Below are 115,343 nucleotides of genomic sequence, written 5' to 3'. Positions count from 1 at the left end.
TGCTCTCCGAGACGTCGTGGTAGAGATAGGTCAGGCCGCCCTGCGGGTTGGGGTCGGCGACGACGCGGAGCGTCCGTCCGTCGGGCAGGTACCAGGGCGTATCGGTCGGCTCGACCGCGCGGTAGGCGGCGAGCACGTCCGCCTTCCACGAGCGGAAATCGGCCTGCTCGGGCAGCTTGCGGGCGGCGCGCAGGCGGTCGAGGATCTCGCCGTCGAGCGGGCGCCCTTCGAGGAAGGCGGGGTCGAGATCCCACAGGCGCTGGTAGGCGGCGTTGTGGAAGATCAGGCGCTGGCGCGCATCGAATATCGCCACCGCGGTCGGCAACTGGTCGAGGGTGCGCACGTTGGCGTCCATCTGCCGCTGCAGGTCGGCGCGCACGCTCTCCAGCTCCGAGACGTCGACGGCGATGCCGACGCGGCCGGCCTCCAGGGTGCTCTCGCTGACGTCGAGGGTGCGGCGCGCGCCCGCCACCACCGCCGAGAGGCGTAAGGGTTGGGGGGCAAGGCCGGGCCGGCGCACTTGGCGGGCGATCTGCTCGCGGGCGCTACGGTCGAGGAGTTCCAGACCGTGATGCAACGCCGTCTCGCGGCTCGGGGCCTCGACGGCGGCGGCGTAGGCGGCGTTGACGAAGGTGAGCGCCCCGTCCTGGGATCGGTGCCAGACCGGCTGCGGGATCGCGTCGAGCAGACCCGCGAGGGCGGCGAGGCGGCTTTTGGCTTCGTCCAGGGTATGGCGCAGCTCGATCAGCTCGCGGCGCTCCTCGGTGGTCTCGCGCAGGCGCAGCAGCGCCCGGCCGCCCACCGCCTGTCCCTGCGCCTCGATGAAGCGCCCGGCGAGGCTGCGCAGATTCGTCCGGAAGCCGGTGCCGCGCTCGCGCAACGTGGCGACCGCCGCTTCGAGGAGCTGCGCGTCCTGGGGGGTGAGCCAGGTGCCGAAGGTCAGCAGGTGCCGGGAGGCGCCCTGAATCCCGCGGGCGTCCTGGTTTCGAAAATCCTGGGCGAAGCCGGCATCGCCGACGATGCTCGGCTCGCCGCGTCCGGCCCAGGCGATGAGTACCTGATGCTCGGAATGGAGCAGCATCTCGGCCCGGTCGTGCGCGCCCCGGAGCTGAGCGAGTTCGTCCTGAAGCGCGCGCTCCTTGCGCGTCCAGCCGACGCGCTCGCGCAGATAGACCAGCGACAGGATGGTCGCGAACAGGATGAGGCCGAGGACGACGGCGAGGCCGGCAACGTTGTGCGTCTGCATCGCTCCCAGCATCGGCCTCGCTTCGATGGACGGAGCCCCCTCGGCGAGTGCGGCGACCGGCGCCGCGACGACGAGGACGCCGACGCGCGACAGGACGCGCGCCGCCCGTTCCAGACCCATGTCCCGCCCCCACCCCATACCCGGCGCTCCGCGGCGCTCGCGCCCACGGCTCGGCAAGCTCACCGAACACGCCGGGCAAATGCCGGCCGCCGCGACCGGCTTGCCGCCGCCGCGCAGGCACCTGCTTCCGAAGATTCGCGCCACTGTAACGCGGGGTCGATTCCGGCTGGAAGCGCCTTTATCGCCCCGAGGGGGTCGGCCCTGCATTCGGGCGGCACACAGCACCCAAAAGCCACACCACCGAAATGGTCTCTTGACGTAGTCTTAGGAATGATCACCGCGCCATATGGGGCCGTGATCCTAAGTCAAGTCTCCGATGCAGACGTGAAAACAGTTTCGCTGCAATCGCGACTTCCGGCCGGTGCTGGCGCCAGCTGACCCGCAAAACGAGAGAAGCCCGGCCATGGCCGAGCTTCTTGCGCGAATCTTATAGTGGAATCGATCGGTCCGGCGACCCGGCTTCCTGAACGAAGCCGGGTGCCTGAACGCCGATCAGTAGCGGTAGTGCTCGGGCTTGAACGGCCCGGTCTGCGACACGCCGATATAGGCGGCCTGATCGGGGCGCAGCTTGGAGAGCTTCACGCCGATCTTCTCGAGGTGCAGTGCCGCGACCTTCTCGTCGAGGGACTTCGGTAGCGTGTAGACCTGCCGCTCGTACTTGCCGGGGTTGGTCCAGAGCTCGATCTGGGCGAGCGTCTGGTTGGTGAAGGAGGCCGACATCACGAAGGACGGGTGGCCCGTCGCGTTGCCGAGGTTCACCAGGCGGCCCTCCGAGAGGAGGATGATGCGGTGGCCGTCGGCGAACTCGATCTCATCGACCTGCGGCTTGATGTTCTGCCACTTGAGGTTCTTCAGGCCGGCGACCTGGATCTCGTTGTCGAAGTGGCCGATGTTGCACACGATGGCGCGGTCCTTCATCGCCCGCATGTGCTCGATCGTGATGATGTCCTTGTTGCCGGTCGCGGTCACGAAGATGTCGGCGCGGGGCGCGGCATCTTCCATCGTGACGACCTCGTAGCCCTCCATCGCCGCCTGCAGGGCGCAGATCGGGTCGATCTCGGAGACGAGCACGCGGCAGCCGGCGTTGCGGAGCGAAGCGGCCGAGCCCTTGCCCACGTCGCCGAAGCCCGCGACCATGGCGACCTTGCCGGCCATCATGACGTCGGTGCCGCGGCGGATGCCGTCGACCAGCGATTCCTTGCAGCCGTAGAGGTTGTCGAACTTCGACTTCGTGACCGAGTCGTTCACGTTGATCGCCGGGAAGAGCAGCTTGCCCTCCTTGGCGAGGTTGTAGAGGCGGTGCACGCCCGTGGTGGTCTCCTCGGAGACGCCCTTGATCGAGTCGGCCAGACCCGCGAACCAGCCCTTCGGCTTCTCGGCGAGTTTCTTCTTCAGGAGCGCGAAGAAGACCTCCTCCTCCTCGGATTCCGGCTTGTCGAGGAAGGCGGTGTCGCCGTTCTCGGCGCGCAGACCCAGGTGGACGAACATGGTGGCGTCGCCGCCGTCGTCGAGGATCATGTTCGGCATGCCGCCGTCATGCCAGTCGAACAGCTTCGAGGTGTAGTCCCAGTACTCGGTCAGCGTCTCGCCCTTGACGGCGAAGACCGGGATGCCGGCGGCGGCGATCGCGGCGGCGGCATGGTCCTGGGTCGAGTAGATGTTGCACGAGACCCAGCGGATGTCGGCGCCGAGCGCCTTCAGGGTCTCGATCAGCACCGCCGTCTGAATCGTCATGTGCAGCGAGCCGGCGATCTTGGCGCCCTTGAGCGGCTGGCTCGCGCCGTATTCGGCGCGGGTCGCCATCAGGCCCGGCATCTCGGTCTCGGCGATCGAGATCTCCTTGCGGCCGTAATCGGCCAGCCCGATGTCGCGGACGATGTAATCCTTGGCAGCTGCCATCTCGGTATCCCTTTTCAGTCGTGGCCGGCGCGAAACGGCCAGTCGTTCCGGCGCATCGGCCGGTTCACCCGGCCGGGTCGGCCATCCCTGTAGCAGGGCGCGGCTTAGGGAGCAATCAAGACATAAAGATGTCTTTATGCGTTTAATTCCAGGGTGGGGCCGGCGGCCTAAGCCGGCTTGTCCCGCAATTGCCGCCGGATGATCTTGCCGCTGGTCGTCATCGGCAGGGCGTCGCGGAACGCCAGCGTCCGCGGCACCTCGTGGGCGGAGAGGCGGGCCTTGGCGAAGGCGAGGATCTCGACGGCGAGCGCGTCGGAGGGCGAGAAGCCGGCGCGCAGGGTGACGAAGGCTTTCACGACCTCGGTGCGCAGCGGGTCGGGCATGCCGACCGCGGCGGCCAAAGCCACCGCCGGATGGGCGCAGAGGCAGGCCTCGATCTCGGCCGGGCCGATCCGGTAGGCGGCGGAGGTGATGAGATCGTCCTCGCGGCCGACGAAGCGGATGTAGCCGTCAGCGTCGCGCCGAGCCCGGTCGCCCGTCATCCACCAGCCGTCTCGGAATTTTTTCGCGGTCGCCTCGGGTTGGTTCCAGTAGCCGAGGAACAGCACCGGGTCGGGCGCGCGCACCGCGATCTCGCCGGTCTCGTCGATATCCGCCTCGGTCCCGTCCGCGCGCAGCACCGCGACGCGGTGGCCGGGCACCGGCTTGCCCGTGGCGCCGGCCCGCGCCACGCCGATCCGCGCGCTGGAGGCCAGGACGAGGTTGCACTCGGTCTGGCCGTAGGCCTCGCCGATGGTGAGGCCGAGCGCGGCTCGCGCCCATTCGAAGGTCTCGGCCCCGAGCGCCTCGCCGGCCGAGGCGATGTTGCGCAAAGCGGAGAGATCGAAGGTTGCGCGCGGGTTCGCGACACTGCGGAGCATTCGCAATGCCGTCGGCGGCAGGAAGGCGTGGGTGACGCCGAGATCGGCCATCAGCCGGAACGCCGCCTCGGGCTCGAACCGGCCCGAGGCCTTCGCGACCACCGGCATGCCGAGGCGCAGCGACGGCATCAGCACGTTGAGCAGCCCCCCGGCCCAGGCCCAGTCGGAGGGTGTCCACATCAGCCTGGTCCCTTCTGCGGGAAAGCCGTGCATCAGGGTCCAGCCCGGCAGATGGCCGAGCAGGACCCGGTGGCCGTGCAGCGCGCCCTTGGCCAGCCCGGTCGTGCCGGAGGTGTAGATCATCAGCGCCGGATCGTCCGGCCCGGTCGCCCGCGTCTCGAACCCGTCCGGTGCGTCCGCTAGGACCGCGAAAAAATCCTCCGCGTGCCCGTCTGCTCCATCGATCGAGAGGATCGTGGTGAGATCCGGCAGGTCGGCGCGCAACCGCTCCAGCTTGGTCAGCCCGGCCGCGTCGGTGACGATGGCCCGCGCGCCCGAATCGGTCAGGCGGTGGCGCAGGGCCTCGACGCCGAACAGGCCGGCGAGCGGAAGCGCGATCGCACCGAGCCGGTAGGTGGCGAAGTGGGTCACCACCACCGCCGCCGATTGCGGCAGCAGCACCGCGACCCGGTCGCCCGGTCCGATCCCGCGCGCCGCGAGCGCCGCCGCGAGCCGCAGCGAATCGGAGCGAAGACGGCCGTAGCTCACCGGCTCGGGCCGGTCGTCGGCGCCCAGGACGAGAAGTGCGGTGCGGTCGGGCTCGCTCAGAGCCCAGCGGTCGCAGACATCGGCCGCGATGTTGGTGCGCTCCGGGATCTCCCAGCGGAAATCGGCGACGAGTCGTTCGTAAGTGTCGGCTGGCTCCGGCACGGCCATGTCCTCGAACCTGCGGCGGCCCCCGGCGCCGGTCCTACTTCGTCCGCCCGGCCGCGCAGCGTCGCAGCGGGGTCGATCGCGTCTCATCCGCTCTGGCTGGAGCCGGCGCAATCCGCGTTCGACACGCAGTGTTGCGGGCCCGACCTCGCGGGCTCAGTCTTCGCGCTGCGGAAAGCCGCCGTGGAAGGCAAAATCGGTGATCGGGCGGCGGGCATTCGCGCGCTCCTTGGCGCGCTGCTCCTCCGTCAATTCTGCCCAGGGTGTCGCGCGCCCGACCGCGTAGGCCGCCTCGACCCGATGATGCTCGGGCACGTTCAGCACCGTCACCGCCCGCTCCTTGTCGAAGCCGCCCATGCCGTGGACGTGCCAGCCCTGGCGGTTGGCCTGCAGCGCGAAGGCGAGAGAGGCGGCACCGGCATCGAGCGAGTGGCTGGCCGACGGCTTGAATTCGTCGCCGACCTTCATCCGGCTGTTCGAGACGAGGATGACGAGGGCGCCCGTATCCTTCGCCCATTTCTGATTGCCCGGCACCAGGAGGTCGAAGAAGGTGTCCCAGTCCGGCGTGCCGCGCAGCGCGTAGAGGAAGCGCCAGGGCTGGGAATTGTAGGCCGAAGGCGACCATCGCGCTGCCTCGAACATCCTGAACAACTCGGCCTCGGGCACCGCCTCACCGGTGAAGGCACGCGGCGACCAGCGCTCGGCGAAGATCGGTTCGATGGCGTGATCGGGCGTGCGGGTCACGGGGCGGGTCGGCTCTTCGGTCACCGGGGGCGGTCTCCGGGCTGGCAGGATGATGGTGCGGCGCACGGTATGGCAGTGCACAAGCGCGGGCTAGGGGGTGGTGTTGCCGCGCCCCTCGCTGCGCGCGAGAACGATGTGCGAGAACGATGTGCGAGATCGACGTGGATGACAGCGGCGCGACGAGGATGCCCGTGAGCGAGACCGGCCAGACCCCCCTCCTGCTGCGCACGGACCATGACGGCGTCGCCACCCTGACGCTCAACCGGCCGGCGGCCCGCAACGCCCTCTCGCTCAGCCTGCTCGAAGCCCTGCGCGACGCCTTTGCCGGTCTGGCGGAGGACCGCAGCGTGCGCGCCGTGGTGCTGGCGGCGGCCGGCCCCGCCTTCTGCGCCGGCCACGACCTCAAGGAGATGACCGGCTACCGCCGGGAGGCCGACCGCGGCGCGAAGCGGTTCGAGGAGCTGTTCGCGCTCTGCTCGGCGGTGATGATGGCGATCCCGGCCCTGCCGCAGCCGGTGATCGCGGCGGTGGAGGGCGTCGCCACCGCCGCCGGCTGCCAGCTCGTGGCGTCCTGCGATCTCGCGGTGGCGGGGGCGCAGGCGCGCTTCGCCACGCCGGGCGTGCAGATCGGCCTGTTCTGCTCGACGCCGATGGTGGCGCTCTCACGCAATCTCTCGCGCAAGGCGGCGATGCGGATGCTGCTCACCGCCGACATGGCCGAGGCGGACGAGGCGCAGCGCCTCGGCCTCGTCAACGACGTGGTGGAGGCGGGCGGCGCGCTTCCCGCGGCGCAGGCGCTGGCCGCAGGGATCGCGGCCCGCAGTCCCTATACGGTGCGGGTCGGCAAGCGCGCCTTCTACGAGCAACTGGAGATGCCCCTGGCCGACGCCTACGCCCATGCCGGCCGAGTGATGCTGGAGAACATGCTGGCACGCGCGGCGGAGGAGGGGATCGGGGCTTTCCTCAGCCGTAAGGGGCGTTGACGGACCGCGTTTCAAACTTGAACCGTGAAATGCAACCTCAGATAATATATGTTGCTACATACATTTTTCGATTGATCGGTGCCTGTTATGTCGGCTCTGTGACCCCGTCGAACGTCTCCGATTCGGTGTTTCGCTCACCTGATCCCGACGCTGAGACTGCACGCGCAGCCCATCGTTGTGCGACCTCTCGGGAGATCGGGGATGGAAGAGCATCGTCTGCCCGTCCTTAAGACGTTGAAGTCTGCCCTGAGAGATATAGCTGGCATCATCATGAAGATGCCCGTCCTATGCATGACGGTAATGTTAGTATTTCTGATTATAAAAATTTACAAGCCATCTCGAGATACATTCAAAACAGAAGATTTCACAATATGGAATATTTCGGATGCCTATTTCTATTTTGTCTTGATAGTTGCTGTCAGGGCGATTTTCGCGTTGCCGGCGTATCGATTCTTGATCGACGGCGAAGATAGGATGCAGCGGAGTTTTCGGGAAAGCATCGAAGCAGCCCTCGCCTATTGCGCTGCGTATGTAATTTTTAGGATCTTGCCTATTTTTGCTTTAGTTATTCTGGTTTCCCCAATATCGATAACAAACAATTTGGCTTTCCTTTTTTTCTACGTGGTTGTTATGATTATTGTTGTGCCTTTTTGTGTATTTTGGTACATAAGGTGGAGCCTGATCTTGCCGGCAATCGCGGTCGATTGGCAGGTAGTGAGTCTGAGTTGGACGAATTGGCTCACTAAAGGGGCCGCGTGGCGCATTTATCTATCAAACTTATTGCTCTTCGCCATCTTTTCCGTCTGTTTCAAAGTGCCTGCGTTGATGGCCTGGGGTTTCGGGTTTGAGTGGTGTGTCATTTTTATTGCGGCCGTATCTTCGACCATTATCTTGATTGGTGATGTTGCGCTCGAATCCGAGATCTATATCTGGTGTCGCGACAAAAAATCGATAGTTCTCGCAGATGTAGAGATTCCCTCGAGGATTTGATGCGTTTTTGAGAGGCGGCCGATCTCGACGCATCGAGCCTTGTGCGAGAAGAGCTGTCGTATTCGATGAGGTGCGTCCCCGGGCCGGCGAAGGGCTCACCGCTCATGTCGGTCTCTCTGAAGGGCGGACGGCATGCCGCCGCGAACCCCGCGCGACCCCGTGCATTATCTCCGGCCAAGGGTGACCGTTCCGACGGCCCCACTGCCGACACGAGATCGCGCGAAACAGCCTCATGCTCCTGCGCCGCAATGCCATCACCCTCCCCGCGCCCGGTCCCGACTCCAAAAAGATCGTGAGCTGGAACCTCCTGCGCCGCACCGGCGCGGCGGTGGATTGCCTCGTCGCGCTGATCGAGCAGGAGCGGCCCGACCTGCTGCTGATGCAGGAGGCGACCAAGGAGATCGCCGCCCTGAAGGATCGGGTCGGCGGCGTCTATGCCTGGGCACAGCTGCCGGGACGCATCCACGGGCTGGCGATGTGGAGCCCGGTCGAATGGGGCAAGCCGCCCGAGATCGTCACTCTTCCCCCGGGCGTGTTGATCGACCGGGTCTGCCAAGTGCTCGATTGGGGCGCGTTCGGCGTCGCCAACGTGCATCTCTCGCACGGGCAGGTTCTGAACCGGCGCCAGCTTCGGCGGATCGAGAGCCATCTGCCGGTCCGCGCGGCGGTGCTCGGCGATTACAACATCGTCGGCCCGGCCCTGTTGCCGGGCTTCCGCGATGTCGGCCCGCGGCGTCCCACCCACGCCATGGTCGACGTGGTGCCCCTGCGGCTCGACCGCTGCCTCGTGCGCGGCCTCGTCTGTCACGAGCGGGCCGTACTGCCCCGAGGCCTGTCCGACCATCATCCGATCGTGGTGCGCCTCTCGCCCGCACCGGAGGGCGCCGCCGCGGTCGGCCGGTTCAGAGGTATGGCAGAAGCAGTCGGACGGCTGCGTCGCGCAGGCGCACGGGGAGCAGGCGGGCGTCGAGGTCGTCCAGCGTCAGACGGGTCTGGCGCTTCCCCATGATGAAGGCTTCGAGCCTTCGAGCGAGCTCCGTGTCGTAGACCTCGACGTTCAATTCGAAGTTCAGGCGGAAGCTGCGCGAATCCCAGTTCGCGCTGCCGATGAAGCACCATTGCCCGTCGACGGTCATCGCCTTCGAATGGTCGAAGGGCGGGCCGTCGATCCAGATCCGCACGCCGCTCTTGAGCAGCGGGTCGATATGGCCGCGGGTCGCCCAATCGACGAAGCGATGATCGCTCTTCTTCGGGATGACCACGTCGACCTCGATGCCACGGGTCGCCGCGAGGCACAGCGCGTTCACGATGAGGTCGTTGGGCAGGAAATACGGCGTCGTCAGCCGGATCGATTCCTTCGCGCAGGTGATCGCCTGGAGGATCACGGTGGCGATCTTCTCGATGTCGGCGTCGGGGCCCGAGGTGACGACGCGGGCGGTGACCCCGCCGGCCGGCGCGAGCGGCGGCAGCCACGCCTCGCCGTCCAGTTCCTCGTCGGCCACGAACAGCCAGTCGGCGATGAAGGCCTGCGTCAGGTGCTCGACCACCGGCCCCTCGATCCGGAAATGGGTGTCGCGGATCGGGAAGTCCGGTTTCTGGGCGACGCGGTTGCCGTCGGAGATGTTGACGCCGCCGGTGAAGGCGACGCGTCCGTCGACGATCAGCAGCTTCTTGTGCGTGCGCAGGTTCAGGAAGGGCATCCGCCAGGGCAGCGCGGAATGCATGAACAGGCCCGCCGGCACCCCGAGCCGGCGCAGGCGCCGCCACGCCGCCGGGAAGAAGTAGCCGCTGCCGATGCCGTCGAGGATGACCCGCACCTCGGCGCCCCGGTCCTGCGCCGCCTTCAGCGCGTCGCAGAACGCCCGGCCGGTGGCGTCGTCGCGGAAGATGTAGCTCGACAGGGCGACGCTGGTACGGGCCTCGCCGATCGCCGCCAGCATCGCCGGATAGGCCTCGTCGCCGTTGCGGAACATCGCGAAGCGGTTGCCCGCCACCGTGGGAAGGCCGGTGATCGCCTGCACCGCCCGGTCGAGGGCGCGGTACGGCTCGGGCACGTGGGCTGAGGGCTGCGGCGTGTCGTCGACGGTCTGCGAGGGGCGCCGCTTCAACCGCCGGGCCCGCCGCTCGACCCGGTTGATGCCGAAGGTGATGTAGAGGAGGCTGCCGAAGACCGGCGCGAGCCAAGCCAGCCCGATCCAGCCGATCGCCGCGCCGACCACCCGCTTGCGCAGCAGCACGTGGACGCTGACGCCCACTGAGATCACGAGGCCGATGGCTGCGACGATCTCGGTGCGTAGCGAGGCCGTCGTGCCGAGCCATCGGGTGAGAACTTCTTCCACCGGTCCGCCTGCCGCCCTGCCCTGTCGGGGAATGGCCGAGGAGATAAGCCAAGCCTGGGGCGGCGAACAGGCGCCTCGCCACAGATTGCCGCCCCGTGCTAGAACAAACCTCGAACGGGAGACGGCGCGGCCGCCGCCTTTCGAAAGCCTTCACCATCTTGTCCTCAGGTGGTTGCACACACCTCCCGAGGGTCAGGTCTCATACCGTCGAGCATGTCCGCGCGCGCCGCTCCCCGCGTCTTCACGATTCCTCCCGGGGCCCCGTTCCTGCCGACGCTGGCGGAGGCCCTGGTCTCCGGCCGCCTCGTCGGCGCGGTCGGCCACGATCCCTTGGCGCTCGCCGCGGTCACACTCTACCTGCCGACGCAGCGCGCGGTGCGGGCGCTCTCGACCGTGCTCGCACAGCGCCTGGGCGGGGCGGCCCTGCTGCCGCGGATGATCCCGCTCGGCGAGGCCGACGAGGCCGAACTCGACCTCTCCTCCAATTCGCTTCTGGAGACGCCGGAAGACCTGCTCTACCCCTCGATCCCCGCGCTCGAGCGCCGGCTGATCCTGGCACGGCTCGTTCAGAAATGGGCGGAGACGGTGGACCGCGAATTGCTGCCCATCGACGACGAGGTGCCCTTCCTCGTGCCCTCCTCCCCCGCCGACGCGGTGGCGCTCGCCGCCGACCTCGAAGGGCTGATGGATGCGCTCACCGTCGAGGGTCTGCCCTGGAGCGAGATCGCCTCCGCGGTGGAGGCCGAGCATTCGCGCTACTTCCGCCTCACCCTCGACTTCCTGCGGATCGCCGCCGAGCACTGGCCCGATATCCTCGCCGCCCGCTCGCTCGCCGACCCGGCCGCCCGCGCGCGGCGCCTCGTGCTCGCCGAGGCCGCCCGGCTCGACCGTGACCGGCCGGACGATCCGGTGATCGTCGCGGGCTCCACCGGCTCGGTCCCGGCGACCGCCCGGCTGATCACGGCGGTGGCCCGCCTCCCCCGCGGCGCCGTGGTATTGCCGGGGCTCGACCTGCATCTCGACGAAGAAGGCTGGGAGGCGATCGACGGCGCGGGCGGCACGCGGGAGGAGATCGCCCACGGCCATCCGCAGGCGATCCTGCACGCTCTGACCGGGCCGAGGGGCTTGGCCGCCGGCCGGACGGAGGTCGAGACCCTCGGCGATCTCTCACCCGAGGCGGTGGCGCGGGAAAAGCTGCTGTCGCAGGCCCTGCGCCCGGCCGAGACCACCGATGCCTGGGCCCGGCTCGACCCGGCCGAACGGGTGACCCTCGCGCGGGAAGGGATGGCCGGCCTCGCCGTGGTCGAGGCGGCGGACGAGTGCGAGGAGGCGCTGGTCGCCGCGCTGGCGCTGCGCGAGACGCTGGAGACGCCCGGCGCCACCGCCGCCCTCGTCACGCCCGACCGCGGGCTGGCGCTGCGCGTGTCCGCCGAACTCGCCCGCTGGGGCATCGCGGCGGAAGATTCGGCGGGCCTGAGCCTCGCCCGCTCGCAGGCCGGCCGCTTCGCCCGGCTCGTCGCCGAACTCGCCGCCGAGGTGTCCCCGGCCCGTGTCATCGCGCTGCTCGCCCATCCCTTCGTCCGGCTGGGGCTCTCCCGCAGCGAGGTGGTGCGCGCGGCCGCCGCCCTGGAGATCGGCGGCCTGCGCGGTCCCGCCCCGATCCCGAAGAACAGTTTCGAGGGCATGCGCGCCGCGGTGGCGCTCCAGCGCAACGCCACCGAGCGGGTGCCGCGCGCCAAGAAGCGCCTGAAGCCGATCGACTGGGATCTTTCCGAGAACATCCTCGACCGGCTGGAAATCGCGCTCGACGCCTTCCGCACCGACCTCCACCCCGCCACCGGCAACCTCGTGGCGCTGGCCGCTCTCCATCGCGAGGCCTGCGAGCGGATGATGGGCGGCGTCGAGGCGGACGAGGCGATCGACGATCCCTCCCTCGACGCCCTCGACGGCCTGTTCGACGACCTCGAATCGGCCGAGCAGGAGGAACTGCCGGGGCGATTCTCCGATTATGCCGCCTTCTTCACCGCGCTCGCCCGCGACCGCACGGTGGCCTGCGCCCAGCGGAACGCGCATCCGCGCCTGCGCATCCTCGGCCCGCTCGAAGCGCGCCTGCTCTCCGTCGACCGCATCGTGCTCGGCGGGCTCGATGAGGCGGTCTGGCCGGTGCGCCAGACCACCGACGCCTTCCTCAACCGGCCGATGCGCGGGGATGTTGGCCTGAGCCCGCCGGAGCGCCGGATCGGGCAGGCCGCCCACGACTTCGTCCAGGGATTGGGCACCCACGATGCCGTGGTGACCCGCGCGGCCAAGCGCGAGGGCTCGCCGACCGTGCCCTCGCGCTTCCTCCAGCGCCTGCGCGCCTTCGGCGGCGATGCGGTCTGGGCCGGTGCCCTCGCCCGCGGGCAGCGCCTGCGCGGGCTCGCGGCCATCCTCGACCGCGGGCAGGAGGCGCCGCCGCCGCGCCTAAAGCGGCCCGCGCCGCGGCCCGATCCGGCCCTGTTCCCGGAGCGGCTCAGCGTCACCGAGATCGAGACCCTGGTGCGCGACCCCTACTCGATCTTCGCCCGCCACATTTTGGGATTGGAAGCGCTGGAGCCGATGGCCGTGGTGCCGGGCGCGGCCGAGCGCGGCAGCCTGATCCACAAGATCCTCGGCGATTTCTCGCAGGCCCATCCCGGCCCGCTGCCGACGGATGCGGAGACCCTGCTCTACACCATCGCCTTCGAGGCCTTCGGACCGCTTCAGGACCAGTATCCGGAACTCTACGCCGAGTGGTTTCCCCGCTACGAGCGGATGGCGGTGGCCTTCCTCGAATGGGAGGCGAGCCAGCGCCAGGGCCTGCGGGCAATCCACGCCGAGCGATCCGGAAAGCTGACGATCCCGCTCGGCGAGCGGACCTTCACCCTCTCGGCCCGTGCCGACCGGATCGAGGCCCGCGCCGACGGCGGCTACTGCATCGTCGACTTCAAGACCGGCACGCCGCCGAGCAATCGCACGGTCTTCGCCGGGTTCTCGCCCCAACTCACCCTGGAGGCGGCGATGCTGATGCACGGCGCGTTCGAGGGGCTGAAGGCCACCGCCCCCCCGGATCTGCTCTACGTGCACGCCTCGGGCGGGCGCGACCCGTTCCGGCCGATCCCGATCAAGCCGCCTCCCGGCGATGGCCGCCCGGTCGAGGCCATCGTCACCGAGCATCTTGAGCGCCTGCGCGGGCTGATCGCCCGCTACATGACCGGCGAGGCAGCCTATCTATCGCGGCCCTACCCGCAATATGTGCGCGCCTATAACGAGTACGATCACCTCGCCCGCGTGCTCGAATGGTCGCTGGCCGGCGAAGGAGAGGCTGCGTGAACGCCCCGCTGACCGGCTTCACCGTCGATGACCTGACCAAGGCGGCCCAGCGCCGGGCCGCCGACCCGCGCCTCTCGGCCTGGGTCTCGGCCAATGCGGGCGCGGGCAAGACCAAGGTGCTCACCGACCGGGTGCTGCGCCTGCTCCTCGACGGCGCGCCGCCCGGCCGCATCCTCTGCCTCACCTTCACCAAGGCGGCGGCCGCCAACATGTCGATCCGCGTGTTCCAGCGCCTCGGCCGCTGGGTCACGCTGGACGACGCGGCGCTGAGCGCGGAACTGATCGAACTCACCGGCGAGCGGCCCGCCCGCGACACCCTGCGGCTGGCCCGCCGCCTGTTCGCCCGCGCCGTCGAGACGCCGGGCGGCCTCAAGATCGAGACCCTGCACGCGCTGTGCGAGCGGCTGCTGCACATGTTCCCGTTCGAGGCCAACGTGCCGGCCCGCTTCGTCGTGCTCGACGACAACCAGTCGCGCGAGGCGTTCGAGATCGAGACCGACAACGTCCTCGCCGACGCGATCCTCGGCGGTAACCAGGACCTCTCCGACGCGCTTGCCGTGGTCGGCGCCGAAGCCTCCGGTGATACCCTGCGCGAGGCGATCCGCGCCGCGATGCGCACCCGCGCCCTGTTCTCGGATCACCGCGCCCTGGAGCCTGCGCTGGCCCGGCTGCCCCGCGCGCTGGCGCTGCGGGACGGCGCCAGCGTCGAGACCATCGAGCGGGAGATCCTGGAGGGCAGTAGCCTCGGCGATTGGCGCGAGATCGCGGCGAGGCTGCGCACCGGCAAGGCGACGGACGAGCGGCTGGCCGACGGGCTCGTGGAGGCGCAGGCTGCCCTCGGCCTGGGCAAGGCGCTCGCACCCTACCGCTCGGTCTTCTTCACCGACAAGGACGAGCCGCGCGCGGCGAAATCCTTCGGCACCAAGGCGGTGCCGGACGACGTGAAGCAGGCTTTGCTCGACGAGCAGGCCCGCCTCATCCCGCTCTTCGACGATCTGCGCGCCGCACGGGCGCTGGCCCGGACGCGGGGGCTGTTTCGGCTGGCCGCCGAGATCCACCGCCGGGTCGAGGCCCAGAAGACCCGGCTCGGCGCCCTCGATTTCGACGATCTGATCCACAAGACCCTCGACCTGCTCTCGCGGGTCGGCGCCTCCTGGGTCCTGTACAAGCTCGACCGCGGCGTCGATCACGTCCTCGTCGACGAGGCGCAGGACACCAACCCGCAGCAATGGGAGATCCTGCGCACGCTCACGGCCGAGTTCGCGGCCGGCGAAGGTGCCCGCGGCCTCACCCGCACCCGCTTCGCGGTCGGCGACCCCAAGCAGTCGATCTACAGCTTCCAGGGCGCCGACCCGCGGGAATTCGAGCTGACCCGCCGCGCCTGGGGCCGGGCGGCGGAAGGCGCGGGTCACGACTTCGCCGATGTCAGCCTGCGGCTCTCGTTCCGCACCGCGAACCACGTGCTCGCCGCTGTCGATGCCGTGTTCGGCGTGCCGGAGCACTTTGCCGGCCTCTCCTTCGACGCGGGCGCGCCGGGCACGGTTCACGCCTCCGCCCGCGCCGGTGTGCCCGGCGCCGTCGAGCTCTGGGGCATCGAGGAGCCGGCGGAAGCGGAAGAGCCCGATGCCTGGGCCGCCCCCGTCGATGCGCCGGAACCCAATGCGCCTGCCATCGTCACCGCCCGCCGCATCGCCCGCGCGGTGAAAGCCTGGACGACCCGGGGCGATGCTTGTGGCCGGGTCTGGCGGCCGGGCGACGTGCTGATCCTCGTGCGCAAGCGCTCGGCCGCCTTCGAGGAGGTGATCCGGGCGCTGAAAGGGCTCGGCGTGCCGGTGGCGGGCCAGGACCGGCTGGAGGTGGCGGGCCACATCGCCGTGCTCGACCTCGTCGCGGTCGGCCGCGCCGGGCTCCTGCCCGCCGACGACCTGACGCTCGCCACCGCGCTCAAGACCCCGCTCGTCGGGCTGACCGACGACGACCTTACCCGCATCGCCGCCCGGCGTCCGTTCTCCGAGACGCTGGAAGACGCGCTGACCCGCCACGCGGAGGCCGGTGACGGGGCGGCGATCCGCGGCCGCGCGGCGCTGCAGCTCTGGATCCAGCTCGCGGCGGAGAACGGCCCGTTCGGCTTCTATGCCGCCCTCCTGGGGCCGCATGGCGGGCGCAGCCGGCTGGTGGCGCGGCTCGGCGGCGAGGCGGGTGACGCCATCGACGTGTTCCTCGCCCAGGCCGCCGACGCCGAGAACGGGGGCGACGCCCCCTGCCTCGAAGCGTTCCTGTCTGACTACGTGGTGCGGCCCGGCCGTGGAAAGAGCGGCCTCTCGGTCAAGCGCGACTTGGAGGCCGGCCGCGACGAGGTGCGGGTGATGACGGTCCACGGCGCCAAGGGGCTGGAAGCGCCGGTCGTCGTCGTCATCGACGGCTGCGAGCCGCTCGGGCGCAACGACCCGCCGCTGCTCGGCCTCGACCACGCTGCCGACGGCCCGCTACCCCCGGTCTGGACCGGCGGACGCACGCAGGATTGCGCGGCCACGCTGGCCGCCCGCTCGGCACTCCAAGCGCGGGCGCGAGAGGAGCATAACCGCCTGCTCTACGTCGCCATGACGCGCGCGGCCGACCACCTTGTCATCGCCCCCTATCGCGGGGCGACGCGGGAGACGCCGGCCTCGTGGTGCGAGATGGTCCGCATCGGCCTGGAGCGGGGGCTGGGTCCCGGCGAGGCCGTCGAGACCGAGCACGGGCCGATCACGATCTGGCGCGACGGCTCGGCCGCCGCGTTTGCCGCCTCAGCGGAGGCCACGGCCCCGCCGGAGCCCGAGGCGGTGCCGGACTGGCTGTTCGCGAAGGCCGCGCCGGAGGCCGAGGCCGCACCGCCCTTGAGCCCGTCCGGCGCCCTCGGCGCGGCCGACGGCCAGCGCCAGCCGCAACGCCGACAGGGCGATGCCGAGGCCCGCCGCCGCGGCGCCCTGGTTCACGCGCTGCTCGAACACCTGCCGCGGATCGAGCCGGCCCGCCGGGCCGAAGCCGCCGAGCGTTTCGCCCGCGCCCGCGCGCCGGCGCTGGAGGAGGCCAAACGCAGGGACCTCGTGCGCTCCGTTCTGCGGCTGATCGAGGCGCCGGACCTTGCGCCGTTGTTCTCAGGCCAGGCCCGCGCCGAGGTGGCTCTGTCGGGCCGCATCGTGGTGGACGGCGTCGAGCGCGACGTCACCGGCCGGATCGACCGCCTCGTCGTCGAGGACGGCCGGGTGATCCTGTGCGACTTCAAGACCGGCCGCCCGCCGGCGGAGGATGCCCCGCTGCCCGAGCGCGAGTCGGCGCAGGTCGCCCTCTACGCGCGGCTGGCTGCCGCGATCTGGCCCGACCACCCCATCACCGCCCTGCTTGTCTGGACCTCGGGACCGGTGGTGCGACGGGTGGAGCGGACCGTCTGACCACCCTCGCCGTCATCGCGAGCGAATGCGAAGCGATCCAGCAGCGCGACCTTTTCGGAGAGGTCATGCACTGGATTGCTTCGGCTCCGCCTCGCAAGGACGGTTGCGTCGCCTCAGCTGCTCTTCTTCGGCGTCAGCTTGACGATCTGCCCGTCATCCTCGGTGACCGCGTAGACGGCGCCGTCGGGGCCGACCCGCACGTCGCGGACGCGGTGCTCTAGCGGGATGCGCTCCTCGGTGACCACTTTGTCGCCGTCGAGCTTGAGCACGACGATGCCCGTGCTGACGAGGCCGCCGATGAGGAACTGGTTCTTCCAGGCGGGGAACGCGTCCTTGTCGTAGAGTGCCATGCCCGAGGGGCCGATCACTGGATCCCAGTAATAGACCGGCTGCACCGTGCCGCCGGCCTGGGTCTGGCCGTCGCCGATCTTCTCGCCGGAATACTCGATACCGTAGGTCACCACCGGCCAGCCGTAGTTGAGGCCGGGACGCGGGCGGTTCAGCTCGTCGCCGCCGCGCGGCCCGTGCTCGACCGTCCAGAGCCGGCCCTGATTGTCCAGCGCGGCGGACTGGATGTTGCGGTGGCCGTAGGACCAGATTTCCGGCTTGGCCTTCTCGCCGCCGGTGAAGGGGTTGTCCTTCGGCGCGTTGCCGTCGGTGTCGATGCGGAAGACCTTGCCCAGCCCGCTGGTCAGGTCCTGCGCCTGCCCGCGGGTCTGCTTGTCGGAGCGCTCGCCGACCGTGACGAACAGCTTGCCGTCCGGCGCGAAGACGAGGCGCGATCCGAAGTGCTTGTCGCCGTCATAGGTCGGCATTTGGCGGAAGATCACCTTGACGTCGTCGAGCCGGGCCTTGCCGTCGCTCTCCACCAGCTTGGCCTTGGCCACCGTGGTGCCGTTGCCCTTGTCCCGCGGCTCGCTGTAGCTGAAGTAGACTGTACGGTCGGCGGCGAAGCTCGGACTCAGGGCGATGTCGAGCAGGCCGCCCTGCCCTTTCGGATCGACCTTCGGCACGCCGGCCACCGGCTGGCCCACCGTGCCGTCCTTGGCCACGATGCGGATCTTGCCGGCCTTCTCGGTGACGATCATGCGCCCGTCGGGCAGGAACTCCATCGCCCAGGGGCTGTCCAGGCCCTTGGCCACGACCGCGGTCTCGACCTCGGTCTTCTGCGCCGGCTCGGGCGCGCGGGTCTGGTTCGGCAGGAGCGGCTTGTACTCGGTATTCTGCGGCTCCTTCTCGGCGACGGACGTGCCGGCGCTCGGCGCGGCCGGTGCCTGGAACGACTCGCCCTGGATGCGCGGGGCGCGCGTGTCCTCGCCAGCGCCCTGACCGGAGGGCGCTTGCGCGAAGGCGGAGGCATCGAGGCCGAGGGCCGCGACGGTGGCGAGCAGAACGGAAAGAGTGCGCGTCACGTCGTTTGATCCTTGTGCGGGTCGCCGATCCTGCCCGCCAAATGGGGCGCGGGCGGCCCATGGCGAGGCCTGTGGCGCCGCAGGCGCCCGGAGGCGGCGGTTTTGCGCGAGGATTGTAGGCAAGAACCACGAGCAAGAATTACGGGGATGAGCCGCGCCGGATCCATGTGGGTTTGGCGCCTCAGACCCGTGACCGGGGCGCGACGCCTTGACCGGGGGGCGGGGCGTCGCCAATTCTCGGCTCACCGTGTGGCGCCGAACCCACTCCCCGGTGCCCTCCATGCGGGAGCCTTCCATGGACCCGCATGGGACCGCGTGTCGAAAGGACCTACGATGGCGACCGTGAAAGTGACCGATGCGAGCTTCGAGCAGGACGTTCTGCAGTCCGCCGAGCCCGTCGTGGTGGATTTCTGGGCGGAGTGGTGCGGCCCCTGTCGGCAGATCGGCCCGGCGCTGGAGGAGATCTCCGTCGATCTCCAGGGCAAGGTGAAGATCGCCAAGGTCAACGTCGATGAGAATCCCGGCATCGCCTCGACCTACGGCATCCGCTCGATCCCGACGCTGATGATCTTCAAGGACGGCAAGCTCGCCAGCCAGAAGGTCGGCGCCGCTCCCAAGGGCGACCTCTCCCGCTGGATCCAGGCGAGCGCCTGACCCTACGCCGGATTCCGGCCCGACCGATCCGAGACAGCCCGGCCGCGAGGCCGGGCTTTTTCATGTCCGCCGATTGCCCAGCGACCGGGTGCCCTCGACGATACGTCATACCGTTTCCGGTCGATCGCTTCGGCCTCGCCTCGCGATGCGGACCGAAGTCGCGGGCGGATGCCGTATGAAATGCAAGAAGCCCGGCCTTGCGGCCCGGCTTCCTGGTTTCGAGACCCTTTATGGGAGGTTCGGCTTAGTAGCTGCCGAACTTGTAGTTCAGGCCGGCGCGGATGACGGCGAAGTCGACGTCGCGGCGGGCGGTGTTGTTCAGGATGGTCGAGGGCGAGATCGGGCCGGCCGCGGTCAGCGGGGTCGCGGAGACGATCACGCCGTTGGCGTTGGCGAAGCCGTAGCGGCTGTTGTTGCCGTCGAAGTTCACGTACAGACCTTCGACCTTGAGCGTCACCGCCGAGGAGCGGAAGAAGTTCAGGAACGAGTCGGTCGGGAGCGCGTACTCGACGCCGCCGCCAGCCGCGTAGCCGGTCTTGAAGTCGTCGGTGTCGACGGCGCGGCCGCCACCGAAGCTGCCGTAGGCGAAGCCGCCGGTGCCGTAGAACAGGACGCGGTCGAAGGCGTAACCGATACGGCCGCGGACGGTGCCGAAGAAGTCGAGGCCCTGGACGCCGGTCGGGTTGATCAGGGTCACGCCCGGCTGCACGAAGGCGCCCGGGGTCACGGCGCAGGCGATGCCGCTGGTGCCGCAGAGGCCGTTACGGCCGAAGCGGCCGCCGAGGTCGGCGTACTGGGCGTCGGCTTCGATACCGATCACCACACCCGAACCCGGGGTGAACTGATAGTTGTAGCCGATCTGACCACCGCCGACGAAGCCGTCGCTGCGGCCGCCGTTGTCGAAGGCGAAGCCGCCGATCGCGCCGACCGGTCCGCCGATCACGCGGCGGTCGATCGTGACGACCTGCGTCGGGGCCAGGGAGTCCTCGACGCCGAAGCCGTAACCGGCGTTGAGACCGGCGTAGAAGCCGGTCCAGGTGAAGACCGGGACGGGCGTGAAGACGGGCGGCGGAGCGGCGCGGCGCGGCAGGTCGGCGGCGGAGGCCGCGGCGGTCAGCGCCGTGAAGGCGGCGAGAGAGGTCAGAAGCTTTTTCATTTTTTGATCCCCAGCAGAAACCCTATCGACCGCAAGCTAGACCATTTCTCCGGCCCGAGATGTAGCGAGCAGGACACACTGGCGGTGAGACAACCTGGCTGACGGGCGGTCGCAACTGGCTCGGGGCATGGTCGAAACCAGACTTCGCGCCGCGGCGGACGCATCGGATGCCTCGGGACCGAAGAGGGTAGCCCTCAGGAACTTGTCGAGCCGCGGCATCGCAGAAGGTTCCGGCCGCATGAACCCGCTCGCGGACGATCCTTCGCCGGGCCGCGATGCTTCAGGGGTCGATCGGTGGAAGGTACGGGCAAGCCGATCTTGGCTTGCGGCTTTCGCGTGCAACAGCTTTCCGGTGCGGATGTGCTGTTCTGGCGGCTCGAGCCGGACCTGTTCGTCTGCCCACTACCCGCTCGCGTCGGCCGAATAGCCTGCCCGGCACATTCCGTTCGCTCGCACCGTGCGGCCGGTCGGAGCCTTCGCTCAGCCGCCGCGCGGACTCGCCGATGCGATGTCCGCACGAGCGGGCGGGAATCACAATCAGACCGGAATCGTGCCGTTGGCCTCCAGCACGGCGCCCGCCAGATAGAGCGAACCGCAGATCAGGACGCGCGGCGGACGCTGGAAGACCGTGTCCGACAGGCTCACCACTGCCGCCTCGACACTCGGCGCGACCTCCGCCGCGAGACCGACGGTGCGGGCGATCTCCGCCACTTCCTCGGCGGGGCGTGCGGCCACCTGGCCGGTGATCGGCACCGCGATGAGCGAGCGGGCGAGGCCGACGAAGTTCTTCAGGAAGCCCTCCGCGTCCTTGGTGCCGAGCAGCCCGACGATGAGGACCAGCGGCGCGTCGCTGCGCTCGCCGAGATCGGCCATCGCCGCGGCGAGGATGCGCCCACCATCGGCGTTGTGGCCGCCGTCGAGCCAGAGTTCGGCATCCCTCGGCATCCGCTCGGCGAGTGCGCCGCGCACGAGGCGCTGGAGCCGGCCCGGCCAATCGACGTTGCGCAGGCCCGCCTCCAGGGCCGCCGTGCCGATATCGCCGAAGCCCGCCGCGCGAAGCGCCGCGATGGCGGTGCCGGCATTGGTGAGCTGGTGGCGCCCCGCCAGCCGGGGGCGCGGCAGGTCGAACAGGTCGGTCTCGTCCTGAAAGACGAGCCGCCCGCTCTCCTCGTGGACCGAGAAATCCTGGTTGCCGACGCGCACCGGCACCGCGCCGACCCGCTCGGCCTGGCGGCAGAGCACGGCATCGGCCCCGGAATAATCCTGGGCGGCGATCACCGCCGGGCAGCCGCGCTTGATGATGCCGGCCTTCTCCATCGCCACCGCCTCGACGGTGTCGCCGAGATATTCGGCATGGTCGCGCCCGATCGGGGTGACGACGGCGCAGGCCGGGTGGTCGATGACGTTGGTGGCATCGACCCGGCCGCCGAGGCCGACTTCGAGCAGCAGCACGTCGGCCGGGCATTCCGAGAACAGCAGCAGGGCCGCCGCCGTGGTGATCTCGAACACGGTGATCGGATCGCCCTTGTTGGCCGCCTCGCACCGGGCGAAGGCGTCGGCGAGCCGGTCCTCGGCGACGTAGTGGCCGCCGCCGATGCCCCCTAATCGGATGCGCTCGTGGAAGCGCACGAGGTGGGGTGAGGTGTAGACGTGGGCGGCCAGCCCCCCCGCCTCGAGGATCGCCCGCATGAAGGCGATGGTCGAGCCCTTACCGTTGGTGCCGGCGACGTGGATCACCGGCGGCAGGCGCCGCTCGGGATGGTTGAGGGCCGCCAACAGGCGCTGGATGCGCCCGAGCGACAGGTCGATCGTGCGCGGATGCAGGGCGAGGAAGCGCGCCATCAGCGCATCGGAGGAGTCCATCTCGCGCGAAGACCTTCTGTCGCGAATCGGTTTCAGAGTGCCTCACAAAACGCCCGATTGCCGACGGTTCTCGCTCTGGCGAAGACAGCGCAGCGGGCGTTTTGTGAGAGACACTCAGGCGGCGTCCGGCAGCGGCTCGGGAGCCACGGGCGCCGGCGGCGTTCCGGCAGGGGCCTGCCGGACGTCCATCAGCAGGCCGCAGAGCCGGCTGATCGTCTCCTTGAGCTGGTGGCGATGCACGACCTGATCGACCATGCCGTGCTCACGCAGGTATTCGGCCCGCTGGAAGCCGTCGGGCAGCTTCTCGCGGATGGTCTGCTCGATGACGCGCGGGCCGGCAAAGCAGATCAGCGCGCCGGGTTCGGCCAGGTGCACGTCGCCGAGCATGGCGTAGGAGGCGGTGACGCCGCCCGTCGTCGGATTGGTCAGGACCACGATGTAGGGCAACCGCGCGGCGCTGAGCCGGCGCACCGCCACCGTAGTGCGCGGCATCTGCATCAGGGAGAGGATGCCCTCCTGCATCCGCGCCCCGCCGGAGGCGGCGAACAGCACGTAGGGGGTGCGCTTCTCCAGCGCCGTCTCGGCGCCGCGGACGAAGGCCTCGCCGCCGGCCATCCCGAGGGAGCCTGCCATGAAGCCGAATTCCTGGGCCGCGATCGTCATCGGCAGGCCGCCGACACGGCCGAAGCCGATCTTGAAGGCGTCCGCCATGCCGGTCTTGGCCCGCGCCTCCTTGAGGCGGTCGACGTAGCGCTTCTCGTCGCGGAACTTGAGCGGGTCGGCCGGCACCTCCGGCAGCGGAACGTCGATCCAGGTTCCCTCGTCGAACATCATCTTCAGGCGCGCCGTCGCGCTCATCTTGAGATGGTGCTCGGAGCCGGGAATGACCCAGTGGTTCTGCTCGACTTCCTTATGGAAGACCATCTGGCCGGTATCGGGGCACTTGATCCAGAGGTTCTCCGGCGTCTCGCGCTTGAACAGCGTCTTGATCCGGGGCCGTACGACCTCCGAGATCCAGTTCATCGGCTCGACCATGGCGTCGGACTCCCTGTCTGACCGCGTTCCGTCTGACCGCATCCTGCCGGACGGCGGTCGCTTGCCACGCTGATATCGGATCGCCGCCACCTCGATGCCAAAGAACGCTTCGAAGGGGCTCTTCGCGTGCGTCGTCCGGCGAGGCGGGCGGCGGATTGAGGGGCGCTCAGGCCTCGGCCGGCGCCTTTCTGGTGCTGCGCACGCCCTCGGCCAGCTCGCGCACCAGGGCGGAAACCGCCTCCACCGTGCCGCTGCCGGCCCGGTCGCCGGGCTGGAGGCTGCGCGCCAGCGCATCGACGAGGGCCGAACCGACGACGACGCCGTCGGCGCCGCGGGCGATCTCGGCGGCATGCGCGCCGGTCTTCACCCCGAAGCCGACGACGACGGGTAGGTCGGTCTGCGCCGAGATCCGGCCGACCGCCTGCGAGACGCGGCCGAAATCGGGGGTCGCGGTGCCGGTCACGCCGGTGATCGACACGTAGTAGACGAAACCCGCCGTGTTCGCGAGCACGGCCGGCAGGCGCCGGTCGTCGGTCGTCGGGGTTGCGAGCCGGATGAAGGCGAGACCCTTCTCCCGGGCCGGCAGGCAGAGTTCCTCGTCCTCCTCCGGCGGCAGGTCGACGACGATCAGGCCGTCGATGCCGGCATCCCTCGCGTCCTCCAGGAAGCGGGGCACGCCGTAGGTATGGATCGGGTTGTAGTAGCCCATCAGCACCACAGGCGTCCGGTCGTCGCCCTCGCGGAAGCGGCGCACCAGCGCCAGCGTGCCGCGCAGGTCCTGGCCCGCCTTCAGGGCGCGCAGGCCCGCCGCCTGGATCGCCGGCCCGTCGGCCATGGGATCGGTGAACGGCAGGCCGAACTCGACGATGTCGGCCCCGGCCTTCGGCAGGGCTTCGAGCACCCTGAGCGAGGTTTCCGGATCGGGATCGCCCGCCATGACGTAGGTGACGAGGGCGGCCCGTCCTTCCGCGCGGCAGCGGGCGAAAGCGGCATCGATGCGGGCGGTCATGCTTCTCGCTCCCGGCGGCCCATCCGGCCTGTGAGGCCCGGGACACGGTGTCCCCAGGCTACCCGACAAGGCTCGGCTTCCCCGGCCGATTGTCTTGGCCGATTTCGATGGCCGACTTCTCGGCCAAGTGGGGGCGCCTACACCATCCGCACGCGTCCGTGAAGCGCGTGCGGGCCGGGCTCACCCCTGCGGGGCCGGCGGAGCTGCGATGACGCCGTCGACCCAGTCGCGCAGCAGCAGATGGGCGATGGCGGTCGGCGGGGGTACGGTGAGGCCTTCCGGGTGCGTGCCCGCGATCATCTGCACCACCTCCGCACGTGGGAACCAGCGGGCATCCTCCAACTCGTCGGGATCGGTCCGGACATCCTCGGTGAGGCCCTCCGCGACGCATCCGAGCATCAGCGAGGCCGGGAAGGGCCAGGGCTGCGAGGCGTGATAGGCGACCGCGCCGACCGCGATGCCGGTCTCCTCGCGGGTCTCGCGGCGCACCGCGTCCTCGACCGTCTCGCCGGGCTCGATGAAGCCGGCGAGGCAGGAATACATCCCCGGCTTGAAGTGCCGGCCGCGCCCGAGCAGGCAGGCGTCGCCCCGCCGCACCAGCATGATCGCCACCGGATCGGTGCGGGGGAAGTGGTGCAGCCCGCAGGCTCCGCATTCGCGCCGGAAGCCCCCGGCGGCGATGGCAGTCGGGCTGCCGCAATTGCCGCAGAAGCGGTGGCGCGCGTGCCAGGCCAGCAGAGACTTGGCGGTGGCGATCAGTCCCTGCTCTTCGCGGGCGACGGCGCCCTCGGCGGCGAGCGCCCGCAGGTCGAGGGCGCGGTAGCCCGGCGCCGGAAACAGGGAAGTGGCCTCCTCCGCCACCGCGCCGGCAAAGACGGGCCACCCCTCGACCCGGCCGAGGAAGATCTCGACGGCGCGCGCGCCCGCCCGCTCCGCTTCGTCGGGCCCCAGCAGAGCCGTCCCGGTCTGCTCCGGGTCAGTGCGCAGGATCACCGTCTCGCCCGCCATCAGCACGAGGCGTGCCTCGGGCCCGGCCTCCGCCAGGACGGGCGCCGGGCCGAACTCGGCGGAGTGGCGTACGAGGCGGCTCGCGGCGTAGGCGAGCGCGTCCCGGCTGGTAAGGTCGGGCGAGCCGGTCATGGCCAAGTTCCTCACGCGGCCACGAACAGGGCGGCAGCCCGTTCGAGCAGGGCGGCGCGGGCATGCGGCGGATAGGGCTTTGGCTCGCCGACGCCCCAGACCGGTCCGGGCCAGGCCGGGTCCGAGCGGAAGCGGGCCACGACGTGGATGTGGAGCTGCGACACCACGTTGCCGAGCGCCGCGACGTTCACCTTGTCCGGCCGTGCGAGCGACTGCACGACCCCGACCGCGATTCGGATTTCCTCGAAGGCGAGGCGTGCCTCCTCGGGGGTGAGGTCGGTGAGTTCGCTCAGGTTCGGCCGCCGCGGCACGAGGATCAGCCAGGGGAAGCGCGCATCGTCCATGAGGAGGACGGAGCAGAGGGCGAGATCGCCCACGGGATGGGTGTCGGCGGCAAGCCGCGGATCGAGGGAGAAGGCGTCGGTCATGCCGGGGATCTAGCGCGCCGGCCCGAAAAGTGGTGGCCGGTTTTCGGATCGGCCGGCGCGAGGCAGGAGACCGGTGCCAGCCCGACAAGTGGTGGCCGGTTTCCGGACCAGCCGGTGCGAGGCGGGAGACCGGTGCCGGCCCGGAACGAAGCGGCCGGCCTGCGGCTTGCACGGCGGCCCGGACCGCTCGAAGATCGGACGAATCGTTTCAATTTCGGTTAACCATGTTCAGGCACGCATGATGCGGCGATCGGGAGTCGGCGGGCGGCGGGCCGCGTCGGGATCGCCATGGATGACGCGATGACGGGCGGCGCGGAAGGAAGCGGGAACGCGGTCGTCGCTGTCGTGGCGGCGCGAACCCCGGCCCCCCTGGTCCTCGCCCTGCGCGGCCAGCCCTGCAGCGCCAGCATCGTCGCCGTCTCGGGTCGCGTCGTCGAGGATCTCGTCGCCGAGGCGCCCGCCGTGATCGTGGTGGAAGCCGAGCCCGAGCGTTTCGACGCCCCGGCCCTGATCCGCGCCCTGCGGGAGCAGGACAGCCTCGCGCGCACGCCCCTCCTGCTGGTGGCCGGCGGTGAGGCGCGGACCCTGCGCCGGATCGGCCGGGAGGCCGGCGCGACCGACGTGCTGTCCAAACCCTTCGATGCCGGCGAATTGCAGGACCGGGTCGGTGTGCTGATCGATCTCGCCCTGGCGCGCCGGGAGAACGACGACCGCGCGCAGGCGATGCGGCGCGACGCGATGCGGGCGGCGGCCGAAGCGGTGGCGCGAGAGCGTGAGCTGATCCGCCGTCTGATGCTGGCCGCCGAGTTCCGCGACGACCGGGCCGGCGACCATCTGACCCGCGTGGCCGGCTGCGTCATCGCCGTGGCTGAGGGGCTCGGCCTGTCACCTGCGGAAGCCGACGACGTCGCGCTCGCCTCGACCATGCACGATATCGGCAAGATCGGGGTTCCCGATCACATCCTGATGAAGGCCGGCCCCCTCACGCCCGAGGAGTGGGAGGAGATGCGCCAGCACGCGTTGCGTGGCTACCACATGCTGCACGACAGCTCCTCGCGCCTGCTTCAGATCGCCGCCGAGATCGCCCTGACCCACCACGAGCGCTGGGACGGCACCGGCTATCCCCGCGGCCTCAGGGGCGAGGAGATCCCCTGCTCCGGCCGGATCGTCGCCGTCGCCGACGTGTTCGACGCGCTGATCTCCGCAAGAAGCTACAAGCCCGCATGGTCCCTGGACCGGGCGCGCGCTCATCTGGAGGCCGAGTCCGGGCGGCATTTCGACCCGGCCTGCGTCGCCGCCTTCCTCTCGCGCTGGGAGGACATCGTCGCCCTGGTGGAGGAGCGAGCGGCGTAAGCGCGCTCGTCGTTCCGCAGTTCATCACGCAGGCGAGCGGCTCTGGCCCGCATGCAACGCCCCCACGCGGTGCAGGTAGTGGTCGGCGCGTCCGCTTGCGGCTAGAAGCGGCGCTTGATTCCGATCCGGCCGATGATCGCCGGTCCGAAGGCGCACCTCCCTTGCCATTTCCGTCTCTGCCCTCCCCCCTCGCCCGGGCGCTCACCGAGCGCAACTATGCCGAGCCGACCCCCGTCCAGCAGGCGGTGCTCGATGCCGCGCCGGACCGTGACCTGCTCGTCTCGGCCCAGACCGGCTCGGGCAAGACTGTCGCCTTCGGTCTCGCCATCGCCGGCACGCTGCTCGGGCCCGAGGAGACCCTACCGCCGCCGGCCGCGCCGCTGGCCCTCGTCATCGCGCCGACCCGCGAACTGGCGCTTCAGGTGCAGCGCGAGCTGACCTGGCTCTATGCGCAGACCGGGGCGCGGGTCGTTCCCTGCGTCGGCGGCATGGACCCGCGCCGCGAGGCCCGCGCGCTGGAGGCCGGTGTCCACATCGTCGTCGGGACGCCGGGGCGTCTGCGCGACCACATGGAGCGGGGCCGGCTCGTCACTGACGAACTGCGCGCCGTCGTCCTCGATGAGGCCGACGAGATGCTCGATATGGGCTTCCGCGAGGATCTCGAATTCATCCTCGCTGAAACCCCGGCGGACCGCCGCACCCTGCTGTTCTCGGCAACCCTGCCGAAGGCCATCGTCGCACTCGCCGAGAGCTACCAGCGCGACGCCCTGCGCCTCGCGGTCGCCGGCGAGACCCGTGGGCATGCCGATATCGTCTACCGCGCCGTGCGTGTGATGCCGCGCGAGGTCGAGCACGCCGTCGTCAACGTGCTGCGCTACGTCGATGCGCCGGTGGCGATCGTGTTCTGCAACACCCGCGACGGGGTGCGCCATCTCCAGGCCTCGCTGACCGAGCGCGGCTTCTCGGCCGTGGCGCTCTCGGGCGAACTCGGCCAGGGCGAGCGCAACGCGGCGCTCCAGGCCCTGCGCGACGGTCGCGCCCGCGTCTGCGTCGCCACCGACGTCGCCGCACGCGGCATCGACCTGCCGGGGCTCGACCTCGTCATCCACGCCGACCTGCCGCACGATGCCGAGGTGATGCAGCACCGCTCCGGCCGTACCGGCCGCGCAGGCCGCAAAGGCACGAGCGTCGTGCTGGTGCCGCCCGCGCGGCGGCGGCGCGCCGAGCAGATGTTCGCCATCGCCAAGGTCAGCCCCGATTGGAGCGGCCCGCCGAATGCGGACGAGATCCGCGCCCTCGACCGCGAGCGGATGATGTCCGATCCGCTGCTCGCCGAGCCCGAGACGGAAGAGGACCGCGAGTGGGAGCGGGAATGGGCCGAGGCGCTGATGGAGCGCTGCCCGCCCGAGCGTCTCGCCGCCGCCTTCGCCCGGCTCTACCGCTCGCGCATCCCTGTCCCGGAAGAAGTCAGCGATCCGGCCTACGAGACCAGCCGTCGCCCGGATTCTCGCGGCGTTCCGGTCGGCGCCCCGCGGATCGGCGAGGACGAGCCGGCCGCCTGGTTCCGGCTCAATCTCGGCCGCCGCGACCGGGTCGAGCCGCGCCGCCTGCTGCCGATGCTGACCCGTCGCGGACAGATCGGCCGCGGTGATATCGGCGCGATCCGGATCTTCGACAACGAGACCGCCTTCGAGGTGCGAGCCAGCGCCGCGGAGGATTTCGCTGCCGCCTTCGCCCGGCGCGGGCCGGCGGATGTCCGCATCGAGCGGATGCAGGGGGATGGTCCCGCACCCGCCAAGGCGCCGAAGAGCCCCCGAGCCCAGCGTCACCGCCGCGAGGCGACCAAGACCGGCCGGGGCGGCTGAGCGAAGCCGCCGGGCGATCGCATTGCCGGCGGATCGTTAGGGATCAGCCCTCTCGCCGTCATCCCGGAGGCGCACGGCGTAAGCCTGGGATCCACCCACGATTCGGCGCTGGGGCAGGACGTGGAAGCCCGTCGTGGCTTGAACGCCTCCGTCGCCCGGAATGACGGCGGTGGGGGCGAACCGAAGCGATCGAGGGCGCAACCTCTTCGGGTAGGTCGCGCCACGACGTCGCCCCGCGATGACGGAGGCGAGACCGAGGCGGTTAAACGGAAAATCGTCGGGAAAGCTCGCGATCGGCGCGCTGGCGGCCGATCGGTCTACGAACGGCTACTCGTTGCCGGACTTTTTGCCGAGCAGGCCGCTCACGGCGGCGTCCCAGCCCTCGCGGATCTGGCGACCGCCCGGAATCTTGACGCCGAGCAGTTCGGGTTCGTCCGCCGAATCCTGCGCCGGGTTGGCTGCGGGCGGCTGCGCCGAAGCGGTCTGGGTCGGCCGCGTCTCCGCCGTCCGGTTGCGGGGAGCCGGCATCGCCTTGCGGGCGGCATCGGCTTTCGCGGTTTCGGCCTTCGCCTCGGGTTTGGATTCAGACTTAGCCTCAACCCTGGCCTCAGCCTTGGCGATCTCAGGCTTCGCCTTCGGCGCGGGCAGCGAGACGAACTTGGCGGGCTGTTCCGTCTTGGCCCGGACGGTCTCGCTCCGGCTCGGAGGCAGAGGGACCGTGACCTTGGCGGGGGCCAGCGCTGCCGCCGTGCGGCCCGTGGCCGGGAGCGTGGAGGCGGGTTCGATCGGAGGGGTGCCCCGCGCCGGCGACGCCGCGGCGGCTTGAACCGTCGCTGCGCCTCGGGCGGGCAGTGCGGCTTGGGTCGGTGGCGTGGCTTGAGCGGGCAGGGTCGCTTGGGCCGTCGGTGCGGTTTGGGCGGGCGCCGTGGCTTGAGCCGGTGCCGCGACCGGGATGGCGGCCGCTGCTTGGACCGGCAGAGGAGGCGATGGCGCCGGCGCGGGTTCGGCGGACGGAAGACTCGCCCGGCGCGGTTCGATCACGGGTCCGCCCGTCGTTGGCGCCAGGGCCGGAACACCGTCCTTCAGGTCGGGCCATTGCGAGGCGACCGGTGCGATCCGGGTCGGCCGGCTCCGCGGATCGGCGAGATCGGAGAAGAACGAGAACGCCCCGACGGCGAAGACGACGAGGGCCACGCCCCCGCCGGCGACGCCCGCGATCACGGGCAGCCGGAACCGGGCCTGGGCTCTCGCCTCGGACGGACGGGCTTCGGACGGATGAATCGCCACCGACATGCGGCCGGCCTCTTGCACGTTGTACCCCTGCAACAACACGGCCTCGGCAATGCGGCGGCAAGATGTCCGCGCGGCCTGAACAGAATTCAGGCGCCGGCCATCCACACGAATCTAGCGGAATCTCCGAGGCGGACAAACCTGACCGGACGGCATGTGCCGCGGACAAGTCTCGCCCCGATCTGTTCTCGCCGACGTTCTTATCGGACGCGATTTAACGGAGCGTGTAACCCGCAAGAGCGCTCGCGCCGCTTTCGAGGCCGGCGACCATAAGAGAAACATCAGTGGGCCGTGCGACCCTGCGGCGCGGCCCCGGCATGGACTTTCGCCGAGCGATCGGCCACGGTGCCGTCCGTGCCGAAAGAGTAGAGATCTGAGACTTTTATCCGATGTCGGCTTGCCGAATTGTCCCGGGCCGAGCCGGTCCGCGGTGCCCTCGGCGGGCGGTGGCCTGACCGACCGCGAGGGCCCGTGCCGAATCCCGCCGCACTGCAACCCGATCTGTCGCCGATGATGGCGCAACCGACGTCCGATCCCAACGCCGACGCGGCGCAGGATCGGGCCGCCGTGCCGTTCTGGGCCGGCTGGCCGACGCGCACGCGCCTGATCCTGATCGTACTCGCCATCGACGTCGTCGCCGCCCTGGTCTCATGCGGCGTGATCGTTCTGACCGCGCGCAGTGCCGTGAAGGTCGAGATGGCGGCCAGTCTCGCCACCGTCGAGCCCTTGGTGGCCGACACCATCCGCTCCCTGCGCAGCCCGAGTCCCGAGAGCGTGCTCCACACCCTCGACCTGCGCTTTCAGGCCCTGCGCCATGTGCGCGTGACGATCCTCAATGCGGAAGGGCAGCGGGTCGGCTTCGGTCCGTCCGAGCAGGGGCGCGAGCAGCGCACGGCGCCGCGCTGGTTCGTCCGGCTGATCGCCCCGGAGCCGCACCAGCACGATCTGCCGATCATCGTGCGCGGCGAGCGGATCGGCACCGCCGCGATCACGACCCAGCCCCTCGACGAGATCGAGGAGGTGTGGGGTTATGCCCGCTCGCTGGCGCTCGCCAGCCTGATCCTGAACCTCGCGGTGCTCGCCGCCCTTACCCTGGCGCTCGGGCGCATCCTGCGACCGCTCGGCCGCCTCGCGAACGGGCTGACCCGGCTGGAGCGGCACGACTACACCGCCCATCTCGACCCGCCCGCCTCCCGCGAATTGGCGGTGATCGCCGAACGGTTCAATCGCGTGGCCGGGGCGTTGTCAGAGGCGCGGGCCGCCAACGGCCGTCTCAACCGCCAGCTCCTGACGGCTCAGGACGACGAGCGCGCCCGTATCGCGCTGGAACTCCACGACGAGTTCGGTCCCTGCCTGTTCGCCCTGGAGGCGAACGCGGCCTCCGTGGCGCGGCTCGCCGCCAGCCCCGGCGAGATCGACCGCGGTCGGCTCGCTTCGCGCGCCGGGGATATCGGCAGCATCGTCGGTCAGGTTCAGGTCCTCAACCGGGACCTTCTCAACCGGCTGCGCCCGCACGGCCTCGGCGAGGTGCCGCTCGCCGACTGCCTCAACCTCCTCCTGCGCGACTTCCAGCGGCGCCATCCCGAGACGCGTTTCGAGGGCTCGTTCGAGGGGCTGGCTCAAGGCTACGGCGACATCGTCGACCTCACCGTGTTCCGCTGCATCCAAGAGAGCAGCACCAATGCCGTGCGCCATGGCGATGCCCGCCATGTCAGGGCCCGCGTGGCGCAGGAGTCCGACGCCGCCGGTCTGATGACTCTTCGGATCAGCGTCGAGGATGACGGCACCGGCATCGCGCCCGGCCACCGCGTCGGCCTCGGCCTGTCCGGCATGCGCGAGCGGGTCGAGGCGCTCGGTGGCCAGTTCCGCCTCGACACGGCTTCTCTTGACAACGGCGCCTCCGGAACCGTTGTCCGGATCACCCTCCCGATCGATCCCGAGCGCGACGGCAGCGAGGTTCCGCCTCCGCCCGCGCCGCAACCCAAGTGATGCGTGTCAGATGAACGCCCCGGTCAGCAGCCCCGTGATGAAAGCGGCGTCGAGCAAGGGCGGACCCGTCCCGGTTCTGGTCATCGATGATCACCCGATCGTCCTGCAGGGCTGCCGCCGCGTGCTGGAGGATGCCGGGATCGAGACCGTGGTGGAGGCGACCGGCGTCGTCTCCGGCTACCGCGCCTTCCACCGTCTGCGCCCGCCGGTGGTGATCTGCGACCTGACCTTCCAGGGCAGCGGGCTGGCCGGCCTCGCCCTGATCCGGCGCATGCGCGCCATCGAGCCCGAGACCCGTGTCCTCGTCTTCTCGATGCACAACGATCCGGTCATCGTCTCGCGGGCGCTGGAGGCCGGGGCGCTCGGCTACGTCCTGAAGGATCACGCCTCGAACGAGCTGTTCCAGGCCTTTGAACGCGTGCGTGCGGGCGAGGTCTATCTCGACCGGCGGCTGGCGACCGAGGTCGCCATGCTGCGCGCCGATCCACGCCGCACGCCGGAGACCCAGCTGACGCCGCGCGAGCAGCAGATCCTCGCCCGCCTCGCCCAGGGCAAGTCCTACGGCGCCATCGCCGCCGACCTCTCGGTCAGCTACAAGACCGTCACCAACGCCTGCTCGCAGATGCGTCAGAAGCTCAAGGTGCGCACGCTGGCCGAACTGATCCACGTGGCGGTGACGCAGGCGCAACGGCAGGGCTGATTTTCCTCGAAGACGGAGCGCCGTTCTTGGCCGATACCCCCTCTGCCGGGCGCTTCACGCAGGAGGCCTGGGCCCGCAATCTCGCGGCCTACGAGACCATCCGGAGGATGCCGTTCAACGCGGAACTGGCGGAGGGCTCGCTGAGCCCTGAGCGCTTCCGCCGCTACATCGTCCAGGATGCGCATTACCTGATCGGCTTCGGCCGAGCGCTGGCGCTCGCCGCCGCCAAGGCGCCGCACCCCGACCGGATCGTGCAGTTCGCCCGCGGCGCCGAGACCGCCATCGTGGTCGAGCGGGCCCTACACGGCGGCTTCTTCCAGGCCTACGGCATCGATGCTCGGACCTTTGCCGCGACGCCGCTCTCGCCCGCCTGCGACCACTACGTCGCGTGGCTGACGGCGACGGCCTATGCCGAGCCCTACGAAGTCGTGCTCGGGGCGCTCCTGCCCTGTTTCTGGATCTATGCCGAGGTCGGCCGCGACATCTTCTCCCGCGCGGACTCCGACAATCCCTATCGCGCCTGGATCGACACCTATGCCGGCGAGGAATTCGGCGCGGCGGTGGCCGCGATGATCGCCGCGACCGACGAGGCCGCGGCGGACGCCTCACCCCTCCTGCGGGAGCGCATGCACGCGGCCTACACCCACGCGACCCGCCTCGAATACGGGTTCTGGGACGGGGCCTACCGCGACGTTTCCTGGCCGCTGTGACGCGAATCCGACAGCGGATCGCGACATCTTGGCCGTTTCCTTGCACGGTCTTGTCACGGCCGGCCGTTGCGCACATGCCGGTTTCGCGGTTGATCTACGAGATGTGACGCCGTGCCTTCCCTCTCATCGGGAGCGGCGGCATCAAGCGGGGGGTGAGACGGACATGGCGTCAGGCTTGGCGAGTGATCTCTTTCGGATCAAGACGCTGGAACGGCTCAACGCCGACGCCGAATCCGGCGAAAACAAGCTGGAACGCCATCTCGGCCCTTGGAGCTTGGTCGGTCTCGGCATCGGCGCGGTGATCGGAGCGGGCCTGTTCTCGCTCACCGGCATCGCCGCCGCGGAGCATGCGGGCCCGGCCGTGACGCTCTCGTTTGCCATCGCCGCCATCGGCTGCGCGCTCGCCGGCATGTGCTACAGCGAGCTGGCCGGCATGATCCCGGTCGCGGGCTCGGCCTACACCTACACCTATGCCACGATGGGCGAATTCATCGCCTGGATCATCGGCTGGGATCTGGTGCTCGAATACGCGGTCGGCGCCGCCACCGTCTCGGTGAGCTGGTCGCGCTACGTCACCCGCTTCATGCGTGATACCCTCGGCATCAACCTGCCGGGCTCCCTCGTGCACTCGCCCTTCGAGACCTACCAGCTCGCCGACGGCACGATGGCGCACGGCCTCGTCAACCTGCCGGCGATCCTGATCGTGGTCCTGACCTCGGCCCTGCTCATCGTCGGCATCCGCTCCTCGGCGCGCGTCAACGGCGTGGTGGTGCTGATCAAGCTCGCGGTGGTGATCACCGTGATCGGGGTCGGCCTGTTCTACATCAAGGCCCAGAACTACGACCCCTTTCTGCCGGCCAACACCGGCACCTTCGGCGAGTACGGCTGGAGCGGCGTGATGCGCGCGGCCGGCGTGGTGTTCTTCGCCTATGTCGGCTTCGACGCGGTCTCGACCGCGGCGCAGGAGGCCAAGAACCCCCAGCGCAACATGATGATCGGCATTCTCGGCTCGCTCGCGATCTGCACCGCGCTCTACATCGCGTTTGCGGGCGTGCTGACCGGCCTCGTCCACTACGACGCCATGCGGGGTGACGCCGCCCCGGTGAACACCGCGATCGCCGCGACCCCGTATCCGTGGCTGAAGAGCCTCGTCACCTTCGGCGTGATCTGCGGCTTCTCGACCGTGATCCTCGTGCTGCTGCTCGGCCAGAGCCGAGTGTTCTACTCGATGTCGAAGGATCGCCTCCTGCCGGGCTTCTTCTCGGCGATCCATCCGAAGTGGAAGACGCCCTACCGCTCGAACCTGTTCTTCATGGTGTTTACCAGCGCGCTCGGCGGCTTCCTGCCGATCTCGCAGCTCGGCCACATGACGAGCATTGGTACCTTGCTCGCCTTCATCCTCGTCTGTGCCGGTGTGATCATCCTGCGCCGCACCCAGCCCGACGCCCCGCGCGCCTACCGCACGCCGCTGGTGCCGTTCGTGCCGATCCTCGGCGCGCTGTTCTGCCTTGCGATGATGCTCTCGCTCGACGGCGATACCTGGCTGCGCCTGATCATCTGGCTGGCGATCGGCCTCGTGATCTACTTCGCCTGGAGCCGCAAGCACAGCCGCATCGGCCGCGAGGAGGGTGCGGGCGCGACGACGGCGATGTGAGGTCGGCGGTCGGTCTCACTCGCGTGGGACCATGACATGACGAGAGGCCCATCCGACACGCATCGGGTGGGCCCTTCTCTATTCAGCGTTGGGACGATTCAGCGTTGGGACGCGTAGGGTCCCAGACTTGGTCTTGATCCAATTTCTTGGGATCACGAGCCAGCCAGCCGTTCCGGCAGCCTGAGCAGCGATGGGCCTGCCCAGAAACCGCGTTCAAGCCAGTTTTCAGGCCCGGCGGGCCAGGGCCAGCATCGGCGGCTCGGCGAGGCCGATGAGGGGGCGGCCCACCTCGATCGACTGGCGCTCGCGGGCGATGAAAGCGGTCGGCATCTCGGCCTGCATCTCGGCCTCGACCTTGCGCAACTGCACGTCGGAATGGGCCGGGTGCAGGTGGATGATGCCGAGTGCCTTGACCCCCGCTCCCTTGGCCAGCTCGACACCCTTCTGCCAGGTCGAGTGGCCCCAGCCCTTGCAGCAGGGATACTCGCCCTCGGTGAACATGCCGTCATAGACGAGGAGGTCGGCCCCCTCGACGAAGCGGCACAGCTCCGGATCGGGCCAGTTCGTGCCGTGCTCGATGTCGCTGATGACGCAGAGGCGCTTGCCGCCGTAATCGAAGCGGTAACCCGTCGAGCCCTGCGGGTGGTCGAGCAGGATCGTATCGACGCGGATGCCGTCGGCGAAGGTCAGCGACTCGCCTGCCTTGAAGCCGTGATGCTTGAAGGTGCAGGGCAGCACGTCGAGGGTCACCGGAAACAGCGGCGGCGAGAACAGCCGGTCGAGCGCGTCCTGCGCGCTGGCACCGTCGAGATTCCCGCAATAGGTGTGGATCGTGTGGCCGCAGTTCATCACCGCCGGCTTGAAGAAGGGCAGGCCGGCCGTGTGGTCGAGATGGAGGTGGCTGAACAGCAGGTCGATGTCCTGCGGCAGCGACTCGCGGCAGCTGCGCCCGAAGGCATTGAGCCCGGAGCCGGCATCGATGACGAACAGGCGATCCCCGCAGCGGATCTCCAGGCACGGCGTGTTGCCGCCGAACTCGGCGGTCTCGGGGCCGCTGACCGGCGTGGAGCCGCGTACGCCCCAGAAACGCAGGACGAGGGCGTCGTCCTTGGCTGGATATGGCAGGGTCATGGATCGGCACCAATGCCCGGTTTCATGCCGGGCTTTCTCGGGTAGCAGTGGCGCCGCCGTGCGCATCCGCGCACGTTTTCGCGGCTGTCCTTCGGCCCCTCTTCGGGCACGGAGTGTACAGTGCTGAGATGGGGCCCCGCCATTCGGGTCTGTGTGCGTGCTCGCACACGCCGTTTTGAGGAGGTCCAGGTCAGCGCTGTGCTACCTTCTCAACCGATGGTTGCGGAGATGCAAATTCGGGCAGTGGCATTGTCGCCTCGATGGCAGCGCGGGCCAAGCTCGGCCAGCTCTGCGCGTAGCCCGCAGCGCGTGGCGCGAAGCGCTCCGTTCCGGCCTCGTAGGGTGGCACGAAATCCGCGGTCCGCACCGCCAACGATGGGCTGCCGGCGCCGATCCAGACGGCCCAGACGGCCTCCGGCACCGGCGGGAGCGGAGCCGGCCGGCGCCGGGCGGGGATCAGCACGACCTCCTGGCCGGCATAGGCCAGGGCCTCGGGCCGGCTGATGTCGCCCACCGGAAAACCCTGGCGGATGCGGGCGGCCCAGAAGGCGTGCTGCCCGCCATCGGAATAGGTCGTGCGCACGGCCGCCGCGCCCTCCTCCACCAGGGCGGCGATGCGGTCGGTCTCGTCCTTGTGCAGGGCGGTGAAGGCCGCCTCCTTGGCCGGATCGGGCGAGGGCGCGAAGGCGTAGCGTCCGCCCGAGACGCTCACGACCGGTTCCTCGCCGGTCGCCTCGAAGCGGTCGGAGCCCTCCTTCAACTGGCGCCAGAAGGCGATGTTGGGGTCGGTTCGGTGCCGGGCCATGTTCGCAGCGGTCATGCGGAACGGGAAGGACTGGAACTGAAACGCCCGTTGCCCGCCGGAGAAGGCCTCACGGGCAATGGAAAACAGTTCTCCCGCCACGGCATCCGTCATGGCGAAGCAGCCCATGGAGGAGCAGACGCCGTGGACCATCACCGCCGAGCCGGTGGAGCCGTGCGCCCGGTCGTAGGCGTTGGGGTAGCCGACGTCGAAGGAGAGGTAGTAGCGCGAGTTCGGGTTCATCTGGCTCTTGGCCACGGTGTAGAACCCCTCCGGCGTCTGCCGGTCGCCGGTCTTGGTCTTCGGCCCGAGCTGACCGGACCAGCGACAGATCGGATAGGTCTTGATCGGCACGTAGCGGCCGGCGGCGTTGCGCTTCCAGACCTCGATCTCGGATTCCTTCTTGTAGGCTCGCAGCACGATCGGCGAGGCGGCATCGGTGCCGCGTGCCGCCATCAGCGCCAGGGTCGCGGCCGGGATCGGTGCGTTCGCCTTTTCGGCCAGGGCGAGCGTGTTCGAGGCGGAGACGAACAGCAGCCCGATCACGGCCGATACGAGGGTGCGCAGGCAAAACCTCGCAAGGCGTCGGGATCCGTTCGGGGAAGGCATATACCGTCTCGATCGAGGCCGGGTTCGACCGGCGGCGCCCAAGGGCGACGGAATCGGATTGTGCCCAAGCTTTGGGGCGGTTTTGCGGGAAACGGAAGTGCTCAGGCGGAGACCGCCTCGGTTTCCTGCGGATCGCCCGTCACCACGGTGTTGCGCTCCACCCGAAGCACGGCGTCGAACGGCGCCTGCCGGTTCAGGGTGTCCTCGTCCGGGAGACAGACGATGAGCGCGGCGCCCGCGCGCAGCGCCCGCAGGCGCTCGATTCGGGCGGTGATCTCGTCGGGCTTGCGGTCGTCGAGCGAGAGGCCGACCACGAGGATGTCAGGGCGGCGCACGAGGCAGCGCACGAACTCGATCGCCACCCGCTCGCGCGGTCCGAGAGCGCCCTCCCCCAGCACCGCGCGCTGGCCCTGTCCGGCGACCGCGACACCGGCCTCGATCCGCGCCGCGAGGCCGAGCCGGTAGACGGTGGGCTCCAGGCCCTGCTCGGCGAGCACCCGTCGCACCAGGGCGCGCACCCGCGCCTCGGCGCCGGCCTCGCCTTGCGTGATGCGTCCGAACAGCAGGTTTTCTTCCAGGCTCGCCGCGGCGGTGATCCGGGAGGGGTCGTAGAACTCCACCTTCTCGCGGTAGCGCGGCGGCAGCATCGCCGCGAAGGAGTGCCGGGCGCCGACCAGACGCTGTTCGAGCGCCGCATCGATCAGGCCGAAGCGATGGCGCGTCTCGCTGTAGCGGAGCGCCAGCCCGATCAGCCGCTCGCGGTCGCGGTGCCCGGCGGGGCCACGCCGAAAGCCTCGGGCCTCGGGCTGGCGCGCAACGAGATCCTCGAAATAGCCCCGCTCCGCCGCCGGAAACAGCGAGAAGGTCTCGAACAGGGGGTGGTCGTCGGGCAGATCCGCGAAGATCTCGACGGTCGAGCGGGCCACCTGCAGCCCGACATCGACCAGGGTGCGGGTCAGATCTTCCGCCTCCAGCACCGCGCGCAGGTAGGGGTGTGCCGCGAGCCGTCCTTGCGAGAAGGCCGGGCTCACCGCCTCGCCGAACAGGATGTTCTCGCCGATATCCGCCTGATGGTTGTAGCGGGCCGGGTCGAACGGCTCGACGAGGCGGGCCATGCCCTCACGGGCGAGCGCCTCGCGCACGGCCCAGCGGGCGGCGACCACAGCCTCGGCGGTGGCGGGATCGTCCTCGGGATCGACGGAGGCCTCCAGGCCCCGCTCGTAGACGAAGGCGTCGAGGCCCGTGAGCTTGAGGATGGCGATGCGCTCGGCCAGACCCGAGGCTTCTCGGTCGCCGCTGCGGGCGCCGTAGAGCAGGTTTTGGCGCAGCGTCCCCTCGATCAGGATCGCCTCGGAGCCGGCCAGTGCCATTCGCCGGGCGCGCTCGGCGGAGTCGAAGGCGCGCAGGTCGGTGCCGCCATAGGTCACGGCGCCTGCGGTGGGCTCGATCTGCCCGGCAAGCAGCGCCGCGAGCGCCCGCGATCCGCTGCCGCGATGACCCACGATCGCCACATGCGCCGGCATCGGCAGGGCGAGGTCGACGCCGGTCAGCCGCTCGCCGCTGCCGGGATCGTAGGCGCCCACACCTTTCGCGACGAGGGCGCCCGTCTCGGGGAACGGGGCGGCCGCACGGGCGCGGTCACCCGGCAGGCGCGGATTGAGCGCGTCCAGGGTCTCGGCAATGGTGCGAAACAGGGGGGCGACCGTGCGGTACTGGTTCCAGAGCCGCATGCTGATCGCCACGAGGCTTGCGGCCAGGGCGAAGGCGCCGGCCGCGGCGACCAGCGCGCCGGGCAGGACGTTGTCGGCCTCGGTCGCCGCCTCGCCCTGCCACAGGGCGGTTGCGATGAGCAGCGCGGGCAGGATCACGACGAGGGCGAGTGCCGGGGCCCGCGCATAAGCGAGCCGGGCCTCGGCCCGCACCAGGGCCGAACGCGCCGCGCGCGCCCGCAGGCCCAGGCGGCGCCGCTCGAACGCTGCCGCCCCGTGGGCGCGTACCGCCGGCATCCGCCGGATCAGGTCGCGCAGGCCCGCTTCCGTGGCGGCGGTGTCGGCGCGGCGCAGACTGCCGCGGGCGGCGGTGCGGCTGGCGAGCAGGGCCCGGGCCAATCCGACGGCGGCGAGCAGCAGGGCGATCACCGGCACGAGGCGCGGGGCGGCGAGTTCCGCCATCACCAGGGCGAGCAGGATCGCGGCGAACGTCAGGCCGGGCACGACGATGCCGACCGCCGCAAGCGATCCCATCCGCGCGAGCGCCTGGCCGACGAGGCCGGGCAGCGCCCGCAGGTCCTCGCGGGCGCCCGGCGGCGAGGCGAGGATCGCCTCGGTGGCCCGCGCCCGCAGTCGCGCCGTGGCCCGCGCCTGGACGGAGAAGCAGAGATAGGCGACCGCCGCGCCGAGGATCGCGAGAAGCAGGGCCGCGGCGGCAAGCGAACTCAGCGCGATCAGCGGCAGCTCGGCCGGCGATAGGCTCCAGCCCTGAAACAGGATCGGCGCCTCGCTGTCGTGATGGCCCGGAAGCGGCAGGGCGATCCGCAGGAAGGGCAGGACGTTCGGGCTGCTGCGGGTCAGCACCGCGATGAGGTCGCGCAGGCACAGCAGCACGAACAGCACCAGCGGTCCGCCCAAGCCCACAGCCAGCCCGAGCGCCGCCGCGTGCCGGCGCGGCGACGAGGCGAAGGCGAACCGGACGGGGTTACGCTCCATCGGCATTCCGGGCACCGGGCCGAGATGGGCCGGGCAGGTTGGCGGGAGAGGGAAGCGGCATCGGGCGAAGGCTACCGGTGACTTGGGCTTCGGCGTCGTAAAAGGCTGATCCGGCGGGCAGGCGCGTGAGGAGGCCCGTCACGGAGCGCCCTCTTCGCACGGAAACCCTGCGGTGCAAGCCCGGCCGGCCCGCATGTCGCATTGCAATCCCGCGCGCGCGTTGCTCTTTGGTGCGGGAGAGCACATGGCGGGCGGGACGTTCCTGCGTCATCCGCGCGGAGGGCCTGCCTTTCGCCCGGTTCCCCGTCATTCCGTTCGGCGGGGCCACGCCCTCCCCTCTCACCGGACGATGCCGGATGCCCGTGCGAGACATCCCAGCACCTGCTTGTTCCTTGCGGCTCCGCCGCCGTCCGCGCTCGTCGGCCGGTCGTTGAGCCGATGAGCGAACCCGTGCATGAGCCTGTCTCCGAGCCGGCTTCTCTCTACGGAATGCCGGTGATCGGGGCCGGCGAGACGGTCTCTTCGATCGGTGCCGCACTGACGGGGGCCGTGCTCGCGCCCGGCGGCCGCCGCTGGTGGCTTGCCGTGGCCGGCATGTTCGCCCTGATCCTTCTCTGGGCCGGTCTGCGCCCGGCCGTGCCCGCCGCGCTGGCCGCGGCCGGAGCCGGGTGGTGGATCGGGCTCGCCGCGGGGTGTCTGCTGATCTCGGGGCTGCTGCTGCTCGCGGACGTTGCGTGGCGCTGCGGAATCGGCCGGCTGGCGCAGACGGCCGCCCTGCTCTGCGCCGGTCTCGCCGCCCTCCACCCGGCACCGCTCCACGCGGTGAGTTTCGCGGCCCTGCTCGTGGCGGCGGGCGGTCTCTGGGCGGCGGCGCTCCTGCCGGATCTGGCGGTTCTGCGCGACCGCCTCGTTGCGGAGCCGGATCGCCCCCGCACGCGCCTCTACCGCGCGCTCGCGGCCGGCTGGTGCGGCTCGGTGCGGCAGTGGCTCGCTTGGGAACGGGCCTGCCGCGGGCTCGCCCTGCTCGCCATCCTCGCGGCGGTGTCGGTGCTGATCGACCTTGCGCTGGCCGCGGCCTTTCGCACCGATCGCCACGACACCCTGCTTCCGGTCGCCCTGCTGGTCGAGGCGGTGCTCTCGGGCGCGGGTCTGATCGCGGCGCTCGCGGTGGCCCTGCGGCGCAGTCTCGGGCTCGACGGGCTCATCACCGGCCGGCACCTCGACATCCTGGGCCGACTGATCCTCGCCTTCGGACTCGCGGCCCTCTATTGCCACGTCACCGAGAACGTCACCGCGCTCCTCTACGGCGACGCGGCCGAGCGGGCACGCCTGACCCGCCGGATCCTCGGCGACGAGGCTCCCGCCTTCTGGACGCTCATGCTCGCCGGCCTTCTTCCCACGCAATTGTTCTGGATCGCACCCGTCCGGCGCAGCGCCATCGCCCTCGGCGCCCTCGGTGGCCTTGTCGCCGCCGGCCTCGGCGCCGATCATGTGCTCGCCGCGCGGGCCGGAACGGCGGGGATGGATCTTGCGGGTCTCGCCACCGCCGCCGCCGCGCTCGGGTCCGCCGGGCTGTTCGTCCTCGGTCTGCTCGTGCTGTTCCGCCTCGTGCCTCCGGTCTCGATCGCCGAGACGCGGCAACTCGCCCTTGCCCACAACCCGCACGCGGCGCTCCGGGCACCGGAGGCGGGGCTCGAATCCGGTCGCGACGTTTCGCCGGATCAAGGGCTTCGGCCGGGCCTTCTGGCGGTCTTCGCCGCTGAGGCCGAGCTGGCCGAGGGGGTGCGGGGCCTCTCGGGACCCGACACGCCGTCGCGGCTCGGCGCTTACGGTCCCGTGCCGATGCCGGAGGCCGCGGCCGCGCTGCACGCCCGTGGGCGATGCCTGAACCGCTTCGCGCTGGGCGGGGCCTTCCTCGGTGTCGCGGCTTTCGTCGTCGCCCGCATCATCGGCCTCGCCGATGCGATGCCTGAGGGATTCTCGGACGTGGCGTCGCTCGCCTCACCTGCCACTTGGTCCGCTTCCTGGGGGCTCTCATCACCGCTGCTATGGCCGGCCTCATGGCCGCTTTCCTGGGCCATGGCGGCGGTGCCGGCCCTCTCGGCCGGCGCGATGGGCGGTGTCCTCGGTCTCGCGGGGGCGCTCGTCGCGGCTGTCAGAGCCGGGCGGACAGGCCGCCGGCCGGCCTCCGCTCTCGCCAACCGCTTCGTCCTGACGATCGACCCCCCGGTCGAACCCTCTCGCGGGGCGTTCAACCCGGCCGCCCTCGTGCGGCGCCTCAACGCCCTGCCGGAGGCGGCCGGACGACCCCTCGCCCTCTACGGTCCCGCCGCTTTGGGGACGCGGCGGTGAGCGCCGAGGAGAAAGGCGCCGCCGCTCGCAAGGCAGCGGGGGCGAAATCCGCCAGCGGCTACTTCCGCGATCCCGCCCGGCGACCGGCTGCGGCCTTCGCCGTAGGGTTGGGCTGCCTGCTGCTGGCGTTCCACCATGCCGGGCTGCCGCGGCTCGCGCCCTCCTATCTCGCCGCCTGGACCTGCCTCCTCGCGCTCCCCGCCGGGGCGCTGCCTGTCGCGATCATGATCGAGCGGGCGGATGCGTGGCGCCCGCAGCCCGAGACCGCCCTGCTGGAAACCCTGCGCGGCCTGCTGGTGCTGATGCCGGTGGCCGCGATCCTCGCCCTGCCGATCCCGCTGGTCGCCGCCCTGCTCTACCCGGCCCCGGAGAGCGCCGGGCCGGACGGGCCGCTCATCCTGTTCGGCAACGCGCCGCTGTTCCTTGCCGCCCGTCTCGGCCTCTATTTCGCTCTGTGGACCGGGCTCGCCCTGCTCTTCGCCCGCCGCGGCGGCGAGCCCTGGGCCAAGGCCGGGCGGATCGATGACGGTCGCGCCGCGCTCGGCCTCGGCCTCCACACCGTGGTCGGCACGTTGGCGGCCTTCGATCTCGTCATGGCGGTCGGCACCGATCCCGGCCTGCGCTTCCACGCCAGCGCCTTCGGCCTTCTGGTGCTCGCGGCTTGGTCGAGCCTCGCGCTGGCCGCGGCGATCCTCGTCGCGCCGCCCGATGTCGGGCCGGCCCGGCGTCGGCACGATCGCCTGACGCCGCTCGCCGTGCTGCTCCTCGTCTGGGCCGGCCTGCACGCGGTGCAGTTCCTGATGCTCGGCGCGGCCGCCGATCCGGAGGCCGCCGCTTGGTACCGGCTGCGGTCGAGTTTCTACGGCCGTGTCCTGGCGCTGTCCGGCGCCGGCATCGTGGCGCTCGCCGCCGCCCTGATCCTGCGCCCCGGCGAGAACCGCACGCGGCTCGTGGCGGCGCTCGCCGTCGGCCTCCACCTCGCCGAGCTGTTCTGGTTCGTCACGCCGGCCTTCCGCGGCACCTTCCGCCTCGGCCTCACGGACCTTCTGGCGCTCGCCGGCGTCACCGGGCTGGCCATGGGGCTGGCGCCCGCCATCCGCCGCCTGATCCCGGGGCTCGCCGTCACGCCGGCTTGGCCGGGCCGGGAGCGCCTGAAGGGGCGCATGGGAGCGGCGGCGGGGGACACGCGCCGCAAATCGGTTGTTCGACCCCCCGAAGCTTCCTAGTTTCCCTCACCCCACCCCGACCTCGCGCGACTTGAGAAGACCCCGGCGACCATGTGCGAACTGCTCGGAATGAGCGCGAATGTGCCCACCGACATCCGGTTCTCCTTCGCGGCCCTGGCCCGGCGCGGCGGCGAGACCGGGCCGCACGCCGACGGATGGGGCATCACCTTCTACGAGGGACGCGGCTGCCGCTCCTTCCACGACCCAGAGCCGAGCGCCCGCTCCGAACTCGCCAAGCTGCTGCGCCGCTATCCCATCAAGAGCCGCATCGTCGTCGCCCATGTCCGCAAGGCCAATCGCGGACGGGTCAGCCTGGAGAACACCCATCCCTTCTCCCGCGAGTTGTGGGGCCGGCCCTGGACCTTCGCCCATAACGGCCAGCTCAAGGGCGTGAAACGGCTGCCGCTTGAGCGGTTCGAGCCGGTCGGCACCACCGACAGCGAGCACGCCTTCTGCTGGATCCTGTCGCAGCTTCAGCAGCGGTTCCCCAAGCCGCCACGCACGGCCACCCTTGAGGCGGCGATCGCCGGCTACGCGCTGACCCTGTCGGAACTCGGCGTGTTCAACATGCTGCTCACCGACAGCCGGGTGCTCTACGCCCATTGCGGCAAGAGGCTCTGCTACCTGACCCGCCGGGCACCGTTCGGCACGGCGACTCTGATCGACGAGGACTGGCGGGTCGATTTCGCGCAGGAGACGACCGAGACCGATATCGTCACCGTGATCGCCACGCGGGCCCTGACCCGCGACGAGACCTGGACCGAGCTGGAGCGCGGCGACACCCTGGTTCTCACCGATGGGGCGGTCCGTGTGCTGAAGGGCGCGCGGCGCGCACAGTCGGAGATGCGCGGCGCCGCCTGACGCGGAGCGGACTGAGCGCCGCGAACGATGCTGTCGATCTGCCGCATTCACGCCGCTGGATCGGCCGATCAACTCAAACCGAACCCGATTGAAGCCGTTCGGAATAGCGAGTTTGGGTTTTGCCCTTCGCGCCACAGCGAATCGTGTTGTGTGCAAGCGTGGCAGTATTTCGCGTGGCGCGGGTGTGCGGTGCGAGGCCGATGCGCTACAACTATGTTAAGCGCCTCGCCGGGGCCATCGCCGCGTGCCGGGCCGTCCCGACGTTTGCCGAAATGCCCCGACCGCGAAGTACCCGATGCGCAACGAGACCGAAGCCACCCTGGATCGTCCCGCGATGACAGACGGCCGTCCCAAACTTTCCGACTCGATCCGCAGCCATCTCGGCGATCACCTTCGCAGTGTCTATGACACGCTGGGCGCGGGCGAGGACACGCCGGTCCGCTTCTCCGAGCTGATCGGCAAGCTCGAAGCGGCGCTCAAGGCCCAGGGAGAGCGGGTCGATCCCGACTTCCGCAACGGCCTGCTCGCCGCGGTGCCGTCCTTGCGCGCGTTCGCCCTGTCGCTGACCTCGAACCCGGCCCGCTCCGACGACCTCGTGCAGGACACCCTGCTCAAGGGCTGGCAGCACCGTGCCCGCTTCCAGCCGGGCACCAACCTCAATGCGTGGCTGTTCACCATCCTGCGCAATATCTTCTACTCGGACCACCGCAAGCGCGTCCGCGAGGTCGAGGACCAGGATGGCTCCTATGCCGCCCGCCTCGCCACCGCGCCGCACCAGGGCGACCGGCTCGACGTCGAGGATCTGCAGTCGGCGCTCGCCAAGCTGCCGCCGGACCAGCGCGAGGCTCTGGTGCTGGTCGGCGCCGAGGGCGTTTCCTACGAGGAGGCCGCGACCATCATGGGCTGCAAGGTCGGCACCGTTAAGAGCCGCGTCAGCCGCGCCCGCGGGCGTCTCGCCGAACTTCTCGGCTACGATGAGGAGGATCTCTCCTCCGACCGCTTCATCCAGTCGGCGATGCCGGACGCCTGAGGGGCCGGCGCGGACGCAAGCGGCGGTTGACCGGAAGGGCCGTGTGGCTGTGAGTTGGGCAGGCTCGTACTTCGAGGCCGCCCGGCCGCTGTCACCCGAAGCCCGCTCGTTCCGGGAAACAGACGAGCGTAACCGGGTCTGAAGCGGTACGCCGGGAGCCGTACCGTCCGCGACCGGGCGCGGAGCTGCGATCGACCTCGCATCGCAGATCGCTTTCGGCTTCTGCGGGGTGGCCGCGACATGACGGCCGAATGATCGGAGGCCGCGACTCCGCGTTTCTGGCCCGGGATCGGCGCTGAGACGACGTGAATTGGCGTGCGGATCTGCGGCGTGGAGCCGGACAGGATCATCAGGTCGTCCCAGGTCTGGACGACCGAAAGCTTTGCTTCACCGAACCATCTGCGCGGTGATGAAATCGAGCCGACCGGCAGAGAAAATGACCCTGCCGGTTCAAGCCTTGCTGTCACGCCGCCTTGCGCCGGCCGCCGGTCTTGCGCCCCTCGCCCGAAGCGGCGCTCTTGCGGCGCGGCTCGGCCGGTGCTTCCACGACGACTTCGTCCGCCGGCTCGGTGGCCTTCGCGGACGACTTGCGACGCTGTTGGCCGAGGCCGAGATCCTTCGCGAGCGCCGAACGGGCGGCGGAATAGTTGGAAGAGACGGTCGGATAGTCGGCTGGCAGGCCGTAGCGGCGGCGATAGCCCTCGATATCGAGACCGTGCGTCGTCAGGTGGCGCTTGAGCGTCTTGTAGGGCTTGCCATCGATGAAGGAGATCAAGGCGTCCGGCGTGATCGACTTCTTGATCTGGGCCGGCGTGGCCCGCTCGACTTCTTCCTCTTTCTGAACCTGCGGCGCCGACAGGGCGACGAGCGCAGCATGGACCTGAACAATCAGGGCCGGGAGTTCGGGCGAAGGCAGCGAGTTATTCGAGACGTAAGCCGAGACGAGATCGGCGGCGAGTTCGATGTGATCCTGTTGTGAGACCTGACTTGTTTCTGACATTGTCCGTAATCCTGTTAACCCCTCGTTGTTGTGAGCTAAAAGGATTTGGGAAAGTTTCAAGGCCGGATCAAGGAGTTTTCCCGGAAAACGACTGCAAAACCGAGAAAAAGTGCCGATCCGGTCGATATTGTCTACGATCAGACCGGATGAGACGACAGGTTGGGGGGTCTCAAGGTGGTGCGTGCAAGCTGAGGTTCGATCATTGTCATGATGAGCGTGGTGTGATTCGGCTGTTCAACAAATCGTGAGAGGCAAATCCGGGATTGGCGCTGATCTCGCTCCGTGAAGCGCGCCGCTTTCAAGGATTGCGGCAGGTTCAGGACCGTCTCTCTCCGTCGGTGTGGCTGGATTTGAGCGGCCGTTCGCCGTGTTTACATGCCCGGCCGCGTCATCTCATCATCTTCGTGCCGGGAGGCCGCGCGGCGTTGCCTTCCACGCCCCGGCTGCGTCGGCAGTGTGCAGCGATAGACCACGGCGTCGGGCGGTCCCAGGGTGGCGTTGAGCGGGACCGTGACGGTGTCGCCGGAAAAGCGCCAGTTGCGGGTGCCCCGATCCCAGTAGAGCCAGACCGTGGTGTCGTGGCCTTTCACGTCGAAGACGGCGGCCTTCTTCGACATCGCCCGGAGCGTCCGCGGCTCGAAGAGCCCCTTGCGGCGATAGGCGGCGCGGGACGCCTCGTCCTGCCGATCGACGAAGGTGTTCTGGACGATCTGCAGGGTCGCCCCGGGCTTGCGGAGAAATTTCTTGAAATCGCTCAGAGACCGCAAGACCACGGGCATGGCGTCCATCCAATCGTCAAGTCACGGACTCATCCTGCATTGCGCGACGCACCTTAGGTCCGCTGAGATGACGGTTGTTCCTCATGCGCAAAGGCGATACCGGGCGATATCCACTGGAAACCGGCGTCGTCCACAGGTGCCGAAGATTTCGCCCATGTCGTCCTGGTCGGCTTCCGGACGACGGAGCGGTGCCGTGCTGCGACCGGCGAGAGAGCGTCCGGCTTGACCCGCCGGCCGGGCTCGGGCGTGTAGGTCCCATGCTGCTGCAATTCTTCACGGGTCTGCGCGAGGCCCGCGTTCCGGTGTCCCTGCGCGAATACCTTACCCTACTCCAGGCGATGGAGCGCGACCTCGCCGACAAGCGGGTGGAGGAATTCTACTTCCTCGCCCGCACGGTGCTGGTGAAGGACGAGTCCAACCTCGACCGGTTCGACCGGGTCTTCGCCTCGGTCTTCAAGGGGCTGGAGACGCTCGGCGAGGCGGTCGAGCCCGCCGCCATCCCGGAAGAGTGGCTGCGCAAGCTCGCCGAGAAATATCTGACCGAGGAGGAGAAGGCCGAGTTGAAGGCGCTCGGCTGGGACAAGCTGTTCGAGACCCTGAAGCAGCGTCTCGCCGAGCAGAAGGGGCGTCATCAGGGCGGTTCGAAATGGATCGGGACCGGGGGCACCTCGCCCTTCGGCGCCTACGGCTACAATCCGGAGGGCATCCGCATCGGCCAGGACGGCAACCGCAACTTCCGCGCGGTGAAGGTGTGGGACCGGCGCGAGTTCAAGGATCTCGATGATTCCCGCGAACTCGGCACCCGCTCGATGCGGGTGGCCCTGCGGCGCCTGCGCCGCTTCGCCCGCACGGGAGCGGCCGAGGAACTCGACCTCGATGGCACCATCCGCGAGAGCGCGCGCAAGGGCTTCATCGATGTGAGGCTGCGTCCCGAACGGCGCAACGCCGTGAAGGTGCTGCTCTTCCTCGATGTCGGCGGCTCGATGGATTGGCACGTGGAGCTCGCCGAGGAGCTTTTTTCGGCGGCGCGCTCCGAGTTCAAGCACTTCGCGCACTACTACTTCCACAACTGCCCCTACGAGGCGGTGTGGACCGAGAACCATCGCCGTCACGACGAGCGCATCTCGCTTCTCGACGTGATCCGCACCTACCCGTCCGACTACCGGGTGGTGTTCGTGGGCGACGCCTCCATGAGCCCCTACGAGATCGCCCATCCCGGCGGTTCGGTGGAGCACTGGAACGAGGAGGCGGGCGAGGTCTGGCTCGGCCGCGTCCTCGATCACTTCCCGAAGGCGGTCTGGCTCAACCCCGTTCCGGCCGAGCACTGGGCCTACACGCAGTCGATCGGCATGGTCCGCCGGATCTTCTCCGACCGGATGTTCCCGCTGACGCTCGAAGGGTTGGACGGGGCGATGCGGGCCCTGCTGCGATAGGCGACGCCGTCAGCGTCGGCCGCCGAAGCCGTCCGTCCGGGTCAGGCTCGCCGAGCGGTGGCGGACCGGGCCGCCCGGAAGGCCGCCAGGGCTGTGACGAGGACCGCGAGCGGCATGGCGCCGTAGACGGCACCGATCACGACATGCTCCGGTTCGAACGCTGCCTGGCTGTGCTCGGCGCCGCAAGGCGAGCGTCCGAACAACAGTGTATCCCGCGCGAGATCTGCGTTCATCAGCAGGACGAGCGCGCCGAGGCAGGCCAGGACGAGGCTCGTCAGACAGATAAGCCAAGACGCGCCTGCCTCGGGATGGCTTCGCGCGCGGCGCCGCGAACGCCATGCGAGCCCGAGGGATGCGGTCCCGAAGGGGAGGCTCAGAACCGCGCCGGTCAGGAAGGGATCGATGTCGTTCTGCGTGCAGGTTCCCGTATAGCCCAGCCCTTGCAGAAGCGGGACGGGCAGGAACAGCAGGATCGCGAGAACGGAAGCCACCGGGCGGCGCACCCCCGAGGCAGGGCTTCAGCCCTGACGGGCCGGGGTCGTCACGACGAGGCCGTCGAGTTCGGGCGTCACGCGGATCTGGCAGCACAGGCGCGAGGTGGCGCGCACGTCCGAGGCGAAGTCGAGCATGTCCTGCTCCATCGGCTCGGCCGGCCCGACCTTGTCGGCCCAGGCCTCGTCCACGTAGACGTGGCAGGTGGCGCAGGCGCAGGCCCCGCCGCACTCGGCATCGATGCCCGGAACGTTGTTGCGGATCGCCGTCTCCATGACGGTCGAGCCGACCTCACCATCGATCGTGCGGGCCGTGCCGGCGTGATCGACGTAGGTGATCTTGGGCATACCTTGCTCCGGGACGTGTCGGCGTCCGCCTGCGATCCTTCGAGGGGCGGCGTGGCGCCTGCTTGCGGGCGGCGGCGCCAGAATGCAAGCGGGAAGCGGGCGCTTTTCCGTCGCGCCGACGGGCACGCTGGCGAGAGGGGCGTGTCTGGCTGCCCTCCACCGAATGCCCGGATCGCCGCCCGCTGGTTGCTGACCCGGGCGTGCGAGCGCGAGGATCGGCGGCCCCGGCCGGAGTCCCGGCCGCTCACGCCGCCGGGCCGGAGGCGCCGAGCGCTTCCAGCGTCTGCGCCGCGGCGCTTCGCAGGGCTTCGAGATCGGCCCTGCCGTCGGCGCGAAGCCCCGCCTCGACCGTCGCGCTCGCCTCCGCGACCCGCATCGCCCCGACGCCCAGGGCCGCACCCTTGAGGGTGTGGGCGAGGTCGGCCCGGTCTTCGGCCGGGCGCTCCTCCTCCGCGAGCGTCGGCAGCAGCCGGCGACACTGGTCCTCGAACAGGCTCAGCACCTCGCGCGCGAGATCTGCGTCGCCGAAGGTCTGCGCCTCGAGATGCGCGTGGTCGAGCAGAGGGGCGGGGTGTTTCTCAAGGTCCACGTCCGTTCTCTTCGTCCGCTTTCTGATCGACATTCGGGGTTGCAACGGTCGTCCGATCCGCCCGGCTCCGCGGAAAACGGGCTCGGCGCGGCGAGCTGCCTGTGGGCGGCGCGGGCTATCCACAGCGCAGGGCGGCCCGAGGCGTACCGGTTTAGCGCTGCAGGCGTCAGAACTTGGGCCATATGCCGGATCACGGGACCCGGCTTGGTAACCATTCCGTTAAGGTTTCTTGGGTGCGCCGGGCCGATCGGGTATCGGGTGCGGGTTCCCAGGGACTAAAGTTCCGTGGGACGTCGGGTAAATCCGTCTCCATTGCGGAGAGCGCGAGCTCCGCACTGGACGGCGATGCGTACGAGGGTTGCATGGCCACCGAGAAAAAGCTGAAGGATCCGGCGGAGGCGGCCCTCTCCGCGATCGAGCAGGCTTTGAATCTGGACATCCCGGCGCCGGGCGAGACCGCCCGCGTCGAGCCCCGGCTGCCCGATGTCGGCGACGGCGACCTGCTGGCCGATCCCTTTTCCGAGGCCGGGGGACGCCGCACCCCGAACCTCGACATCGATCCCGCCGCCTCGGAGCTTCCCCTGCCGGAGCGCGGCCGCTCGCGTCGCGAGGGCGGCCTGCTGCCGCCCGACCGCTCGCTCGTGGCCAACGACGACCGCCAGAACATCGGCATCCTGCAGCAGACCCTTCGGGTGCGGCCCTCGCGCAAGCCGTACCTCGTCGCGGCGGTCGCCTCCTTCTTCTGGCTCAACGGCCTCGTGGCGCTCGCCTGGAACCAGTCCGGCGGCGACCTGAAAGCGTTCATCACCGGGCTCACCGCGCTTCAGGCGGCGGTGGTGGCCACCGCCATCGCCGGGCCGATCGTGCTGTTCCTCATCACGGCGATGCTGGCGGTGCGCGCCCACGAGATGCGCCTCGTCGCCCGTGCCGTCGGCGAGGTGGCGATCCGGCTCGCCGAGCCGGAGAGCTTCTCGACGGATGCCGTGCTCACGATGTCGCAGACCGTGCGCCGCGAGGTCGCCGCCGTCGGCGACGGCGTGGAGCGGGCGCTGGCCCGCGCGGGCGAACTCGAAACCCTGGTGCGCGGCGAGATTTCGACCCTGGAGCGGGCCTATTCCGACAACGAGATCCGCATCCGCAGCCTCGTCGACGAGCTGATCGCCCAGCGTGAATCCATCGTCGGCAGCGCCGACCGGGTGCGCGGGGCGATCACCGGCTCGCACGAGAACCTGTCGAGCGAGCTGGAGGGCGCGGCCGAGCGCATCGTCGCGGCGATCAACGGCGCGGGCGAGCGCGTCACGGGCGCGCTCGACGCCCGCGGCGAGGCGATCACCACGGCGCTGGGCGAAGTCGGCGAGCGGGTAGTCGGCAACGTCTCGACGCGAGGCGACGACCTGATCCGCCAGCTCACCGCCACCAGCGAGGGCGTGCGCGGCGGCCTGGAGGAGATCGGCACCAACCTGACCAGCGCGCTGCAGCAGCGCGCCGACGAGGTGACGCAGGCCTTCGAACGCACCGGCGGGGCGCTGACCCGCACGCTGGCCGACAATGCCGGCGCCGTCGCGCAATCCCTGTCCGAGACCGGTACCGGCCTGATCGAGGCGCTCGACCGCCAGGGCGGCGCCGTCCGCGAGACCTTCGAACGCTCGACCAAGGGCCTGGAAGAGGCGTTCCTGTCGCGCGGGACCGAGCTGACCGAGCGCTTCGCCCAGACCGGCGGCGCGATCACCGCCCGCTTCGCCGAGACCGGCGAGGGTCTGAGCCGCCACTTTGCCGCCACGGGCGCGGCGATCTCCGAGGACATCGCCGCCCGCGGTGCCTTGCTCCGCACCGAGATCGAGGCCGCCGGCACCGGCGTGTCCGAACTGATCGAGGGCCGTGGGCGCGACGCGCAGGCGGCGCTTGCGCTCGCCGCCGGCAGCGTCGCCGACAACTTCTCCGCCCGCATCGACGGCGTGCGCGAGGCGTTCCTGGCCTCCGCCACCCGCGCGGCCGAGACCATGGACGACCGCGGACTCGAATTGGCCGGCCGCATCGAGGCTTCAGCCTCCCGCGTCGAAGACGTCATCACCGTCCAGGGTGGCGCTCTGGCCTCGAACCTCGACGCGGCGGGCGAGCGCGTCGCCGGGCTGATGAACGACCGCGCGGCGCAGGCCGCCGCCACCGTCGAGGGGGCGCTTGCCGGGCTCGGCTCGTCCTTCGCCGCGAAGGCCTCCGGCACCGCCGAGCGCCTGCGCGAGACCGTGGCCCGGTTGGGCGACGACCTCGACGCTCGGGCCGCTGCCGCTCATGACGGCATCCGCCGCAACACCGAGGCCGCGACCGAGAGCGTCGGCGCCAGCGTCGAGACCCTGGAGCGCCGCCTGCGCGAGGCCATCGAGACCGTGGGCGGCCTGCTCGCCGAGCGCACCGCCGAATCCACCGCGCGGATGCTGCACACCGCAGAGGAGACCTCCGGCGCCGCGAAGGCACAGGCCGCCGCGGTCGCCGCGCGCTTCGCCGAGGCTGCCGAGACGCTGCGCCGGGCCGCCGACGAGGCCGCCGCCGCCGTGGAGACCCGCTCGGACGACGTGGTCGGCCGGTTCCAGGCCGCCGCCGAGCGTGTCGGCGGCGAACTCGGCAGCCGCAGCGAGAGCGCGTCTCAGACGCTCCACGCCGCGATCCAGCGGATGGCCGACGAACTCACCGCCCGCAGCGCCGAGGCGACCGGGGCGCTGGCACTCGCGGCGGCCCATGCCGGCGGCGAGATCAGCAACCGCACCGATCAGTCGATGCAGTCGCTTCAGGATCTTCTTCGGCAGGTGGCCGATGAGATCGCCGTTCGCGGGTCGGAGGCGAGCGTCGCCCTGTCGCTGGCCGCGGCCCAGGCCGGCGGCGACATCGGCAGCCGTGCCGATCAATCGGCGCAGGGTCTGCGCGCCCTTCTGGATCAGGTCCGCGAGGAGATCGACGGCCGCAGCGCCGAGGTCACGCAGGCGCTGGCACGGACCGCCGAGCGTGTCGGCGGCGAGGTCGGAACGCGCACCGAGGAATCGCTGCGGACCTTGCGCGACGCGCTGGACCGGATCGGCGACGAACTGTCTGCCCGCAGCCTCGAGGCGACCGCTGTGCTCGGCCGCGCGGCCGAGCAGGCCAGCGGCGCCGTGGGCAGCCGCACGGAAACGTCGCTGCGAAGCCTGCAGGAAACCCTGATCCGGATGGGCGACGAGCTGTCCGCCCGCAGTGCCGAGGCGACCGCGGCGCTGGCCCAAGCGGCCGAACAGGCCGGCGGCGAGGTCGGCACCCGCACCGAGAGTGCCCTGGAGACTCTACGCGAGACCCTGCGCCGCCTCGGCGACGAGGTTGCCGCCCGCGGCGACGCCACGGCGCAGGCGCTGTCGCGCACGGCCGACGGCGTCGGCTCCGAGCTGGAGGCCCGCCTGGGCGCCCTGGAAGAAGGTTTCGATCGTCACGGCCGCGGCGCCGCCGCGCTCATCGCCAGCCAGTCCGACGAGGCGCAGGCCCGTCTCGAAGGCGCGGGCCGCGAGGTGGCGCTAGCCATCGCCGGCCACGCGTCGCAGGTCGGCGATGCGCTCCACCGCAGCCACGCCGCCTTCGTCGAGACCGCCGACGGCCGCGCCCGCGCGGTGGAAGAGGCGCTGGGCAGCCGGCTGGCCGTGCTCCAGGAGACCATCGCCCGCGGCGACATCCTCGCCGACCGGATCGCCGGCAACGCGCAATCGCTCGGCCATACCCTGGATTCGCGTCTCGCCGAGATCGACCGGATCATCGCCGTGCAGGGCAATGCACTTGCCGATTCCCTCGCCGAGCGGGCCCGCCTCGCCAGCGAGACCGTCGAGTCGCGTATCGGTGAGATGGAATCGCTCTCGGCCAAGCGCGCCGCCGAGATCGGCGAGAGCTTCGCCGCCCTCGTCGGCCATGTCGACACGCGGCTCGGCGCCCGCGCCAATGCCCTCAACGAGACCCTGGTGCTGCGCACCTCCGAAATCGCCCGCACCCTGGACGAGGGCAACCGCATCCTGGGCGAATCCCTCGACCGGCGCATTGAAGGCTCCGCGCAGGACATCGCCGACCGCGGCCGCGCCGTGGGCGATGTCCTCGCCGCCCGCGCCGCCGAGATCGCCGAGCGCCTCGAACAGACGACCCAGGATCTCGCCCGCCGCCTCGACGAGGGCGCCGAGCGCCTCGATACCGGCGTGGTCGCGCGCCTCGACACCCTCAGCGGCACGCTGGAGGAGCGCACCCGCCACCTCGACGAGTCCTTCGGCATCCAGGCGCTCGAAGCGGTGCGCCTGATCGAGAGCCGCACCCGCACCATCGACGGCGAGCTGACCGGCCGCATCCGCGACCTCGTCGCCCTGCTGGAGCGCCGCGGCGGCCTCGCGGTCGAGGCGCTCGGCGGCCATGTCGAGGCACTCGCCCGCCTGTTCGACGAGCGGGCCGAGAGCCTCAACCACCTGTTCGACGAGCGCGGCTTTGCGCTTGTCGCCGATCTCGACCAGCGCAGCCGCGCGACGGTCGAGGGCCTCGAGGGGCGTCTCTCCGACATCACCGGGGCCTTGGAACAGGGCGGCGCCTCGCTCGGCGCTCTGCTCGACCGCCGCGGCACCACCCTGCTCGCCGCCCTGCGCGACCTCGTCGGGCAGGTCGACGGCCTCCTCGGCGAGGGCGCGGGCCGCCTCGGCAGCGCTCTCGACAGCCGTGCCGACGAGATCCGCACCCTGCTCGACAGCCGCGCCGACGACCTGCGCGGCCTGATGGAAGGCAGCGCCGGCCGGGTGCGCGGCGAGCTCGAAGCCGGTTTCGGTGCCTTCGAGACGGTGCTGGAGGAGCGGCTGCGCACGGTGCGCGACCTACTCGACGCCCGCAGCAACGAGATCCGCGACACCTTCGATCACCGCACCGACGACCTGCGCGGCCTGATGGAGGGCGGTGCCGGGCAGGTGCGCGGCGCGTTCGATGCCAACCTCGGCGCCCTGGAGAGGGTGCTGGAGGAGCGGCTGCACACGGTGCGCGACCTGCTCGACGCCCGCAGCAGCGAGATCCGCGACACCCTCGACACCCGCACCGGGGAGCTGCGCGGCCTCGTGGACGGCAGCGCCGGCCGTGTCCGCGGCGAGTTCGAGACCGGGCTCGACGCCCTGCGCGCTGCCCTGGAGGAGCCGGCCCGCACGGTGCAGGACCTGCTCGACAGCCGCGCCGGCGAGATCCGCGCCATGCTCGATGCCCGCGGCGACGACCTGCGCACGACGCTCGACGAGCGGGCCCGCACGGTTCAGGACATCCTCGACCACCGCACGGGCGAGATCCGCGGGCTGCTCGACGGCCATGCCGGCCGCCTCGACGAAGGCTTCCAGGGCCGGATCCTGCCGCTCCAGGCCGCGCTGACCGAGGGCGCGCGCCAGTTCGTCGAGACGCTGGAGGGCGGCATCGGCCGCGCCGCCGGCGAGGTCGATACCCGCACGCGGAGCCTCGCGGCCCTGTTCGACGAGCGCCTCGGCGTCCTCGGCGGCATCGTCGACGGTCGCGGCCAGCAGGTCGCGCAGACGGTCGAGGAGCGGACGCAGGAGCTGGTCCGCCTGTTCGACGAGTTCCACGCCCGCCTCGGCGCGCTGGTGGACGAGCGCTCGACCGCGCTGACCGGCCGTCTCGACGGCCAGACCCAGGCGATGGCGGCCCTGTTCGACGAGCGCATGCAGAGCCTCGATGGGTTGGTGGAAACCCGCGGCGGCGCCTTCGCGCAACTCGTGGAGCGTCAGGCCGCCGCCCTGGCCCAAACCGTCGACAGCCGCAGCGAGGACTTCACCGCTCGCATCGACGCGCGCCTTCGCGCCTTCGCCACCGTGGTGGCGAGCCGCGCCAACGCGCTGGCCGATGCCTTCGACGAGCGCCAGGACGCCTACGCTGCTCTCGTCGACGAGGGTATGGCCCGCATGACCACCGCGCTCGACGAGCGCGCCCGTCAGCACGTCGCCCAGTTCGAGACGGTCGAGGAGCGCCAGAAGGCCGTCGCCGCTCTGGTCGAGGCCGGCACCGATCGGATTGCCGCGGCGCTCGACGAGCGCGCCCGGCAGCAGGCGGCGCTGACCGAGGCTTTCGACGGACAGCGGGACGCCTATGCCAGCCTGATCCAGCAGGGCACGGCCCGCATGGTCGCGGCACTCGAAGAGCGGGCGCGCCACCACGCGGCGCAGGCCGAGACGGTGGAAGAGCGACAGCGGGCCGTCGCAAGGCTCATCGAGGAAGGCACGGCCCGCCTGGTCGCGGCTCTCGACGAGCGCGCAGAGCGGCAGGCGGCCTTCACCGAGGCCTTCGACGGGCAGCGGGACGCCTATGCGAGCCTGATCGAGCAGGGCACCGCCCGGATGGTCTCCGCTCTCGAAGAGCGCGCGCGCCGTCACGCGGTGCTGGCCGAGGCGTTCGATCGCCAGAAGGAGGCTTACGCGGCCCTCATCGACGGCGGCACCGCCCGGATGGTCGCGGCGCTCGACGAGCGGGCCCAGCGGCAGGCTGCGCTGGCGGAGACCTTGGATGAGCGCCAGGGCGCCTACGCATCGCTGGTGGAGGACGGCATCATCCGCATGGGCCGGATGCTGGAGGAGCGCGCCCATCGTCACGCCGCCGAGGTTCAGACCCGCGTCGCCGCGCTGGCCGAGACGATGGAGCAGCGCAACGCCGCGCTCGCCCGCCTGATCGATGGCCCGGCCGCGGCCCTGGCCGACGCGCTGGCCGAGCGGGAGCAGTCCCTCGACCGGCTCATCGCCGACAAGGGCACGCCGTTGGTCGAGGCTCTGCGCGAGCGCACCGATGCCATCGTCGTTCGCACCGTGGAGTCGGCTCAGGCCCTGCGCGCGGCCCTGGACGAGGGCGCGGCGGCCTCTGCCGACACCATCGCCCAGGCGAACGAGCGGGTCCGCCGCGACGTCGCCGGCTTCCTCAGCCGGATCGAGAATGCCAATGACGGGCTGAAGGATCTCGTCGGCGGCGCCTCCGAGAACCTCGCGGCGGTCGAGCAGGGGCTCGCGGCCCGCGTCGAGCAGATCCAGTCGGCCCTCGACCGGGTCGCCGCCGACACGGCGCAGGCGTCCGACCGGGTCTCGACGCAGGTCGTGGCCCTGCGCGAGGCCTCGCAGGGGGCGCTCGCCCAGGCGTCCGATCTCGCCGAGACGCTCGACGCCCGCGGCCGGGCCCTGGTGGAGCACACCGGCACCCATGTCGGCGCGCTCTCGCAGGCCGCCGGCACCCTGGAGGCGGTGGAAGGCCGTCTCGCCGAGAGCCTGACGAACCGGCAAGCGGTGATCGAGGCGGCGCTGGCCCGTCTCGAGGAGCGCAGCCAGGCCATCGAGGCCCAAACCGGCCGCTTCGGCAGCGTGGTCGAGGAGACGCTGCGCGCGGCCGAGGCCCGCGCCCGCGAACTCAGCGAGAGCGTGGCCCGCGCGGCCCGCGAGGCCGGCACCGCGGTGGCGGGCGACTTCGAGCGCCTGCGCAGCGGCGCCGACGAGGAGAGCGCCCGCACGGCGGGGGCGGTCCGTAGCGCCATCGAGGCGGCTTCCGCCAAGATGATGGAGAGCTTCGCGGCCGCCTCCGGCCAGTTCGGCGACTCGGTCGCGCGGATGAACGCGATGGCCGCCGAAATCCGCCGCGAGCTCGACGCGACCCGCGCCGACCTGCAGCGCGGCGTCCTCGACCTGCCGCGCGAGACGCAGGATGCGACGGGCGAGATGCGCCGCGTCGTGGCCGAGCAGATCGACGCGCTGAACGAGCTGGCGGCGCTCGTCGCCCGCTCCAACCGCTCGGTCGATGTCGCCCAGCCGGCGGCGCAGGCCCGGGGCGCCGAGCAGCGCCGCACCGCCGAGGGAGGCCGCGCCGCCTCCGCGCCCGTCGCCGCACCGCAGCCGGCGCCTGCGCCGGCCCGCGCTGCGGCACCGACGGCGGTCCGGCCCCAGGCGGCGGCTCCCGCCCCCGCGCGTCCGGCGAGCCCGGCCGCCGCTCCGGCCGGAGCCCAGACCCCCGTCCAGGGACGGCCCGGCACCCGCGACAACCGCGGCTGGCTGTCCGATCTCCTGACCCGCGCCTCGCTCGACGACGACGGCGCCGAGGCGATCCCCGCCCCGGCTCCCGCGCCCGAGACGAAGGGACCGGTGGAGCGGATCTCGCTGGACGCCATCTCGACCGATATCGCCCGGATGGTCGATCATCAGGCCTCGGTCGAGTTCTGGCAGCGCTACCGCCGTGGTGACACTAACCTGTTCGACGGTCGCCTCTACACGGCGCAGGGCCGGCAGACCTTCGAGCAGATCCAGCGCCGCTACCGGTCGGATGCGGAGTTCCGCCGCACGGTCGACCGCTATGTCGGCGAGTTCGAGCGGTTGCTCGGCGAGGTGACGAAGAACGACCGCGACACCAAGCGCGCGGACGCCTACCTCACCTCGGAGACGGGCAAGGTCTACACCATGCTCGCCCATGCCAGCGGCCGGTTCGACGAGGCCTGAGGCGTGAGGACCGGATGAGGCGGGTTCGGTGTCCCCGAGCCCGCCGAAGTCCGCCTCGGGACGTAATTGACCGGAGCGTCCAACGAAAAAGGCCCCCGGCGCTTGCATGCGCCGGGGGCCTTTTCTGTCTCGTGTCGCTGTTCCGAGGGAGCCGTTTCGTCCTGATTCCGGCTGATCACTTCGGCCTTGCCGGGATGCCTCCCTCCCCACATGCGGGACGAGGGTGGCACCGGTCGATCGAACCGATCGCGCCGTGGCCGGATCACTCCATCACGGCGGCCTTCATGATCACCACCATCGTCGCCCGGCCCGGCTCGTCGCCGAGACAGCGGATGCTGTGCGGGCGGTCGCAGCGGTAGCGCAGGGTCTCGCCGGCATTGGCCCGCTGGACCTCGCCGGCCACCTCGACCTCGAAGCTGCCCTCCAGCACCGACAGCGACTCGACCGAGCCGCGCTGATGCGCGTCGGATTCGAGCACGCCGCCGGCATCGGCAGTGACGTCGTACCATTGCAGCCACTCGACGGTCTTGATCCAGCCGATGATGGCGAGCCGCACCTTTCCGTCGTCGGAGACGAGCCGCGGGGTGTCGGCGCGGGAGAAGCGCTCGATGAAGGGCTCTTCGTCGGAGGTGGCGAGCACCCGCTCGATCGACACGTCGAGCGCCTGGCTCAAGCGCCAGATCGTGGCCAGCGTCGGATTGGTTTCGTTGCGCTCGATCTGGCTGATGATCGACTTCGCCACGCCGGACTGTTCGGCGAGTTCCGAGAGGGAGAGGTTGTAGGCCTTGCGCAGCCGCTGGATCGTCTTGCCGAGCTGGCCCGAGAGCACCTGCGCGCCGCTGGCGAGATCCTTCGGCCGTCCGCGTTCGAGGCTTGCCGCTATGTCCTGCATCACGTCGGTCCGCTGAGAGTGCCCGCCAAACCCTCCGCGCCGAAGACACCTTCACGGGCGGATCGGATCACGAAATCGTGGGCGGGGCACTGAAAGGCGTTCCGTTATCCGAACGAGCGTTTGATCTGTCAAACGCAAATCGACGGCGAGGACCAGGTTTCATCCCGGTGCCAAGTGATGGCCGGAGCGCGAAACTACTGCCAGAGCGCGTGGAAATGGTGGAGCGGACCGTGGCCGTGGCCAACGAGCACGGAATCGGCAGCGCGGATCGCCGCCGTGACGTAGGTCTTCGCCCCTGCCACCGCCTCCGCGAGGCCCTGCCCGCGGGCGAGACCGGCCGCCACGGCTGCCGAGAGGGTGCAGCCGGTGCCGTGGCTGTTGCGGGTCTCGATGCGCGGCGCCGCGAACCGGCGCAGGGTCCCGTCGGCCGCGATGAGATGATCGACGCTCTCGCGGCCCTCGCCGTGGCCGCCCTTGATCAGCACCGCCCGCGCCCCGCGCCCCAGCAGCCGGCGGGCTTGGCCCACCGCCTCGTTCTCGTGTCCGGCCTCCGCCTCGTCGAGCAGGGTCGCCGCCTCCGGCAGGTTGGGCGTGACGACGGTCGCCAGCGGCATCAGCGCGCTGCGCAGGGTTTCGACGGCTTCCTGCGAGATCAGCCGATCGCCGCTGGTGGCGACCATGACGGGATCGAGCACCACCGGAATGCCGGCGGCGTGCCGCCGCAAACCCTCGGCCACCGCCCGGATCGTCTCTGGCCGCGAGAGCATGCCGATCTTCACCGCACCCACCGCGAGATCGGCGAACACCGAGTCGATCTGCGTGGCGACAAAATCGGCGGGTACGTCGTGGATCGCCTGCACGCCCGTCGTGTTCTGCGCTGTCAGAGCGGTGACGACGCTGGCGCCGTAGACGCGAAGGGCCGCGAAGGTCTTGAGATCGGCCTGGATGCCGGCGCCCCCGCTCGAATCAGAGCCGGCGATGGTCAGGGCGATGGCGGTCATGGGCGTCTCCCGTCGTCGATCTTTTTGTGTCGGACACCTTTCGCGACGATGCTCCATCGCGTTGTTTGTGCATCATCGTTTTCCGAAAGCCAGCAACAACCTTTCGGGACGATGCTCTAGCGCATCCCCGCGTTGCCGCGCTGCCCGAGGGCCTCGTCGACCCGCGCACGCAGATCCCGTGCCTTGGCCTCGGTGGCGCCGCCCTTGAACAGCGCGCCGATCAGCGCCACCCCATCGGCGCCCGCCCGGATCACGGAGGCCGCGTTGCTGGCGTCGATCCCGGCGATCGCACCGAGCGGGAGGGCCTGGCCGCGGGCGAGCCGGGCGCGGAACACGATCCGCTGCAGCCCGTCGAGGCCGACCGGCGGATCCGGGTTGTCCTTGCTGGCGGTGGCGAAGACGCCGCCGATGCAGGCATAGTCGATGGGCAGCCGGTAGAGCTCGTCGGCCTGGGCGCCGGTCTTCACGGTGAGCCCGATGATTGCGCGCGGTCCGAGCAGGCGGCGCGCCTCTTCCGGGTGGAGATCCGATTGGCCGAGATGCACGCCCTCGACGCCGGCTGCGAGGGCGAGATCGACCCGATCGTTGACCAGCAGCGGCGCGCGGCCGTTGACCGCGGCGTGGATCGCCCGAATCCGCGCCAGCGCCGCGCGGGCATCCGTCAGGTCCTTGTCGCGGTACTGGAGCAGGGTGGCGCCTCCGGCCACGGCCTCCGCCGCCAGGGCGGCGAGCGCCGCCGCATCGTCGCCGAGCACGCCGGTATCGAGGATGCCGTAGAGGCGCAGGTCCACCGCGATGCCTGCAGACGGCCGGGCTAAGCCGAGCCCCGCGTCCTGCCGTCTCTCTTGCCCCGCCCCGATGCTCATGCTGCCCCCCCGATCCCGTTCGAGCATCTGCCATCCGAGCGCCATCGACGCTTCCTATGGCCGCTTCCTTCGGTGATCCTGCTTTCGGTCTAGCAGGATCGGCCCCCCGCGGCGACCGTGACCGTACTCGGCTGCGGATGAGGCCGTCGCCTCCGTTGACGATGAAGGGGCCGATCCGGCAAGAGCGAGGCGGTGGGGCGGAACCGCTTTCGCCGCCGAGGAAGGCCCGAGGACAGGGGCTCAAGGCCGACGAACGCATGAGCACGGCCGAACCGGATGTGACCGCCGCCGTGGCGGATGCGGGGATGCGCGACGCCAGCGCGTCCTCGGTGGGGCTCGTCGCCGTGATCGTCGCGGCAACGGACGGGGAACCGCGCGCGCTCACCGTTCAGGTCGGGGGGCAGGCCAAGGGCCGCGAGACCGCCCTGCCCGCAGGGCCTCTGGTGCCCGAGCATGCCACGCTGGAGCGGGGCCTGCGCGCCTGGGTCGAGCAGCAGACCCACCAGCGCCTCGGCTATGTCGAACAGCTCTACACCTTCGGCGACCGCGACCGGGAGGACGGACAGCACGGCGTGCATCTGCTCTCCGTGGCCTACCTCGCGCTCGTGCGCGAGCTGCGCCCGGCGGGCCTTGCGGAGGCCGCGTGGCGCAACTGGTACCGCTACCTGCCCTGGGAGGATTTTCGCGAAGGCCGACCCCCGGCGCTCGCCGAAATCGAGCCGCGCCTGATGGCCTGGGTCGCTGCCGCCACCGACCCGAAGCTCCGGCGCCTGCGCGAGGACCGGGTCGGTCTCAGCTTCGGCATCGGCGGTGCCTGGAACGAGGAGCGGGTGCTGGAGCGCTATGAATTGCTGTTCGAGGCCGGCCTGATCCCCGAGGCCAGCGGCCAGAACGGCGCCGCCGTGCCCGACGACCTCGCGATCACCGGCCAGCCGATGGCGCATGACCATCGCCGGGTGCTCGCCACCGCGATCGGACGCCTGCGCGGCAAGATCAAGTATCGCCCGGTGGTGTTCGAGCTGATGCCGCCCGCCTTCACCCTGCTTCAGCTTCAGCGCACGGTCGAGGCGCTCTCCGGCACGCGGTTGCACAAGCAGAACTTCCGCCGCCTCGTGGCGCAGCAGGGCCTCGTCGAGGAGACCGAGGCGCTGACCAGCGGCAATGCCGGCCGTCCGGCCCGGCTTGTACGATTTCGGCGGGAGGTTCTGCTGGAGCGCCCGGCGCCGGGTGTGCGGCTCACCCCGTCGCGGCGGACGGTTTAGGGGCCGGCGCGGGGCTACATTCGGCTTGGGAGAGCCGTTGGCCACCGTCCGGGGGGATGATCAGCCCTGGAGGACGCGCCCGAACTGATCCGGGCAGCCAGCCAAGAGGGTCGATGCCAGGGGAAGGTCGGCGCGGGTGCAGAGGGTGAAGCCGTAATAGGGCTTCAGCAGGTCCGCTTCGGGAACGCAGACCCAGAGACGGACCATCGGCCACTCCTCGTCCACGCTGACGAGGAGCATGCGGCGGGAGGGATCGAAGGAGGCCGCCTGCTCGCGAAACAGAAGCGCGACCGACCCGACCTCTTCGGCCGCAATCCGCTTTTGTGCCCAGACCATCGGCAGACGCCCTCCCAGGGAGCGTTTGCCGGCTCGATGACGCGGCCTCAATCGATCCCGGCGCAGGGCAGGTGCCGTGGGCGCCCGCGGATGAAGCGGACGCCGAAATCGTTGAGAGATCCGGACCCCGCCACGACGGCGCGACGAAGGCCGTGCGTCTGGCGGCGCCGAGCCCGCGTCGTACCCAATCCGACTGATCCCTTCGGGATGGCGGATTTGGCTTCGGCGAGATCCCATCGCGCCCGCGCGATGGGATTTCCTCCTCAAGCGTCGTGCGGGCTTGCCGAACCGCTCCCCGCTCTGATCGAGCGGAGACCATACCATTCGGGCCGATCCGACCTCAGGCCTGTGCTTCCTTCTTGCGGCGCGGGGCGCGGCGCTTCTTCTCCGGAGCGGGCTCCGGCTCGGCGGCCACCGGCTCGGGCGCTGCCTCCGGCTCCGCGACCCGGCGACGCTGCTGACCCAGTCCGAGGGCACGCGCCAGCTCGGAGCGCTGCTCGGAATAGCTCGCCGAGGTCATCGGATAGTCGTTGGGCAGGCCCCACTTCGCCCGATACTGCTCCGGCGAGAGGCCGCGTAGGGTGAGGTGGCGGCGCAGCGTCTTGTAAGGCTTGCCGTCCTCGAAGCTGACCAGGAAGTCGTGGCTGATCGACTTGCGGATCTCCTGCGGCGTCGCCTTGGGCGGCCCGGTCTCGGTGGAAGGCCGCCCGCTGAGGGTTACCGAGCGGATCGCTTCGTGCACCTCTCCGAGAAGTTTCGGAAGATCGGCGCTTTGGACGTGGTTGTTGCTGACATAGGCAGAAACGACATCGGCCGTAAGGGTAACGAGGCGGGCCGTTTCCGCATCCTGTTCACTGGGTTCCATGGTGCGATCTTCTGTGCGGGAGGATTACCTGGAAGACGGTAAGCTCAGAGCCGCTAAGGGGCAAGTCATCATGGTTGAATTCGAGCGCAATCATGTCGAACGGAATGGAACGTAGCGCGTGTTTCTATGCAGCTCGAATGGAAAAATCTGCGATGTGTCACTGCGAAAAAAACGATTGTGTCTACCTTGCGGTTAAGCCGAAAGAGTCGGATGAAATATTGCATATGTTAAGAATGTGTCTGCCGTATTGCGGAAAATGATGTTGAATCAACAGGTTGAGAATTCGCTTGGCCAAGCGGTTTTACCGTCGCCGTAGCTGGCCGATCTGTACGAAACCCAATGTAACGAGACGGCCGCGTAAAGCGCGGTATGATTGCGACACCCAGCCGCACGCCTACGTATTTTCTGTGGATTGCCTTAGGGCTGAACCGGATGTGCCAGAGGTTTGGGGCGAGCAAAACGTTTTGGCCCGGCGTTGCAGAGCCGGAGATCCACCTTGACAGGGCGGAAGTACAAGGCTGGCTGCCTATAGAGCGGAAAAGAGTGCCGGGACCGCCGTTTGGTGGCTGATCGGAGAGTTCTGCTCCTGAAAAGGCATCTCCGGAAACCTGCGCAACGGTGGTCCCGATCAGACGGTCCGAGATCTGCCGCAACTTGAAGCGCTGCGCATGCTTGAAAGACCGCGAGGGAGTGTTGGTGAAGTGGGATGCTCCGCGCATCTGCTTGCGCCGCCTCGCTTCTGCGACGCGTGATGACGGTGGTGCGTGATGTCAGTGCGAGGGATTCCGACACTGCGTGCGGCGGCCGATGTCGGGCTCAGTTCGGTCGAGCAAGGGTCCGAGGCTCTAAGTGCTCTACGAAGCGCCCAGTCACGACCGTTCTCGCTCTGTCGACAACAGCGCGATGGGAGCTTTGTGAGAGATGCTCAGTCGAGACCGAGCATCAGACCAAGATTTTGCACCGCCGCTCCCGAGGCACCCTTGCCGAGATTATCCAGGCGGCCGACCAGCACGGCTTGGCCGTGATTGTCGGAACCGAAGACCCTCAGTTCGAGCCGGTCGGTGTCGTTGAGGGCTTCCGGCTCGATGCGCTCGCGATGGGCGCCTTCCTCCGCGCCGCGCACGACCTTCACCAGCGGGGTGTCCGCGTACCAATCGGCCAGCGCCTCCTCCAGATCGCCCGGCTTCGGGCGGTCGGGCAGGGCGCCGAGATGGAGCGGGATGCTGACCAGCATGCCTTGCCGGAAGTTGCCGACGGAGGGGATGAAGATCGGCCGCCGTGTGAGCCGGCTATAGGCTTCGATCTCCGGCAGGTGCTTGTGGCCGAAGCCGAGCCCGTAGAGCTGGAACGGGGCCCCCTCCCCGCGCTCGTAGCTCTCGATCATGCTGCGGCCGCCGCCGCTATAGCCGCTCACCGCGTTGATGCTGACGGGATGATCCGACGGGATCAGGCCACGCTCGACGAGCGGGCGCAGCAACGCGATCGCCCCAGTCGGGTAGCAGCCGGGATTGGCGACGCGGCGCGCGGCACGGATGGCCTCGGCCTGCTCCGGCGCCATCTCGGCAAAGCCGTAGACCCAACCCGGCGCGATGCGGTGGGCGGTGCTGGCGTCGAGCAGCTTCGGGCCACCGTCCGGCAGGCTGTCGGCGAGCGCCGCGGTCTCGCGGGAGGCCTCATCGGGCAGGCAGAGCACGACGAGATCGACCTCTTCGAGGATCGCCCGCTTCGCGCCGGCATCCTTCCGGCTCTCATGCGGGATGCTGACGAGACGCACCCTGCCCTCGCGCTCCAGGCGCTCGCGGATGCCGAGTCCGGTGGTGCCGGCCTCGCCATCGATGAACACCTTCGGGGCGCTGACGCCGTCGGACATCGCAACAATCCTCGTTCGGCCCTGATCCGGGCCATTCTGAAACACAGGGCGGGCAGCGCGTCCCGGATGCGGGGCGCCGCCGGCGGCGCGGTTCGTCGGTGGCGCGGAGGTGGAAGCTTCGTCTTCCCCTGTCAACGCCCCCGGCAAACCCTGCATCCGCTTCCCTCGGCCGCCCTCGCGGATCTTTGTCCTTGGACAGGTTCGGCGCGGCCGGAACTGACGATGACGGGTTCTGTTGACAGCCGAATGTCGCTCAGGAGGCGAAAACCATGTCAGGCGCCGCAAAGAAGACCGATCCGAAGCTCTGGGACAAGGTGAAGAAAGAGGTCACGCAGTCGTCCAAGGGCGGCAAGCCCGGACAATGGTCGGCCCGCAAGGCGCAGATGGCCACCAGCGAATACAAGAAGGAGGGCGGCGGCTACGCCGGCAAGAAGTCCGACGACAACAGTCTCAAGCAGTGGACCGACGAGGAGTGGGGCACGAAATCGGGCAAGGAGAGCGGCAAGACCGGCGAGCGCTACCTGCCCAAGAAGGCGCGCGAGAAACTTTCCGACTCGGAATACAAGCGCTCGACCGCCAAGAAGCGCGCCGACTCCGCCAAGGGCCAGCAGCACTCGAAGCAACCCGCCGACGTGGCGAAGAAGGCGGCCTCCGCCCGCAAGACGGGCGGTAAGACCGGCAAGACGTCGGACAGGAAGACGTCGGAGAAGGGCGGCTCGACCAAGGCGGAGCTGATGCAGCGCGCCCGCAAGCAGGACATTCCGGGCCGCTCGAAGATGACGAAGAGCGAACTGGAGCGCGCCCTCGCCTCCTGATCCGCGCGAAGCGGGGCTGGTTGGCCACCGCCCCTGTTAACTCAGGAGCGCTTCTCGGCGCCGACGACGACGAAGCCCTGGCGCTCGAAGATCGGGCGCGCGGCGGGGCTTCGCAGGAAGCTCAGGAAGGAGGCGGCCCGGGTCGCGCCGGCCGCATCCCGCGTCAGCGCGGCGGGGTAGACGATCGGCGGGTGGCTGTCGGCGGGAAAGGTCGCCACGACCTCGACGCCGGGGTCGCTCGCCGCATCCGTCGCGTAGACGATGCCGAGCGGCGCCTCGCCGCAGGAAACGAGCAGCAGGGCCGCACGCACGTTCTCGGCCTGGGCGACCTGACCTTTCATCCGGTCCCAGGCGCCGAGCTTCTCGAGCGCGGCCTTGCCGTACTTGCCGGCCGGCACCGCATCGACGTTGCCCATGGCCAGCCGACCGCCGGCCAGGGCGGCGGTGAGGTCGATGCCGGGCTCAAGGGTCACGCGCTGGCCGGACCCCTTGGCCGCGACGAGGACGATGGCGTTGCGCAGGAGGTTGACGCGGCTGTCGGCGCGGATCGTGCCGTTCTTCTCGGCGTAGTCCATCCAGGCGAGGTCGGCGGAGATGAAGAGGTCGGCCGGGGCGCCGGCCTCGATCTGCTTGGCCAGCGCGTTGGAGCCGGCATAGGAGATCCGGCTCGTCCCGCCCGTCTCCCTGGCCCAGGCGGCGCTGGCTTCGTCCAGGGCGTTCTTGAGGCTGGCGGCGGCGAAGACCACGATGGGCTCGTCCGCGGCATGGGCGGCCATGGAACCCGGCGACGACCAAGCCGCGAGCGCAAGCAGCAGGCCGGCCATTCCGGCGCGGCGGGTCCAGTGAAGGTGCGGCGCCGACATGCTGATCCCCCTCGAACGATCCGGCCACGATCGCGCCGATCCCGTGACGCCACCTCTGCCATGAGGGGCGGCGTCGCGAGGGCGCGATCCTGATTCTAGCCGGGGCCGGTCGATGCAGCCATGCCCTCTGCGCGTCGAGGGGGCGCCGATCAGTCCTCGTCCGGGCCGGCGGCGGACGGCTCGGGCTCGTCGGCGGTGTAGCCTTCGAGCCAGTCCAGGCTTTCCTGCGAACCGGCCTCGTAGGGGTTTGCGGAATCGGGCCGGCCCATCGCCTTCGCGGCCTTGCCCTCTTCGAAGATCTTGCTCGACACGACGGCCATCGACCGATCCTTTCTCGATGCGGGCCCGCCCGGCGCGTCGCCGGGCCGGAGGACGCGGGAACAGAAGCGTGCCCGAGCGGACGCGGTTCCCGCGGATGCTTCGCCGGGTTCAGACGACGGAGTCGGAGTCCGGGGTCGGCTTGACCTCGGCGCGGTGGAGCCGGCTCAGCAGCACGAGCAGCGAGCCCGGCAACGGCGCTTCGAGGGCGCCCGGCGCGAGGATGTCCGCCCGGGTGGGGCGACCGCGGTCGGGCCGCGGCTCACGCTTCACGACGACGGGCGAACGGCGGCGGACGGATCTGGGTGTCATGACGCGATAGGCACTCGAGGGCGCATGATGAACGGCACGGGAAGCGCCCCTCGCAAGGTCCGTCAACCGGGCATGGCCCCGCCGATCGGGAGATCGACGAGGGGCAGGCTCGAGGCGCTTCGGACGGTTTGAACGCCGCCTTTCGTCTCCGGTTCCGCCTATTTCGTCTAGAAATCAAACATTATGCCTGTGGATTAATCAGGGTTTGTCTTGCCTGTGCTGTTTGAGCCGCGCCGTTCGCCGCCTCCTGAATCGAGATCGGGCGGACGTGAAGACCGTGGCTCTCGAAGCGCGCGAGTGGTAGAGGGCGCTCCATGCTCGAAGGTCTGCCGCCGCACCGACCCACGCACGTCCTGCGCCTGCTCACGGACGAGCCCTCCGCTCGCGCCATGACCGAGCTGCTGGGCGAGATGTTCGACCCGATGGAGACGGCGGTGGCCGCCTTCGAGGTGGAGGAGACCGGCGCGTGGCGGCTGGAGGCCTACTTCTCGGAGGAGCCCGACGCGGAGATGATCCGCGAACTGATCCGCCCGATGCTCGGCGCACAGGCGGATGAGGCCGTCTTCGAGACCATCGACCAGCAGGATTGGGTGCGTGCCTCGCTGGAGGGACTGAAGCCGGTCCGCGCCGGCCGCTTCCTCGTCCATGGCGGCCACGACCGGCATCAGGTGCGGGCCAACGATCTCGCCATTGAGATCGAGGCGGCGCTCGCCTTCGGCACCGGCCACCACGGCACCACGCTCGGCTGCCTACGGGCCCTGGTCGACGAGTTGAAGCGGCGGCGCCCGGCTCGCGTGCTCGATGTCGGCACCGGCACGGGCATCCTGGGATTCGCCGCCGCCAAGGCGCTCCGCACGCCCGTGATCGCCGGCGACCTCGACCCCGAGGCGGTCACCACCGCCCGCGGCAATGCCCGCCTCAACGGGCTCGGGCCCTATATGCGCCTCTACCACGCGCCGGGCGTGCGCCACGGGCTCGCCGACCGGCCCCGCGGCTTCGACGTGGTGTTCGCCAACATCCTGGCGCGTCCGCTCAAGCGGCTCGCGCCCTCGCTCACCGCCGTGGTGGCCGATGACGGCGTGCTGATCCTCTCCGGCCTGATCGAGCGCGACGTGCCGGGCGTGCTCTCGACCTACCGACACCGCGGTTTCCACCTCGCCCGCTCCGGCGTGATCGAGGGCTGGGCGACGCTGGTGCTGCGCCGGGGCGGGGCGGCGGCGCGCCCGCGCTGATCTTTCTCGCGCAATCGGTTAGGATGGTGACGTGGAGAGATGACGATGAGCGTTCCGAACCGGGCCGATGCTCAGAACCTGTCCGCCGAAGTCGATAGGCGGCGCCTTGCCCGCGAGCGGGCCCTGCTTGCACAGGCGCGTGAGTCGGTCGCCCATGGAAACGTCGTGCCGGACTGCGAGGTCGAAGCCTGGCTCGACCGAATGATCGAGAGCGACGAACCGCTTCCGATCCCGACGGCTCGCCCGACGAGCGATCGCTCCTGAAGATTTCTCTCGCCGACGGCTGACGTGCCTTTGCCCCGCAGGTTGATCCTGTCGCGTGAAGCGGCACTCGACATCGAGGCCGCGCGGCGATGGCTGAGGCAGCCGGGTGCCGGCAGAAGGGCCGCAGAGCGGTTGAGGCAGATCCGTGTGGTGATCCTCGAGCTTCGCACGGCTCCGCTGCGCTGGCCGTTCGGCGAACACGATGGCGTTCGGGAAGCCGGCGCAGGCAGCTATCGTATCCTCTACCAAGTCGAGCCGGAGAGCGACATCTCGGAGGGCGACGTGGTCGTCCTGCGGGTCTTCGGTCCCAGGCAGGATCGTTCGGATCTCCTGCGGGGGAGTTGAGTGCCGCATGGTTGTCGGCTCTCTTGAGCCAGCGTAACCCTTTGCCTCATGACGCCTCCCCGCTTCCAGACCTTCGACGATCCGAGCCACGCCAAGGGGCCCGAGCGGATCGAGGCCCTGCGCGCCGCCCTGCGGGAGATCGGCGCCGACGGGTTCGTGGTGCCGCGGGCCGATGAGCATCAATCCGAGTACGTGCCCGCCAATGCCGAGCGGCTTGCCTGGCTCACCGGCTTCACCGGCTCGGCCGGCCTGGCGGTCGTGCTCGCCGACGAGGCCGCCCTGTTCGTCGATGGTCGCTACACCCTCCAGGCACCGGAGCAAGTCGATACGGGCACGATTACCGTCGTGCCGCTCGCCGAGACGACGCCGGAGGCGTGGCTCGGCACGCATCTGAAGCCCGGCCAGACCCTCGCCTACGATCCCTGGCTCCTCACGCCCGACGGCGTGGCTCGCCTGGAACGCGCCGCCTTGAAGGCGGGCGCGTCGCTGCGGCCCCTGCCGGACAACCTCGTCGACGCGGTCTGGGCCGGGCGGCCCCGCCCGCCGGCCGGCCGTGTCGTGGCTCATCCCGACGATCTGGCCGGCGAGACGGTGCCGGAAAAACTCGCCCGCATCCGCGCGGCGCTGGCCGAGGGCGGGATCGACACCCTCGTCATCTCCGATCCGCACAATCTCGCCTGGGCCTTCAACCTGCGCGGGGCCGACATCCCGCACACGCCGCTGGCGCTGGGTTACGCGCTCGTCCCCCGCGAGGGGCGGGCCGCGCTCTACCTCACCTCGCAGGCGATCGACGCCGACCTCCGCACGGCTCTCGAACCGCTGGCGGATCTCCGCCCGCGGAGCGCCTTCGCCGAGGATCTGGCGGGTCTCTGCAAGAATGCCGCGCGGGTGCGGCTCGATGCGGCGACGGGTGCCGCGGCGCTGAAGGATCGAGTGGAGGCGGCCGGGGGCGTCGCCGATGTCGGTGCCGATCCGATCACTGCGATGAAGGCGGTCAAGAACGCCGCCGAGATCGCCGGCACCCGCGCTGCCCATCACCGCGACGGGCTGGCCGTGACGCGCTTCCTCGCCTGGCTCGACCGCGCCGCCGCCGAGGGCGTGAGCGAGATCGCCGCCGTCGAGGCGCTGGAAGATTTTCGCCGTGAGGGCGGCGGGCTGCGCGACGTCTCCTTCCCCACCATCTCCGGCTCGGGTCCGAACGGGGCCATCGTCCATTACCGCGTCACCCGCGCCACCGACCGCACCGCGCAGCCGGGCGAACTGTTCCTGATCGATTCCGGCGCGCAGTACGCCGACGGCACCACCGACATCACCCGCACCGTCGCGGTCGGCACGCCGACGGAGGAGATGCGCGACCGCTTCACCCGTGTGCTCAAAGGCCACATCGCCATCGCCCGCGCGGTCTTTCCCGAGGGGACGACGGGGGCGCAGATCGACGCCCTCGCCCGCATCAGCCTGTGGGAGGCGGGGCTCGATTACGACCACGGCACCGGCCACGGCGTCGGCGCCTTTCTCTCGGTCCACGAGGGGCCGCAGCGCATCGCCAAGACCGGCACGGTGCCGCTGAAGCCCGGCATGATCCTGTCGAACGAGCCCGGTTACTACCGCAGCCGCGCCTACGGCATCCGCATCGAGAACCTGATCCTGGTCGAGACCCGCGCCATTCCCGGCGGCGACCGGCCGATGCTCGGCTTCGAGACCCTGACGCTCGCCCCCCTCGACCGTCGGCTGATCGATCCCGTGCTGCTCGGTCCGGCCGAGACCGCCTGGCTCGACGCCTACCACGCGCGGGTGCGCGCGACCCTGTCGCCCGACCTCGATCGCTCGACGCGGGACTGGCTGGAGGCGGCGACGCGACCGCTCGGTGAGGACGCCGCGTGAGCGGGCCGCACAAGCCCGCCGTCCTCTTCGTGTGCCTGGGCAACATCTGCCGTTCGCCGCTCGCCGAAGCCGCCTTCCGGCGGGAGGCGGAGCGGATCGGGCTCGATGTCGCCGTCGATTCCGCCGGCACCGGCGACTGGCATGTCGGCGCGCCGCCGGACCCTCGGGCGATCGCAGTGGCGCGGGCGAACGGCATCGACATCTCCGGCTATCGCGGGCGTCAGGTCGCGCCGGGTGATTTCGCGCGCTTCGACCACGTGGTCGCCCTGGATCGTGCCAACCTCGCCAAGTTGCGCGGCCTGCGGCCGGCCGGCTCGCGGGCCGCGTTGAGCCTGCTCCTCGACCATGTGCCGGGCCGCGAGGGCGAGCCCGTCGCGGACCCCTATTACGGCGCGGATGAGGGCTTCGACACCACCTGGGCCGACGTCACCGCGGGCGCCCGCGCGCTGGCCCGCCGGCTCGCAGGGCCGGAATGAACGCGCTTGCCCGACGCGCGGCGGAGTTGCTCGGCGTCCCCGTCGCCGAGGCTCGGCCGATGGCGGGCGGCGACCTCTCCCCATGCCTTCGCCTCAGGCTGGCGGATGGGCGGGACGTGGTGGCGAAGTCCGGGCCGGCACCGCGCGAGGAAGCCCGGATGCTCGCGGCGATCGCCGCGAGCGGCGCACCGGCGCCCGCGGTGCTCGCCGCCGACGAGACCGTGCTCGTGCTCGAATGCCTGCCCGCGACGGGCACCGGACAGCAAGCCGAGGCCGATCTCGGCCGGGTCGTTGCCCGTCTGCACGTGACGGAGGGTCCGCGCTACGGCTGGCACGCCGATTACGCCTTCGGTTCCGTGGCCATCGAGAACGGCTGGGGCGACGACTGGCCCGCCTTCTGGAGGGAGCGACGCCTGCTCTGCCATGCCGGCCACCTTCCCGCTTCCCTCTTCCGGCGGGTCGAGCGGCTGGCGGATGACCTGACCAACCGCCTGCCGGAGCGGCCCCGCGCCGCGTTGCTCCACGGCGACCTTTGGGGCGGCAACGTCCTCTACGCGGGCGAGCGCGTCTCGGGGCTGATCGACCCGGCCTGTTATCATGGCCATGCCGAGGTCGATCTGGCGATGCTGAGCCTGTTCGGCCGTCCCGGTCCCGCCTTCCACGCGGCCTACGGGACGCTCGAGCCCGGCGCGGCCGAGCGGGCGCCGATCTACAAGCTCTGGCCGGCCCTGGTGCATCGGCGCCTGTTCGGCGCCGGCTACGATGGCATGGTCGAGGGGGTTCTGGAGGCGGCGGGCGTCTGATCCGATCTCCGCTTGATCAAAGCGGAGATCGGATCAGCAAGCCTGCGCGGCGCATGAGCGAAGCCAAATCCGCCATCCCGAAGGGATCAACCGGATTTGGTATGGCCACCACCTCCGATCGCGATGCGGCGCCCCTACTCCGCCGGAGCCGGCATGGCCGACATCCGCGGCTCGAACCGGCCCTCGCTCGCCGGCTTCATCTCGACGCGCCGGTCGTGGAACTTGTTCAGGGTTGAGCGGTGGCCGATCGAAACGATGGTGGTGCCGGGCAGGGTCTCGCGCAGCATCCGGTAGATCTCGGCCTCGGTCTCCTCGTCCAGCGCCGCGGTCGATTCGTCGAGGAAAAGCCAATCGGGCTTGGCCAGGATCGCCCGGGCGATGGCCAGCCGCTGCTGCTCGCCGCCCGACAGGCGCCGGTCCCAGCTATCGACCGTGTCGAGCTGGTCGGCGAGCTGCGGCAGCCGCGCGGCGAGCAACGCCTCGCGGATCGCCTCGTCGGAGAAGTGATCGATGGTGTTGGGATAGGCCACCGCGCCGCGCAGCGAACCGAGCGGGAGGTAGGGCCGCTGCGGAAGGACCAGCGCCGACTGCCCGGCCGGCACATCGACCCGGCCCTTGCCGAACGGCCAGATCCCGGCGATCGCCCGGAACAGGGTCGACTTGCCCGAGCCCGAGGGGCCGGCGACCAGCGTCGCGCTGCCCTTGGGCAGTTCGAACGAGGATGCCTGTACGATCTCGCGGCCGTCGGGCAGAGCCAGTGTCAGGTCGCGGGCGGTCACGGCGCCGGCGGTGTCGTTGCCGTTGGCGAGGCCGTAGCCGGCGCCCGCCAGCGCCTCGGCCTTGGTCATCGCCCGCTTGAACGAGCCGAGACGGATCGTGTTCGCCTTGTAGGCGGCGAGGATGGTGTAGGAGTTGATGAAGAAGTTCAGCGAATTCTGAACGTTGCTGAAGGCGTTCGAGGTCTGCTGCAGGGCGCCCAGGGTGATCTTCTTGGCGAAGAACGACGGCGCGGCGATGACGAGCGGGAAGATCGTGCTCGCCTGCCGGTAGCTGAAGGTGAAGGCGATCAGCTTGATGCGCCGGAAGATGATACCGACGTAGTTGTCGACGATGGCGTGGAACAGGGTGGCCAGCCGCGAGGATTCGGCCCGCTCGCCGCGCAGCAGGGCGATCTGCTCGGAGTAGATGCGGTTGCGGGCCAGCGCGAAGCGGAAATCCGCCTCGACCTGCTCCTGCCGGTAGTCGAGGCCGATGAGCGGCTTGCCGATCAGGTGGGTCAGCCACGTGCCGACCACTGCGTAGGCGATCACCAGCCAGACCAGGAAGCCCGGAATCACCGTGTCGGTGAAGGGCAGCACGAAGTCGCGCGAGAGCGTCCACAGGATGACGATGAAGGAGACGAGCTGCGCGGCCTGCGACAGCAGCCGGGTCGAAAGCGTCGTCGTCTGGGCGATGAAGTTGTTGACGTCCGACTGGATGCGCTGATCCGGGTTGTCGGCGTGCTCGTCGACGAACGGAATGCGGTAATGCGTGCCCTTCCCCAGCCAGCGCTCGTACAGGTTATGGGTGAGCCAGGTGCGCCAGCGCAGCTGCAGTCCCGAATCGACGTAGATGTCGATCATGCCGATCACGACGTTGAGGATCGCCAGCGGCACGAAGATGTAGCCGAGCTGATACCAGAAGGCCGCCGCATCGAACTCCTGCAGCGCATTGTACATGTCGCGATAGAAGAAGTTGAACCGCAGCGTCAGCGCGACATCGGCGAAGTTCACGAAGATCGACAGCGCGACGAGGTTGCGGCCGATCTGCCCTTCCGTGCGCCCGAAGCGGCGGAACATGCCGACTTCCCGGCTCGGCTTGTCGTGGCTGGCGAAATAGGGGTCGGCGATCAGGGTGATGTCGCGGATCGGCTTCCAATAGGAGATCGCGAGCACGATGCCGCCGAACACCACCGAGCCGGTCGCCGCGAAATCCGGCGGCAGCAGCGCCGCGACGGTGGCGGGCAGTGCACCCATGGCGGCGAGCGTCTTGGCGCCGGCCAGAACGAGGTAGCCGATGCCGTAGACCGAGACGAAAATCTTGAGATAGGCCGAGAGGTTGTTCGCGGCGACGAGGATGCCCGCCATCGCGAAGCCCGCGAGCGAGACGTAGAGCGGTGGGCTCGGGATCCCCGGCACGATGACCGGCAGGGCCAGCAGCAGGAGCGCGAAGAGCGCGGTGAGCACGGCCTGGATGCCGAGCCTGCTCTTGAATGCGGCCACGCGGGTCACTCCTTCTCGCTGCGCCGGCCCAGCCCCACCCCTGACGGAGGGAACGTGCCGGCGGACGGGTTCAATCGCCGAATGCCGCGCCCCTGGCCATCCGTCGTGGCGAGAACGTGGCGCGGAGCCGCACCTGTCACGTGAAATTTCGGTCATGTCGCGGGCCGGAGCCGCCGTTCACCAGCGTCGCGGGTGGTCGGGTGCGACACCGTGGCAGGATTTCTCGAAGGGCGTCGTCGTCGCGATCAGTTCGCGTCCCAGTTCCAGTCGCCGTAATCCGGCTCGCGGCAGCGGTAGCCGATCGGGCATTGCGGGTTGTCGCGGGTGGGGACGAAGCGCAGCTCGGCAATCTCGGTGATCTCGCAGAAGCTGCGGTCGCGCACGAAGCGCTCAGGCGGGCGTCCGCCGAAGCCGAGCGTCACCGCGCCTTCCGCCTTCACCACGGCCATCGCCTCCGCGCAGGTCGGCCGCGCCGTCTGCGTGCGCGACTGGGCGAAGGCGGGAGCAAGGGCGAAGGGCGACGTCAGCAGGGGCGCCAATGCCGAGCCGAGAACGGCGAGGGTGACAGGTTTCATCACGCGGGTACGGCCGACGGCCGGTTGCGGCCGCCAAGCTTGACCATGGCAGGTTCCGCTTGCGCCGGGAAGGGGTTGCCGTGCCTCTGCCGCATTCCGGGAGTCTATCCTGACTCCTAGGCTTACAAATCGACTGCGCCGGCAGGTTCTGCTTCCTGAAAGGTATTTTCGGACGCTAGGATGACGATGTCGGGAGCAGAGACGCAAGGGACGGTCGGCGAGACGGCGATGGCGGACGACGGTCACAACGCGGACGGGAAGGACGCGACGCGGGAGGCTCCCGCTACCGCCCTGTCGCGACGTCTCGTGATCCCTGTCGTCCTCGCCGCGGGCTGGGGTGCCCTGTTCGCCTACACGCTGGTGGTGCTCACCGATGACGGGCCGGTTGCGGCACCCGCCGGACACACCCGGCTTGCCGCCGCCGACGGGATCGACGTGCCGGAGGTTCGCCTACCCGAGCCGGAGCGGCCGGCCACGCCCGCTGCCAACCCCCCGGCGCGGGTGCTGACGGTCGCGGCACCTGCCCCGCCGCTCGACACCGTGGTCGCCCCGGCCGAGCCGCGGCCCGCAGCGCCGCTGGTGGAGCGGGCGGCCTTCGTCGGCATCTGGGGACCGAATCCGGTCGCCTGCGGCCAGCGCCAGCGCCGCCGCGGCTTCCTGCCCGCCACCATCACGGAGGACGGCGCCAAGGCCGGGCGCACCGTCTGCCGCTTCCGCAACAACCGCCGCGAAGGCAGCGCCTGGACCATGGCCGCCGATTGCAGCGAGCGCGGCCGCCGCTGGACCTCCCAGGTCCGCCTCCTCGTCGAGCATGACCGCCTCACCTGGAGCAGCGGCAAGGGCCAAGCGAATTACATCCGCTGCAGCCGCAAATCCGATTGACGAACGGCTCGCGCATCGTCCCGAAAAGTGGCCGCCGGCTTTCGGCAAAAAGTCGATGCACGAGAACGAGTCTCTACGCCACATCGGTGACAAACCGCAGCCGCAGCGCGCCCGCCCGGAAAACGACCCGCTCCGGCACGAACCGCCACAGGCGCTCGGCGCCTTTGCTCCGTTCCTCCTCCACCGGATCGAGCACGATTTCGGTGCGCCCGCTCATCTGCAGCAGATCACCGGTCGTGAAATCCGGAAAGACGAGGCCCGCCCGCGGGTTCTCCAACATGTTGCCGAGGGTGTTGAAGCAGCGGTTTCCGGAATAGTCGGGGATCGTGAGGCAGTCGTCGGCTCCGATCCGCACGAAGCCGGCCGGACCGCCCCGGTGCGAGACATCGACTTGCCATCCGCCATCTGCCGCCTCGACGGCGCTCGCGACGAAGAAGGTCTCCGCTGCCGCGATCACCGCTCGCGCTGCCGCGTCGAGCCGGTCCGACACGCGAGGGCGCGGCCCGGATTCGCGCGCCCGATCCGGATCCACCTCGTGCCGAACGCGGATATATTGCGGACAATTGCCGAAGCTCTCCTTGACCCGGATTGCGAACCCCTCCGGACCGCTCCGCTCGATCCGTCCGTTCAGGCGGTTGCGGCGGCGCGTGGCCAGCTCGATCCCGAGCAGACCCACACCCGCTCCATCCCCCAATCCCGCCTCGGCGGGATCGTCTGCATCGCGGGGCGACTCCACCCGAAGGTGGAGCGGGTCCGGCGCGTGGAGGAAGCCCGGCGCACCCTCATGCAGGGTCGCCCAGGGGCGCCCCTCCCCGTCCACGCTGCCCAGCACCGCGAACGGCAGCAGCGGAAAGAACGCCTGGTGCTGCGCGTTCAGGTGATCGCGGATCATCCGCGGTCCGAGTTCCGCCATCCGCCCGGCGATGCCGACATGCTCTTGGAGCGCCACCTCGCCCCGGTGCCAGGGCCAGGATGGGGCTGCGGTCTGCGCGCTCATGCCGAACCTCCCGTCGCGTTCAGGCCGACCGGCGAGGTCGGAAGCGCCACGTAGCCGGGCAGCGCCTCGATGCGGGCGAGCCACGCGCGGACATGCCCGTAGGCCGCGAGATCGACGTTCCCCTCAGGAGCGGCGGCGATGTAGCTGTAGAGCGCCACGTCGGCGATGGTCGGCCGCTCGGCGGCGAGCCAGTCGCGCGCCGACAGCTCCGCATCGATCAGCGCCAGGATCTGATGGGCGCGGGCGATCACCTCCGCTGCATCGAAGCGCGCCCCGAACAGCGTGACGAGCCGGGCGGCGCAGGGGCCGTTGGCAATGGGGCCGGCCGCAACCGAGAGCCAGCGCTGGACGCGTGCCGCTCCTTCCGCATCCTCGGGCAGCCAGTCGCCGCGCCCAAGCTTCTTGGCGAGATAGACGAGGATGGCGTTCGAATCCGGCACGATCACGCCAGCGTCGTCCAGGACGGGAACCTGCCCGAACGAATTGATCGCCAGGAAGTCCGGCGATCGGTTCTGACCGCCGGCAAAGTCGACCTCGACGGTCTCGAAGGGCAGACCGAGCAGCGACAGGAACAGGCGCGCTCGGTGGGCGTGGCCCGAGAGCGTCAGGCTGTAGAGCTTCATGGGGTGTCTCCGCGAGCCGCAGGATCGGCTGTGGATCGATCACACTCTCTCTGGGCCGCGAGGTGAACCAGCATAATCGACAAGCCACTGTTGCGTTGTGCGGAACAATCGCCACTCTGCTCGCCACGAAGGGTTTCCGGAGGGAGCCGTCATGGATCGGCTGCAGGGAATGCGCGTGTTCGTACGGGTCGCCGAGAGTGGCGGCTTCGCCGGAGCGGCCCGGGCGCTCGGCATGAGTCCGGCCGCCGTCACCCGTGCGGTTGCCGCGCTCGAAACCGCCATCGGCGCGCGGCTGTTCATCCGCACCACGCGCTCGGTCAAGCTGACGGACGCGGGCGGCCGCTATCTCGAGGATTGCCGCCGGATCCTGTCCGAGATCGCGGAGGCCGAGGCTGCCGCCGCCGGTTCGACCGCGACGCCGACCGGTGTGCTGACGCTGACGGCGCCGGTGCATTTCGGCCGCCTCTACGTTCTACCGGTGGTCACGGACTATCTCGCGCGCCATCCGGCCGTATCGATCCGCGCGCTGTTCCTCGACCGGATCGTCAACATGATGGAGGAGGGCATCGATGTCGGCGTGCGGATCGGGCACCTCGCTGATTCCGGGCTGAGCGCGATCCGCGTCGGCAGCGTCCGCCGGGTCGTCTGCGCCGCGCCGAGCTATCTCGAACGGCACGGCGTGCCCGAAACGCCCCGCGACCTGCGCGAACACGCGGTGATCGGCACGTCGAACTCCGGTGCTCTGCCGGAATGGCGGTTCGGACTCGAGCGGCGCATCGCGGTCGCCGTCCATTCCCGCCTCACCTGCAACACCGTCGACGCGGCGCTCGCCGCGGCTCTCGACGGGTGGGGAATCGTGCGGCTGCTGTCCTATCAGGCCGCGTCGGCGGTGGCGGAGGGGCGCCTGCGCATCCTGCTCAGCGACGACGAGGAGGCGCCGGTCCCGATCCACGTGGTCAGCCCCGAGGGGCGGCGGGCCCCGGCCAAGACCCGCGCCTTCGTCGATCTCGCCGTGGCCCACTTGCGCGCCGATCCGCGGGTGAACCCGGTGGGGTGATACGGTTTCCGGTTGATCCGTTCGGGTATGCCTCTCCGTCATCCCGGGTTCCGCTGCGCGGCCCCGGAATGACGACGGGACCGATGCTTCAGTACACGTCGGCCTGGTAACGCCCGGCCTTCTTCAGGGCGGCGAGATAGGCCACCGCCTCGTCGGGGTTCTTGCCGCCGTGCTGCGCGGCGACGTCGATGATCGCCCGCTCCACATCCTTGGCCATCCGCTTGGCGTCGCCGCAGACGTAGAAATGGGCGCCTCCTTCCAGCCACTTCCACAGTTCGGCGCCGTTCTCGCGCATCCGGTCCTGCACGTAGGTCTTCTCCGTGCCGTCGCGCGACCATGCGAGCGAGAGGCGGGTCAGCACCTTCTCGTCCTTCAGGCCGTTCAGCTCGTCCTTGTAGAAGAAGTCGGTCGCCTGCCGCTGGTGGCCGTAGAACAGCCAGTTGCGGCCGGGCGCCTTCGTCGCCGCGCGCTCGCGCAGGAAGGAGCGGAACGGCGCGACGCCGGTGCCGGGGCCGCACATGATCACGTCCTTGCCCGGATCCTCCGGCAGGCCGAAGCCGTGCGCCTTTTGCAGGTAGATCCGGACCTTGGTCTGCTCGGGAAGACGCTCGCCGAGATGCGTCGAGGCGACGCCCAGGCGCAGCCGCGAGCGGTGGTTGTAGCGCACGGCATCGACGGTCAGCGAGACGCGGCCGGCATCCATCTTCGGCGAGGACGAGATCGAGTAGAGCCGCGGCTGCAGCTCGTCGAGGGCCTCCAGGAACACCTCGGCATCGGGCCGTGCGCCGGGGAACTTGTGGAGCGCGCCGAGCACGTCGAGATAGGCGGCATCGCCGTCCGGATCCTCGCCGGCCGCCAGCGCCTGCGCCTTCTTGCGCGCCTCGCCCGAGGTCAGCAGCGACAGGAGCTGGTACAGGTTGTCCGGCGCCGAACCCAATGAGTAGTCGGTGAGCAGTCGGTCGCGCAGGGTCTTGCCGCCGATCTTCCGCTCGGGCCGCGTGCCGAGTTCGGCGATCACCGCATCGACCAGAGCCGGGGCGTTGGCCGGGAACAGACCGAGGGAATCGCCGGCCTCGTACTCGATCGGCGTGTCCCTCAGGTCGATCTCGATGTGCCAGGTCTCCTTCTCACCGCCCGGCGCGTTGAGCCGCGTGCGGGAGAGGAAGGTCGCCTCGACCGGGTTTTCGCGGCAATAGCCCAGCGGCCCGAGTTCCGGCTCCTTCTTGGGCGCGTCGGCCGCCGCCTTCGGGACCGCCGTGCCGGCCGAGGCGCCGAATTCCTCCTCCAGCTTCTTCAGCATCCGGAGCGTTTCCTTGCCGCCGGGCTGGCAGAGGTTCAGCCGCTCCTCGCTCTTCAGAAAGATCGCGTTGGCGTAGTCGGCGCAGTTGTAGCCGCACTGGCCGCAATCTTGCTGAGCCATGGCGGCCATCAGCTTCTGCGGCTCCGAGCGATCCTTCGCGATCGCCATGCGGTCGTTGATCGGCATCGACGGGTCGTGCCAGGGCGCGTCGTCGTTGTCGGCGAGCTTGGGGCCTGTCGAGGGCGCCTCGCCCGGCGCCAGCGCGGTGGCGCCCTCGACCGCCGGGCCGAGCAGCGCGGCGAAGTATCCGGACAGCCAGGAGCGCTGGTCGGCGTTGAAGGGGGCGCTCTCGGGGATGAGAACGAGCGGGGGCGCGACGTGCTGGGTCATGCGGCGGCCTTGAGGGCGGGTTGTTCTTCGGCGGCGTCGCGCAGGGCCTCGGGGCCGGTGCGCGCGGTGAAGGCCTGGAAGCTCTCCTCCGGGCCCTGGCGGCGGGCGAGATAGGCGTTGAGCAGCGCCTCGACGCGGGACGGCGCGTCCTCGGCTTTGACCGCCTTCCAGATCTCGGTGCCGATCTTCGGATTCTCGGCAAAGCCGCCGCCGACCACGATGTCGTAGCCCTCGACGGTGTCGCCCTCCTCCGAGACGACGACCTTCGCACCAATCAGGCCGATATCGCCGATATAGTGCTGGGCGCAGCTATGGTGGCAGCCGGTGAGGTGGACATTCACCGGCACGTCGAGGGCGGGCACGGTCTTCTCGACGTGGTCGGCAATGATCATCGCGTGGCCCTTCGTGTCCGAGGCCGCGAACTTGCAGCCGCGGGCACCGGTGCAGGCGACGAGCCCGGAGCGGATGCCGGCGGCCTTGATGGTGAGACCGAGCGCTTCGACGCGGGCCTCGACCTCGGCGACCTTGGCATCCGGCACGCCCGAGAAGATGAAGTTCTGCCAGACCGTCATGCGGATCTGGCCGTCGCTGCACTCGGCCGCGACCTTCGCCAGCCCGCGCATCTGGTCGGTGGTCATCTTGCCCACCGGCAGCACCACGCCGACCCAGTTCAGGCCGGGCTGGACCTGCTTGTGCACGCCCACATGGCTGAAGCGGTCGGTCGGCCGGCGTGGCGCGACGTGGGCGGGATCGACCCGGTCGAGCTTGCGCCCAAGTTTTTCTTCCACGGCGGCGATGTACTTGTCGAAGCCCCAGGCGTCGAGGACGTACTTCATCCGGGCCTTGTTGCGGTTGGTCCGGTCGCCGTTCTCGATGAAGACCCGGATGATCGCGTCGGCCACGCGATTGCAGTCCTCGGGCTTGAGGACGATTCCGGTGTCGCGGGCCAGATCCTTGTGGCCGGAGATGCCGCCGAGCACGAGGCGCATCCAGACGCCCGGCGCGACGGCTGCCCCCTCCAGCACCTCAATCGCCTGGAAGCCGATGTCGTTCGTCTCTTCCAGGGCCGGCGTCACGCCGCCGCCGTCGAACGAGACGTTGAACTTGCGCGGCAATCCGTAGAGCGAGCGGTCGTTCAGGATCCAGTTGTGCCAGGCCTTGGTGAGGGGCCGCGTGTCCAAGAGTTCCCGCGCATCGATGCCGGCGGCGGGCGAGCCGGTGACGTTGCGGATGTTGTCGGCGCCCGCGCCCTGCGCGGTCAGGCCGAGATCGGTCAGTCCGTCGAGGAAGGGCTGCGCGTGCTCAGGGTTGATCTCGCGCACCTGCAGGCCCGCGCGGGTGGTGACGTGGCTGTAGGCGCCGCCATGGGCGTCGGCGAGGTCGGCGATGCCGGCGAACTGCCAGTGGTTCAGGATGCCGTTGGGCACCCGGATCCGGCACATATAGGAGACCTGGTTCGGCGCGACCCAGAACATGCCGTGGTAGCGCCAGCGGAAATTGTCCTCGGGTTTCGGAGCCTTGCCGGTGGCGGCCTCCGCCTTCAGACGATTATGGCCGTCGAAGGGGTTCTCGGCGCGCTTCCACTTCTCCTGGTCGCACAGCTTGCCGCCCGCCTTCACGGTGCGCTCCTGCGCCTTGATGTGGATCGCGTCCGGCCCCGTGGGCTCGGCGGGCGGGGCGGAGGGTGCGCCCTGCCCGATCGCGAGGCCGCCGGTCATCCGGGCGGCGGCGATGCCCGAGGCGAAGCCTTCGAGATACCGCGTCTGCTCGGCGTTGAATTCGTCTGCCATCGCTGCCTCACTCACGCTGCGAGGGTTTTCGGGGCCGGGCCGAACATCAGGTCGTCCCGGTCGTCGGGGGAAAGCGGCGCGCCGGAGCGGATCAGCTCCTTGCAGCGTGCCTGCTCCGCGATATCGCCGACGAAGACTGCCCCTGCGAGGCGGTCGTCGACGATGATCAGCTTGCGGTAGAGCCCGGCGGCGGCGTCGTGCATCACGACCGCCTCGGCGCCCTCGGGCGTGTCGACCAGACCGGCGGAGAAGACCGGCAGGCCCGAGACTTTGAGGCTCGTGGCAAGGGACGTGCCGGGATAGGCCGCCGCCTCGCCGAGAAGCACCCGCGACAGCACCTCGGCCTGTTCGTAGGCGGGCTCGACCAGGCCGTAGACGACGCCCCGGTGCTCGGCGCATTCGCCGAGCGCGTGGATCGCCGGGTCGGAGGTGGTCATCCGGTCGTCCACCGTGATGCCGCGCCCGCATGTCAGCCCGCAGCCCTGCGCCAGCGCCGTCGAGGCGCGGATGCCCACCGACATCACCACGAGATCGGCCGGAATCACCGTGCCGTCCTTCAGCACCAACCGCTCGACCCGTCCGTCGCCCTCGATCGCCGCCGTGTCGGCGCATAGCATCACCCGGACGCCGCGGGCCTCCATCGCCGCGCGCACGAGGCGGGCGGCGGCGTGGTCGAGCTGGCGCTCCATCACCCGGTCCATGACGTGGACCAGCGTGGTGTCGACGCCAAGCCGGGCGAGCCCGACCGCGGCCTCCAGGCCCAGAAGCCCGCCGCCGATCACGACCGCTTTGGCGTGCTCCACCGCCGCCTTGCGGATCGCCGCCACGTCGGCGAAATCGCGAAACGTCAGGACGCCCGGCAGGTCGATGCCCGGCAGCGGCAGACGGATCGGCAGCGAGCCCACCGCCAGCACCAGCTTGTCGTAGGGCAGGACATGCGTCTGCCCGACCATCGCGATGCGGTTCGCCCGGTCGATCTCGGTCACCGGCGCGCCGGTGACGAGGCGGATGCCGTGTGCCTCGTACCAAGAGAGCGGGCGGAAGCTGCAGGCCGACTCGTCCACCTCACCGCCGAGCAGCGAGGAGAGCAGCACCCGGTTGTAGGCCGCCACCGGCTCCGCGCCGACCACCGTCACGTCGTAGCGACCCGGCGCGCGCTCCGTCAGCCGCTCGAGGAAGCGGAGCGAGGCCATGCCGTTGCCGGCGACGACGAGTCTGTCCTTCGAGCTCATGAACCCGTGATCCCCCTTCACGAATTCAGGCCGCGAGCGCCGGCTTGGCGTGGCGGGCGTAGAGGAATTCCAGCACCGCGGCGCGGGCGTGGACGTAGGTCGCGTCCTCCACGAGATCGAGCCGGCGGCGGGGACGGGCCAGCGGCACGGGCAGGATCTCGCCGATGGTGGCCGAGGGCCCGTTCGTCATCATCACGATGCGGTCGGAGAGTAGCACCGCCTCGTCCACGTCGTGGGTGATCATGATGACGGTGTTTCTGAGCCGCGTCTGGATCTCCATGAGCTGGTCTTGGAGGTGGGCGCGGGTCAGCGCGTCGAGCGCCCCGAACGGCTCGTCCATCAGCAGCACGGTCGGCTCCATGGCCAGCGCGCGGGCGATGCCGACGCGCTGCTTCATGCCGCCGGAGATCTCCGCCGGACGCTTGTCGGCGGCGTGCATCATGTTCACCAGCGCGAGGTTGTGCTCGATCCACTGAGCGCGCTCGGTCCGGGTCTTCTTGCCCCTGAGCACCTTATCGACGGCCAGTGCCACGTTCTCGCGCACGGTGAGCCAGGGCAGGAGCGAGTGGTTCTGGAACACCACGGCGCGGTCGGGGCCGGGGGCGTTCACTTCCTTGCCGTCGAGGAGCACGCCGCCGGTGGAGGCCTTGAGCAGGCCGGCGACGATGTTGAGCACCGTCGACTTGCCGCAGCCGGAATGCCCGATGATCGAGACGAACTCGCCCTTGGCGATGTCGAGGTTCACGTCGCGCAGGACCTCCGAGGTCTTAGCTCCGCGGCGGAAGGTGATGCCGACCTGTGAGAGAGTGAGATGAGCCATGATTCTGGTCCCTCAGCTTGCGGAGGTGCCGCGGGTCACCAGCACGCCGACGCCGGCGACCAGCCGGTCGAGGACGAAGCCGATGAGGCCGACATAGACGAGGGCGACGATGATCTCGGAGATGTGAGAGGAGTTCCACGCATCCCAGATGAAGAAGCCGATGCCGACGCCGCCGATCAGCATCTCGGCCGCGACGATGGCGAGCCAGGACAGGCCGACACCGATGCGAAGACCGGTGAAGATGTAGGGTGCCGCCGAGGGCAGCATGATCTTGTAGAAGAACTCGATCGGGTTCAGCCGGATGACGGCGGCCACGTTGCGATAGTCTTGCGGAATGTTGCGGATGCCCACCGCCGTGTTGATGATGATCGGCCAGATCGAGGTGATGAAGATCACGAAGATCGCCGAGGGCTGGCCGTCGCGGAAGGCGGCGAGCGAGAGCGGCAGCCACGCCAGCGGCGGGATCGTGCGCAGCACCTGGAAGATCGGGTCGAGGCCCCGCATCGCCCATTCGGACTGGCCGACGAGCGTGCCGAGCAGGACGCCGGCCACGACTGCCAGCGAGAAGCCCAAAGCCACGCGCTTCAGGCTCGCGGCGATATGCCAGAACAGGCCCTTGTCGGTGCCGCCGTTGTCGTAAAACGGATCGACGATGATGTCCCAGGCCTCCGCCACCACCCGCGAGGGCGGCGGCAGGCCGGCGGTGGGGGAGGAGCACAGCACCTCCCATAGGAGCAGGAAGCCCGCCAGGACGACGAGCGGCGGCAGGACACGGGCGGCGACGCCGCGCAAGCCGGCCAGGGTGACGAAGGGCGCGCGGGCCTTGGCGGCGGCGCGTTCGCGGGTGGCCGCGAGGGTTGCTCCGGTAGCCATCACGCGACCTTCTTGATGCCGAGGCTGGCGAGGTAGGCGGCGGGGTTCTCGGGATCGAAGACCTTGCCGTCGAACAGCGTCTCGACGCCGCGCGAGGTGGAGGTCGGGATCGCCGAGACGCCCAGCGCCTTGGCGGCCTCACGCCACAGATCCTCGCGGTTGACCTTGCCGATCAGCGCTTTGGTGTCGGTCTGCGCATCGAACTTGCCCCAGCGGATGTCCTCGGTGAGGAACCAGAGGTCGTGCGACTGGTACGGGTAGGAGGCGTTGTCGGCCCAGAACTTCATGGTGAAGGGGCTGTTCTCGACGATGCGGCCGGTGCCGTAATCGAACTTGCCCTTCATCCGGTCGACGACGTCGGCCACCGGCACGTTGATCCACTGGCGCTTGGCCACGATCGCCGCCATCTCGTCGCGGTTCTCGGGCTTCTCACACCATTGCTGGGCCTCCATCACCGCCATCAGCAGGGCTTTCGCCGCGTTGGGGTACTTGTCGACCCAGGCCGCGCGCATGGCGAAGGCCTTCTCCGGGTGATCCTTCCAGAGTTCGCCGGTGGTGATCGCGGTGTAGCCGATGCCCTGGTGGATGAGCTGCTCGTTCCACGGCTCGCAGACGCAGAAGCAGTCCATCGTGCCGACCTTCATGTTCGCCACCATCTGGGGCGGGGGCACGACGATGGTCTCGATGTCCTTGTCGGGGTCGATGCCGCCGGCGGCGAGCCAGTAGCGGATCCAGAGGTCGTGGGTGCCGCCGGGGAAGGTCATGGCCGCCTTCACCGCCTTGCCCGACGCCTTCTTGGCCTCCAGCACGGCTTTGAACGGCTTGGTGTCCAGGCCGATCTTGTGGTCGATGTGCTCCTTGGCGATCGAGATGCACTGACCGTTCAGGTTGAGCCGGGCCATGATGTACATCGGCACGGGCACGTTGTTCTGCGTCACCCGGCCCGCCGAGATCAGGTAGGGCATCGGGCTGAGGATGTGGGCGCCGTCGATGCCGTTGCCCTCGGAGCCGAGCACGAGGTTGTCGCGGGTCGTGCCCCAGCTCGCCTGCTTCAGCACCTCGGTCTCGGGCAGGCCGTACTTGGCGAAGATGCCCTTTTCCTTGGCCACGAAGAGCGGGGCCGCGTCGGTGAGCGCGATGAAGCCGAGCTTGGCCCCCTTCACCTCGGGTCCCGCGCCCTGCGCGAAGGCACCGGCCGGCAGGGCGGCGCGGGCGGCACCCGCCAGGGCGAGGGCGGCCGCCGCTCCCTTGAGGACGCCGCGACGGGTCGTGTTGCCGTGATCGATGCTCATCCGCTCTTCGCTCCGGTGCGCTGTCTGCACATGAAAAAAGCCGCTGTCCGGGGATCGCCTGCGCGATCGACATTCGTCGCGTGCGGGCATTCCGGATCAGCGGCTTTGCTGACGTTTGAGGCCCGTCACCGTTGGCGAGCCCGTGCGAACGGCTTTGCAGGAGCCGTGCCAAAGAAGGTGTCAGGTGCGGTTTGAAGCGTGGTCCGGTCTCGGCTCGATCGCTTCGGTGCCGTTTGCGTCATCCCGGATTCGCTTGGCAGCGCCCCGGACGGGCGGCGCTGAACCGGACCAATCGACCGGGACGGGTATGAGACCGATGCGGGGACACATTCAGGGCGGCCACGGTGGCGAAGCGGGGCCGCCGTAACGTGTCGTTTGCTGCATTGCACGCGCTCGACAGGCGAGAGATCGACGGCGCTGCACAAAAAATGGGCTGCTGATGCCGCGATGCGCAGCCCAAGCGGGTTCGGCGCGCTCGAACGCAGCTCAGCCGCCGATAGCCGCCTCGAAGAGGTCCGGCCGGTAGAGCGCGGCCCCCCGGTCCGCCGCATCGCCGCCGGGTGCGACCTGCCCGCAGGCGATCATCTGCGTCACCAGCCACCGGGCATGGGCGGGGTCGGGCCGATGGGTCGCGGCGTCGAGGCGCAGATAGGCCGGGTTCGCACGCTCGCGCCCGCCGCCATCCACGATCAGCGCACCGGCGAGCGTGCGGGCGATGAGCGCGGCATCCGAATCGAGTTCGGCCCGCGCGGCGAGCAGGGTACTCAGGGCGACGCGGTTGGCCGGATCGGCGCACCACAGCCCGGCCCGATGGACGGCCCGCACCAGGGGACGCATGAATTCCGCTCCCTCGGCAGGCAGGGCCAGCACCTTTTCCGGGCAATCGGGTGCGATCTCGCAGCCGAGCGCCGCGATCCGGCCGAGGCCGGCAGCGACCGCGACGCTGTTCCAGGGCGCGCCGACGCAGAAGCCGTCGATGCGTCCGCGCCGGAGCGCATCCACCGTATCGGGCGGTGGCACCACGACGAGGCGCACCGCGGTGTCGAGGTCGAGCCCGCCGAGACCCGCGAACAGGCGAAGCTGGTAGGAATGGCTGGAGAAGGGATGCACGGTGCCGATGGTGAGCGGACGTCCCTCCCCGGCCCGCGCGCGGGCGACCCGGGCGAAGCCCGCCGCCACATCGGTGAGATCTTGGTCAGGTGCGTCGCTCTTCGCGGCCATCGCCGCCCAGAGCGCGTTCGAGACGGTCACCGCATTGCCGTTGAGACCGAGCGCCATCGGCACGCTGATGTCCGCCTGCGGCCCCGAGAGCCCCAACGCACTGGCGATGGCGAGCGGTCCGAGCATGTGCGCGGCGTCGAGATGGCCGAGCGCCAGCCGGTCACGCAGGGTTGCCCAGGACGGCTCGCGCGACAGCGCGATCTCGAGCCCCTCGGCCCGCGCGAAGCCCAGTTCCACCGCCGCGATCACGGGGGCGGCATCGGTGAGCGGGACGTATCCGAGCCTGATTCTCATCCGAGCAGGTCCGCTGCGGTGACGATGGCGCGGGCGATGTCGACGATCTTGCGCTTCTCGTTCATCGCCTGCCGCCGCAGGAGCTTGTAGGCCTCGTCCTCGCTCATTCCCTTGCGCGTCATCAGGATGCCCTTGGCCCGCTCGATCAGCTTGCGGTCGGCGAGTTCGGAGCGGGCCTCGTCGAGTTCGCGCTGGAGCCGTGCGAAGGCGTTGAAGCGAAGGATGGCGATGTCGAGGATCGAGCGGATCCGCTCGGTCCGCAGGCCATCGACCACGTAGGCCGAGATGCCCGCATCGACCGCCGCCTGCATCATGGTCTGGTCCGAGCGGTCCACGAACATCGCCACCGGCCGCTCCGCCTGCCGGGACAGGCCCGACATCTGCTCCAGCACGTCCCGGCTCGGGCTCTCCAGATGCACCACGATCACGTCGGGCTTGAGGCCCGCCACCCGTGCCTGGAGATCGGGCCCGTCGGGCAGGACGACGACCCTGTCGACGCCGGAGGCCCGGAGGCCCTCCTCCAGGATGGCCGCGCGAGCGGGGCTCGGGTCGATCACGGCGACGGTGAGGCTGGTCTCGGTCATCGAGGCCCGAATGGTTCGATCCGTTCGAGGAGGACGTGCGGGTGGGACTTGGAGGAGCAGATGTTCAAGAACTTGCTGATGGCACCACAGGTCGGCTGACACGCAAGCCGTGCGCCGCCCGATCCGCGACGATCTGCGACGACCGTTACGAACCGGACATCGATCGGCCCCGCTTCTGCCGCAAACCGGGGCGCACACTCAAGCCGTTCACGAATCCATCGAGAGGGGCCGGTCCATGCGCGTCGTCGATCCGCTGCGGAAGCCGGATGTGTCCGCGACCCCTCGCCCCGTGCTTCCCCCCTTCCTTCCGACGCTCGGCCTCGCCGTGGTGGCCGCGCTGCTGTCGCTCGCCTGCCGCGAGCCGGCCAAGGGACCGACCATGGAACCGGCCGGCTCGTCGCGGCCGGTTCCGGCCATGGCCGCGGCGCCTGGCCTCGCGGTGTTCGATCCGGGCAAGGCGCTCCTCGCCGACGTTGAGGCGGGGCCGGCCAGCGAAGCCTTCGCCCGCCTCATGCCCCTCGTCGCGGCGAGCGAGGCCGCGCCGGCGGCGGCCCGTCCTCCGCGCGTCGCCGCCCGGCCCGAGCGCCGCCGCGCACCCGCGAGCCGGATGGCGACGACCCAGCCGGCAAGCCCGCAGAAGAACGCGGAGCCGGTCGTCCCGGCGCCCGCCGCGATGGCCCGCGCGGAGGACGAGGACGACCGCTTCCTGCCCACCGGCGCCCTCCCCTTCGCCGCCGTCGATGCGGCCTGGGATGCGGCCCGCCGGGCCGGCACCGGGGCGGCGACGGGTGTTGCGACCGGCGTGACGAGCCTCGGCAGCTCGGTCGTCAGCCTCGTGTCGGAACTGCGCTGAGCCCGCGCACCGGCCCGGCGTTCTCAGAATCGTTTAGTCCGGAAACCTTGCGAAGCGCGGCCGCTGCGCCACTTCGCGCGGGGCACAGCTGCGATTGCGCCCGCCTCCGCAGCGAGGCGGCCTTTGCGCGCGTGATGCCCTGTCAGAGAGCCGAAGCCCGCGTATCCCCCGCGCCGTTCGGCTCGGGCGCGACGACGGAGACCGGGATGGCGGGACGGATCGAGGATTACGCCCTGATCGGAGACGGCCGCACCGCCGCCCTGGTCGGGCGCGACGGCAGCATCGACTGGCTGTGCATGCCGCGCTTCGACGCCTCGGCGCTGTTCGCGAGCCTGCTGGGAACGGAGGAGCACGGCTTCTGGAAGCTCGCTCCCGCAGCGGGGGGCGCGCAGCATTCCTGGCGCTACCGCACCGGCTCGCTGGTGCTGGAGACGACGCACAAGACCCATGAGGGCGAGGTCCGCGTCACCGATTTCATGCCCGTCGGCGACGGTTCCCACGTCATCCGCCTCGTCGAGGGCGTGCGCGGCCGGATGGCGATGCGGATGGAACTGGCGGTGCGCTTCGATTACGGCTCGGCGGTACCGTGGGTGTCGCGCAGCGAACTCGGTGACCTGCGCGCCATCTCCGGGCCGCACAAGGTGGTGCTGCGCACCAACGCGCCGATGCGCGGCTCCACCCGCCAGACCACGGTCTCGGAATTCACGGTCTACAAGGGCGACGCGGTCCGCTTCGTCCTCAGCTACGGCGCCTCGCACGAGGAGGACCCTGCCCCGATCGAGCCGCGCCGCTGGCTCGACGACACCAACCGCTTCTGGCGCGAATGGTCGAGCCGCTGCACCTTGGAGACGCCCTGGAACGACATCCTGCGTCGCTCGCTCCTGACGCTGAAGGCGCTGATCTACCGCCCGACCGGCGGGATCGTCGCCGCGCCCACCACCTCCCTGCCCGAGGAACTCGGCGGGGTGCGCAACTGGGACTATCGCTTCTGCTGGCTGCGCGACTCGACCTTCACGCTGCTCGCACTGATGGATTCGGGCTACATGGAGGAGGCCCGCGCGTGGCGCGACTGGCTGACCCGGGCGGTGGCCGGCAACCCGGAGCAGGCGCACATCCTCTACGGCATCGCCGGAGAGCGGCTCCTGCCGGAAATCGAACTCGACTGGCTGCCCGGCTACGAGGGCTCAAAGCCGGTGCGCGTCGGCAACGCGGCGATCGCGCAGTTCCAGCTCGACGTCTACGGCGAGGTCTTCGACGCGCTGTTTCAGGCCCGCGCCGGCGGCATGGGGCAGAACAAGGAGGGCCTGCGCGTCGGACAGGCGCTGATCAAGCACCTCGAGACCGCGTGGCGCGAGCCTGACGAAGGCATCTGGGAGGTGCGCGGTGGGCGGCGCCACTTCGTCCACTCCAAGGTGATGGCCTGGGTTGCCTTCGATCGGGCGATCCGCAGCGTCGAGATGATGGGCGTGGACGATCTGCACTCCGTGGAACCGCCGGTCGATCATTGGAAGGCGATCCGCGACGAGATTCACGCCGAGGTCTGCGAGAAGGGGTTCGACCCGGAGTTGAACAGCTTCGTCCAGTCCTACGGAAGCAAGGCGCTCGACGCGAGCCTGCTGCTGGTCGCGCATATGGGCTTCCTGCCCCAGGACGATCCGCGCGTGATCGGCACGGTGGCGGCGATCGAGCGGCAGCTGATGCGCGACGGCTTCATCCTGCGCTACGAAACCGAAGGCCAGACCACTGACGGGCTACCCGGCAACGAGGGCGCCTTCCTACCCTGCAGCTTCTGGTACGCCGACAACCTGATCGGGCTCGGCCGTTGCGAGGAGGCCCGCGCGCTGATCGAGCGCCTGATCGGCGTCTGCAACGATCTCGGATTGGTCTCGGAGGAGTACGACGTGCGCGAAAAACGGCTGGTGGGGAACTACCCACAGGCGTTCACGCATGTTGCGCTCGTGAACACGATCCTCAATTACAGCCGCGCGATCGGTCCGGCGACGGAACGAGGCAGCGGCGCGGACCATTCCGAGTCGAGGGTAGGCGAATCCGTTGCAGCGCAGTAGGCGCATCCCGTTCGGCAGACGGGCAATGGAAGCGAGAAAGACGGGTACTCCATGAGCGGTGCAGACACGAGCCCGAAGGCGGCGCTGAGCGAGGGTGACAAGCTCGCGATCGACACGATCCGGACGCTCGCGATCGACGCGGTGCAGAAGGCGAATTCCGGCCATGCCGGCGCGCCGATGGCGCTGGCGCCCGTCGCCTACACCCTGTGGAACCGGTATCTGCGCTACGATCCGGCCCATCCGCACTGGCCCAACCGTGACCGCTTCGTGCTCTCGGCGGGCCACGCCTCGATGCTGCTCTACGGGCTGCTGCACTTGGCGCGCGTGGCCGAGAAGGACGGCGGCAACGCGCCCGCCATCTCGCTCGACGACATCAAGAAGTTCCGGCAGCTCGACAGCCGGACGCCGGGCCACCCGGAATACCACTTCACCACCGGCGTCGAGACCACCACCGGCCCGCTCGGCCAGGGCGTGGCGAATTCCGTCGGCATGGCGATCGGCGGCCGCTTTAAGGGCGAGCGCCTGAACCGGCCCGACCTGCCGCTGTTCGATTACAACGTATACGCCATCTGCTCGGACGGCGACCTGATGGAGGGCGTCTCCCAGGAGGCCGCCTCGATCGCCGGGCATCTTCGCCTGTCGAACCTGTGCTGGATCTACGACAACAACACCATCACCATCGAGGGCCACACCGAACTCGCCTTCTCGGAGGAGGTCGCCGCGCGCTTCCTCGCCTATGGCTGGCAGGTGCTGCGGGTGGCCGACGCCAACGACACCCACGCCATCGCCTCGGCGCTCGAGACCTTCCTGCAATCGAGCGATCGCCCGACGCTGATCATCGTCAACTCGATCATCGGCTACGGCGCCCCGACCAAGCAGAACACCTCCAAGGCCCACTCGGACGCGCTCGGCCCCGACGAGGTCAAGGGCGCCAAGCGCGCCTATGGCTGGCCGGAGGATGCCGAATTCCTGGTACCGGACGGCGTCTACGACACCTTCTCCGAGGGCATCGGCAAGCGCGGCGCCGCGCTCTACAGCCAGTGGCAGGGCTTTTTCGAAGAGGCCAAGGCGGCGGATGCGGCGCATGCCGAAGATCTCACCGCCTTCCTCGAGGGCCGGTTGCCCGAGGGCTGGGACCGCGACATCCCGGTTTTTGAACCCGACGCCAAGGGCCTCGCCACCCGCGAATCCTCGGGCAAGGTGCTCAATGCCATCGCTCGGCACGTGCCGTTCCTGCTCGGCGGCTCGGCCGATCTCGCGCCGTCGAACAAGTCGAACCTCACCTTCGAGGGCGCGGGCTCGCTGACCCCGTTCGAGCCGGGCGGGCGCAACATCCATTTCGGCGTGCGCGAGCATGCCATGGGCTCGATCGTGAACGGCCTCGGCCTCGTCGGCCTGCGGGCCTACGGCGCGACCTTCCTCGTCTTCGCCGACTACATGCGCCCGCCGATCCGGCTCGCCGCGCTGATGGAACTGCCGGTCTTCCACATCTTCACCCACGACTCGATCGGTGTGGGCGAGGACGGGCCGACCCACCAGCCGGTGGAGCAACTGCTGTCCTTGCGCTGCATCCCCGGTCTCGTGACGCTGCGCCCGGCCGATGCCAACGAGGTGGCCGAGGCCTACCGGGTGATCTTCTCCTTGAAGAACCAGCCGGCGGTACTGGCGCTCTCGCGCCAGCCGCTGCCGACCTTCGACCGCTCGAAATACGCCTCCGCCTCAGGTACCGCCAAGGGCGCCTACGTGCTCGCCGATTGCGACGGCGCCCCGGACGTGATCCTGATCGGCACGGGCTCCGAGGTGCAGCTCTGCGTCGGCGCCTACGAGACCCTGAAGGGCGAGGGCGTGAAGGCCCGCGTCGTCTCGATGCCGTCCTGGGACCTGTTCGAGCGCCAGGACGAGGCTTACCGCAACAGCGTCCTGCCGCCGGACGTGCTGGCGCGCGTGGCGGTGGAGCAGGGCAGCGTCATCGGCTGGGACCGCTACGCCGGCTCCTCGGGCGCGATCGTCGGCATGCACACCTTCGGCGCCTCGGCCCCGATCAAGGACCTGCTCGGCAAGTTCGGCTTCACCGCCGAGAAGGTGATCGAAGCCGCCCGCGCGCAGGTGGCTAAGCACAAGAAGTAGAGCACGGATTCCAACCCTCCCCGTCTGCGGAGCAGGCGGGTGAGGGGCCGGCTCCGCACTCTCGGGAAGCGGCGCTCCCCTCGCCCGACCCGCTTCGCGGGCCACCCTCCCCCGCAGAGCGGGGAGGGCTGAAGCGCCTGCATCGCCCTATCTACCGGTGTGGGACGCCTTAAAGAATTTCACGCGAGGACGACCGAGATGAACGCGCTGAACGCCCTCTTCTCCGAGCACGAGCAGGCGGTCTGGCTCGACTTCGTGGCCCGCGGCTTCATCGCCAAGGGCGAACTCAAGGCGCTGGTCGAGAAGGACGACCTGCGCGGCGTCACCTCCAACCCGGCGATCTTCGAGAAGGCGATCGGCCACTCGGCCGAGTACGACGACAGCCTCAAGGCTGCACTCGATCACGGCGACGCCCGCGTCATCGACCTCTACGAGGGGCTCGCCATCGCCGACATCCAGGCAGCGGCCGACGTGCTGCGGTCCGTTTACGAGTCGAGCGACGGCGCCGACGGCTATGTCAGCCTCGAAGTCTCGCCCTACCTCGCCCTCGACACCGAGGAGACCCTCAATGAGGCCCGCCGCCTGCATCAGGCGGTCGGCCGCGACAACCTGATGGTGAAGGTGCCGGCCACCCCCGCGGGCCTGCCGGCGATCCGCCAGCTCACGGCGGAGGGCATCTCGGTCAACATCACCCTGCTGTTCTCGCAGGATGTCTACGAAGAGGTCGCCCACGCCTTCATCGACGGCCTGACCGAGTTCGGAGAGAAGGGCGGCGACGTCTCGCGGGTCGCGTCCGTCGCGAGCTTCTTCATCAGCCGCATCGACACCCTCGTCGACAAGCGGCTCGACGAAATCGGCGGCTACGAGGATCTGAAGGGCAAGGTGGCGATCGCCAACGCCAAGCTCGCCTACCAGCGCTACAAGCGCATCTTCTCCGGGCCGAAATGGGCGGCGCTTGAGGCCAAGGGGGCCAAGGCGCAGCGCCTGCTCTGGGCCTCCACGGGGACCAAGAACAAGGCCTATTCCGACGTGCTCTACGTCGAGGAGCTGATCGGCAAGAACACCGTCAACACGATGCCGCCGTCCACTATGGACGCGTTCCGCGACCATGGCCGGGTGCGGGCGACGCTGGAAGAGAATATCGGCGAGGCCGAGACCGTGATGGCGCGGCTCGCTGAGGCCGGAATCGACATCGAGTCGGTGGCCCGCCAGCTCGTGGACGAGGGCGTGCAGCTCTTCGTCGATGCCGCCGACGCGCTGCTCGGCGCCGTCGCGGGCAAGCGCACGGCCTTCCTCGATCACCGGCTCGACGCCCAGACCTTCAAGTTCGACGACGCGCTCCAGGCGGCCACCGACAAAGCGGTCGAATCCTGGCGCACCAGCGGCGCCATCCGCCGCCTCTGGGCCCACGATGCCAGCGTCTGGACCGGCCGCGACGAGGATAAGTGGCTCGGCTGGCTGCGCATCGTCGAGGACGAATTGGAGCGGGTCGATCTCTACGAGAGCTTCGCCGAGGAGATCCGGGCGGAGGGCTTCACCGATGCGGTGGTGCTCGGCATGGGCGGATCCAGCCTCGGGCCGGAAGTGATCGCCGCGACCTACGGCCATCGCGAGGGCTATCCGAAACTGCGCATCCTCGACTCGACCGATCCGGACGAGGTGCGCGCCGTCGAGGCCGCGGTGAACCTCGAGAAAACCCTCTTCATCGTCGCTTCGAAGTCGGGCTCGACCCTGGAGCCCAACGTGTTCCGCGACTACTTCCTCGGCCGGATGAAGGAGGTCGTCGGGGCCGACAAGGCGGGCCGCCACTTCGTTGCCGTGACCGATCCGGGCTCGGCGATGGAGAAGGCCGCCAAGGATGACGGCTTCCGAAAGATCTTCCTCGGCGTGCCGCAGATCGGCGGCCGCTATTCGGTGCTGTCAGCCTTCGGTCTCGTCCCCGCCGCGGCGGCCGGCGTCGAGATCCGCGACTTCCTCGACAGCGCCCGGATGATGGTCCGCTCCTGCGGGCCGGCGGTGCCGCCCGCGGCCAATCCCGGCGTGCGCCTCGGCGCGGCGATGGGCGTGGCGGCCAAGGAGTTCGGGCGCGACAAGATCACGATCATCGCCTCACCTGGTATCGACACCTTCGGTACCTGGGCCGAGCAGCTCATCGCCGAATCGACCGGCAAGGAAGGCGTTGGCATCATTCCGATCGAGGGTGAGCCGGTGGGCGTGCCGGCCGTGTACGGCGAGGATCGCCTGTTCGTGTATCTGCGCCTCGCCGCCCAAGCCGATGCCCGCCAGGATGAGGCGGTGAAGATCCTGGAGAGTGAGGCGCAGCCGGTGGTGCGCATCGATCTCGACAAGGTGGAGCAGCTGCCGCAGGAATTCTTCCGCTTCGAGATCGCCACGGCGGTGGCGGGCGCGGTGCTCGGCATCAATCCGTTCGATCAGCCCGACGTCGAGGCGAGCAAGATCGAGACGAAGAAGCTCTTTTCTGCGGCCGAGGAGACCGGAGCGCTGCCGGCCGAGACGCCGATCTTCGAGGACCAGACGGTCGCGCTCTACGCCGATGCCGCCAATGCCGAGGCCCTGCGCTCCGGTGAAGGCTTCGAGGCGATCGTGGCCGCGCATCTGGCGCGGGTGAAGCCGTGCGACTACGTCGCCGTGCTCGCCTACGTGGAACGCAACGAGGCGTATCACGCGCCCCTGCAGGAGGCCCGTCTCGCCCTGCGCGACGGGCGCCGGGTCGCGACCTGCCTGGAATTCGGTCCGCGCTTCCTCCACTCGACGGGGCAGGCCTACAAGGGCGGTCCGGCCTCCGGCGTGTTCCTGCAGATCACCGCCGACCCCTCGGCCGACCTGCCGATCCCCGGACGCAAGCTCGGTTTCAAGACGGTGATCGCGGCGCAGGCGCGGGGCGATTTCGCCGTCCTGTCCGAGCGCAAGCGCCGGGCGCTGCGAGTTCATCTCAAGGGCGGTGATGTCTCCGGCGGCGTGAAGCGCGTCGCGGCGGCGATCAAGGCAGCGGTGGGATAGGACGGCGGTCGCCGAGTCGATTTCCCCCTCTCCCCGCAAGCGGGGCGAGGGGCTCTCGCGGCTGACGTCATGGGTGCCGTTGGAAAAAATCAGTCCGCCAGCGGGCCGGGGATCGCCGCTTCCGCCTTGACCAGCAGCCGCTCCTCGTGCCGCTTCATGAACAGCCAGAGTGCCACCCCGCCAAAGACGACGAAGGCCAGTAGCGCGAGGCCGACCGGGCCGACGATGTGCTCGATCGAGCGGCCGCAGGCATAGGCGCCGAAACCCATGATGCCGGCCCAGGCGAGGCCGCCGAGTCCGTTGAACAGCATGAAGCGGCGGGCATCGAGGCGGTTCACCCCGGCCAGCACCGCCGCATAGGCGCGCAGCATCGCCGTGAAGCGACCGAAGAACACGATCTTTCCGCCATGCTCGCGGAACAGGTACTGGCCGAGCTTCAGTCGTCCGTGGTCAAGGGCGATGAGGTGGCCGTAGCGCAAGAGCAGCGGCATGCCCCAACGGCGTCCGACCCAATAGCCGACATTGTCGCCGAGGATCGCCGCCGCGGCCGCGGCTGCAACGATGAGGACGACGTTCAGGCTGCCGGTGCTGCCGGCATAGACCGCCGAGGAAATCAGGATGGTTTCGCCCGGCATCGGCACGCCCGCGCTCTCCAGCGCGACGACGACGAAGACGGCGAGATAGCCGTAATGGGCGATGAGATCGGCGATCGGCAGTCCCTGGAGGAAGGACATGGGATGAAATGGCTCCGCGGAACGTGTCGCGGCGCAGTCTGTCCATGAACGTGGCCGCAACAGGGCGGCCCTGCCCTCCCCGTCAGGCCGTCGGCCCTGCCTTGACCACGGGAGCGGCTGGGGCCGGACCGGGCGCCGGATCCTCTCCAAGTGCCGCTGGCCGGAGAGACGCGAAGGTGTCGTCCTCCGGCAGCGGCAGAAGCCGGGCGAGGCCTTCCGACACGCCGAACAGGATCGGGTTGGTCGAGAGGCCGGAGACCGGCGGAAGAAGGCGCGTGCTGTCGATCATGACGCGTGACGGGTTCGGATCGCCCGGAGGGCTGAAGTGGTTATAAGCCTCCTGATGCCCACCGGTTGCATGACGCCGTCGCTTCTCGTGACCTTCGGCACATCGGCCTCACGCCCGATCGGCCCGATCCCCCGTCCCGTCCTCAGCTCGCCTTGAGGAACTTCTCGACGCTGGCGCCGAGCCCGGCGGAATGCGTCGAGAGATCCTCTGCAATGGCGCGGACCGCGCTGACATGACTGCCGGTGGCATCCGCCGCCGAGGAGACGCCGACGATGTTGCCGGACATCTCGTGCGTCGAGGCCGCCTGCTCCTCGACCGCACTCGCCATGGCGAGCGTCAGCCCCGAGAGATCCGTCACCGCCGCGGTGATCGTGCCGATGGCCTCGACCGCCTCGCTGGTGGCGTTCTGGATCGCGGCGATCTGCCCGGAGATCTCGCCGGTCGCCCGGGCCGTCTGCTCGGCCAGCGCCTTCACCTCGGCGGCCACCACGGCAAAGCCGCGGCCGGCCGCTCCCGCGCGGGCCGCCTCGATGGTGGCGTTGAGCGCGAGCAGATTGGTCTGGTCGGCGATCGAACGGATCATCCCGACCACCGCATCGACCTTGCGCGCGTTCTCGGCGAGCTGGCGCACGGTGGCGTCCGTCGTCTCGGCCTGCGCCGCGATCCTCTGGGCGCGCTCGGAGACGCTGCCGACCTGCCCCGAGATTTCTTGAATCGAGGCCGTCATCTGGGCCGAGCCGGCGGCAACGGAGGCGGCGCGCTGCCGGGCATCCTCGGCCGAGCGCGACAATTCCTCCGCCGAGTGCCCCATCCGCTCCACCGCCGACCGCACCGCCTCGACGACCTGCGAGACATCGGCCGACATCTGAACCTGAGCCGTGATCACCGACCACGTCACCATCGGACCGACATACTCGCCCTCCGGCCCGTTGATCGCCGAGACACGCAGATCGAGGGTTTCGGGGCCGACCTTGATCTTGGCGCGGTGCGGCAGGCGGCGGCTGTCGGCCAGCATCGCCCGCTGATGGTGCGGGTTCTTATGGAACACGTCGAAGGAGCGCCCCAGCATCTCCGAAACCTTGATCGGCAGGTGCTCCTCGATCGTGGAGAGCGTCGTCACCGAGGTCCGGTTCAGATAGTTGATCTTGAACTCGTCTTTCGGATCCGCGGTCATGACGGCGACGGGCATGCCGTCGATCATCGTCAGGAGCCGGCTGGTCTCGTTCTTCTTGGCGGTGATGTCGGTCGCGAACTTCACCACGCGCTCCGGCGCACCGTCGGCCCCGAGCACCGGGTTGTAGGTCGCCTCCAGCCAGATCTTGCGTCCGGATTTGCCGAGGCGGAGGAACTCGCCCGATGCGTATTGCCCGGCGCGTAGCGTGTCCCAGAAGGCGCGGTATTCGGCGCTCTCGGCATAGGCGGCTTCGACGAAGAGGCGGTGATGCTTCCCCCTGATCTCATCGAGCCCGTAGCCGACGGCGGCCAGGAAGTTCTGGTTGGCATCCACGATGGTGCCGTCCATCGCAAACTCAATGGTAGCGAGCGATCGATCCAGAGCATCGAGCTTCGCCTGTGCCTCACTATATTTTGATTTGCCAAACATGAACAGCCCCCATGACAAACCTGTTCCGCATTATCTGAAATATGCAGAATAGTATTTGCCAGAACGTGGCGACGAATCATTGGCTGGATTGCCAATTATTTGACTTCGTGCCTGCAGCAAATGTTCGGTTTGGCGGTAAATTTATGATTAACACCAAGCCTGTGCATGGCAACAATTCTGCATTGTTGCTCTGCGATCGGTTCGAGTTGTGGGAAATAGCCAGGCTTCCGATGTAACATTTGCTAATTACAGATCGCGCCGCGCTGGGTCAGGGTGTGCCCACGATCGAAGGCGATGTCGGGCCATCGCCTTCGTACTCGTGTGAAGCGGAGGTCGCCGTGGCGGTTCAGCGGTCGCGGCCAAGATCCGTCAACGGCACCGGCGCGGCATGGGGCCGGCTGCCGAGCATGGCGTCGATCAGGGCCAAAACCTCCGCCCGGCCGACATTGGCCGCCGGCTCGAACGGGGTCCAGGTCTGTGTGAAGTCGAGGCGCTCGAACACGTCGCGGTAGAGGCGCAGCTCACTCACCGTCAGCGGCACGCCGCGCACGAAGGCCTTGTGCGCCGAGATCGTCAGGGCCTTGCGGACGTCGCCCGGATCGAGCTCGAACTTGAGGGCATCGCCGCAGAAGCAGATTTTCCGCTTACGGTCGAACAGCACGGCATGGCCGTCAAAATGGCCGGCGGTGCGGTGCAGTTCGAGGCCGGGCAGCGGCTCAAGGAAGTCGTCGTAGGGCCAGGACACTTGGAGCGCCGCGCTCCAGGTGAAGTCGGCCGCCGGCAGGCAGAGTTCCGGGTCGAAGCGATCCTGGAGCTGCACAAGCGCTCCGTAAGAGTGCGGGTGGGAGGCCGAGAGCACCTGCATGCCGCCGAGCCGCTCGATCTGGTCGAGGGCCGCCTCGCTGAAGACGGGGCAGCCCTCGAAGCCCATATTCCCGTTCTCGGTCCGGATCAGGTAGGCGCTCGGGCCGATGCCGGAGACCGGCTCGTTCCAGAAGCGCCAGACGCCGGGCTCCAACTCCTCCCAGTGGCAGGGAAAGGCCTCCTGCGCCTCGCGCGCGGTGCGGAAGCGCCAGCCGTCCTGCGGCACGACGTGGCGGGCGTCGAGGCACATCGGGCAATGCGGCGGCGGCGCGAAATGGCGCTGCCAGAAACCGCAATTGTCGCAGGTGTAGGCGGGCAGCTTCAGGGCGCCCGCGAAGGGCAGATAACCGGGCACGGGCAAACCTGCTTCAGAGAAAACGAGAACGGCCGGAAGCTAGTGCTCCCGGCCGCATTCTCATCCCCTGCCGTGCGTCCCTCAGCGAGTTGCCTCAGCCGTGGGCCGGGACTCCGTGCGGTTCGCCGCGTGTATCCTTCCCGTGCGGATCCTTGCCGCGCTTGCGGCCGATCCAGATCACCGCCTTGCGGATCACCACGTAGAAGACCGGCGTCAGGAACAGGCCGAAGAAGGTCGCGCCGATCATTCCGAAGAACACCGCGGTGCCGAGCGCTTGGCGCATTTCGGCGCCGGGGCCCGTGGCGATGACAAGCGGCAGCACGCCGAGGATGAAGGCGAAGGCCGTCATCAGGATCGGGCGCAGTCGCAGGCGGCAGGCCTGGACGGCGGCATCCACCGGCCCCTTGTGCTCGCTCTTCTCGATGTCGTGGGCGAATTCCACGATCAGGATCGCGTTCTTGGCAGCCAGTCCGATCAGCACGATCAGGCCGATCTGGGTCAGGATGTTGTTGTCCTGCCCCCTCAACTGCACCCCGAACAGGGCGGCGAGCACGCCTGTCGGCACCACCAGCAGGATCGCCAGCGGCAAGGCCCAGGATTCGTACTGCGCGGCGAGCACGAGGAATACGAGGAGCACGCCCAGCGCGAAGACGTAGATCGCCGTGCCGCCCGCCGCCTTCTGCTGGTAGGCGATCTCGGTCCAGTCGTAGGAATAGCCCTCGGGCAGGGCCCGCTTGGCGATCTCCTCCATGGTGTCGAGCGCCTGGCCGGTCGAGACGCCCGGCTGCGCCACGCCCTGCAGCGGCACCGAGTAGTACAGGTTGAACCGCTGCACGATCTGCGGGCCGGCGATGTCGCGGATCGAGGCCAGCGTGCCCATCGGCACCAGGGCGCCGGTGGAGGAGCGGACCTTGAGCTGCTCGATGTCGCGCCGCGACATGCGGTAGACCGCGTCGCCCTGCACACGCACCTGATAGATGCGGCCCAGCGTGTTGAAGTCGTTGACGTAGGCACCGCCGAGCGCCGTCTGTACCGTCGAGAAGACGTTGGCGAGCGGCACGTTGAGCATGCGCGCGATGGTGCGGTCGATGTCGAGGTAGAGCTGCGGCGTGTCGTTGCCGAAGGTCGTGAAGACCCGCGTCACGTCCTTGCTCTGGTTGGCTTGGCCGATCACCTCGCCGGCCGCCGCGAGCAGCGGGCCGATCTCCGAGGACTGGCGGCTCTCGATCTGCATCTTGAAGCCGCCGCCCTGGCCGAGGCCACGCACCGGTGGCGGCGGGATGACGATGATGCGCGCCTCCTGGATGCCCGCCGTCGCCTTCAGCACGTCACCGGTGATGACGGCCGCGCTCCGGCCCTGCGCGGCCCGTTCCTTGGCGCCCTTGAGGGTGAGGAACATCACCGCCGCGTTGGTGGTGTTGGTGAAGGTCGCGCCATCGAAGCCCGCGATGATGACGGTGTTGGTGATGCCGTCGACGCCGCGGGCGATCGCTGCGGCCCGGTTCACCGCGTCGGTGGTGCGGTCGAGCGAGGAGCCCGCGGGCAACTGCACGACACCGATCAGGTAGCCCTGATCCTGGTCCGGGATGAAGCCCGTGGGCGTCGTGTGGGCAAGATGCAGCGTGCCCGCGATCACGCCGGCATAGAGGATCAGCATGGCGATCACGCCGATGACCGTCCCCGTCAGGACGCGGATCGAGTGGCCGTAGACGTTCGACAGCCAGTCGAAGCTGCGGTTGAACAGGTGCGCCAGCCAGTTGACGAAGCGCGCCAGGAAGAACTTCGGCGGCTTGTGCTCGTGATGCGGCTTCAGGAGCAGTTTGCAGAGAGCCGGCGAGAGCGTCAGCGAGTTGAAGGCCGAGATGATGGTCGAGGCCGCGATGGTGAGCGCGAACTGCTTGTAGAACTGGCCCGAGATGCCGGGGATGAAGGCGGTCGGGATGAACACCGCCGCGAGGACGAGGGCGATGGCGATGACGGCGCCGCCCACCTCGTCCATGGTCTTGTGGGCCGCCTCGCCGGCCGAGAGCCCCTCGGCCATGTTGCGCTCAACGTTCTCCACCACGACGATGGCATCGTCGACGACGATGCCGATGGCGAGCACGAGACCGAACAGGGTCAGGTTGTTGAGCGAGAAGCCGAGCGCCGACATCACCGCGAAGGTGCCGACGAGCGAGACAGGAATCGCGATCACCGGGATCAGCGCTGTGCGCCAGCTCTGGAGGAAGACCAGAACCACGATCACGACGAGGAGGACCGCCTCGAACAGGGTCTTGTAGACCTCGTGGATCGATTCCTCGATGAACTCCGTCGGATTGTAGGCGATGCGGTACTCGACGTCCGGCGGGAAGCGCTTCTTCAGCTCCTCCATCGTCTTCTTGACCGAGTCCGCGGCCTCGAGCGCGTTGGTGCCCGGCCGCTGGAAGGCGCCGATGCCGACCGCGGGCGTGTCGTTGAGGAAGGAGTTCGTGGTGTAGTCCTTCTGGCCCATCTCGACGCGGGCGATGTCGCGCACGCGCACGAGGCGCCCGTCGCTCGCCTTGACGATGACGTCGGCGAACTCTTCCGGCGTCTGGAAGCGCCCCTGCGACTGCACCACAAGCTGGAAGGCGGCGCCCGGCGCGGCGGGCGGGCCGTTGAGCTGGCCGGCGGCGACCTGCACGTTCTGCTCCTGCAGCGCGCTCGTCACGTCGGTGGTGGTCAGGCCGTAGGCGGCCATCTTCTGCGGATCGATCCAGATCCGCTCGGCGTACTCGTTGCCGCCGAAGATCGAGATGTCGCCGACGCCGTCGAGGCGCAGCAGCTCGTCGCGGATGTTGAGATAGATGTAGTTGGCCAGATAGTTCTGGTCGTAGGTGCGATTGGGCGAGAGCAGGTGCACGACCAGCATCAGGTCGGGCGAGGCCTTGCGCACGATGACGCCGAGGTTGCGCACATCCGGCGGCAGGCGCGGCTGCGCCACCGAGAGCCGGTTCTGCACCAGCACGTTGGCGATATCGAGGTTGGTGCCGACCTTGAAGGTCACGGTCAGCAGCATCGCGCCGTCGTTGGTCGACAACGACGTCATGTAGAGCATGTTGTCGACGCCGTTGATCTCCTGCTCCAGCGGCGTCGCGATCGTGGCGGCCACGGTCTCGGCGTTGGCGCCGGGGAAGCTTGCGCGCACGGTCACGGTCGGCGGCACGATCTCGGGATATTGCGAGACCGGCAGCTTCTCGTAGGCGACGAAGCCGACGATCAGGAAGATGATCGACGTGACCGAGGCAAAGATCGGCCGGTCGACGAAGAAATGGGCGAAACGCATCGTTCAAACCTCTCGCCGGCCGGTGCGCGCGCTGGCGCGATCCGTGCGGCTTGCCGTCTGCGTCCAGGCCGGCGCCGCCCGGTCGGTCCGGGAGCGTCGGCGCTCGAATCTTGCTCGTCCGCTTTCCGCCTCGCCCCCGCGACGGCGCGGTATCACTTCTTCGTCGGGGGCAGCTCGACCGTCTCGGGCTTCACCTGCGCGCCCGGGCGGACCTTGGCGACGCCGTTGATGACCACGAACTCGTCGCCCTTCAGGCCGTCGCGGACCACGCGGTAGCCATCGACGATCGGTCCGAGCTTGATCGTCCGCGCTGCGACCTTGTCGCCCTCGCCGAGGACATAGACGATACGCTTGTCCTGGTTGGCCGAGACCGCCTCGTCGGGGATCAGGATGCCCTGGAACGGCTTGGTGGCCGGCATCGAGACGATGCCGAACAGGCCCGGCTTGATGAACCCGTCCGGGTTCTCGACGGTGGCGCGCAGCAGCATCGTGCCGGTCTGGTAATCGACCCGGTTGTCGACGAAGTCGAGCGTGCCCTTGCGGGTCGGCTTCTCCTCGCCGGACAGGGCGATCTGGACGGGCGCGCCCTTGCCGCGCTGCATCTGGCCCATGCCGATCCCGAGCGAGCCCTGGTACTTCAGAAACGAACGCTCATCGACGTTGAAGCCGAAATAGATCGGATCGAGCGAGACGATCCGGGCCAGGATCGTCTGGTCGGTGCTGACGATGTTGCCTTCGGTGACGAGGCGCTGGCTGATTCGCCCGTTGATCGGCGACTTCACTTCCGTGAAGTCGTAGTTGAGCTGGGCGTTGCGAAGCGCGGCCTCCGCGCTGTCGACGTCGGCCTGGGCAGTCTGCGAGGCCTGACGGCGCTGGTCGGTGACCTGCTCGGAGATGTTGCCGCCGCGCGAGAGAACCTGGGCGCGCTCCAAGTCGGTCTGAGTGAAGGAGAGCCGCGCCTTGGCCGAGGTGAGTGCGGCCTGGGCCTGCTCCAGAGCCGCCTTGTAGGGCCGGCGGTCGATGATGAAGAGCACCTCGCCCTTCTTCACGTTGGCGCCGTCCTGGAACATGATCTTGTCGAGGTATCCCGTCACCCGGGCGCGGACCTCGACGAATTCGATCGGGTCGAAGCGGCCGGTATACTGGTCCTGCTCGACGATCTCGCGCACCACCGGCTTGGCGACGGTCACGCCGGGGGGCGGCGCGCCCGGCATCTGTGCGCCGGCCGGCCCGGCCGCCAGCAGCACGGAGGCGATCAGCGGTGTGGCGAGAAGAAGAGGCCTGAGGCTGCGCATCATTCGGTTCCCTGCATGGCGCGGCCTAGTCCCGGCAACCTAGTATGGGGCGTGCGCCCGCGCACATGGCGGCCCTCAAAGAGAGGAACGGTCAGACGCTCTGCAGCGCAGACATGCCTGATCTACGCCTCCACCGGCTCACCTGCGGCGTACCAATCCTTGAAAGCGCCCGCGTAATGCTCGCTGACGTCGATCCCGGATTGCTGCGCCGCGGCGATCGCGTGGACCGAGCGGACCCCAGAGGCGCAGGAGAAGACCGGCCGGCGCCCATCCGCCTCGATCAGCGCCTTCAGCGCCGCGGGATCGAAGGTCGAGAGTGGGTGCGAGACCGAGCCGGGAATGCGCCCGCGGGCGAATTCGTGATCCTCGCGCACATCGATGAGCAGCAGCGAGCCGTCCGCCAAGCCCTGCTTGACCGTCTCGCGGTCGAGGTCGACCACTTTCATCGCAACCGATCTTTCCGAGAGAGGGGCCGCCGAAAAAGGGCGGATCGAAATGCGTCGGGATGTCCGGGGATGTCTTAAGTCCTCTCGCCCGCGCCGCGCAACATCGGCGAGGCCGCGGCCGGCAGGCCGGCGAGCGCCGCATCGACGCGCTCGAAATGCCCGGCCCAGCGCGGCGGTTCGTAGCCCGCGAGGCGTCCGACAAGCTCCGTCCTGAGCCCGGAGGCCGGCTCGCTCAGAGCCTCGATGGCCCGCGTCCAGCCCGGGCCGTCGAGCGGATCGAGGAGGTGGGCGAATCGGCCGCCGATCTCGCGGTGGACCGGGATGTCGGAGGCCACGACCGGAAGGCCGCTCGCCGCCGCCTCGACTACCGGCAGGCCGTAGCCCTCGATGAAGGAGGGCATCAGCAGGGCGGTGGCGCCGCGCATCAGGGCCGCCAGGCCCTGAGTCGAGAGGCCGACCACCTCGCTGACGTGAGGGCGAATCACCACGCAGCGGTCGAGCATGTCGGCGACGTTCTCGATCTCCCAGCCGCGCCGCCCGACCAGGACCAGCCGCGGCGTCGCCGGACCGAGGCGCCCGGCGAGGTCGCGCCAGAGGTTGAGCAGCAGGAGGTGATTCTTGCGCGGCTCGATCGTGCCGCAGACGAGGAAGGTCGGCCGGGCGAGCCCCGGCAGCTCCGCCGCGCCCGCGCCGTCCGAGAAGACGGGCTCGACGCCGAGGGGCGCCACGGTCACCGGCTTGGCGCCGAGGCCTCGGCGGCGGGCGTAGTCCGTGAAGCGGGCGCCGACATCGCCCGAATTGACGAGCACGTGCGCGGCGTGGCGCGCGACAGTTTCCATTCGCGCCGCGTGGCGCTCCGCCTCCCCCGGCCGGCCGTATTCCGGATGCGAGATCGGGATCAGGTCGTGGACGAAGAAGACCGGCCGCACGTCGCGCCTTGTGTAGAGCCAGTCGAAGCGCTCCGGCCGGTCGAGCCGCAGATGTGAGGTGTGCACGTAGATCGTGCCCTCGGGCAGGCGCTCGGTGCCGCCGGAGCGCAGCACTCGAAGGGCGGTCTCGGCCTGGAGGCGGCGCCGGTCGAGCCCCCCTTCCCGCCGGCGCCGGTTCCCTCTCCGCGGCAGGCGGTCCTCGGCGGTGGGGGCGAGGGCGAGCGAGGCCGCGAGGCTCTGGAAGACCGGATCAGCCCCGGCCGTGACATCCTCGGTCCAGCCCTCCGCGACCGCCTCGACGATGCCGCGGGCGGTGTTCCGGTCGAGCACGCGCGGACCCAGTGCCGTCGAGACGAGCCCGAAGCGCGTCGCCTCCGTGCCTCCGGACAGGATGTGCCGCGCATAGGCGAGGTCGACCCGGTCGATGCCGGTTGGGCTGGCGTGGCGGAGCCGGGTGATGAGACGGGTCAGGTCGATGGCGAGACAGTCTTGCATGGGCCGCTGCATAGACCGGAACCCGTCACCCTGGCGACCGGCGCCGAGCGCCGATCGCTCGTCTTAAGCCCCTGGCGTCATCCCGAAAGAGGGCTCTGGGTGGAGGACGATGCGACGCAGGAAGCCGGAACACCGTGCCGGATCCGAGATCCGGCGCCGTGCTTCAGTTCGCCGGAGGCTCGGTCGTGTCGCTGTGGCTCGCGATCTCGCGGGCGACCTCCAGCAGGAGGACATCCACGAGTTGGCGCAGCCGGGGCCTGCCGCTCGCATCAATCGCCCGGCGCGCCGCGATGAGGAGTTCGGCCGCCTCGTCGATGGCCTCCGCCGCAGCCGCACGTTCCAACTCGCGCAAGCTCCGCATCTCGGCGCCGGGATCGGCAAGCTCGACCAGGGTCCCCTCCCCGCGAACCGGTTGTTGCCGTGCATCGCGATGGATCCGGCCGCGGCACAGAACCTGGCGCGCGGCACCGAACGAGGACGCGACCCACAGGTCGATGGCGACGTCGTCTTCCTGCTCGGCAGCCCGGCCGACCTCGCCGAGGAAGCGGGCGGCCTCCGAGGCCTCGAGACCGGCCGTCGCCTGCTCGCTGCGCAGGGGACGTGCGGCGAGACGGGCATCGCCCGCCATCCGTTCGGCGGCTTCCGAATCGAGGAGGAAGCAGCCGGTCGCCGGGTTCCATTCCCAGGTTCCGACGATCTCGGATTTCGCCAGCGATCCGACGATCCCCGGTGCCGTTGCGCGTCGGGCGTCACTGCGTCTGCGTTTCACGATACTACTCCCCGCGCGTGATGCGTCAGGCTGAAGGTGTGCGTCCGGCGCCGCGGTCGAGCGGCGGTGCCGATGTCGGGCGACGGAGGCCGGGGACTCCGTCGTTGCGTTCGTCAGGAGGCGAGGCGGGCGACGCTGGTGCGCGGCGGAGCCAGGACGGAGCGGATGTCGCCGCGCTTGTTCTGGAGCTGGCGCAGCGATCGGCGGTCGAAGGCCGCCTCGACCGCGACGATCTCCTCGCCCTCGATCTCGTGCGGCAGGCCGAGGGGGATGGCGCGCAGGTGCAGTTGGAGCAGGCGCAGGATCCAACTTGTCGGCATCTCGGAGACGAAGCTGGTGATCCCCCGCGGCAGCCCCCACTCGACGATGGCCGTCATCAGGGCCAGCGCCGTCGGATTGAGCCGCCGGCCCGAGGTCCGCGCACTCTCGGCCACGCAGATGCGGCCCCATTCGACGATGTGTGCGCCCGACGGCGCCGTTCCCTCGCAGAGCTGCGGCAGCACCATCGGAAGCAGATAAGGCCGCGTCGTCGGCAGCAGGCGCGAATAGCCGATGACGGTCTCGCTCTCGTCGAGGGCGAGCAGGTGAATGGCGTGCTCGTCGTCGAACTCGTCGATCTCGCGCCGGTCGGGCCGGGCGAGGTTGGACCAGCCCAGCTCCTCGACGAAGACCCGGTGCCTCAGATGGAAGGCCTGATCCAGGGCACCGGCATAGTCCTGCATGTTCTCAGCGGTCACGACATGGATCATCGGAACACCTCTTCAGAAACCTGAGGTGTTCGTCCCAAATTCAGTCGAGCGGCGGCACTACGGGAATCCGTAGGTTTTCGTTCGATGAGGCGGCCGCGACTCGGGAAAGGGATGTGATCGTGAGCGCTTCTACCAAAGGTATATGAATTGCGCTACCGAAGTCTCTATCTTGGATTGTATGTCGAAAACAATACAGAAGACGCCGATCGAGAGAAAAATTTGGCTCAGGCCGATCGGCCCTCGATCCGCGCAGCCGCGAGCGCGGGCGGACGATGTCTCCGGACCATCCGACCAGTCCGGGTATCGCATCGGGGGCGATGCGCCAGACATTCAATTTTGCATTGTCTTTTCCGAAACTGCGCGATCGCCTGACCGGCCGAGGCACCCTGCCCACTGTGGCGCGCGGCGCTGCAATCGTGCCGCGTCCCGGCTCCGCGATGCGTGTCTCGGGCGCGGCGAGCGCACGCGCGCTCCGATCAGGCGTCCGCCCGCGTCCGCGATGCGGACAGGCCCGATCAGACGATCAGGCCGCGCCGGAATCCCTCGGCCACCGCCTGGGTGCGCGAGATACAGCCGAGTTTCATTCGGGCGGAGCGCAGATGGAAATCGACGCCGTGCCGGGAGATGCCCATCAACTCGCCGATCTCCCAATCGGTCTTGCCCTCGGCGACCCATTGCAGGCTCTCGCGCTCGCGCGGGGTCAGTCCCATCCGGCGCTCGCTGGGGCCGTTGTCGATGAGCAGCGTCTGCCCGACCACGTAGGAGGCGAGCAGGGTCAGCATTCCGCGTTGCCCCGGGCTGATCTCGAGTTGCCGGCCGGCGAAGGTCAGTCCGCCGCGCTCCTCCTCGAGCGTGGCGAGCGGCACGGTGAAGCCGTCTCCGAGGCCGAACTCGCTCGCCTCGTTCATCACCTGCCGCGAGCGGGGATCGAGCACGCCGGCCGGCTCGATCTCCGACCAACGGAAACCGGTCGTGCTGGTTAGCGTCGTCTGCACGATCGGATCCGTATACATGTAGCCTTTCGAGAAGTAGAGCCGGTTCCACTCGTCGGATGTATTTTCCAATATGAGGTAATTCTTTTGCGTCCGCGCCGGTAGACGTTTGAGCGGTATCATCGCCGAGATAACGTATTCGATCCCCAGCGCGTTGAGCCGCGGCATGATCGCTCGCAGGATATCCTCACGCGAATGTGCTCGGTCGAGCGACTTGAGGATTTCCAACGTCAGGTCGAGTGATTTTCTAGACATGGCCGCGCAAAACGATCGCTCTCCCATCACGATAAGTCGCTCGGCCGCTCTTGAGAAGGGAGGCCGAAAATTTCACTCAGGTTGCCTCACTGAGATCCTCACGAGGGGCTCGACACAGAAAATACGCTGCAACGCCTTGTCTGCTGTCATGCTTGATGCAGTGCGGTGAAACAATGCGCCCGCTCAAATTTCAGGAAAAGGGGCACCTTCGTGCACATCATCCGCCCGGCGAGGCGCACGGGGGCATCCGTGGCGATCGGTAGGGGTTGCGCTGCCGGAAGCGGACCGCTATGAGCCGCGAGCCCCGCAAGGGCATCGGAGTGTAGCGCAGCCCGGTAGCGCACCTGTCTGGGGGACAGGGGGTCGTCGGTTCAAGTCCGGCCACTCCGACCATTACTTACCAACGACTTAGGGCAGCCTCAGCCCTTCGCCCCGCCGCCGTTTTGCAGAGCGTTTTGCAAGTTTCTGTTCCGGCGGTGTTCGTCGAGCTTTGCGATCGCCGATTCGGCCAGGGTCCGGGTCCGGGCGAGATACCGGTCCAAAATCTTCTGAGCGTGCGCCTGCGAGTGACCCGTGATGGTCGCGATTTCCGGCACCGTGCAGCCCGCTTCCGCCAGCATCGTCACCGCCGTTCCGCGCAGGTCGTGGAAGTGGAGGTCCTCGGCGATCTTCGACGCCGCGAACGACTCGCTCCATAGCTCGTGGAAGCGTCGCTTGCGCCAAGCTGCGCCGCGGGGCGCGACCAGTATCGTGGTGGCGCGGCGCGGCGCGGCGTCGAGCGCCGCCTTCAAGGCGCGCGTCGCCGGCACGTAGACGAGGCGACGGCTCTTGCTCTGGCTGCGCACGGTCACCGCCGTGCCGTCCCAAGCCGACCATGGCAGCGTCAGGAGATCGACCTGCCGCTGTCCGGTGTGGAGGGCCAGCATCATCGCCAGCCTGATCTCGGGCGAGGCGACCGCCTCGAACGCGGCGACGTGCTCCGGCATCCAAATCATTTCGGCGCGGTCTGAGCGGTAGGCGCGCTCGAAGTTTGCGACCGGGTTATGCCGGATGTGCCCGCGATCGACGCCCCACGCGAAGACACGCGCCAGCCGCCCGAGCTTCGCGTCGGCAGCCTTCGGGTGCTTCTCGGCCAGCGTGTCGTGCCACTTCAGGAAGGCGGGCCGGCTCCGCGGGTTCTCGACGATGGTCAGCAGCGTCGAGCCCCATCGCTCCTCGCATGCCTTCAGGTCGTAGGCGGCGCTCTCCCGCGTCTTGGCGGCGAGTTCGGTCCAGGCCCGCGATTCCCTGTACTGCCAGATCAGCCACTCAACGGTGCCCTCGCTGCGCGCCAGGGCTGTGCTGCGGACGGCGTCCTGAAACGAACGGATGAACTCGGGCGTGCCCGGCTCGCCGACGAGCTTCGTGCCGGTGGCGCGGTGGTAGTGGTAGACCTTCTCCGTCCCATCCGCGAGCTTCGCGCGGACGGTGTTGATGCCCCGCAGCCTAACTCGCATTCTCGGCCAGCCATTCGTCGATGGACGTGGTCGCATCAGAGATCAGGCCCGAGCGGCGATCAAGCGCGCGGTCGATCGCCCGCCGGTCCCATCGGTGGGTGCCGCTGATCGGCCCCGGCACGATGCCCTTGCGCACCCAGCCGTCGAACGCCTCGACCGTCTCGCAGCCGCAGTACTCGGCCGCCTGGGCGCGTGTCAGGCATCGGGGCGCGATGTTGGCCGGAAGCCTCGCCGATCCGCCCTTGCCCCCGGTGCCGCCCGTGGTGCTGGCGCTACGCATCTCCGCCTCGCGCGGTAGGGGTTGAAGGGGTCAGGGCGAGCGCCGCGCGCAGCATCTCCGCCGACCGGCGGTAGCGCAGTTCGTGCTCGGGTGAGGCGGCCGTAAAGCTGCGCGACGGGTCGAGGTTGTCCTCGTTGTCGCTGAGCTTCACGATCATCGCGAGTCGGTCGCCGCTGGCGATGATGCCCGCAACGCATTCGAGGTAGGGCTTGCCCGCAGGCCGGGTGAGCAGTTGAACAGCCTGCACGACGGCTGGGTCGAAACCGGCGTCGAGGAGGTCGTCGCCGGTGGTGCCGGTGTCCTCGATCGTGTCGTGCAGCCATCCGACCTGCTGGCACCATTCGGCGTGCTGGATCGGCAGCCCCATCGCCTCGGCGTGCGCGCGGGCGCGAGCTGCGACCCGGCCAAGATGCCCGGTGTACGGTGCGCCGCCCTTGTCGACTTGGCCCGCGTGGACGCGGCGGGCGAATGCCTCGGCGGCGAGCGTTGGCCAATCAGCCATGTGCGCCTCCATCCTTGGAAGGGGCCGGCAGCTGCAGTGGGGCGTTCAGCATCTCGCGCAGGACGACGACCTTAGCGCCGTGGCGGAGCACGGTGGACGAGGCGAACTCCGCGTCGCGCGACAGCACTTCGTGGTCGCGGCCGGTGTTTGGGTCCCGGAGCCGCTCGCGCAGGGGGACGGGATCGTGTTCCGTGCTCATCGGGCAGCCTTCTTGGGGGTGGGGATCTTGGCGCCAGCGGCGTACTTCGCCCGCTGGATCGCCCGGTTCTGGATGCCTGCTCGGATCACCTGCAGGCGCTGCCAATCGGCTTTGGCCTTGTCGGCTGCGGCGACTTCGGCGGCCTCGTCCTCGGTGAGGAAGGCGCGCCAGTCCCATTTCCGGGGGCGCGGGGTCCAAGCGCTCATGCCGCACCTGCCGTGCTCGTCGCCTCGGTCGGCCGCACGCCGTGCTCGGCCAGCGCCTCGAGGTCGGGGATCATCTCGGCGACGATTTCGGCCCGGCTGTAGGTCCAGCCCGGCAGGCAGGCGTGCGAGTACCGGCCGCCGCGACCGTTCACGCGCATGAAGCCGGGCAGGTTCGCCCACATCGTCCACCACTCGCCGCGGCGCGGGCGGGCGAGGTCGATATGCACGACGGATTCGGCACCTCTCGTGGTCGGATCGGCGATCGCCGCGCGGAGGGCGCGGGCAGCCTCACCGGCGACGCGGCGCTCCTCGTCGGTCGGCGGCGGAAGAGGCTTCGGGGCGCGGGCGCTCATATCCGCACCTCCGGCATGCCGTTGTGCTCGACCCCATCGAGGAGGCGGCCGGCGGATTTCTTGCCGACGCGGGAGACGAACGCGGCTCCGGCTTCAGGGTAGAGTTCCTCACGCCGCGCCGGCCCGTCCGAGTGCGCCCGCTGGGCCCGCCATCCGTTCGGGAAGGCTCGCGGGTTGTCGGGGTCGTCGCCGATCCACTCGCCGTTCTGCTTGTGCAGGTACGGCACGCCGGCCGATGCGCAGGCGTCGCGGATGTCTCGGAACCACTGCGGGTGCGTTGACCGCGCCGCGTGCCGGCCCTGGTCTGTCTCGCCGCCCGTGATGACCCAATCGATGCGCTCGATGTCGGATGCCTTCAGGGCGTCGCGCACGATTACGAAGTCGTCCGCCTTGCCGTAGATGATCCGGGTGAAGTCGATCGGACCCAGCAGCGGCTCGGCCGAGACGAAGGACAGGACCGGGCGCAGGTCGCGTGCCGCGTCCAGCAGGTGCCGCACATTGATGTTGGCCCGCTTCTGATCCTCGCATGTGGTGCCGAGCGCGACGTTCTCGGGCAGTCCGCCGGCAGCCTCGCACATGGCGACGATGTTCTGCGGCCGCTTAGTCAGCAGCAGCCAGAGCAGGTGCGGCGTCGCCCGGATCAGGTCGAACCACTCTCGGCGCAACGTCGGGTCGGCCCGATTGTCGAAGGGGTCGCACAAGCTCGGGAAGACGCGGAGCATGCGCCCGGCGGCCCTCGCCTCACGGTCCCACGCCAGTGGCTTGCGCCAATAGACGGCGCTGGTTCGCGAGCGCTCGCCGTGCGGCCCCCACTCGACCCGGCCCATGCGGGTGTCCATCAGGTGCTCGGCATAACAGCCGTCACACGCCGGGCTGACCTTCGTGCAGCCGATCCAGGGTGACCACGTGTGGTCGGTCCATTCGATGGTGCTGTGCTCAGCCACGTGCGCCTCCGGTTGAACAGCAGGAGAGTGGGCTTGCGTTCGGACGCGCCGTCTTTATGAAAACGCCCCCTGATTGAGGTGTCCCATGCCCCGCGAAACCAAGACCAAGTCTGAAATCGAAGCTCTGATCTTGGAGCAGGTGAAGTCGATGCCGAATGGGGAACACGTCGAAGACGTGACGTTGGAATTCGGCGACCGGAAGAGCGAGCTTCCTCTGATTGGCCTTGGCTACGTGATCAATAACGGCAGCATGGCCGACATCATGAGTCGGGCGATCTCGCTCGGAGAGCAGTACTGCCGTGAGTACGATGTGACGGTCGAATGATTGCCTCACGCGACGAGCTCCATCTGTTCGGGCCGCGACTCCCACGCGCCGGGCGTCTGCATGGCGTCCCAGCGGTCGGCCATCCCCCGCGGCGTGTTCTGCGGGCGGCTGTGGTTCTGGGCGATGTCGGTGCTGTCGACGGAGGCGAACGGCCATTCCCGGCCGGCGCACTGCATGCCGCGCAGCATGTGGATCCAGGGCAGAAGGCGGTGCTCGCGGGCGAGCGCGTTCCAGCACTCGTCCATGCGGCGCCGCCACGGGTCGGACAGCACGACCCGGAACTCGGCCGTCGAGCCGA

94 protein-coding genes and 1 tRNA gene (2 of these 95 cut by a window edge) are annotated in these 115,343 nt (G+C 69.6%); 34 read left to right on the top strand and 61 right to left on the bottom strand.

The window, feature by feature from the left end; translation table 11 throughout:
* The 4 genes from MFF24_RS15585 to MFF24_RS15570 form a co-directional block, all read right to left on the bottom strand.
* A protein-coding gene (locus tag MFF24_RS15585; protein WP_238225457.1) for a sensor histidine kinase crosses the window boundary here: on the bottom strand, positions 1-1,366 show its 5' portion. It extends 1,148 nt beyond the left edge of the window; 1,366 of the gene's 2,514 nt are visible here — the first part of the coding sequence; the start codon lies at positions 1,364-1,366; its stop codon lies beyond the left edge, outside the window.
* Positions 1,367-1,858: 492 nt separating this feature from the next.
* On the bottom strand, positions 1,859-3,265 hold the full coding sequence (ahcY, locus tag MFF24_RS15580; protein WP_108942130.1) for an adenosylhomocysteinase: 1,407 nt from the start codon (positions 3,263-3,265) through the stop codon (positions 1,859-1,861).
* A 167-nt stretch (positions 3,266-3,432) separates the two neighbouring features.
* Positions 3,433-5,061: an AMP-binding protein gene (locus MFF24_RS15575; RefSeq protein WP_238225400.1), complete on the bottom strand. Its 1,629-nt coding sequence runs from the start codon at positions 5,059-5,061 to the stop codon at positions 3,433-3,435.
* Positions 5,062-5,214: 153 nt separating this feature from the next.
* Positions 5,215-5,826: a nitroreductase family protein gene (locus MFF24_RS15570; RefSeq protein ID WP_238225398.1), complete on the bottom strand. Its 612-nt coding sequence runs from the start codon at positions 5,824-5,826 to the stop codon at positions 5,215-5,217.
* 161 nt (positions 5,827-5,987) lie between these two features.
* On the opposite strand from MFF24_RS15570, the gene MFF24_RS15565 reads away from it, so the two are divergent.
* The 3 genes from MFF24_RS15565 (at position 5,988) to MFF24_RS15555 (ending at position 8,784) form a co-directional block, all read left to right on the top strand.
* Positions 5,988-6,785 (top strand): enoyl-CoA hydratase, encoded by a 798-nt coding sequence (locus tag MFF24_RS15565; RefSeq protein WP_373322699.1) that lies wholly within the window; start codon positions 5,988-5,990, stop codon positions 6,783-6,785.
* A 201-nt stretch (positions 6,786-6,986) separates the two neighbouring features.
* Positions 6,987-7,775, top strand: coding sequence for a hypothetical protein (locus MFF24_RS15560; protein ID WP_238225394.1), 789 nt, complete (start codon positions 6,987-6,989; stop codon positions 7,773-7,775).
* Positions 7,776-8,007: 232 nt separating this feature from the next.
* Complete coding sequence (locus MFF24_RS15555) at positions 8,008-8,784, top strand: endonuclease/exonuclease/phosphatase family protein (RefSeq protein WP_238225392.1); 777 nt, start codon at positions 8,008-8,010, stop codon at positions 8,782-8,784.
* Here the strand turns inward: MFF24_RS15555 and cls are convergent.
* Positions 8,678-10,114, bottom strand: a complete 1,437-nt coding sequence (gene cls / locus MFF24_RS15550) for a cardiolipin synthase (protein WP_238225390.1) — start codon at positions 10,112-10,114, stop codon at positions 8,678-8,680. The two genes, MFF24_RS15555 and cls, sit on opposite strands and share 107 nt — an antisense overlap.
* Positions 10,115-10,327: 213 nt before the next feature.
* On the opposite strand from cls, the gene addB reads away from it, so the two are divergent.
* Positions 10,328-13,465: a double-strand break repair protein AddB gene (gene addB / locus MFF24_RS15545; RefSeq protein WP_238225389.1), complete on the top strand. Its 3,138-nt coding sequence runs from the start codon at positions 10,328-10,330 to the stop codon at positions 13,463-13,465.
* The gene (addA, locus tag MFF24_RS15540) at positions 13,462-16,896 is read left to right on the top strand and encodes a double-strand break repair helicase AddA (RefSeq protein ID WP_238225387.1); all 3,435 of its coding nucleotides are present in this window, start codon (positions 13,462-13,464) and stop codon (positions 16,894-16,896) included. Before addB ends, addA begins: the two co-directional genes overlap by 4 nt.
* Positions 16,897-17,009: 113 nt before the next feature.
* Here the strand turns inward: addA and MFF24_RS15535 are convergent, their stop codons facing one another.
* On the bottom strand, positions 17,010-18,308 hold the full coding sequence (locus MFF24_RS15535) for a PQQ-dependent sugar dehydrogenase (protein WP_108942138.1): 1,299 nt from the start codon (positions 18,306-18,308) through the stop codon (positions 17,010-17,012).
* 333 nt (positions 18,309-18,641) lie between these two features.
* Between MFF24_RS15535 and trxA the strand changes: the two genes are divergently transcribed.
* Complete coding sequence (gene trxA / locus MFF24_RS15530; protein ID WP_012456650.1) at positions 18,642-18,962, top strand: thioredoxin; 321 nt, start codon at positions 18,642-18,644, stop codon at positions 18,960-18,962.
* A 244-nt stretch (positions 18,963-19,206) separates the two neighbouring features.
* Here trxA and MFF24_RS15525 read toward each other — a convergent pair whose 3' ends face one another.
* The 6 genes from MFF24_RS15525 to MFF24_RS15500 form a co-directional block, all read right to left on the bottom strand.
* Positions 19,207-20,118, bottom strand: coding sequence for an outer membrane protein (locus MFF24_RS15525; RefSeq protein WP_238225385.1), 912 nt, complete (start codon positions 20,116-20,118; stop codon positions 19,207-19,209).
* 537 nt (positions 20,119-20,655) lie between these two features.
* Positions 20,656-21,981 (bottom strand): bifunctional folylpolyglutamate synthase/dihydrofolate synthase, encoded by a 1,326-nt coding sequence (locus tag MFF24_RS15520; RefSeq protein WP_238225383.1) that lies wholly within the window; start codon positions 21,979-21,981, stop codon positions 20,656-20,658.
* A 114-nt stretch (positions 21,982-22,095) separates the two neighbouring features.
* Positions 22,096-23,016, bottom strand: a complete 921-nt coding sequence (gene accD, locus MFF24_RS15515) for an acetyl-CoA carboxylase, carboxyltransferase subunit beta (RefSeq protein ID WP_108942141.1) — start codon at positions 23,014-23,016, stop codon at positions 22,096-22,098.
* A 166-nt stretch (positions 23,017-23,182) separates the two neighbouring features.
* Positions 23,183-24,025, bottom strand: a complete 843-nt coding sequence (gene trpA / locus MFF24_RS15510) for a tryptophan synthase subunit alpha (RefSeq protein WP_238225381.1) — start codon at positions 24,023-24,025, stop codon at positions 23,183-23,185.
* Between the two features lie 180 nt (positions 24,026-24,205).
* Complete coding sequence (gene nudC, locus MFF24_RS15505; protein ID WP_238225379.1) at positions 24,206-25,165, bottom strand: NAD(+) diphosphatase; 960 nt, start codon at positions 25,163-25,165, stop codon at positions 24,206-24,208.
* An 11-nt stretch (positions 25,166-25,176) separates the two neighbouring features.
* Positions 25,177-25,593, bottom strand: a complete 417-nt coding sequence (locus MFF24_RS15500) for an HIT domain-containing protein (protein WP_238225377.1) — start codon at positions 25,591-25,593, stop codon at positions 25,177-25,179.
* Between the two features lie 300 nt (positions 25,594-25,893).
* On the opposite strand from MFF24_RS15500, the gene MFF24_RS15495 reads away from it, so the two are divergent.
* A complete protein-coding gene (locus tag MFF24_RS15495; protein ID WP_166061548.1) occupies positions 25,894-26,946 on the top strand; it encodes an HD-GYP domain-containing protein in 1,053 nt (350 codons plus the stop codon).
* Positions 26,947-27,107: 161 nt separating this feature from the next.
* Positions 27,108-28,811 carry a DEAD/DEAH box helicase gene (locus tag MFF24_RS15490; protein WP_238225375.1) on the top strand — a complete coding sequence of 568 codons (1,704 nt, stop codon included), beginning with the start codon at positions 27,108-27,110 and terminating at the stop codon, positions 28,809-28,811.
* A gap of 327 nt (positions 28,812-29,138) precedes the next feature.
* Here MFF24_RS15490 and MFF24_RS15485 read toward each other — a convergent pair whose 3' ends face one another.
* Complete coding sequence (locus tag MFF24_RS15485) at positions 29,139-30,104, bottom strand: hypothetical protein (RefSeq protein WP_238225373.1); 966 nt, start codon at positions 30,102-30,104, stop codon at positions 29,139-29,141.
* A 468-nt stretch (positions 30,105-30,572) separates the two neighbouring features.
* On the opposite strand from MFF24_RS15485, the gene MFF24_RS15480 reads away from it, so the two are divergent.
* The 4 genes from MFF24_RS15480 to MFF24_RS15465 all read left to right on the top strand — a co-directional run bounded on the left by MFF24_RS15480 (position 30,573) and on the right by MFF24_RS15465 (position 35,154).
* The gene (locus tag MFF24_RS15480; protein ID WP_238225372.1) at positions 30,573-32,090 is read left to right on the top strand and encodes an ATP-binding protein; all 1,518 of its coding nucleotides are present in this window, start codon (positions 30,573-30,575) and stop codon (positions 32,088-32,090) included.
* 10 nt (positions 32,091-32,100) lie between these two features.
* Complete coding sequence (locus tag MFF24_RS15475) at positions 32,101-32,790, top strand: response regulator transcription factor (protein ID WP_017483679.1); 690 nt, start codon at positions 32,101-32,103, stop codon at positions 32,788-32,790.
* Positions 32,791-32,816: 26 nt separating this feature from the next.
* Positions 32,817-33,500, top strand: a complete 684-nt coding sequence (locus tag MFF24_RS15470; protein ID WP_238225370.1) for a TenA family protein — start codon at positions 32,817-32,819, stop codon at positions 33,498-33,500.
* A 163-nt stretch (positions 33,501-33,663) separates the two neighbouring features.
* Positions 33,664-35,154: an amino acid permease gene (locus MFF24_RS15465; RefSeq protein WP_108942148.1), complete on the top strand. Its 1,491-nt coding sequence runs from the start codon at positions 33,664-33,666 to the stop codon at positions 35,152-35,154.
* Between the two features lie 225 nt (positions 35,155-35,379).
* Here the strand turns inward: MFF24_RS15465 and MFF24_RS15460 are convergent, their stop codons facing one another.
* The 3 genes from MFF24_RS15460 to MFF24_RS15450 all read right to left on the bottom strand — a co-directional run bounded on the left by MFF24_RS15460 (position 35,380) and on the right by MFF24_RS15450 (position 40,401).
* The gene (locus MFF24_RS15460) at positions 35,380-36,285 is read right to left on the bottom strand and encodes an MBL fold metallo-hydrolase (RefSeq protein WP_108942149.1); all 906 of its coding nucleotides are present in this window, start codon (positions 36,283-36,285) and stop codon (positions 35,380-35,382) included.
* Positions 36,286-36,475: 190 nt separating this feature from the next.
* The gene (locus MFF24_RS15455) at positions 36,476-37,696 is read right to left on the bottom strand and encodes a L,D-transpeptidase family protein (RefSeq protein WP_238225368.1); all 1,221 of its coding nucleotides are present in this window, start codon (positions 37,694-37,696) and stop codon (positions 36,476-36,478) included.
* A 101-nt stretch (positions 37,697-37,797) separates the two neighbouring features.
* Positions 37,798-40,401, bottom strand: a complete 2,604-nt coding sequence (locus tag MFF24_RS15450) for an ATP-binding cassette domain-containing protein (RefSeq protein WP_238225366.1) — start codon at positions 40,399-40,401, stop codon at positions 37,798-37,800.
* Between the two features lie 438 nt (positions 40,402-40,839).
* Here MFF24_RS15450 and MFF24_RS15445 point away from each other — a divergent pair, with 438 nt between their 5' ends.
* From MFF24_RS15445 to MFF24_RS15430, 4 genes are all read left to right on the top strand, one after another.
* Entirely contained in the window at positions 40,840-42,753 is a 1,914-nt protein-coding gene (locus MFF24_RS15445; protein WP_238225363.1) for a DUF3341 domain-containing protein, read from the top strand.
* Positions 42,750-43,979 (top strand): hypothetical protein, encoded by a 1,230-nt coding sequence (locus tag MFF24_RS15440; RefSeq protein WP_238225361.1) that lies wholly within the window; start codon positions 42,750-42,752, stop codon positions 43,977-43,979. The genes MFF24_RS15445 and MFF24_RS15440 overlap by 4 nt, the downstream gene beginning before the upstream one ends.
* A gap of 51 nt (positions 43,980-44,030) precedes the next feature.
* The gene (locus tag MFF24_RS15435; protein ID WP_238225359.1) at positions 44,031-44,840 is read left to right on the top strand and encodes a class II glutamine amidotransferase; all 810 of its coding nucleotides are present in this window, start codon (positions 44,031-44,033) and stop codon (positions 44,838-44,840) included.
* 295 nt (positions 44,841-45,135) lie between these two features.
* On the top strand, positions 45,136-45,870 hold the full coding sequence (locus MFF24_RS15430) for a sigma-70 family RNA polymerase sigma factor (protein WP_108942155.1): 735 nt from the start codon (positions 45,136-45,138) through the stop codon (positions 45,868-45,870).
* Positions 45,871-46,333: 463 nt separating this feature from the next.
* Here MFF24_RS15430 and MFF24_RS15425 read toward each other — a convergent pair whose 3' ends face one another.
* A complete protein-coding gene (locus tag MFF24_RS15425; RefSeq protein ID WP_133089540.1) occupies positions 46,334-46,870 on the bottom strand; it encodes a Ros/MucR family transcriptional regulator in 537 nt (178 codons plus the stop codon).
* Positions 46,871-47,241: 371 nt separating this feature from the next.
* On the bottom strand, positions 47,242-47,649 hold the full coding sequence (locus MFF24_RS15420) for a hypothetical protein (RefSeq protein ID WP_133089539.1): 408 nt from the start codon (positions 47,647-47,649) through the stop codon (positions 47,242-47,244).
* 257 nt (positions 47,650-47,906) lie between these two features.
* On the opposite strand from MFF24_RS15420, the gene MFF24_RS15415 reads away from it, so the two are divergent.
* Positions 47,907-49,082: a vWA domain-containing protein gene (locus tag MFF24_RS15415; RefSeq protein WP_238225357.1), complete on the top strand. Its 1,176-nt coding sequence runs from the start codon at positions 47,907-47,909 to the stop codon at positions 49,080-49,082.
* A gap of 41 nt (positions 49,083-49,123) precedes the next feature.
* Here MFF24_RS15415 and MFF24_RS15410 read toward each other — a convergent pair whose 3' ends face one another.
* The 3 genes from MFF24_RS15410 to MFF24_RS15400 form a co-directional block, all read right to left on the bottom strand.
* Complete coding sequence (locus MFF24_RS15410; protein WP_133089537.1) at positions 49,124-49,573, bottom strand: hypothetical protein; 450 nt, start codon at positions 49,571-49,573, stop codon at positions 49,124-49,126.
* A 27-nt stretch (positions 49,574-49,600) separates the two neighbouring features.
* Complete coding sequence (locus tag MFF24_RS15405; protein WP_108942160.1) at positions 49,601-49,921, bottom strand: 2Fe-2S iron-sulfur cluster-binding protein; 321 nt, start codon at positions 49,919-49,921, stop codon at positions 49,601-49,603.
* 244 nt (positions 49,922-50,165) lie between these two features.
* The gene (locus tag MFF24_RS15400; RefSeq protein ID WP_238225354.1) at positions 50,166-50,510 is read right to left on the bottom strand and encodes an Hpt domain-containing protein; all 345 of its coding nucleotides are present in this window, start codon (positions 50,508-50,510) and stop codon (positions 50,166-50,168) included.
* Positions 50,511-50,872: 362 nt separating this feature from the next.
* On the opposite strand from MFF24_RS15400, the gene MFF24_RS15395 reads away from it, so the two are divergent.
* Positions 50,873-59,002, top strand: a complete 8,130-nt coding sequence (locus tag MFF24_RS15395) for an apolipoprotein A-IV repeat region-like domain-containing protein (RefSeq protein WP_238225352.1) — start codon at positions 50,873-50,875, stop codon at positions 59,000-59,002.
* A 262-nt stretch (positions 59,003-59,264) separates the two neighbouring features.
* On the opposite strand, the gene MFF24_RS15390 is transcribed toward MFF24_RS15395, so the two are convergent.
* The 3 genes from MFF24_RS15390 to thiE form a co-directional block, all read right to left on the bottom strand.
* Positions 59,265-59,894 (bottom strand): helix-turn-helix domain-containing protein, encoded by a 630-nt coding sequence (locus MFF24_RS15390; protein WP_108942164.1) that lies wholly within the window; start codon positions 59,892-59,894, stop codon positions 59,265-59,267.
* A gap of 194 nt (positions 59,895-60,088) precedes the next feature.
* Positions 60,089-60,895: a bifunctional hydroxymethylpyrimidine kinase/phosphomethylpyrimidine kinase gene (thiD, locus tag MFF24_RS15385; RefSeq protein WP_238225350.1), complete on the bottom strand. Its 807-nt coding sequence runs from the start codon at positions 60,893-60,895 to the stop codon at positions 60,089-60,091.
* Positions 60,896-61,011: 116 nt separating this feature from the next.
* On the bottom strand, positions 61,012-61,761 hold the full coding sequence (thiE, locus tag MFF24_RS15380) for a thiamine phosphate synthase (protein ID WP_166060929.1): 750 nt from the start codon (positions 61,759-61,761) through the stop codon (positions 61,012-61,014).
* A gap of 257 nt (positions 61,762-62,018) precedes the next feature.
* Between thiE and MFF24_RS15375 the strand changes: the two genes are divergently transcribed.
* Positions 62,019-63,023: an NUDIX hydrolase gene (locus tag MFF24_RS15375; protein ID WP_238225348.1), complete on the top strand. Its 1,005-nt coding sequence runs from the start codon at positions 62,019-62,021 to the stop codon at positions 63,021-63,023.
* Between the two features lie 60 nt (positions 63,024-63,083).
* Here MFF24_RS15375 and MFF24_RS15370 read toward each other — a convergent pair whose 3' ends face one another.
* The 3 genes from MFF24_RS15370 to argC all read right to left on the bottom strand — a co-directional run bounded on the left by MFF24_RS15370 (position 63,084) and on the right by argC (position 66,094).
* On the bottom strand, positions 63,084-63,359 hold the full coding sequence (locus MFF24_RS15370) for a hypothetical protein (RefSeq protein ID WP_238225346.1): 276 nt from the start codon (positions 63,357-63,359) through the stop codon (positions 63,084-63,086).
* A gap of 340 nt (positions 63,360-63,699) precedes the next feature.
* Entirely contained in the window at positions 63,700-64,224 is a 525-nt protein-coding gene (locus tag MFF24_RS15365) for a Ros/MucR family transcriptional regulator (protein ID WP_133091330.1), read from the bottom strand.
* A 925-nt stretch (positions 64,225-65,149) separates the two neighbouring features.
* Positions 65,150-66,094, bottom strand: a complete 945-nt coding sequence (gene argC / locus MFF24_RS15360; RefSeq protein WP_238225344.1) for an N-acetyl-gamma-glutamyl-phosphate reductase — start codon at positions 66,092-66,094, stop codon at positions 65,150-65,152.
* Positions 66,095-66,363: 269 nt separating this feature from the next.
* Between argC and MFF24_RS15355 the strand changes: the two genes are divergently transcribed.
* The gene (locus MFF24_RS15355) at positions 66,364-66,909 is read left to right on the top strand and encodes a hypothetical protein (RefSeq protein ID WP_238225342.1); all 546 of its coding nucleotides are present in this window, start codon (positions 66,364-66,366) and stop codon (positions 66,907-66,909) included.
* 41 nt (positions 66,910-66,950) lie between these two features.
* Here MFF24_RS15355 and modA read toward each other — a convergent pair whose 3' ends face one another.
* From modA to MFF24_RS15340, 3 genes are all read right to left on the bottom strand, one after another.
* Positions 66,951-67,772 carry a molybdate ABC transporter substrate-binding protein gene (modA, locus tag MFF24_RS15350; protein ID WP_238225340.1) on the bottom strand — a complete coding sequence of 274 codons (822 nt, stop codon included), beginning with the start codon at positions 67,770-67,772 and terminating at the stop codon, positions 66,951-66,953.
* Between the two features lie 149 nt (positions 67,773-67,921).
* Positions 67,922-68,092: a hypothetical protein gene (locus MFF24_RS15345; protein WP_238225338.1), complete on the bottom strand. Its 171-nt coding sequence runs from the start codon at positions 68,090-68,092 to the stop codon at positions 67,922-67,924.
* Between the two features lie 109 nt (positions 68,093-68,201).
* Positions 68,202-68,402, bottom strand: a complete 201-nt coding sequence (locus MFF24_RS15340) for a hypothetical protein (protein WP_238225336.1) — start codon at positions 68,400-68,402, stop codon at positions 68,202-68,204.
* 314 nt (positions 68,403-68,716) lie between these two features.
* Here MFF24_RS15340 and MFF24_RS15335 point away from each other — a divergent pair, with 314 nt between their 5' ends.
* The 6 genes from MFF24_RS15335 to MFF24_RS15310 are packed head-to-tail and all read left to right on the top strand — an operon-like array spanning position 68,717 to position 73,403.
* Complete coding sequence (locus MFF24_RS15335) at positions 68,717-69,634, top strand: 50S ribosomal protein L11 methyltransferase (protein WP_238225334.1); 918 nt, start codon at positions 68,717-68,719, stop codon at positions 69,632-69,634.
* Positions 69,635-69,679: 45 nt separating this feature from the next.
* On the top strand, positions 69,680-69,898 hold the full coding sequence (locus MFF24_RS15330) for a hypothetical protein (protein ID WP_133091335.1): 219 nt from the start codon (positions 69,680-69,682) through the stop codon (positions 69,896-69,898).
* A gap of 24 nt (positions 69,899-69,922) precedes the next feature.
* On the top strand, positions 69,923-70,243 hold the full coding sequence (locus MFF24_RS15325) for a type II toxin-antitoxin system RelE/ParE family toxin (protein ID WP_238225332.1): 321 nt from the start codon (positions 69,923-69,925) through the stop codon (positions 70,241-70,243).
* A 48-nt stretch (positions 70,244-70,291) separates the two neighbouring features.
* A complete protein-coding gene (locus MFF24_RS15320) occupies positions 70,292-72,124 on the top strand; it encodes an aminopeptidase P family protein (protein ID WP_238225317.1) in 1,833 nt (610 codons plus the stop codon).
* Positions 72,121-72,600 carry a low molecular weight protein-tyrosine-phosphatase gene (locus tag MFF24_RS15315; RefSeq protein WP_108942187.1) on the top strand — a complete coding sequence of 160 codons (480 nt, stop codon included), beginning with the start codon at positions 72,121-72,123 and terminating at the stop codon, positions 72,598-72,600. Before MFF24_RS15320 ends, MFF24_RS15315 begins: the two co-directional genes overlap by 4 nt.
* Positions 72,597-73,403 carry a fructosamine kinase family protein gene (locus tag MFF24_RS15310; RefSeq protein WP_238225315.1) on the top strand — a complete coding sequence of 269 codons (807 nt, stop codon included), beginning with the start codon at positions 72,597-72,599 and terminating at the stop codon, positions 73,401-73,403. Before MFF24_RS15315 ends, MFF24_RS15310 begins: the two co-directional genes overlap by 4 nt.
* Positions 73,404-73,537: 134 nt before the next feature.
* Here MFF24_RS15310 and MFF24_RS15305 read toward each other — a convergent pair whose 3' ends face one another.
* Complete coding sequence (locus MFF24_RS15305; protein WP_133091339.1) at positions 73,538-75,664, bottom strand: ABC transporter ATP-binding protein/permease; 2,127 nt, start codon at positions 75,662-75,664, stop codon at positions 73,538-73,540.
* Between the two features lie 245 nt (positions 75,665-75,909).
* Entirely contained in the window at positions 75,910-76,239 is a 330-nt protein-coding gene (locus MFF24_RS15300) for a hypothetical protein (protein ID WP_108943099.1), read from the bottom strand.
* A 180-nt stretch (positions 76,240-76,419) separates the two neighbouring features.
* Between MFF24_RS15300 and MFF24_RS15295 the strand changes: the two genes are divergently transcribed.
* Positions 76,420-77,121: a hypothetical protein gene (locus MFF24_RS15295; protein ID WP_373322698.1), complete on the top strand. Its 702-nt coding sequence runs from the start codon at positions 76,420-76,422 to the stop codon at positions 77,119-77,121.
* Between the two features lie 73 nt (positions 77,122-77,194).
* Here the strand turns inward: MFF24_RS15295 and MFF24_RS15290 are convergent, their stop codons facing one another.
* The gene (locus MFF24_RS15290) at positions 77,195-78,118 is read right to left on the bottom strand and encodes a pyridoxamine 5'-phosphate oxidase family protein (protein WP_238225313.1); all 924 of its coding nucleotides are present in this window, start codon (positions 78,116-78,118) and stop codon (positions 77,195-77,197) included.
* Positions 78,115-78,741 carry a glutathione S-transferase family protein gene (locus tag MFF24_RS15285; RefSeq protein WP_238225312.1) on the bottom strand — a complete coding sequence of 209 codons (627 nt, stop codon included), beginning with the start codon at positions 78,739-78,741 and terminating at the stop codon, positions 78,115-78,117. Before MFF24_RS15285 ends, MFF24_RS15290 begins: the two co-directional genes overlap by 4 nt.
* Positions 78,742-78,892: 151 nt before the next feature.
* Here MFF24_RS15285 and MFF24_RS15280 point away from each other — a divergent pair, with 151 nt between their 5' ends.
* Entirely contained in the window at positions 78,893-79,798 is a 906-nt protein-coding gene (locus MFF24_RS15280) for a LysR family transcriptional regulator (RefSeq protein ID WP_238225311.1), read from the top strand.
* 88 nt (positions 79,799-79,886) lie between these two features.
* Here the strand turns inward: MFF24_RS15280 and MFF24_RS15275 are convergent, their stop codons facing one another.
* From MFF24_RS15275 to MFF24_RS15240, 8 genes are all read right to left on the bottom strand, one after another.
* The gene (locus tag MFF24_RS15275) at positions 79,887-81,488 is read right to left on the bottom strand and encodes a sulfite reductase subunit alpha (protein ID WP_238225310.1); all 1,602 of its coding nucleotides are present in this window, start codon (positions 81,486-81,488) and stop codon (positions 79,887-79,889) included.
* On the bottom strand, positions 81,485-83,278 hold the full coding sequence (locus MFF24_RS15270) for a NirA family protein (RefSeq protein ID WP_238225308.1): 1,794 nt from the start codon (positions 83,276-83,278) through the stop codon (positions 81,485-81,487). The genes MFF24_RS15275 and MFF24_RS15270 overlap by 4 nt, the downstream gene beginning before the upstream one ends.
* An 11-nt stretch (positions 83,279-83,289) precedes the next feature.
* A complete protein-coding gene (locus MFF24_RS15265; protein ID WP_238225306.1) occupies positions 83,290-84,510 on the bottom strand; it encodes an NAD(P)/FAD-dependent oxidoreductase in 1,221 nt (406 codons plus the stop codon).
* Positions 84,511-84,535: 25 nt separating this feature from the next.
* The gene (locus MFF24_RS15260) at positions 84,536-85,330 is read right to left on the bottom strand and encodes an ABC transporter ATP-binding protein (protein WP_133091347.1); all 795 of its coding nucleotides are present in this window, start codon (positions 85,328-85,330) and stop codon (positions 84,536-84,538) included.
* A gap of 12 nt (positions 85,331-85,342) precedes the next feature.
* Positions 85,343-86,203 carry a nitrate ABC transporter permease gene (gene ntrB, locus MFF24_RS15255; RefSeq protein ID WP_133091348.1) on the bottom strand — a complete coding sequence of 287 codons (861 nt, stop codon included), beginning with the start codon at positions 86,201-86,203 and terminating at the stop codon, positions 85,343-85,345.
* Positions 86,203-87,495, bottom strand: coding sequence for a CmpA/NrtA family ABC transporter substrate-binding protein (locus tag MFF24_RS15250; RefSeq protein WP_238225304.1), 1,293 nt, complete (start codon positions 87,493-87,495; stop codon positions 86,203-86,205). The genes ntrB and MFF24_RS15250 overlap by 1 nt, the downstream gene beginning before the upstream one ends.
* 486 nt (positions 87,496-87,981) lie before the next feature.
* Positions 87,982-89,010, bottom strand: a complete 1,029-nt coding sequence (locus tag MFF24_RS15245) for a CmpA/NrtA family ABC transporter substrate-binding protein (RefSeq protein WP_238225302.1) — start codon at positions 89,008-89,010, stop codon at positions 87,982-87,984.
* Positions 89,007-89,594 carry an ANTAR domain-containing response regulator gene (locus MFF24_RS15240; RefSeq protein ID WP_108942211.1) on the bottom strand — a complete coding sequence of 196 codons (588 nt, stop codon included), beginning with the start codon at positions 89,592-89,594 and terminating at the stop codon, positions 89,007-89,009. Before MFF24_RS15240 ends, MFF24_RS15245 begins: the two co-directional genes overlap by 4 nt.
* A 268-nt stretch (positions 89,595-89,862) precedes the next feature.
* Between MFF24_RS15240 and MFF24_RS15235 the strand changes: the two genes are divergently transcribed.
* From MFF24_RS15235 to MFF24_RS15220, 4 genes are all read left to right on the top strand, one after another.
* Positions 89,863-90,447, top strand: a complete 585-nt coding sequence (locus MFF24_RS15235; RefSeq protein WP_238225300.1) for a hypothetical protein — start codon at positions 89,863-89,865, stop codon at positions 90,445-90,447.
* Between the two features lie 206 nt (positions 90,448-90,653).
* On the top strand, positions 90,654-92,513 hold the full coding sequence (locus MFF24_RS15230; RefSeq protein WP_238225298.1) for a glycoside hydrolase family 15 protein: 1,860 nt from the start codon (positions 90,654-90,656) through the stop codon (positions 92,511-92,513).
* A 51-nt stretch (positions 92,514-92,564) separates the two neighbouring features.
* Positions 92,565-94,640 (top strand): transketolase, encoded by a 2,076-nt coding sequence (tkt, locus tag MFF24_RS15225; protein WP_238225296.1) that lies wholly within the window; start codon positions 92,565-92,567, stop codon positions 94,638-94,640.
* 198 nt (positions 94,641-94,838) lie between these two features.
* Positions 94,839-97,661, top strand: coding sequence for a bifunctional transaldolase/phosoglucose isomerase (locus MFF24_RS15220; protein WP_238225294.1), 2,823 nt, complete (start codon positions 94,839-94,841; stop codon positions 97,659-97,661).
* Positions 97,662-97,750: 89 nt separating this feature from the next.
* Here MFF24_RS15220 and MFF24_RS15215 read toward each other — a convergent pair whose 3' ends face one another.
* From MFF24_RS15215 to MFF24_RS15165, 11 genes are all read right to left on the bottom strand, one after another.
* Positions 97,751-98,395, bottom strand: coding sequence for a DedA family protein (locus tag MFF24_RS15215; protein ID WP_108942221.1), 645 nt, complete (start codon positions 98,393-98,395; stop codon positions 97,751-97,753).
* An 82-nt stretch (positions 98,396-98,477) separates the two neighbouring features.
* A complete protein-coding gene (locus MFF24_RS15210) occupies positions 98,478-98,684 on the bottom strand; it encodes a hypothetical protein (protein ID WP_238225292.1) in 207 nt (68 codons plus the stop codon).
* A gap of 142 nt (positions 98,685-98,826) precedes the next feature.
* Positions 98,827-100,287, bottom strand: a complete 1,461-nt coding sequence (locus MFF24_RS15205) for a methyl-accepting chemotaxis protein (protein ID WP_238225290.1) — start codon at positions 100,285-100,287, stop codon at positions 98,827-98,829.
* A gap of 346 nt (positions 100,288-100,633) precedes the next feature.
* On the bottom strand, positions 100,634-101,506 hold the full coding sequence (locus MFF24_RS15200; RefSeq protein WP_238225289.1) for an MBL fold metallo-hydrolase: 873 nt from the start codon (positions 101,504-101,506) through the stop codon (positions 100,634-100,636).
* A 94-nt stretch (positions 101,507-101,600) separates the two neighbouring features.
* Positions 101,601-104,810 (bottom strand): efflux RND transporter permease subunit, encoded by a 3,210-nt coding sequence (locus MFF24_RS15195; protein WP_238225288.1) that lies wholly within the window; start codon positions 104,808-104,810, stop codon positions 101,601-101,603.
* Between the two features lie 152 nt (positions 104,811-104,962).
* On the bottom strand, positions 104,963-106,108 hold the full coding sequence (locus tag MFF24_RS15190; protein ID WP_238225287.1) for an efflux RND transporter periplasmic adaptor subunit: 1,146 nt from the start codon (positions 106,106-106,108) through the stop codon (positions 104,963-104,965).
* Between the two features lie 119 nt (positions 106,109-106,227).
* Positions 106,228-106,551, bottom strand: a complete 324-nt coding sequence (locus MFF24_RS15185; RefSeq protein ID WP_166060958.1) for a rhodanese-like domain-containing protein — start codon at positions 106,549-106,551, stop codon at positions 106,228-106,230.
* 74 nt (positions 106,552-106,625) lie between these two features.
* Positions 106,626-107,975: a glycosyltransferase family 4 protein gene (locus tag MFF24_RS15180; RefSeq protein ID WP_238225286.1), complete on the bottom strand. Its 1,350-nt coding sequence runs from the start codon at positions 107,973-107,975 to the stop codon at positions 106,626-106,628.
* 163 nt (positions 107,976-108,138) lie between these two features.
* A complete protein-coding gene (locus MFF24_RS15175; protein WP_238225285.1) occupies positions 108,139-108,744 on the bottom strand; it encodes a hypothetical protein in 606 nt (201 codons plus the stop codon).
* A gap of 113 nt (positions 108,745-108,857) precedes the next feature.
* On the bottom strand, positions 108,858-109,493 hold the full coding sequence (locus MFF24_RS15170; protein WP_108942235.1) for an acyl-homoserine-lactone synthase: 636 nt from the start codon (positions 109,491-109,493) through the stop codon (positions 108,858-108,860).
* A gap of 515 nt (positions 109,494-110,008) precedes the next feature.
* Complete coding sequence (locus tag MFF24_RS15165; RefSeq protein ID WP_238225284.1) at positions 110,009-110,767, bottom strand: helix-turn-helix transcriptional regulator; 759 nt, start codon at positions 110,765-110,767, stop codon at positions 110,009-110,011.
* Positions 110,768-111,056: 289 nt separating this feature from the next.
* On the opposite strand from MFF24_RS15165, the gene MFF24_RS15160 reads away from it, so the two are divergent.
* Positions 111,057-111,133: transfer RNA gene (locus MFF24_RS15160), tRNA-Pro, on the top strand.
* Between the two features lie 26 nt (positions 111,134-111,159).
* Here MFF24_RS15160 and MFF24_RS15155 read toward each other — a convergent pair.
* Genes MFF24_RS15155 through MFF24_RS15125 form a run of 7 tightly spaced genes read right to left on the bottom strand, consistent with a single transcriptional unit; the run spans position 111,160 to position 114,720 of the window.
* Positions 111,160-112,236: a tyrosine-type recombinase/integrase gene (locus tag MFF24_RS15155; protein ID WP_238225283.1), complete on the bottom strand. Its 1,077-nt coding sequence runs from the start codon at positions 112,234-112,236 to the stop codon at positions 111,160-111,162.
* Entirely contained in the window at positions 112,226-112,516 is a 291-nt protein-coding gene (locus MFF24_RS15150; protein WP_238225281.1) for a hypothetical protein, read from the bottom strand. The genes MFF24_RS15155 and MFF24_RS15150 overlap by 11 nt, the downstream gene beginning before the upstream one ends.
* Positions 112,509-113,018: a phosphohydrolase gene (locus MFF24_RS15145; protein ID WP_238225279.1), complete on the bottom strand. Its 510-nt coding sequence runs from the start codon at positions 113,016-113,018 to the stop codon at positions 112,509-112,511. The genes MFF24_RS15150 and MFF24_RS15145 overlap by 8 nt, the downstream gene beginning before the upstream one ends.
* A complete protein-coding gene (locus MFF24_RS15140) occupies positions 113,011-113,217 on the bottom strand; it encodes a hypothetical protein (protein ID WP_238225278.1) in 207 nt (68 codons plus the stop codon). Before MFF24_RS15140 ends, MFF24_RS15145 begins: the two co-directional genes overlap by 8 nt.
* The gene (locus tag MFF24_RS15135) at positions 113,214-113,423 is read right to left on the bottom strand and encodes a hypothetical protein (protein WP_238225277.1); all 210 of its coding nucleotides are present in this window, start codon (positions 113,421-113,423) and stop codon (positions 113,214-113,216) included. Before MFF24_RS15135 ends, MFF24_RS15140 begins: the two co-directional genes overlap by 4 nt.
* Positions 113,420-113,776, bottom strand: coding sequence for a hypothetical protein (locus MFF24_RS15130; protein ID WP_238225276.1), 357 nt, complete (start codon positions 113,774-113,776; stop codon positions 113,420-113,422). Before MFF24_RS15130 ends, MFF24_RS15135 begins: the two co-directional genes overlap by 4 nt.
* Positions 113,773-114,720, bottom strand: a complete 948-nt coding sequence (locus MFF24_RS15125; RefSeq protein WP_238225275.1) for a DUF5131 family protein — start codon at positions 114,718-114,720, stop codon at positions 113,773-113,775. The genes MFF24_RS15130 and MFF24_RS15125 overlap by 4 nt, the downstream gene beginning before the upstream one ends.
* An 85-nt stretch (positions 114,721-114,805) precedes the next feature.
* On the opposite strand from MFF24_RS15125, the gene MFF24_RS15120 reads away from it, so the two are divergent.
* Positions 114,806-115,045, top strand: a complete 240-nt coding sequence (locus tag MFF24_RS15120) for a hypothetical protein (protein WP_238225274.1) — start codon at positions 114,806-114,808, stop codon at positions 115,043-115,045.
* A gap of 5 nt (positions 115,046-115,050) precedes the next feature.
* On the opposite strand, the gene MFF24_RS15115 is transcribed toward MFF24_RS15120, so the two are convergent.
* On the bottom strand, positions 115,051-115,343 hold the 3' end of the coding sequence (locus tag MFF24_RS15115; RefSeq protein WP_238225273.1) for a hypothetical protein. Its footprint extends 388 nt past the window's final position; only the last 293 of its 681 coding nucleotides appear in the window; its start codon lies off the right edge, out of view; the stop codon is at positions 115,051-115,053.

The organism is Methylorubrum aminovorans (assembly GCF_022179725.1).
GTDB lineage: Bacteria > Pseudomonadota > Alphaproteobacteria > Rhizobiales > Beijerinckiaceae > Methylobacterium > Methylobacterium aminovorans.
The sequence above is the reverse complement of the archived record's forward strand: the minus strand, read 5'-3'. Positions and strand labels throughout refer to the sequence as shown.

Coding starts and splice junctions, on each gene's coding strand:
- MFF24_RS15455 (WP_238225368.1), bottom strand. CDS start 37,696: ATGCCTTCCCCGAACGGATCCCGACGCCTTGCGAGGTTTTGCCTGCGC.
- thiE (WP_166060929.1), bottom strand. CDS start 61,761: ATGAGCATCGGGGCGGGGCAAGAGAGACGGCAGGACGCGGGGCTCGGC.
- MFF24_RS15525 (WP_238225385.1), bottom strand. CDS start 20,118: ATGAAAAAGCTTCTGACCTCTCTCGCCGCCTTCACGGCGCTGACCGCC.
- MFF24_RS15435 (WP_238225359.1), top strand. CDS start 44,031: ATGTGCGAACTGCTCGGAATGAGCGCGAATGTGCCCACCGACATCCGG.
- MFF24_RS15415 (WP_238225357.1), top strand. CDS start 47,907: ATGCTGCTGCAATTCTTCACGGGTCTGCGCGAGGCCCGCGTTCCGGTG.
- MFF24_RS15155 (WP_238225283.1), bottom strand. CDS start 112,236: ATGCGAGTTAGGCTGCGGGGCATCAACACCGTCCGCGCGAAGCTCGCG.
- MFF24_RS15245 (WP_238225302.1), bottom strand. CDS start 89,010: ATGAGAATCAGGCTCGGATACGTCCCGCTCACCGATGCCGCCCCCGTG.
- MFF24_RS15310 (WP_238225315.1), top strand. CDS start 72,597: ATGAACGCGCTTGCCCGACGCGCGGCGGAGTTGCTCGGCGTCCCCGTC.
- MFF24_RS15565 (WP_373322699.1), top strand. CDS start 5,988: ATGCCCGTGAGCGAGACCGGCCAGACCCCCCTCCTGCTGCGCACGGAC.
- trxA (WP_012456650.1), top strand. CDS start 18,642: ATGGCGACCGTGAAAGTGACCGATGCGAGCTTCGAGCAGGACGTTCTG.
- MFF24_RS15145 (WP_238225279.1), bottom strand. CDS start 113,018: ATGGCTGATTGGCCAACGCTCGCCGCCGAGGCATTCGCCCGCCGCGTC.
- accD (WP_108942141.1), bottom strand. CDS start 23,016: ATGGTCGAGCCGATGAACTGGATCTCGGAGGTCGTACGGCCCCGGATC.
- MFF24_RS15250 (WP_238225304.1), bottom strand. CDS start 87,495: ATGAGCATCGATCACGGCAACACGACCCGTCGCGGCGTCCTCAAGGGA.
- MFF24_RS15365 (WP_133091330.1), bottom strand. CDS start 64,224: ATGGAACCCAGTGAACAGGATGCGGAAACGGCCCGCCTCGTTACCCTT.
- MFF24_RS15285 (WP_238225312.1), bottom strand. CDS start 78,741: ATGAAGCTCTACAGCCTGACGCTCTCGGGCCACGCCCACCGAGCGCGC.
- MFF24_RS15390 (WP_108942164.1), bottom strand. CDS start 59,894: ATGCAGGACATAGCGGCAAGCCTCGAACGCGGACGGCCGAAGGATCTC.
- MFF24_RS15205 (WP_238225290.1), bottom strand. CDS start 100,287: ATGTTTGGCAAATCAAAATATAGTGAGGCACAGGCGAAGCTCGATGCT.
- MFF24_RS15220 (WP_238225294.1), top strand. CDS start 94,839: ATGAACGCGCTGAACGCCCTCTTCTCCGAGCACGAGCAGGCGGTCTGG.
- modA (WP_238225340.1), bottom strand. CDS start 67,772: ATGTCGGCGCCGCACCTTCACTGGACCCGCCGCGCCGGAATGGCCGGC.
- trpA (WP_238225381.1), bottom strand. CDS start 24,025: ATGACCGCCCGCATCGATGCCGCTTTCGCCCGCTGCCGCGCGGAAGGA.
- nudC (WP_238225379.1), bottom strand. CDS start 25,165: ATGACCGGCTCGCCCGACCTTACCAGCCGGGACGCGCTCGCCTACGCC.
- MFF24_RS15275 (WP_238225310.1), bottom strand. CDS start 81,488: ATGACCCAGCACGTCGCGCCCCCGCTCGTTCTCATCCCCGAGAGCGCC.
- MFF24_RS15265 (WP_238225306.1), bottom strand. CDS start 84,510: ATGAGCTCGAAGGACAGACTCGTCGTCGCCGGCAACGGCATGGCCTCG.
- MFF24_RS15260 (WP_133091347.1), bottom strand. CDS start 85,330: ATGGCTCATCTCACTCTCTCACAGGTCGGCATCACCTTCCGCCGCGGA.
- MFF24_RS15185 (WP_166060958.1), bottom strand. CDS start 106,551: ATGAAAGTGGTCGACCTCGACCGCGAGACGGTCAAGCAGGGCTTGGCG.
- MFF24_RS15335 (WP_238225334.1), top strand. CDS start 68,717: ATGCTCGAAGGTCTGCCGCCGCACCGACCCACGCACGTCCTGCGCCTG.
- MFF24_RS15290 (WP_238225313.1), bottom strand. CDS start 78,118: ATGAGCGCGCAGACCGCAGCCCCATCCTGGCCCTGGCACCGGGGCGAG.
- MFF24_RS15295 (WP_373322698.1), top strand. CDS start 76,420: ATGACGATGTCGGGAGCAGAGACGCAAGGGACGGTCGGCGAGACGGCG.
- thiD (WP_238225350.1), bottom strand. CDS start 60,895: ATGACCGCCATCGCCCTGACCATCGCCGGCTCTGATTCGAGCGGGGGC.
- MFF24_RS15500 (WP_238225377.1), bottom strand. CDS start 25,593: ATGACCGACGCCTTCTCCCTCGATCCGCGGCTTGCCGCCGACACCCAT.
- MFF24_RS15430 (WP_108942155.1), top strand. CDS start 45,136: ATGCGCAACGAGACCGAAGCCACCCTGGATCGTCCCGCGATGACAGAC.
- MFF24_RS15330 (WP_133091335.1), top strand. CDS start 69,680: ATGAGCGTTCCGAACCGGGCCGATGCTCAGAACCTGTCCGCCGAAGTC.
- addB (WP_238225389.1), top strand. CDS start 10,328: ATGTCCGCGCGCGCCGCTCCCCGCGTCTTCACGATTCCTCCCGGGGCC.
- MFF24_RS15355 (WP_238225342.1), top strand. CDS start 66,364: ATGTCAGGCGCCGCAAAGAAGACCGATCCGAAGCTCTGGGACAAGGTG.
- MFF24_RS15210 (WP_238225292.1), bottom strand. CDS start 98,684: ATGATCGACAGCACGCGCCTTCTTCCGCCGGTCTCCGGCCTCTCGACC.
- MFF24_RS15405 (WP_108942160.1), bottom strand. CDS start 49,921: ATGCCCAAGATCACCTACGTCGATCACGCCGGCACGGCCCGCACGATC.
- MFF24_RS15165 (WP_238225284.1), bottom strand. CDS start 110,767: ATGGGAGAGCGATCGTTTTGCGCGGCCATGTCTAGAAAATCACTCGAC.
- MFF24_RS15190 (WP_238225287.1), bottom strand. CDS start 106,108: ATGATGCGCAGCCTCAGGCCTCTTCTTCTCGCCACACCGCTGATCGCC.
- MFF24_RS15195 (WP_238225288.1), bottom strand. CDS start 104,810: ATGCGTTTCGCCCATTTCTTCGTCGACCGGCCGATCTTTGCCTCGGTC.
- MFF24_RS15445 (WP_238225363.1), top strand. CDS start 40,840: ATGAGCGAACCCGTGCATGAGCCTGTCTCCGAGCCGGCTTCTCTCTAC.
- MFF24_RS15320 (WP_238225317.1), top strand. CDS start 70,292: ATGACGCCTCCCCGCTTCCAGACCTTCGACGATCCGAGCCACGCCAAG.
- MFF24_RS15150 (WP_238225281.1), bottom strand. CDS start 112,516: ATGCGTAGCGCCAGCACCACGGGCGGCACCGGGGGCAAGGGCGGATCG.
- MFF24_RS15130 (WP_238225276.1), bottom strand. CDS start 113,776: ATGAGCGCCCGCGCCCCGAAGCCTCTTCCGCCGCCGACCGACGAGGAG.
- MFF24_RS15345 (WP_238225338.1), bottom strand. CDS start 68,092: ATGGCCGTCGTGTCGAGCAAGATCTTCGAAGAGGGCAAGGCCGCGAAG.
- MFF24_RS15485 (WP_238225373.1), bottom strand. CDS start 30,104: ATGTCGGTGGCGATTCATCCGTCCGAAGCCCGTCCGTCCGAGGCGAGA.
- MFF24_RS15270 (WP_238225308.1), bottom strand. CDS start 83,278: ATGGCAGACGAATTCAACGCCGAGCAGACGCGGTATCTCGAAGGCTTC.
- MFF24_RS15465 (WP_108942148.1), top strand. CDS start 33,664: ATGGCGTCAGGCTTGGCGAGTGATCTCTTTCGGATCAAGACGCTGGAA.
- argC (WP_238225344.1), bottom strand. CDS start 66,094: ATGTCCGACGGCGTCAGCGCCCCGAAGGTGTTCATCGATGGCGAGGCC.
- tkt (WP_238225296.1), top strand. CDS start 92,565: ATGAGCGGTGCAGACACGAGCCCGAAGGCGGCGCTGAGCGAGGGTGAC.
- MFF24_RS15180 (WP_238225286.1), bottom strand. CDS start 107,975: ATGCAAGACTGTCTCGCCATCGACCTGACCCGTCTCATCACCCGGCTC.
- MFF24_RS15215 (WP_108942221.1), bottom strand. CDS start 98,395: ATGTCCTTCCTCCAGGGACTGCCGATCGCCGATCTCATCGCCCATTAC.
- MFF24_RS15495 (WP_166061548.1), top strand. CDS start 25,894: ATGACGGGCGGCGCGGAAGGAAGCGGGAACGCGGTCGTCGCTGTCGTG.
- MFF24_RS15140 (WP_238225278.1), bottom strand. CDS start 113,217: ATGAGCACGGAACACGATCCCGTCCCCCTGCGCGAGCGGCTCCGGGAC.
- MFF24_RS15560 (WP_238225394.1), top strand. CDS start 6,987: ATGGAAGAGCATCGTCTGCCCGTCCTTAAGACGTTGAAGTCTGCCCTG.
- MFF24_RS15135 (WP_238225277.1), bottom strand. CDS start 113,423: ATGAGCGCTTGGACCCCGCGCCCCCGGAAATGGGACTGGCGCGCCTTC.
- MFF24_RS15340 (WP_238225336.1), bottom strand. CDS start 68,402: ATGACACCCAGATCCGTCCGCCGCCGTTCGCCCGTCGTCGTGAAGCGT.
- MFF24_RS15460 (WP_108942149.1), bottom strand. CDS start 36,285: ATGACCCTGCCATATCCAGCCAAGGACGACGCCCTCGTCCTGCGTTTC.
- MFF24_RS15170 (WP_108942235.1), bottom strand. CDS start 109,493: ATGATCCATGTCGTGACCGCTGAGAACATGCAGGACTATGCCGGTGCC.
- ntrB (WP_133091348.1), bottom strand. CDS start 86,203: ATGGCTACCGGAGCAACCCTCGCGGCCACCCGCGAACGCGCCGCCGCC.
- MFF24_RS15230 (WP_238225298.1), top strand. CDS start 90,654: ATGGCGGGACGGATCGAGGATTACGCCCTGATCGGAGACGGCCGCACC.
- MFF24_RS15475 (WP_017483679.1), top strand. CDS start 32,101: ATGAACGCCCCGGTCAGCAGCCCCGTGATGAAAGCGGCGTCGAGCAAG.
- MFF24_RS15395 (WP_238225352.1), top strand. CDS start 50,873: ATGGCCACCGAGAAAAAGCTGAAGGATCCGGCGGAGGCGGCCCTCTCC.
- MFF24_RS15240 (WP_108942211.1), bottom strand. CDS start 89,594: ATGACCGAGACCAGCCTCACCGTCGCCGTGATCGACCCGAGCCCCGCT.
- MFF24_RS15425 (WP_133089540.1), bottom strand. CDS start 46,870: ATGTCAGAAACAAGTCAGGTCTCACAACAGGATCACATCGAACTCGCC.
- MFF24_RS15575 (WP_238225400.1), bottom strand. CDS start 5,061: ATGGCCGTGCCGGAGCCAGCCGACACTTACGAACGACTCGTCGCCGAT.
- MFF24_RS15300 (WP_108943099.1), bottom strand. CDS start 76,239: ATGAAACCTGTCACCCTCGCCGTTCTCGGCTCGGCATTGGCGCCCCTG.
- MFF24_RS15520 (WP_238225383.1), bottom strand. CDS start 21,981: ATGGACTCCTCCGATGCGCTGATGGCGCGCTTCCTCGCCCTGCATCCG.
- MFF24_RS15450 (WP_238225366.1), bottom strand. CDS start 40,401: ATGGAGCGTAACCCCGTCCGGTTCGCCTTCGCCTCGTCGCCGCGCCGG.
- ahcY (WP_108942130.1), bottom strand. CDS start 3,265: ATGGCAGCTGCCAAGGATTACATCGTCCGCGACATCGGGCTGGCCGAT.
- MFF24_RS15120 (WP_238225274.1), top strand. CDS start 114,806: ATGCCCCGCGAAACCAAGACCAAGTCTGAAATCGAAGCTCTGATCTTG.
- MFF24_RS15280 (WP_238225311.1), top strand. CDS start 78,893: ATGGATCGGCTGCAGGGAATGCGCGTGTTCGTACGGGTCGCCGAGAGT.
- MFF24_RS15555 (WP_238225392.1), top strand. CDS start 8,008: ATGCTCCTGCGCCGCAATGCCATCACCCTCCCCGCGCCCGGTCCCGAC.
- MFF24_RS15370 (WP_238225346.1), bottom strand. CDS start 63,359: ATGGTCTGGGCACAAAAGCGGATTGCGGCCGAAGAGGTCGGGTCGGTC.
- MFF24_RS15375 (WP_238225348.1), top strand. CDS start 62,019: ATGAGCACGGCCGAACCGGATGTGACCGCCGCCGTGGCGGATGCGGGG.
- MFF24_RS15420 (WP_133089539.1), bottom strand. CDS start 47,649: ATGCCCGTGGTCTTGCGGTCTCTGAGCGATTTCAAGAAATTTCTCCGC.